The sequence below is a fragment of the Burkholderia sp. BCC0419 genome (assembly GCF_902830285.1).
GTDB lineage: Bacteria > Pseudomonadota > Gammaproteobacteria > Burkholderiales > Burkholderiaceae > Burkholderia.
The window spans coordinates 230,314-339,841 of record NZ_CADESR010000006.1; the positions used below are offsets into that span (position 1 = coordinate 230,314).

Below are 109,528 nucleotides of genomic sequence, written 5' to 3' on the forward strand. Positions count from 1 at the left end.
GGAGCGCGTGCATCGTGAAGGCGGCCGGATCGTTTGGAACGCATTTCCGGTGATGGGCGCGCTGTTCGCGCGCAGCCTCGCGCGCCACGTCGACGTGTTCGACACCGGCACGCGGATCGACGATCTGCCCGCGTTCGATTTCGAACTGCCGCTGATGAGCATTCCGGGCATGCTCGGCCTCGACGGCGACACGATCGCGACGACGGTACCTTACCTCCACGCCGACCCGGCAGCCACCGACGCGTGGCGCACGGCGCTCGCCGGCGAAAAGCGGCTGAAGGTCGGGCTTGCGTGGACCGGCAGCCTCTCGCATCAACGCAACCGCTTTCGCCGCGTCGGCCTCGAACGGTTCGCGGAAGCGTTCGGCAGCTTGCAGCAGCACGTCGCGTTCTACTCGCTGCAGCCCGGTGCGCAACACGACATCGAAGCCGCCCGTTCGAACGGGTTCGTCGTGAACGACACCACACGCGAATGGAAAACGCTCGACGACACCGCCGCTTTCATCGGCGCGCTCGATCTCGTGATCACGGTCTGCACGTCGGCCGCCCACCTGAGCGGTGCGCTAGGGCAGTTCACGTGGGTGCTGCTCGATGCGAACCCGCACTGGGTCTGGCAGAACGATCGCCGCGACAGTCCGTTCTATCCGAGCGCGTCGCTGTATCGGCAGAAGACGTTCGCCGACTGGCAGCCCGTCCTCGACGAAGCCGCCGCCGATCTGCGCGATCTCGTCGGCTGACCGCACGGAGGCGCGCGTCATGGACTACAACCTCTGCATCGTCCGCCCGTCCGGCTATGCGCATTCGGGCACATTCACCGAACTCGCCGAAGTGATCGCGTACGGGCTCGAAGATCTCGGCCACGCGGTTCACTTCAACGAGAACACCATGATGTCCGACGCACGGAACATCCTGATCGGCTGCCATCTCGCCGATCCACGCGAGACCGAGCACGTGCCGGACGACACGATCGTCGTCAACACCGAGCAGCTTCACGTCGACGAACAGCCGTGGAATGCGAACATCTATCACTGGGCGTCGCGATACGAAACCTGGGATTACAGCGCGCGCAACCTGGCGAAGCTCCACAGCCTCGGCATCGGGCACGCGCGCTACCTGAAGCTCGGCTTCCATCCGAAGCTGCGCCGCATTCCGGACGACGTCGAGCAGGATATCGACGTGCTGTTCTACGGCACGATCGGCCCGCGCCGCGCGGCGGTTCTGGAGGCATTGCAGGCGCGTGGGCTGACAGTCGGGATCGTCAGCGGCGGCATCTACGGCGCCGAGCGCGATGCCTGCATCGCGCGGGCGAAAGTCGTGCTGAACCTGCATCACTACGCGTCGCATATTTTCGAAGTGGTGCGCGCGTTCTATCTGATGACGAACGGCAAGGCGATCGTCGGCGAGGTGTCGCCGACGACATCGGTCGATCCGGATTATGTGACCGGGTTCCGCGCGGCGCCGTATGACGCGCTGGTCGACACCTGCGTCGAGCTGGTGCGCGATACAGCGCAGCGCCGCCGGCTCGAAGCGGCCGCGCTGGACACGATCGGACGGATGCCGCAGGCGAAGTCGCTCGCGCCGCTGCTGTCGTGGGAGCCGGTGGCGGCATGACGGCGCCGCGGCGGGGCGCCTCCCGCCGTCACGCCTTCTTCTTCGCCCTCAACACGAACGCCGCCGCCGTACAGCCGATCATCGCGATGCCCGCGATCAGGAACGTATCGCTGTACGCCATCAGCAGCGCCTCGCGCATCACGCGCTGGTTCACGAGTCCGAGCGCCAGCTCGTGCACGCCGGAAATCGACCCGCCGGGCAACACGTCCACACGCGGCGCATGCACACGCGCGAGCAGCCGCGCGAGCATCGCCATGCGTTCCTGGAACGCTTCGGAGAACGGCGTGACCGCCTCGCCGATGCGCATCGCGTGCAGCTTCTGCCGCTCGACGACGATCTGGCTCATCACCGCGATGCCGATCGCGCCGCCGACGTTGCGGACCATGTTGAACACGCCCGACGCGGACCCGAGCTGCGCCTTCTCGATCCCGTCGACGGCCATCACGGCCAGCGCGATCACGACGAACGACTGCCCGATCCCGCGCACGATCAGCGACGGGACGATCACGTTCGACGCCGCATCGGCGTCGAGGTGAATGTTCATCAGGCAGCCGGCCGCGACCAGCACGAAGCCGAGCACGATCGTCGTGCGCGGGCTCGTGCGGCGCATCAGCGGCGGCGTCAGGAACGACATCACGAACTGCACGAGCCCGTACGGAATCATCGCGAGACCGATGTCGCGCGCGCTGTAGCCGTGCAGTTCGGCAAAGTAGTTCGGCACGAGGAACACCACGCCGAACACCACCGCACCGAACAGGAACTGCATCAGGCTCGCGATCCCGAAGTTGTACTGGCCGAGCAGGCGCAGGTTGATGAACGGCTCCTTGCGCCGCAGCTCGATCGCGACGAACGCCGCCAGCCCGGCCGCCGCGACGAGCGACAGCTCGACGATCAGGTCCGACGCGAACCAGTCCTTGCGCCCGCCCTCCTCCAGCACGATCTGCAGCGCGCTCAAGCCGACCGCCATCGTCGCGATGCCGAACCAGTCGGCCCGCCTGAGCATCCCGAGCTGCACCGGCACGGGCCGGATCGCCCAGCCGATCGCCGCGACCAGCGCGATCGCCGGCGGAATCTGCAGATAGAAGATCCACCGCCACGAATACATGTCGGTCAGCCAGCCGCCGACCGATGGCCCCGCCGCCTGCGCGACGTTGTTCGCGATCGCGAACAGCGCCATCCCGAGCGGATGTTTCGACGGCGGCAATTCGGTGACGATCAGCTGGAACGACAGCGGAATCAGCACGCCGCCGAACGCGCCCTGCAGCGCCCGCGCGACGATCATCGTCGAGATGCTCGGCGCGACCGAGCACGCCATCGAGAACGCAAGAAAACCGGTCGCGCCGACCAGCAGCACGCGTCGCGCGGAAAACACCTGCACGAGCCAGCCGGTGAGCGGAATCACGACGATCTCGGCGACCAGGTACGCGGTGGTGATCCACGAGCCTTCCTCGAAGCTCGCGCCGAGCGAGCCGCGGATGTCGGGCAGCGACGCGTTGGTCACGTGCACGTTCATGCCGGCCATGAAGCAGCCGAACACGCCACCGAGCACCGCGACCCACGCGCGCAGCGAAACGGTGTCTTCGTGCGCAGCCTGTGCGGTCGTCGCGGTCACGAGCCGGCCCCCTGCGTGCCGCGCGTGTCGACGCGCGCGATCACCGACATGCCGGGCCGCAGCACGACGCCGGCCGGCGGCGCATCGACGCGGATCTTCACCGGGATGCGCTGCACGATCTTCGTGAAGTTGCCGGTCGCGTTGTCGGGCGGCAGCAGCGCGAACTGCGCACCGGAGCCCGGCGCGAGGCCGATCACGCGGCCGTGCAGCGTGTGGCCCGAATAGGTGTCGACGTCGAGCTCGACGGGCTGGCCGTCGTGCATCGCGCCGAGCTGCGTTTCCTTGAAGTTCGCGACGACGTACACGTCGCTCAGCGGCACCACCGCGAGCAGCGGCATCCCGACTTCGACGTACTGGCCCGCACGCACCGCGCGCTGGCCGACGCTGCCGTCGCGCGTCGCGCGGATCACCGTGTGGTCGAGATCGAGCTGCGCGAGCGCAAGCTTCGCCTGGGCGGCCGCGAGCCGCGCACGCGCCTGCGCGATCGCCGCGGTGCTCTGTTCGCGGCGGCGCTGCAGCACGGTCTGCTGGTCGGTCTGCACACGCACGGCCGCGCCGGCGCGGGCCAGCTCGGCGCGCGCCTTCAGCGCGTCCGCGTGGGCCTGCTCCCAGCGCTGTCCGCTCGCGGCGGATTCGGCCAGCAGTTGCTTGTAGCGCGTCGCATCGGCGTCGCGCCGCGCGGCTTCGGCGCGCGCGGCGGCCGCGTCGGCGTCGGCCTGCGCGATCTGGCTGCGCTGCTGGCCGACCTGCGCGTCGAGCGTCGCGGCCGCTGCCTGCTCGGCTTGCAGCGTCGCGTCGGCCGCCGCGACGGCGGCCTGCGCATCGTCGACCTTCGCGCGATAGTCGCGATCGTCGAGCCGCACGAGCACGTCGCCGCGCTTGACCCGCTGGTTGTCGTCGACGGCGACCTGCGTGACGTAACCCGACACGCGCGAGCTGACGGTCACGACGTCGGCGCGGACGTACGCGTCGTCGGTGCCTTCGATGAAGCGGCCGACGGTCCACCAGTGCCAGCCGAACACGGCGAGTGCGATGACGGCGAGCACGACGCCCGCGGCGATCAGTTGGCGCCGGGAGAACCGGGCGGATTTGGCTTTTTCGGGTACGGCAGTCGTGCTCATGATCGGAATGATGAGTAGGCGTGCAAGAGAACGGACAGGGACGCTGCGAACGCGGCCGGCTACGGTTGCCAGCCGCCTCCGAGCGCCTTGAACACGGCGACCTGGTCGAGCGAGACCTGCTGCGTCGACTCGGCCAGCGCCGAATCGACCGCAACGAGGCTGCGCTGCGCGTCGAGCACGCCGAGGAAATCGAGTGCGCCGGCTTCGTAGTTCAGCTCGGCGAGGCGATACGCGCGCGCATGCTCGGCACGCGCGGTTTCGAGCGCGGCGCGGCGGCGCCATGCGGCGCCGTACCGGGCCAGCGCCTGCTCGGTTTCCTTCAGCGCGCGCAGCACCTGCGCATCGAATTGCGCGCGGGCGAGCGTGTCGTCGGCGCGGGCCTGCGCGAGTCGCGCGCGGCTCGCCGCCATGTTCGGAAAGCGCCACGTGATCAGCGGGCCGACGCCCCATGCGATCGCGTACTTGTCGCCGAGCGTCGACGGATCGCCGCCGGTCGACAGCCAGTTCACCGAGCCGCCGAGCGAAATCGACGGATACAGCTCGGCCGTCGCCACGCCGATCCGCGCATTCGCGGCGGCCAGCTGGCGCTCGCTCTCGCGCAGGTCGGGGCGGCGGCGCAGCAGCGACGCGCCGTCGCCGACCGGGAACGGCCGCGCGAGCACCGGCGCGGTGCGGCAATGCGCGGCGGCGTCGGGCAGCGCGCCGGGCGCCCGCCCGGTCAGCACCGCGAGTTCGTACAGCGCCGCGCGACGCGAGCCGACGAGTGCCGGCAGATCGGCGCGCGTGTCGTCGGCGAATGCGCGCGAACGCGCCACTTCGAGGTCGGACACCAGCCCGTGCGCGCGCTGTTTCGCCGTCAGCGCGGCCAGCCGGTCCGCGATCCCGACCGACTGCTCGGCCACGTCGATCCGCTCGCCGTACGCGCACACCTGCGCATACGCGGCCGTCGTCTCGGCGGCCACCACGACGCGCATCGCATCGGACGCGGCCTGCACCGCATCCGCATCCGCCCGCGCGGCGTCGACCAGATGGCGCACGCGGCCCCACAGATCGACTTCCCACGACAGCGAGAACGACGGCGCGAAACCCCAGCGCGTCCGCGCATCGGTGTCCTTGGCCGCCGCGACGATCTGGTCGGGCGCGTGCTTGCCGTAGTCGACGCCGAACCCGGCCGTCGTGTCGGGCAGCCGCGCGGCGCCGGCCTCGTCGAACACGGCACGCGCGCGCTCGACCCGCGCCACGGCCGCCGCGAGATCGCGGTTCTGCTCAAGCGCATCGCGCACGAGGCCGTCGAGCACGGGATCGTCGTAGAGCCGCCACCAGCGTTGCGGCGGTTCGCCGGCCGCCGCGGCCGGCACGTCGGCCACCGCGTCGAACGGGCCGGTGCGCGCCGCATCGGATACAGGCGGCCGGTACGGTTCGCCGACCGAACACGCGGCCAGCGCGGTCGATGCCAGCAGCACGGCCGCACAGGTGGCGCGCCGTACGCGCGGCAAGCGTGCCTCGACGGCGGGAGAAGCGGGCGGAGCGGACGGAATGGACGGAACGCGCATCGGGTGGCAAGAAGGTCGAACAAACGATGGGCTTATGGTAATTTCGACCTATGCGGTCGATCTCGCGCGTAAAGCGCATTCGTCGTCGAGAAAAGGACATTCGGATCAATTGGAAAATTTCTTCGTCGCACTCGAGCGCCAGGCGCGCGACAAGCAGATCGCCGTCGTCGCGTCCGACTCGCCGGCGGGCATGGCGTACCCGCCGCATTCGCACCGCCAGGGCCAGCTGATCCACGCGATTTCCGGCGTGATGATCGTGCACGCGGACGCGGGCAGCTGGGTCGTGCCGACGGGCCGCGCGGTGTGGGTGCCGGGCGGCACGCAGCACGAGATCCGCTCGGCCGGCGACGTGCAGATGCGCACCGTGTTCGTCGGCCCCGAAGTGCGGCCGAGCCTGCCGGCCGAATGCCGGGTGATCGAAGTCGGCACGCTGCTGCGCGAACTGATCGTGACGGCCTGCGACCTGCCCGCCGACTACGACCTGTCGCACCGTGCGGGCCGCGTGCTCGCGCTGATCCTCGACGAGATCGAGATCGCGCCGTCGCTGTCGCTGCACGTGCCGATGCCGCGCCATCCCGCGCTCGTCGCGCTGTGCACGCGGCTCATCAACGACCCGTCGTCGGTCGTCACGCTGCAGGCGTGGGCGCGCGACGCGCACATGAACGAGCGCACGCTCGCCCGCGCATTCAAGCGCGAGACGGGCATGACGCACGGCGCGTGGTGCCGCCACGCGCGGCTGCTGCTGAGCCTGCCGCGCCTCGCCGCCGGCACCCCGATCCTCGAACTCGCGCTCGAACATGGCTACGACAGCCCCAGCGCGTTCGCGGCGATGTTCCGCAAGGCGCTCGGCGTCGCGCCGAGCGAATACTTCCGGCGGCGTTAGGGCCTGTCGATTGTCCGTTTTGCGACGATCGATCGCTGATGCGCGCGCGCGGCGTGCCGCGGCCGTCGCTACAGTAGCGGCATCGCCACATGGCCGGCCGGAGGTTTCGTTATCCCGATGGATCTGATTCAAAGCATGCAGGCGTTCGTCACGCTCGCCGACGCGGGCACCTTCACCGAGACCGGCAAACGGCTCGGCATCACGACCGCGCACGTCAGCCGGCTCGTCGCGTCGCTCGAGCATCGTCTCGGCATCCGCTTGCTGAACCGCACGACGCGTTCGATGTGCCTGACCGAAGCGGGCGAGCGCTATCTCGCGCGCGCCCGCGACATCACGCTCGCCGTCGATGCGAGCGAGCGCGAGGCGCGCGACGCGCGCGTGCATCCGCACGGCCGGCTGCGCGCGCATTGCAGCGCCAGCATCGCGAACCATTTCGTGATTCCGCTGATCGGGCAATTCCAGGCGCGCTACCCGGACGTCAGCGTCGACCTGACGCTCGCGCCGCACCTGCCGAAACTGGTGCGCGACAGCTACGACGTCGCGGTGATCGCGATGCCGAGCCTGCCGAGTTCCGAACAGGTCGCGATCGACGTCGGCCGGATCCGCAGCGTACTGTGCGCGTCGCCCGCGTATCTCGATGCGCACGGCACGCCCGATTCGCCGGGCGCGCTCGTTCACCATCGCTGCGTGCAACTGGTCGCGCCCGCGTATCACGAGCGCATCTGGACGCTGTGGCACGGCGCGGAAGCGCAAACGGTGGACGTCGATCCGTCGATGACGGCCGACGTCGCCGCGTCGCTCGCGATCGCGGTGCGCGAAGGCGCGGGAATCGGCTTGCTGCCGGACTTCGTCGCCGCGGCCGACCTGCGCTCGGGCGCGCTGGTGCGCGTGCTGCCCGACTACCAGGCGGAGGAAATCGGCGTGTTCCTGGTGTACGCGTCGCGCCAGCATCTCGATGCAAAGACGCGCGCATGGGTCGACTTCATGAAGGCCGCGCTGCGCGACGCATTCGCACAGGCGCACGACGACGCATGCGCGCCACCGCCGGGGAAAAAAGACCACGCGCCGGGCAAGGCCGGCACGTGGGCCGGCGCCGCCGCGTAGCGGCACCGCGCCGGCGGGCGATGCACGGTTACTGCGGCTTGAACAGCGCACGCAGGTTCGTCATCGCCATGTCGAGGAAGCCGGTGACGAACGCGTCGAATTCCGGCTGGCGCGCGGCGCCGCCGTGCGACGGTTCGCCGGCGATGTCCCACGTCACCGTGCAGGCCTGCTCGCCGCGCGGCTCGACGCGCATCAGCGCCCACAGATTGCCGATGTCGAACGACGTATGGATCAGGCTCCACGTCATCACCATCGCTTCGTCGTCGTGGCTGTTGAGCTGTTCGACGACGACGTTGCCGTCCGCGAAATGCTTGATGCGCAGCGAGCGCACGCCTTCGCCGATCATGTCGGTATGGTCGAGCCCCGTGATGAAGCGCGAGAAGCCGGCGAAATCGCCGACCACGCGCCACGCGTCGCGGGCCGGCACGTCGAGATCGGCCGAGCCGGACAGGATCGGCGTTTGCGGCGCGTAGACGAGCGTGGACGGACGGGGTTGCGTTGCAGTACGTTGCAGCATGATGCCTCCTTGATGAATGATGCGATGACAGCGATTGATCAAACGGGGTACGTCTTCACCACGCGGGTTCGGGCTCGGCGTCGCGGCGGGCGTCGTTCGCGCGCGGCGCGGGCTCGGCCGGCGCCGGCATGAATCCGCATTCGGCGAGATAACCGAAATGCGCATCGAGCAGCGCGTCGTCCTTGTCCGGATACGCGACGCCGAGCCGGCGCAGCGTCGCCTCGGTGCGCGCGTGGTCGATCACGGCCATGTCGCCGATATCGTCCTGCCGGTCGTCGAGATAGAACGCGACGACGTCGAACAGCGCATTCGATTCGTCGATCGACAACAGCCGCTCGCGCCATACCTCGGGCGCCTCGAAACGCAGCGGATAGCCGCGCCGCGCGAGTGCGCGCAGGTAGCCGGCCCAGTCGAGCGGGCGCGGGTTGTGCAGATGGAACACGCGCTCGGTGCGCGCACCGTCGAGCGTGCATGCGACGATCGCGCGCGCCAGGTAGTCGACCGGACTCAGGTCGAACAGCCCGCCCTCGCTCGCGAGCGGTGCGCAGCCGAGCTGCACCGCGCCCTTGAGCAGCAGCAGGATCCGGTTGCGTCCCGGCTGGCACAGCCCGGTGCGCGAGTGGCCCGTGATGTTGCCGGGCCGCAGGATCGTCGTGTCGATTCCGCGCGCCGCCGCTTCGGCAACGAGATGCTCGGACACCCACTTCGTCAGGTTGTAGCCGTTGTTGACGAAGGCAGGGCCGGCCTCCGACGGGGCCGCCTCGATCAGGCGGCCCGTCGGGCCCGTCGCGCTCGCCGCGGATAGCGTCGATACGAAATGCAGCGCCTTGCGGCGGCCGCTGCAGCACAGGCGGAGCAGTTCGAGCGTCGAGCCGACGTTCTCCGCGTGCAGGTATGGGTAGTCGTACACGTGGTTCACGTGTGCGCCGTTGTGATGAATCGCGCCGACCTCGGCCGCGAGCGTCTGCCACTGCGCGTCCGACAGCCCGAGGCGCGGCGCGCCGAGATCGCCGCGCAGCACCCGCACGCGCGGATGCCCGCACAGATGGCCGAGCCCGTTGACGAACGCCGCTTCGTCGAGCCGCCGGCGCGCGCTCGCATCGTCGTCGCCGCGCACGACGCAGTAGACGATCTGGTTCGTGCGGCTGATCAGCTCGCTGAGGATGAAGCTGCCCAGGAAGCCGTTCGCGCCGGTCAGCAGCACCGCGCCGGGGCCGTCGCCCGCCGGCTGGCCGGCCGGCAGTCGCACGTCGTCGGGCAAACGGCGATCGTCGTGCACGCGCGGCGGCACGTTCGCGCCGCGCTCGACCGACTCGTCGGTCAGCAGCGCCGCGAGCGCGGCGACCGTCGGCCGTTCCATGAAACGCGCGAGCGCCGCATTGCCGCCCAGCTCGCGCTTCACCGCCAGCATCAGCCGCGACACCAGCAGCGAATGGCCGCCCAGTTCGAAGAACGACGCGTCGCGGCCGATCTCGTCCGGCGCGAGTTCGAGCAGCGTCGCCCACAGCGCGGCGAGACGAATCTCGAGTGCGCCGCGCGGCGCGTCGCGCGTGTCGCTCCCCGCACGCGACACCGGCAGGCGCGCCAGCGCGGCGCGATCGATCTTGCCGTTCGGCGTCGCGGGCAGCACGTCGAGCGCCGTGATGTCGTACGGCACCATGTAGTCGGGCAGCGTGGCGGCCAGCACGGCGCGCAGCGCGTCGGGCGTCGCCGCCGCGTCGACCGGCTTCGCGGCGAACAGCCGGATGCGCTTGCGCTCGTCGGGCACCACCGCGCACTGGCGGTACAGCCCTGCCGCCAGCGCGGCCGTCTCGATCTCGCCCGGCTCGACGCGAAAACCGCGAATCTTCAGTTGCGTGTCGCGGCGGCCGACGTAGCGCAGCGTACCGTCCGGCTCCCAGCTGGCGATGTCGCCCGTCCGGTACATCGTCGCGCCCGGCGGGCCGTACGGATCGGCGACGAAACGCTCGGCGCTCAGGTCGGGGCGGCCGAGATAGCCGAGCCCGACGCCCGCGCCGGCGATGCACAGCTCGCCTTCCTCGCCGGTAAGCGCCGGACGGCCGTCGGCCGCGAGCACATGGCAGCGCGCGTTCGCGATCGGCCGGCCGATGCGCCGGTTGCTGTCGCCGGCGCGCAGTTCGCCCGTCGTCGCGAGCACCGTGCATTCGGTCGGCCCGTAGATGTTGTGCAGCCGCCGGTTCGCGCTCCAGCGCGCGATCGTGTCGGGGTCGCACACGTCGCCGCCCGTGACGAGATGTGCGAGCGCGGGCCAGTCGCAATCCGGCAGCGCCGCGAGCAGCGCGGGCGGCAGGAACGCGTGCGTGATGCGCGCATCGGCGACGAGCGCCGCGAGCGCGTCGAGTTCGCGGCGCTGCGCTTCGCTCGGCGCGACCAGCGTCGCACCGGCGAGCCAGGTCGGAAACATGTCGAGCAGCGATGCATCGAATGCGACCGTCGAGAACTGCAGCACGCGCGACGACGCATCGAGCGACACGTGCGCGCGATACCAGTGGCAGAACTGCACGATGTTCCGGTGCGACAGCATCACGCCCTTCGGCACGCCAGTCGAACCCGATGTGTAGATCGCGACCGCGCAGCGCGCGTCGCGGTCAGCATCGCGTTCGAGCGGCCACGCGCCGGCCGGCGCATCGGGCGCAGCGTCCGTTTCCCCATGGGTGCCGCAGTCGATCACGTCGAGGTCGAGCCCGTCGAGCAGCGCCAGCTCGACCGCACCGCCCACGACGAGCGCCTGCGCACCCGATTCGCGCAGGATCGTACGGGCGCGCTCGGGCGGAAACGCCGGATCGAGCGGCACGCAGGTCGCACCGGCGCCCAGCACGCCGACGATCGCCGGATACAGCGCGACGCCCTTGTCGAGCCGCACGGCGACCACGCGCGGCGCGGCAAGCCGCGCGGCGATGCGCGCGGCGACCTGGCGGGCGCGCGTGACCAGCTCGCGATAGGTCAACTGGCCATCGGCCGCGACGAGCGCGCAGGCGTCGGGCGCAGCGGCCGCCGCACGCGACACGAGTTCCGGCAACGACGGCTCGCACGGCCACGCAACGGCCGTGTCGTTCGACGCGTGCCAGCCGGCCAGCCGCTCGAGATCGAGCACGATCTCGGCCGGCCCGGGCGGCGTGGCGCGCGGCGCATCGCGCGGATCGCTCAGCTCGCGGGCGATTGCGCTCGCGACTTCGTGCATCAGATCGACCGCGCACGCGGCAATCTCGTCCGCGAGATCGGCGCCGTTGAGCGCCGCGCCGAACGCGAGCGTCGCGTCGGCCAGCACGCGCGTGTCGCCCGGCGCCGCGTCCGCGAGCCACGCGACGCGTACCTCGCGCGGCGGAAACGCATCGGCGACGATCTCGCAATGCAGCGGCCGTGCGTGCGCGCAGTGCACGGCGGGGTCCGGCGCGCCGCAGACGATCGACCACTCGGCCGCGTGGCGCAACGTGTCGGGCGCCGGCGCCGGCAACAGCAGCGCATCGGCCGCGTCGTGCAACGGGCCGTCGCGTCCGTCGGCGATACAGACGGTATGGCCGGTCGCCTCGAGTTCAGCTGCCAGCCGTGCAGCGAGACGGGTCTGGCCGCCGATCGCAATGATGATCGCTTTCATCGACGTGACTCACAGGTAGTCGGACAGGGCCGCGCGGGTCGGCGCGTGATCGAGCAGGCCGCTCATCCGGAAGAACTGCCGGATGTTGACGATCATCGGATGCTGGCTCGTGATCGGATATGCGCCGACCATGTCGTCCGCGATCCGCGCGCGCTCGGCGGCCGGCAGGTCGAGTGCGTCGATCAGGCGGCGATCGAACTGCAGTTGCAGATCGGCGCTCAGGTACTCGCGCAGGAAGCACGGCAGCCCTTCGCCGAGCGCGAGCCGCGCGGGCTCGTCGATCTCCGACCAGTACAGCTTCACGAGATTGATCCAGAACGCCGAGTGACGGCCTTCGTCCGCGAGGTGATCGGCCATCACGCCCTTCACCGAGCGCTTCAGCGTCGCGTCGCGCGAGAACGCCGCGACTTCCGCCGTGACCGTGTTCTCCGAGATCGCGACGCACAGCAGCTCCATGCCGTCGCGGTACTGCGCACCGACCCGCTCGACCGCGCGCGGAATCGCACGCGACAGCTCGATCTCGCTGTTCGGCGGCAGCGGCGCGATGCCGGTGGCCTCCTCGACCTGCCGCAGGTAGTCCATTGCGACGTACGCGTGATAATCCTCGTCGATCACTACGGTCATCGCATCCTGCCGGCACGCGAACGGAAACGGGTGCGCGAACCGGCCGCGCGCGATCCGCAACGCGGTGGCATTGACGATCTCCGTCTCGAAGATGATCACGTCCTGGATGTACTTGTAGAAGCTCTGCAGCAGGACGAAATCGCGCACCGCGTCGCCCGCATCGACGATCGCCGGGTGCGCGCACAGCGGCTGGCGTTCGAGCGGGTAGTAGCGCAGTTCGTCGTCCTCGACGATCCGCCGCGGGCGCGATCGCACGGTCGCGCGCGCCTCCCAGCGATCGACGTGACTCACGTAGGTGACGGCGGTCGTCATCGCGTGTCCTCCGGGGAACCGTAGTAATGGATTTCAAGCAGCAGGCAGCCCGCGTCGCTGCGGAACGGGCCATGCGGCGTGCCGGCCGGACGCACGAAGTAGCTGCCTTCCCGATACGTCGCGCGATACTCGCGCGTCGCGATGTCGACCAGGCTCTGGTCGCCGTCGATCAGGTGCACTTCCTCGTGGTAGTCGTGCAGGAACGGCACACTCGTGCCCGCGCCGGGATCGAACCGCACGATCCGGGTCCGGATGCCGCGCTTCGCGTGCTCGTCCAGCGTATCGACGAGCACGACCTGGTCGATGCCGTCGTCGAACGCCGCCGGGTGCTCCCAGTCGAGCGCCGCGAAATCGACGATGCGCTCCGACAGCCCGCGCGCGTTCATGCCGGCACCACGTTGCGGGTCTGGCCGAGATGCGCGAGCAGCCCGTCCCACAGACGCATCCGCTCGTCGATCGCATCGAGCCCGGCCTGCAGCGCTTCCTCGAGCTTCGCCGCGTCGCCGTCGGCCGCCTCGCGGATCATCGCGCGCGCCGCCGGCCCGTGTTCGCCCGAATCCACTTCGATATGGCGGTCGAGGTAATACACGAGCAGCGGGATCGACGCGCGCTCGATCTTCCATTCGTCGAGCAGCGTGCGGAACATGTCGGGAATCACGTTCTCGCGGCCATAGAAGAAATTGCCGAGCACCTGGTGCGTCGCACCCGACGTGCACGCGGCCATCGTCGCCTCGACGAAGCGGATCACCGGCTCCGGCGCATCGACGGCCTTCAGCGCGGCCGATACCGAGAAGCCCGAGCGCACCAGCGACACCATTTCCTCGATGCGCGACGTCGACGCGCCGACATCGCGCATCGCGTGCAGGTACAGGTCGTAGTGGCTCATGTGGCCGTTCGGCGTTTCGTCCGATTCTTCGCCGAGCACGATCTCGTTGATGAGGCGCGACGCGTTCGCATTGCGCGGCGCGACCCATGGCACCGCGACGGTCGTCAGGTCCTGCTGCAGCCGCTTCACGAGCGACATGAAATCCCATACGGCGAACACGTGCCATTCCATGAACACGCGCAGCTCGTCGATGGTACGGATCGATCCGAACACCGGATGATGCGCGAGCCGCTCGTGCTGCTCGCCGATTTTTCGCTCCAGCCCTTCCAGTTGATTCACGGGACTCTCCTAGTAATGTCCGCTCGCGCCAGCCCACCGCGCCGGCTTCCGGCGCCGGAAACCGTTTCCGGCGAATTGCCTGCATGCCGTTTTCGGCTTGTGCAGCAATTTCAGGCGTCGATGCTAAATAAGCTGACAATTTGCCGCCTATTCAAAACGGACATTCTCATATTCTTTCCGGACCAGACTATCCAATCACCCTTCAATGCCTTTACTGGCAAGGCTTTTCCGAATTACCAACGAAACCGCGCGGAATTGACAGCCGCAAATCGGGCTGTCTAGGATAGGAATTGCAATTCATCAAGAAATGAAATTCACGATGCGAATGTGCATTTTTTATTAAACAAATACGCGCATTTAATTCATCCACCGGAATATGCTTTCCAGGAGAAACGACGTGACCGATTCGACGCTTCAATTGCCGCTGTCCGCGCCGCAGCGCGATTTCTGGGAGGCCGCGCTCGCGTATCCCGTCCCGTCGACGCATATCTACGCGGCCGAGTATTTCGAGATTCGCGGCGCACTCGACACCGATGCATTCGAACGCGCGCTGCGGCAAGTGATTCGCGAGGCGCAGACGCTGCACACGACGCGGATCGTGCTGGATGGGGACACGCCGGTGCGCGTGCTCGACGCCGCGCTCGCCGACGACTGGGCGCTCGAACGCGTCGACCTCGCCGGCACGAAAGACGCGCACGCCATCGCGCTCGCCGGCATGCGCGCGCACTGCACCGGCGCGATCGAGCTGGCGCGCGGGCCGTTCTTCCGCCACACGCTGTACCGCATCGCGCCGGATCACTACTACTGGTATCACGGCTACGCGCACATCCTGGTCGACGGCTATTCGGGCAGCCTGATCGCCACGCGCGCCGCCGAGCTGTACAGCGCATTCGCGGCGGGCGCCAAGGCGCCGCCCGCGCGCTTCGCGTCGCTCGCCGAGCTGCAACTCGATGAAGACGCGTACCGCGCGTCCGAACAGTTCGCGCACGACCGCCGCTACTGGCTCGAACGCTTCGCGGACCAGCCGCGCACGGTCACGCTCGCCGGCCCGGCACGCTTTCCCGAGCGCGACGACGGGCCCGACCTGCGCGAGACGCGCGTCGCGAGCGCGACCGAGAGCGCGCGCATCGAGGCGGTCGCCAAGGGGCTGTTCACGTCGACGGTGCCGCGGCTCGTCACCGCACTGACCGCCGCGTACCTGTACCTGAACACCGGCGCGCACGACATCGTGCTGTCGGTCGCCGCGATGGCGCGCACGTCGGCGCGCGAGCGCCGCACGCCGGCGCAATGCGCGAACATGCTGCCGCTGCGCCTGCACGTCGAGCCGGGCCACACGCTCGACGATCTGTGCCGCCAGGCGAACCGCGAGATGACCGCGCTGCGCCAGCACCAGCGCTACCGGATGGGCGACCTGCACCGCGAGCTGACGTCGCTCGACAACGGCCAGGGCGTGTTCGGCCCCGAGATCAACATCATGGCGTTCGACTACGACCTGCGGTTCGGCGACTGCGTGACGACGTCGCACAACCTGTCCGTCGGCACCACCGACGACCTGATGGTGAACCTGACCGACCGCCGCAACGGCGAGCCGCTGCGCTTCGACTTCGACGCGAGTCCGCAGTACTACAGCCGCGACGCGCTGAACGCCCACGTCGGACAGTTCCTGACTTTCATGCGCGTCGCGCTCGACGACCCGTTCGCGACGCTCGGCGCGCTCGAAAGCCGGCTCGACTTTCAACCGGCGGTGCTCGCCGGCTGAGCGTCATCCGCATCACCGTGTTGCCCTATCCAACCGAATCACTACGGAGTCCTGTCATGTCCTATTCGGAATCGCGCTTCTGGCATCCCCGGCAACATCCGCTCGCCGCGTCGCGCCCGCCGATCCGCATCACGCGCGGCGAAGGCTGCTACCTGTACGACGACACCGGCAGGCCGTATCTCGACGCGGTCGCGTCGCTATTCAACGTGTACGTCGGTCACGGCCGGCGGGAGATCAAGGAAGCGATCATCCGACAGCTCGACGAGCTCGAATATCACCCGGTGTTCGCCGGGTTCAGCCATCCGCGCGCGGAAGAGCTGTCGGCGCGGCTGGTCGGCATGCTCCAGCCGGAAGACATGAGCCGCGTGATCTTCGGCTCCGGCGGCTCGGACGCCGTCGAGGCCGCGCTGATGATCGCGCGGCAATACTGGAAGGTGTCCGGGCAGCCCGAGCGCACCAAGTTCATCGCGCTGCGCCAGGCCTATCACGGCTCGCACTTCGGCGGCAGCTCCGTCACCGGCAACACCGTCTACCGGCGCAACTACGAGCCGACGCTCGCCGGCTGCTTCCACGTCGAGACGCCGTGGATCTATCGCAACCCGTTCACGCATGACCCCGAGGAACTCGGCCGGCTGTGCGCGTCGCTCGTCGAGCGCGAGATCCTGTTCCAGGGGCCCGATACCGTGGCCGCCTTCATCGCCGAACCGGTGCAGGCGACCGGCGGCATCATCGTGCCGCCCGCGAACTACTGGCCGCTGGTGCGCGAAGTGTGCGACCGCCACGGCGTGCTGCTGATCGCCGACGAAGTCGTGACGGGCTTCGGCCGGACCGGCGCGGCGTTCGGCAGCCGCGGCTGGGGCGTCGCGCCGGACATCATGTGCCTGGCGAAGGGCGTGTCGTCGGGGTATCTGCCGCTCGGCGCGACCGTCGTCAACCGCCGCATCGAGGACGCGTTCGCGTCCAACCCGGGCGGCATCGGCACGCTGATGCACGGCTACACCTACTCGGGCCACCCGATCGTCTGCGCGGCCGCGCTCGCGAACCTGCAGATCATCGTCGACGAGGATCTCGCCGGCAACGCGGCGCGCGAAGGCGCGTACCTGCTCGAGCGGCTGCAGCCGCTCGTCGACCGCTATCCGGTCGTCGGCGACGTGCGCGGCAAGGGGCTGCTGGTCGGCATCGACCTCGTGAAGGACAAGGCGACGCGCGAATCGATCGATCCGTCGGACGGCTATGCGGCCGCGCTCGCCGACGCCGCGCGCGATGCGGGCGTGCTGATCCGCTCGCTCGGCAACCGGCTCGCGATCGCGCCGCCGCTCGTGATCGGCCGCGAGGACGTCGACCGGATCGTGCACGCGGTCGAGCATGCGTTCGAAGTAGTGCCGCGCTGGACCGCACGCTGAACGCGGCAGCGGGGCGGCGGCGGTCAGCGCGCCGCCGCTTCCGCCGCCGCGAGGTACTGGCTCGGCGTGACGCCGAACGCGCGCTTGAAGGTGGCCGCATAGGTGGTCGGGCTGCGATAGCCGACCTGATGCGCGGCCTGCGTGACGGGCATGCCGCTCGCGAGCAGCGCGAGCGACATCGACAGCCGCAGTTGCTGGCGCCACGCAGCCACGCTCATGCCGGTCTCACTGCGAAACAGGCGCGCCAGGTGGCGCGCACTCAGCGCGGCGTCGCGCGCGAGCGTGTCGAGCGGCAACTCGCAGTGCGGCTCGCGCTGCAGCCGCTCGCACAGCTTCAGCAGGCGCCGGTCGCGCGGCAGCGGCAGCGTGAGCGGCGTCTGCGCGAGTTCGCTCAGTTCGTCGGCGAACAGGCGCGCGAGCGGGTCGTGGTCGATGCTGCAATCGAACGGATGCGAAACACGCGTGGCGAGTGCGCGCAGCAGCGGCGATACCGTCATCGCGCACAACGTGGCCGGTAGCCGCGCGCTGAGCGCGTCGCCGAGATAGAGCGAGTAGAGCTGCACGTCGTCGGCCACGCGCATCGCATGGACGGTGCGCGCCGGAATCCAGATCGCGCGCAGCGGCGGGGTGATCCAGCGCTGGCCTTCGACGTCGAGTACTAATACGCCGCGCGTCGTAAACAATAGTTGCCCGGCCTGATGGGCGTGCGGTGCATACTCGTGAGCAAGCGCGCGGGCAGGGGCCGACGCGCAGGGAGGCTCGATCGCGCGGATCCCGCCGAAGGCGAACGCGCGCGCACCGGCGCGCGCGAGGAGAGGCACGTCTTGAACGCTGGTCATGGTCGATCGTCCTGATACGAAACCGGAGGGGTACCGCAACACGTGAAACGACGGGGGGACAGGTGCCCGCACAAACGGGCCCGTCGTGCGAACAGCCGCCATTAAACCGGCGTCGGCTTCGTCTCAAAACTGTCCTTTTGAACAGGATACGCGCGGGCCGCAATGTACGGCCCGCCCACACCAACGAGGAACACCGATGGACCTGACAATACTGCACGACTGTTTCGACGCACTACAGCGCGCACCCACCGCGGAAGCCGCGTTCCCGCCGATTGCCGCCGCCGCCGCCGCGCTCGGGTTCCGGTATTGCGTGTATGGCTTGCGCCGCACGCTGCCGCTCGCCCGGCCCGACATGCAGATCGTCGGCAATCATCCGCGCGAGTGGGAACACCGTTACGTGAAATTCGGCTACGTCGCGATCGATCCGATCATCAAGCGGGTCGCGAGCCAGCCGCGGCCGGTCGTCTGGAACGCGTTCGACGAACCGGGCGACACCGCGTTCTGGCACGACGCGGCATGCTTCGGGATGCGTTACGGCTGGTCGCATGGCGGCTACGACCGGGCCGGCAACCTCGGCGTGCTGACGCTCGTGCGCGACACGACGCCGCTCGACGCAGATGAAATCTCGCGGCTGCGCGCCCCCTGCGCGAGCCTCGCGCATGCGGCGCACGCGTACCTGATGCCGCGCCTCGCCGATCCGATCGCGCCGGTCGGCAGCGGGCTGACGCTGCGCGAGCGCGAGGTGCTGGCGTGGACGGCCGACGGCAAGACGGCCTACGAGATCGGGATGATCTTCGGAATCGCGGAGCGGACGGTGAAGTTCCACCTGCAGAACGCCGTCGTGAAGCTCGACGCGATGAACAAGACGCATGCGGCCACCAAGGCCGCGATGCTCGGGCTGCTGCCCTGACGGCGCGCATGCGCACGCCGTGACCTGAAAAAAGAAACCCGGGCCGGCCCTGCCGCCCGGGTTTCGAGCCGCTTACGCGACGGCCTGCACCGCCGGCTGCCCGGCAAAGAAGGTTGCCTGCACAACTTCATCCGCGCGGGCATACGCGCGGTTCACGCCGCTGATCACCGCACGAATCGACGCGGTCGTCAGGTTCGCATCGACACCGACACCGAACGCACTGCCGCGCACGCCCGTGCCGGCCAGCTCGGCGATCGCGATCGCCTTCGCATCGGCCCCCTGCGACAGCGCGCGTTCCTCGTAATGCTGGATCCGCAGCGGCGTGTGCAGCGCATGCATCAGCGCGTCGAGCGGACCGTTGCCTTCGCCTCGCAGCACACGGCGCTCGCCGTGCACGTCGGCGGTCAGCACGATCGTCTCGCGGCCGCCGCGTTCAGTCAGCTCGTGGCTGACATAGCGCAGTGGCGTGTCGCTTTCGACGTACTCCTGCTGGAACAGCGCCCAGATCTGCGCGCTCGTCACCTCGTGCCCGCTCTCGTCGGTCAGGCGCTGCACGGCCGCGCTGAAATCGACCTGCATGCGGCGCGGCAGCGCAACGCCGTAGCCCTGTTCGAGCAGGTACGCGATACCGCCCTTGCCCGACTGGCTGTTCACGCGAATGATCGAATCGTACGTGCGGCCGAGATCGTTCGGATCGATCGGCAGGTACGGGACTTCCCACATGGCGTCGGCGCGCTGCACTGCCAAGCCCTTCTTGATCGCGTCCTGGTGCGAGCCGGAGAACGCGGTGAACACGAGGTCGCCGACATACGGATGGCGCGGGTGGACCGGCAACTGCGTGCATTCCTCGGACGTGCGCGCGACTTCGTTGATCTGCGAGAAATCGAGGCCCGGATCGACGCCCTGCGTGTACAGGTTCAGCGCGAGCGTCACGAGATCGACGTTACCCGTGCGTTCGCCGTTGCCGAACAGGCAGCCCTCGATCCGGTCGGCGCCGGCCATCACCGCGAGCTCGGCCGCCGCGACCGCGGTGCCGCGGTCGTTGTGCGGGTGTACGGACAGGATCAGCGAATCGCGGCGCGCGAGGTTCCGGTGCATCCATTCGATCTGGTCCGCATAGTAATTCGGCGTGCCGATTTCCACCGTGGCCGGCAGGTTCACGATCGACTTGCGCTCCGGCGTTGGCTGCCACACGTCGAACACCGCGTCGCAGACTTCCTTCGCGAAATCGAGTTCGGTCGCCGTAAACGTCTCCGGGCTGTACTGCAGCGTGAATTGCGTGTCGGTCGCCGCATCGGCGCACCGCTTGATCGTGCGCGCCGCGTTCACCGCGAGCTGCTTCACGCCGTCGCGATCGAGGCCGAACACGATCTTGCGGAATTCCGGCGCGGTCGCGTTGTACAGGTGCACGATCGCGCGCTTCGCGCCGCGCAGCGACGCGAAGGTGCGCTCGATCAGGTCGTCGCGCGCCTGCGTCAGCACTTCGATCGTCACGTCGTCGGGAATGTGGCCGCCTTCGATCAGTTCGCGGACGAAGTTGAAATCGGTTTCGGACGCGGACGGGAACGCGACCTCGATCTCCTTGAAGCCGATCGCGACCAGCGTCTTGAACATCCGCATCTTGCGCGCGGCGTCCATCGGTTCGAACAGCGCCTGGTTGCCGTCGCGCAGGTCGGTGCTCATCCAGATCGGCGCCTGCGTGATCGTGCGCGACGGCCACGTACGGTCGGGCAGGTTGACGGGCGTGAACGGTCGGTATTTCGTCGCGGGGTTCTTCAGCATCATGATGTCGGTCCTCGGTCTGTTTGTCGGTGAAGCGCGGCGCGGCGGCCATCGGCGGTAGAGGCCGGCAGCACGCGCAGCGGTGAAAACGGCAAGAAAGCGGCACAACGGCAAAGCGGTACGGCAAACGACGGCCTTGGCGGTTGAGCGACCGGGACGGAGCGGAGTGGTGACGAAAGAAAGACGAACTCAGGCGCCGGTCGACAACCGGGGCCAGGTCGGTGATGCGGGGAAAATCTGGCGCTTCAGGAACGAAGCAGATGGAAAGCGCGCAGCCGCAGACCCAGCCCGGAGAAGCGGGCTAGTAGTCGTAGCGAGAAGAGGAACTGGGCGGCGTGCATGACTGGCATCAAATCACAGGGTGGCCACGGCTGTCAACCGGGGCGCTTCCGTCCCGCTTCATTCCCCGACGCACGCGTTGGCGCAGAATCAGCCCTGTCCGATAGGCGACGGCTGTCCCCGTCGATATGCTTCACGGGTGCGGCGCCGGTGAGGCCCTATTCATGTTCGGAGTGAGTCGGTCCATCCTCTTCGCCGGTCGCCGCACACCCCCCTCCCTTGCAATCGGGCTTCGGTGTGGGCGTTCGACGGTGGCCGGTGGGCGCGGCCACGACAGAGATGTCGATGTTGAAACGAAACGCTGCCATATGCGAACGCCGAGCGTCTGCTCCGAAGCCCGATTGCGCCCCCGCCTCGCTCGCCCCGCTTGCGCGCTCACGCATCGTTCAGGAAACCGATACGCGCATCGATATAATTTCCCGAATATATCGAAATCCACTTCATTAAACACATTTCATTAAATCGATTAGCGCTGCTTTTCGATTTGCTGAACAATAACCATTCCCATCTGAATATTTTTTTATTTATTTTTCGTCATGCTTGGTACGTCGCGTTTCAAACAGCAAACGTTTGCGTGACAAGGCCCGCGGCCTTACCCAATAATCCATAGGAGATAAGCATGGCCGATTCTCAAACGTCATCCAACCGCGCCGGCGAGTTTTCGATTCCGCCGAATACCGATTTCCGTGCGATTTTCTTCGCGAATGCAGCCCAGCAACAGCACATCAAGCTGTTTATCGGCGACAGCCAGGAACCCGCCGCGTATCACAAGCTGACGACGCGCGACGGCCCGCGCGAAGCCACGCTGAATTCCGGCAACGGCAAGATCCGTTTCGAAGTGTCGGTGAACGGCAAGCCGTCGCCGACCGACGCGCGCCTCGCGCCGATCAACGGCAAGAAGTCGGACGGCTCGCCGTTCACGGTCAACTTCGGGATCGTCGTGTCGGAAGACGGCCACGACAGCGACTACAACGACGGGATCGTCGTGCTCCAGTGGCCGATCGGCTGACCTGACGCGCGATCGACGCCCGCCCCGCGACGCCTCTGCGCCGGCCGGCGCTTTGCGCCCGGTACAGCGGCGTCTACATCGACGACGACCCGAAACCACCGCGACGTTCAAGGGCGCCGGCGTCCAGGACCAGAACCTCGGCACGAAGGTGCTCGATTCCGGCAACGGGCACGTGATCGTGACGGCGAACGGCAGGCCGTCGCGGCTCGGCTCGCGACAGGTCGACATTTTCAAGAAGTCGTACTTCGGGATCGTCGGGTCGGAAGACGGCGCCGACGACGATTACAACGACGGCATCGTGTTCCTGAACTGGCCGCTCGGCTGAGCGGCGGCCGTCACGACACATCGCAATGGCGACGGGGCCAACCCTACCTTGCGAATCGTTCGAGCAGTCATTTGCAGTTCCATGCTTTGCTCCGCGCGCGGCCCGGCGACATCCGTTCACCGGCCGCGCGACGCGAGACCTTCCATCGAGACGAGGACGACATGTCACAACCCTTTACCCACGACGACCTGTACGCGCTGCTGCAACTCGCGGGCAACGACGCCACTGCCGTGCAGGCCAACGGCGATCAGGCCGTGCTCGACCGGATGCGTCAGTTCATGACCGCGCAGCTCGTCGAGAAACTGCCGCAGTACGACGTATTCGTCGATATCGCGACGATCCCGTACAGCTTCGACGTCGGCAGCTGGCAGAACAAGGTGAAAGCCGATGCGGCGGGTGAGGTCGTTGCCTGCACGGTGACGTGGGCCGGCGCGCCGGGCGTGCTGCCCGGCGCCGCGGCGAAGTTCGGCGTCGGCGCGGTGGTCAATTACTTCTCGAAAGCGACGCCGCAACCCGTGCAGCCGGCGCCCGTGCCGACCGGCGGCGGCGAACGCGACGGCATCTTCAACCTGCCGCCGAACATCGCATTCGGCGTGACCGCGCTGGTCAATTCGTCCGCGCAGCAGACGATCGAGGTCTTCGTCGACGACAACCCGAAACCGGCCGCGACGTTCCAGGGCGCCGGCACGCAGGACGCGAACCTGAACACGCAGATCGTGAACTCGGGCAAGGGCAAGGTGCGTGTGGTCGTGACGGCGAACGGCAAGCCGTCGAAGATCGGCTCGCGCCAGGTCGACATCTTCAAGAAGACCTACTTCGGGCTGGTCGGGTCGGAAGATGGCGGCGACGGCGACTACAACGACGGCATCGCGATCCTGAACTGGCCGCTGGGTTGAGTCGCGGCCGCCTGACGACCGTGTCGCCACGCCGCCCGGCGTGGCGACGGGCCCGCGCACCTCAGCCATCCGCCATCCGCGATCCCGGGCCCTTGCCGCAAGAACGATCAAATGCCCCGTCCGCCGATACCATATAGTCCGCCCGACACCCTCATTGGCACGCTATGGACCCGGTTGGACAAGCACTCTGGTTTATCGAAACCGAACTGGATAGGGAACTGACGCTCGACAGGATTTCCGCCGATTGCGACATGACACGCTTCGGCTTCTCGCGGCTGTTCTCGATGAATACCGGCTGGCCGGTGATGCGCTATGTCCGGTCGCGCCGGCTGACGCGGGCGGCGCATGCGTTGGCGCAAGGTGCGCCGGACATCCTGCACGTGGCGCTCGATGCCGGCTATGGCTCCCATGAGGCGTTCACGCGCGCGTTCCGCGACCGCTTCGGCATGACGCCCGAAGACGTGCGGGCACGGCGCACTCTCGACGGGTTGTCTCTTGTGGAGCCGCTACGCATGAAAGCGCTGAAAATCATCGACGTTACGCCCACCCGCTTCGAAGCCGCCGGCAAGCGGCTGATCGCGGGCATGAGCGATCGCTACACCTTTGAAGCCAACGAAGGGATTCCGGCGCTGTGGCAAGCGTTCATCCCGTACCTCGGCACCTTCCCCGGGCAGGTCGGCGACGTGACCTACGGCGTCTGCTGCAACCCCGACGCTGACGGCAGCTTCGAATACATCGCGGGCGTGGAGGTCACGAGTTGCGATCGGCTGCCCGCGCCGTTTCGCTGCGTCGAACTGGAACCGCAGCGGTATGCGATCTTCGAGCACGTCGGACACATCTCCACGCTGCACCAGACGTTCTACAGCATCTGGAACGGGTGGCTGCCAACGTCGGGATTCAAGGCAGTGGATGCACCCGAGTTCGAGCGCTACAGCGGCGACTACGATCCGGTGACAGGTACCGGCGTGCTTGAAATCTGGCTGCCGGTCGAACCCTCCGCCTGAGCAACCGGAACCGGTCGGCCGCGACGAGACACCGCCTCGGTCGATCGACCCCAGTGTCGTCTCCGTCAAATCACCACGCTCACCGCACACCCGCATTGCCGGTAATCGTGCGCGGGTGCTCGCCGCCGAGGTTCGTCAGGTAGCTGACCGAACCTCACATCGCTCATGCATCGATCAGGATCGATGTTTACGTCGATATATTCGCATTCTTCTTTTCCGATCATCCGCGTACAACTACGTCCTGCGGCGACGCGGCTCATCGCGGCTGACGCTGACCATACGTTCTTGCCGACAGCACGAAAGGAGACAACAAAATTGAGACAGCTAACGTCGTGACCCTTCCCGGTACCGTTCGCCCCGACATGCCGACGCCTGCGGCGTCGTCGACACCGAGCTGTCGGCGCATCCTGCCCGGCTGACACGCCGATCCCCGCGTACGGCCTTCGCCCCACGCAGTCCCCGATCATACGAACATTCATCAAGCGCCGCGCTCGTCGGCGCGCACACACGCCGCCCATCGCGGCATGCTCACGGAGACATCGTCGTCATGCATCGCCCCGAGACCCTCGACCTCGCTCGCGCCGAACCGACCGGCCTCCAGATCGAGCATCATTCGATCGACTACATTCCGGAGAGCGAGCGCCATGCGAAGCTCGCCAGCCAGGGACCATTCTGGTTTCTCGGCAATTTTCACTTTTTCACGATCTCGATCGGCTTTGTCGGGCCCGGCATGGGCCTGTCGGCGGGCTGGACGACGCTTGCCGGCGCACTCGGCATCATGTTCGGCACGCTCTTCATGGCGTTCCACGGCTCGCAGGGGCCCGAAATGGGCTTGCCGCAAATGATCCAGTCGCGCGCGCAGTTCGGCTATCGCGGCGTCATCGTCGCGCTGCTCGCCACGTTGTTCGTGTTCGTCGGCTTCAATGTCGTCAACGTGTCGCTGATGGTCGACGGCGTGCACAACGTCTTCGGCATCGACGGCGGTTTCGTCGCCGTCGCGGCGGTCGCAATCGGCGCATTGCTCGCGATCTACGGGCATGACCTGATGCATCGCACCTTCACGTGGGCGCTGTTCGCCACGCTGCCGCTCTATGCGCTCGTCACGCTCACGCTCGTGTTTGGTCATGCTGCGCCGTCGAGTGCTCCCGTGTCGGCGACGCCGTCCGGCTTCAACTGGGTCGGCTTCGCGACCCAGTTTGCGATTGCCGCGAGCTACAACATCTCGTATGCGCCGTATGTATCCGACTATTCGCGCTATCTGCCGAAACGGACGAGCCGCGCAAAGCTGATCGCGGTGATCTTCGCCGGCGCATCGCTGTCGGGCACCTGGATGATCGGACTGGGGGCATGGCTCGCCCAGAAGTTGCACGCGGCCGATGCGCTGGTCGCGATGAACGACGTCGGCGCCTCGCTCGTCCCCGGTCTCGGCAAGCTGATCGCGTTCGTATCGCTCGTCGGTTTCCTCCCGATCATTGCGCTCAACGCATACAGCGCGATGCTGACGGTACTGACCGGCATCGACTCGATCGTGCCGATCAAACCGACACGCCGCGCGCGGGTCGCGTCGATTCTCGCGATCAGCACGTTCGTGCTCGCCTGCGTGTTCGCGATCCGCGGCAACGGCATCGCGCTGCTTCAGACATTCCTCACGCTGATGCTCTACTTCCTCGTGCCGTGGACCGCCGTCAACCTCGTCGACTACTTCTTCGTGCGTCGCGGCCATTACGCGATCGCGCATTTCTTCACGCCGCGCGGCTTGTACGGGGCGTGGCAATTGCGCGGAATCCTGTCGTACATGATCGGATTCGCGTCGATGGTGCCGTTCTTCTATGTGTTCGACGCGGAGGTGAACCGGGAGGTATTCGTCGGGCCGTTTGCGCGGATGCTCGGGGGCGTCGACATCGCCTGGCTCGTTGGCTTGATCGTCTCCGGAGGCGTCTACTGGTTGCTGTCGCGCTCGCTCGACCTCGATCACGAACGCAGCGTCATCGCTGAAACGCCCGCTATCGATGCGTGAACGGACTGAGTGAGTCTATGCGTCGGCGCATCCCGGCTCTCTCGCCGGAACGGCTTCCGTCACCCTTGCCATCCACTGTCATGGAGTACCGACAATGAGTATCTTGCGATTGCGCCTGATCCAGTCCATCCTGAAGGACGGCGCGTGTGCATCGAACCTTGCTCAGGCCCTTGCGCACATCGCGGCGGCGCGAGACAACGCCGATCTGGTCGTCTTCTCCGAGACGTATGTTCCGGGGTTCCCGACACCCGACAACATCGCGCAACTGGCAGAGCCGCTCGACGGGCCGTCCGTATCGGCCATTCGCGCCGCCGCGCGTGACGCGCAGGTCGCCGTTGTCATCGGGTTCGCCGAACAGGACGACGGGCGCTACTTCAATACGGCGATTCTGGTCGATGAATTCGGCGAGCTCCGGCTGCGCTATCGCAAGTCCCACCTGTACGAATCGGATGTGGGCGTCTTCGAAGCGGGCGGCACGTTCGACGTATGCGAATGGCGCGGCATCAAGGTCGGCATGCTGATCTGCTTCGATCTGGAATTCCCGGAAACTGCGCGGGCGCTCGCGCGGGCCGGCGCGGAACTGATCGTCATCCCTGACGGCATGATGCAACCTCATGGCCACGTCCATCGGAAAATGATTCCCGTACGCGCGCTTGAGAATCAGGTCTTCGTCGCGATGGCCAATCGGGTCGGCCCGGGCGATCGCTATACGTTCAGCGGAGAGAGCGTTGTCGCATCGCCCGACGGCGATGTCGTTGCCGCGGCACCGTCAGACCGGGACGCGGTGCTCGACGTCGGTATCGATCCGGATGCAGTTTCGCGAAACCGTGCCGCCTTCCGCTATCTCGATCTGGTGCACCCGGGTCTGTGGCGTGCATCATGCCGGGACACCACGACCGACGCACGCCCGCATTCCGGGTGATCGTGCGCTGGTGCTCGCCGCCGAGATTCGTCAGGCAGCTGACCGTCGCATACACGCTGCCGCGCTTCGTCAGTTGCGCGACGAGCCCCGCGCCGATCAGCCCGCCTGCGGCGCGACTGCCTTCGACATCGCCACCGGCTGCACGAACGTGGCCGACGCCAGTTGCGTGCGCGCGTCGCGGGCCACGCGGTTGAACGCCACGCGCTGCGCGCCCTTCAGTTTCGCCGCTTTGGCGGCGTGCACGAGTTCGATCGGATCGACGAGGCGGGCATGCCGGCGCACCTCGAAGTGCAGATGCGGGCCGGTCGCCGTGCCCGTGCTGCCGACCGCGCCGACGCGTTGACCGCGCATGACGCGCGCGCCGGTTCGCAGCGTCGGCTCGAACGCCGACAGGTGCGCGTAGTACGACGCGTAGCCGCCGTCATGCCGAATCACCACGTACTTGCCGTAACCGCTCGGCTCTGTGCCGATGAACGTCACGACGCCGCGCTCCGACGCATGAACGGCGCGGCCTGCCGGCGCCGCGAGATCGACGCCCGAATGCACGTGACGCGCACCGCTCACCGGATGCACGCGCGTGCCGAACTGCGAACTGACGCGCGTCGCGGCGACCGGCATCGCGAAGCGCGCGCCGGCGAGCGGCATGCCGTCGAGTTCGTAATAGGCGCCCGGCGAGCCGGCCTGCGCGGCGAACCACACGGCCGCGACGCGCTGCCCGCGAAAGCGGATGTCGAGCGCCGTCACGCGTACGCGGCCCGGCCGCGTTGCGTCGTGGTCAGGCTCGAATGCCACGCGGAACGTGTCGCCATGCGCGCCGCGCTGCTTCGGATCGACGTGCCCGGCCAGCATGCGGACGATCTGCGCGGCGATGCCGGCCGGCAGGTCGGCGCGCGCCAATGACGCGCGCAGGCTGCCGACGATCGCGCCGGCGCGCGTACCGCGATCCGGCTGCGCGAGCGTGAACGGCTCGGCGGATGCCAGATCGACCGAACCGTGCACGAACGCCGACTGCGCGCCCGTCGCGGGCAACGCCGACGCCAGCCCGTAATCGAACCGCGACGCATAGCCGCGCTCGACCGCACCGCGCGCGGTATCGCACAGCACGCGATACGCGACGCAGGCGCCGAAGCGCGCCACCGGATCGTCGCGCCCGGGGCCGGCCGACACGTTCAACGCATGCGATGCGTAGGCGACGTCGAGCGGCGCGGCGGCCGATACATGCAGGCCGCCCCACGTCGTGCGCGCGGAATTGAAGAAAGGCACGTCGCCAAGGTCGGTGGTTTCCGCCGTCGCGGGCGCGACCGGCGCGGCGTCGTGAAACGCCTGCGCTGCCGCGCCCTGTGCGCCGGCCACGCAGGCCGCCGCGACGATGCCGCGCAGTAACGCGCGGCCAATCGGGAAACGGTGAACGCCGCGGGGTGCGGGTTGACCTTGCTCGCGTGCGACACGGAAACGCAGGTCTGACCGCATGACGTCGTCACTCGCTATTCAATGAAAAATCGGGAAAGAATCGGCATCGCGGAGGAACGATCGTCGCGATCCGGCTACTCGAAAGCGAGTGTATCGGCGTGGCCGAAACGGCTAAATAGGACTCGTCCTATTTGATATAAAACACCGCCTTTACTCGTACTAAACCAACACAACCGGAACGCCACGCATTCGCGCGAACCCCGCCGGGCCGTGTACAGTCGAGGGCTGCCGGCGCGCGACACGCGCCGCGCACTGTGTCTTCAAAACCGGAATCCCGTCATGTTTCTCGATCATCTTCATCCGGAACGCTGGACGTTCCTGTGGAACGCGTTGTCCACGCTCTCCGTCAAGCTGTCCGCCGGCCTGGCGCTGCTCGTCGCCGGCTGGTGGCTGTCGAAACGCATCGGCAACTGGCTGAACCGGCTGCTCTCCAACAAGGAGCGCGTCGACGACACGCTGCGGCCGATCCTCTGCGACGTCGCGGTGTGGGGCATCCGCATCGTCGCGATCGTCGGCGCGCTGTCGCAGCTCGGCATCGAAACCGCGAGCATCGTCGCGGTGCTCGGCGCGGCCGGCCTGGCCATCGGGCTCGCGCTGCAGGGCACGATGCAGAACATCGCGGCCGGCATCATGCTTCTGCTGCTGCGGCCGTTCAAGGTCGGCGACTACATCGACGGCGGCACGGGCGTCGCGGGCACCGTCGACGAGGTCGGGCTCTTCATGACGCGCCTCACGAAGCCGGACGGCATCTGCGAGTACGTGCCGAACAGCGCGCTGTGGGGCAGCTCGATCCGCAACTACACGCGCAACCCGACGCGCCGCCTCGATCTCGAAGTGGAAGTGTCCGTGCATGACGATATCGATCGCGCGCTCGACGCGCTGCGTGCGCTGGCCGAAGCCGATCCCGACGTGCTGCAGGACCCCGCGCCGGACGTAATGGTGATGCGCTTCGACGACAGTACGGCCGTCGCGAACATGCGCGTATGGACGCATACCGACAAGTTCTGGGCGATGCGCTGGCGCCTCGCGCGCCAGGTCCGCAAGACACTCGCCGACGCGGATTGCGCGCTGCCGATCCGCACGCGGGAATTGCACATCGTGCACGATGCGGAGCGCCGCGCGGACGGGGCGCGCGTGCGGGTTTCATAAGGCAGCGCGGCGCGCCCGGCGCTGCGCGAGTGAAGTTCTCGTCGCGCGTGCCGGTGCCGGACGCGTGACCGTTCATGCTTTTCAAACGCCCGTACACGGGCATCCGCTGTCGATCGTCATCCCATGGAGCGCTACCCGATGAAACGTCACTCTCCTGCCGCATTGTTTGCCGCCGCGATTGCCTGCGTGTTCGCATTGAGCGCCTGTGCGGCGCAATCGTCTGCGCCGGCCAATACGTCAGCGCCGGCCGACGCTGCCGCGCAAGCGGCCCCGCCGGTGGTCGGCGGCGATCGCGATGCGCACGGCTGCATCGGCTCGGCCGGCTACGCATGGTGCGAGCGGACGCAGCAGTGCGAGCGTCCGTGGGAACTCGCGAAGGCGCAGGGTTTCGCGAATTCGGCGCAGGCTTATGAGCAGTTCTGCCGGAACGGCGGAACGAAGTGAAGTGATGTAACCGTGAACGAGTCGCGGTGCAACGCCGCGACTCGATGATGTTCCGCTCTGCTGCACGGCATACGCGACCGCCCATTCCGCGCCGCCGATCCCCCGTCGATTTTCCCGCATCGCGCACCGTCATTCTGGAAACCCGGACGCACAAAAAACCCCACGAAAACAGGGATATTCGTCGGCTGCGACACATTGTCCGAGTTCGGTTATATTACGCGCCCCTTGCCACCCCGCCCCCGCACAACGCGTCGCGCGCGGCCTCTTTCAACGCAGCCTGAAGCGCCGTCCGCTCAGGCTTGCCGCCAGGGCCCCGGCGCGTGGCGCACCGTCGCGACGCAGGCACTTGCCTGCTCGCGGGAAGCCGATCCGAAGGTGTCCTTCCGAATGGCTTCGCGTGCGCAAATGCAACGGCGCGCAGCGCCGATCCGGAATTCCGGATTCGCGGTCCGGATCTCCGGATCCGCATTCCGGCGCCACGGAACCGCGCGCCGGGCGGCATGGCAAACCGATGCATCCAAGTTGAAAAAGGGATCTGCTGTGATCAAAACGTTACGGGTAATACTGTCGGCGCTCGCGCTGTGCGTCGCGACATCGTCCGCGCACGCCGCCGACACGAAGAAGGTCGACGTCCTGCTGGTGGGCGGCGGCATCATGAGCTCGACGCTCGGCGTCTGGCTGCACGAACTCCAGCCCGACTGGTCGATGACGATGGTCGAGCGCCTCGACGGCGTCGCGCTGGAAAGCTCGAACGGCTGGAACAACGCCGGCACCGGCCACTCGGCGCTCGCCGAGCTGAACTACACGCCGGAGAAGGCGGACGGCAAGATCGACATCTCGAAGGCGATCGAGATCAACGAGTCGTTCCAGATCTCGCGCCAGTTCTGGGCCTGGCAGGTGAAGCAAGGCGTGCTGAAGAACCCGCACGCGTTCATCAACTCGACGCCGCACATGAGCTTCGTCTGGGGCGACGACAACGTCCGCTTCCTGAAGAAGCGCTACGACGCGCTGCAGGCGAGCCCGCTGTTCCGCGGGATGCAGTATTCGGAAGACTACGACCAGATCAAGCAGTGGGTGCCGCTGATGATGGAAGGCCGCGACCGCAACCAGAAGGTGGCCGCGACGTGGACGCCGATCGGCACCGACGTGAACTTCGGCGAGATCACGCGCCAGTTCGTCGGCTACCTGAAGACGCAGCCGAACTTCACGCTGTCGCTGTCGAGCGAAGTGCGCGAGATCTCGCGCAACGCCGACGGCACGTGGCACGTGTCGTGGGTCAAGCTGCACTCGGATGAACCGCCGCAGGCCGTCGACGCGAAGTTCGTGTTCATCGGCGCGGGCGGCGGTGCGCTGCACCTGCTGCAGGCGTCGGGCATCCCCGAGGCGAAGGACTACGGCGCATTCCCGGTCGGCGGCTCGTTCCTCGTGACCGACAACCCCGAGGTCGTAAAGCAGCACCTCGCGAAGGCGTACGGCAAGGCGTCGGTCGGCTCGCCGCCGATGTCGGTGCCGCACCTCGACACGCGGATCATCGACGGCAAGAAGATCATCCTGTTCGGGCCGTTCGCGACGTTCTCGACCAAGTTCCTGAAGAACGGCTCGTACTTCGACCTCGCGAAGAGCACCAACCTGCACAACGTCGCGCCGATGATGCGCGTGGGCGTCGACGAATTCCCGCTGGTGCAGTACCTCGCCGGCCAGCTGATGCTGTCCGACGACGACCGCTTCAACGCGCTGAAGGAATATTTCCCGAACGCGAAGAAGGAAGACTGGCGCCTGTGGCAGGCCGGCCAGCGCGTGCAGATCATCAAGCGCGACCCGAAGAAGGGCGGCGTGCTGAAGCTCGGCACCGAGATCGTCGCGTCGCAGGACGGCAGCATCGCGGGCCTGCTCGGCGCGTCGCCGGGCGCATCGACCGCCGCGCCGATCATGCTGAACCTGATGCAGAAGGTGTTCAAGGACAAGGTCGCGACGCCCGCGTGGCAGCAGAAGATCCGCCAGATCGTGCCGAGCTACGGCACCAAGCTGAACGACAGCCCGGCGAAGGTCGTCGAGGAATGGACCTACACGAGCGACGTGCTGCAACTGTCGCCGCCGCCGAAGATCGACGTCAACGTGCCGTCGCAGGCAACGGGAACGACTCCGGCACATCCTGCAAAGGCGTCGGCCGACATGGCGCTGTAACGCGCGCGGCGCCGCGCGGCACTGTTTCGCCGGACGATACGGCCGCCCTCGGGTGAACTGCCCCCCCCAAAGCTGGACGTGATCCAGCCTTTGGGGCCAGTTCACCGGGGCGGCCGTTTCTCATGGGGGCCTCGGGCGATGCCCCGTCAGCCGGCCGGCGCCGCCCGCCACGGTCGCCCGCATCCGCTAGAATGCGGGCACGCGCGACCTCGTCGCCGCCCGATCCACCCCCCGCATCGACGCAACCCAAACGGCCGCCGGTGCGGCCCGCGCCCGAACCGCGCGAGCGCCGCACGCCGTTGCCGCGCCCGCCCGGGCGCGCCATCAACCGAATTCAGCTGGAGAATGACCGTGTTTACTTGCCGAAACCAGAGCTGCGGCACGCAGTGGGAAACGTCCGACGTCGTCATCAAGGACGAAGGCCAGGGGCTGCTGTTCCGCTGCCCGCTGTGCGGCGCCCGCAACTATCTCGAACGCTTCGAGGATGACGAAGGCAACGTCGTCTACGAGCAGATGGAAGGCCGCCCCTACCTCGGAGACCTGTCTTGACCCAACCGACCGCCACGCCGTTCAGCGCGCTGCCGCTAACGCCCGCCATGCTCGCGAACCTCGCGCAGCTCGGCTATGTCGACATGACGCCGATCCAGGCCGCCAGCCTGCCGATCGCGCTGGCCGGCCAGGACCTGATCGCGCAGGCGAAGACGGGCAGCGGCAAGACCGCCGCGTTCTCGCTGGCGCTGCTCGCGCGCCTCGACGTGCGCAGTTTCGACGTACAGGCGATGATCCTCTGCCCGACGCGCGAACTCGCCGACCAGGTCGCGCAGGAAGTGCGCCGCCTCGCACGCGCCGAGGAGAACGTGAAGGTGCTGACGCTGTGCGGCGGCACGCCGATGCGTCCGCAGGCGCAGAGCCTCGAGCACGGCGCGCACATCGTCGTCGGCACGCCGGGCCGCATCATGGATCACCTCGATCGCGGCAACCTGAAGCTCGACGCGCTGAATACGCTGGTGCTCGACGAAGCCGACCGGATGCTCGACATGGGCTTCTTCGACGACATCGCGAAGGTCGCGCGGATGTGCCCGACGACGCGCCAGACGCTGCTGTTCTCCGCGACCTATCCGGACGGCATCGCGAAGCTGAGCCAGCAGTTCCTGCGCAATCCGAAGGAAATCAAGCTCGCGGAACGCCACGACGACAGCAAGATCCGCCAGCGCTTCTATGAAGTGACCGAGGACGAGCGGCTGCACGCGGTCGGCCAGTTGCTGAACCACTACCGGCCGGTGAGCACGATCGCGTTCTGCAACACCAAGCAGCAGTGCCGCGACCTGCTCGACGTGCTGCACGCGCAGGGCTTCCACGCGCTCGCGCTGCACGGCGAGCTCGACCAGCGCGAGCGCGACCAGGTGCTGATCCAGTTCGCGAACCGCAGCTGCTCGGTGCTGGTGGCGACCGACGTCGCCGCGCGCGGGCTCGACATCGCGCAGCTCGAGGCGGTGATCAACGTCGACGTGACGCCCGACCCCGAAGTGCACGTGCACCGCATCGGCCGCACGGGCCGCGCGGATCAGGACGGCTGGGCACTGAGCCTCGCGAGCATGGACGAGATGGGCCGCGTCGGCGCGATCGAACAGGCGCAGAAGCGCGAGGTCGAATGGCATCCGCTCGCCGAGCTGACGCCGGCCGGCAACGACACGCTGCTGCCGCCGATGGAAACGCTGCAGATCCTCGGCGGGCGCAAGGACAAGATCCGTCCGGGCGACGTGCTCGGCGCGCTGACCGGCGACGCCGGGTTCGACGGCAAGCAGATCGGCAAGATCAACGTGACCGAGTTCTCGACCTATGTCGCGATCGAGCGCGGCGTCGCGCGCGACGCGCTGCGCAAGCTCAATGCGGGAAAGATCAAGGGCAAGCGGGTCAAGGTCCGGTTGATGGACGAGGAGGAGTAAGCGGGCCACGGCGCGGGCGGTCGCAGCACCGCCGTGCGCCGCCCCGTGCGTCACCTCAGTTCGGGATAGCCGTGCGCGGCGGCCCCCTGCGCGAACCGCGCAATCGTGTCGTAGTCGGCCGGCGACAGCCGTTCGAACCCCTTCAGCCTCAGCACGCGCGCCCGCTCCACATCGGCGGCAGCCGCGTGATCGAGCGCATCCTGCAACGCGACGACCTGCATATCCGCCAGCGCCCGCGATGCGACGAACGGCAAGCCCGGCGCGGAGGCCGTCGCGCCGATGATCCGGATGTCCTCCAGCAGACCGGGCAGCGCGTCACGTACATACGCGAACGTCACGCAGTCGATCGCCGCGCAATCGGCTTCTCCCGAGGCCAGCGCACGCAGCACGTTCAGGTGCGAACCGAACGGCGTGGCCGAGCCGAAGAACCGCCCGTCGTGCGCATGCGGCGCGACCGCGTGCCGGAATGCGTTCATCCCGCTGTGTGAATCCTCGCCGTTGAAGGCGGCCCGCAACCCGCGGCAGGCGGCGAGCGTCGTCGCCCCGCCCGCATGCACGCGCGCCGACACGACCAGCACGCTGCTGTAGCGTGCGCCGTCGCAGCCGTCCGCATCGAAAATCGGGGTCGCAATCAATCGCACGACGTCTCGCAAGCCGAGCATCCGGTACGGGTAGCCGCAGGTCTGCGACAGCAGCAGATCGTCGCGCCGCCACAGTGCCTGCAGGTCGTCGAACGGTGCGTCGGGCAGCACGACGTCGGCCGGCCCGCCCGCGTTCGCGAACGCATCGAGTGCGTCACGCAGCAGCGCGCGCCACAGGGCGGCGTGGCGCGGCGTCACGTTGTACATCGGCAGCACTGCGATCCAGGGGCTCATGCGGGCATTCTACGCATCGGCGGCGGCCCGGATGCTTATCGGCCGCAACACGATAAGCAAATGCGAATCGATTGGTTGGCGTGGCCGCCCCGCGCCGGTACCGTTCGAATGCCTGCCGGCGCCGCCACCGTGCGCGATGCCGGGCAGGCCGACCGTGATCCGCGAGACACCAGCGCACCCGGGCCGAGCGCCCCGGTTCCACCGCTCGTTCCCCGCACTGCCCGATCCATCCGCCTCAACGCCATGGCCGAATACTTCGACGTCGACCACGCGCGCGCGATCGCCGCGCTCGACGCCCGCTTCACCGCCCGCACCGAGTGGCCGACCTGGCTGCTGGTCGTCGTCATCTACGGCGGCTGGCTCGCCGTGCTGCTGCTCGTGCGCGAAGGGCGCCTGTCGCTCGCCGCCGCGACGCCGCCGCTGATCCTGCTCGGCGCGTGGCACCTGTCGCTGCAGCACGAGCTGCTGCACGGCCATCCGACGCGTTCCGCCTTCGTGAACAAGCTGCTCGGCTATCCGCCGCTGACGGTCTGGTATCCGTACACGCTGTATCGCGACACGCATCTCGACCATCACCGCGACGAAGACCTGACCGTGCCGGGCGTCGATCCCGAAACCAACTACGTGACGCGCGAACGCTGGGCCCGGCTGCCGCGCTGGCGCCGGGCGCTGACAGTCGCGCGCAAGACTTTCCTCGGACGCATCGTCGTCGGGCCGCCGCTCGCCATCGCCGCGACGTTCCGCGATGCGTTCGCCGCGTTCCGGCGCGGCGACTTCCGCTATCTGCCGATGTGGGCGACGCATGCCGCGTGCGTGGCCGCGCTGCTCGCGTGGCTGCAATGGGCAATCGGCGTGCCGTGGTGGTACTACCTGCTGGCCGTCACGTGGCCCGCGCTGGCGCTCGCAATGATCCGCTCGCTGTACGAGCATCGCGCCGCGCCGCATCCGAAGGCGCGCATCACGATCAACGAAGCCGGCTTCGCGATGCGGCTGCTGTACCTGAACAACAACTATCACCTCGTCCACCACGACCTGCCGAAGCTACCGTGGTACGACCTGCCGCGTGCGTACCGGATGCGGCGTGACGCGTATGCGCAGAAATGCGGCGGCTTCGTGATCCGCGGCGGGTATCGCGCGCTGCTCGCGCGCCATGCGTGGACGCCGACCGATCCGCCCGTGCATCCGTTCGACGAGGGCACGGCATCGCTGTCGACGGGCAGCGGCGTGAAAGTGGCGGTGGTCGACACGGTGTTGCAGATCAGCACCTGACGTCGCGCTCCGCGTTTCGGCACCCATCCTTACGAAAAGCCGACAACACCGATCGTCGCCGGCGAATTGCCAATCGCGCCGGCCATGCCCAGAATGGCGGCTCATCCGGGGCTCCGAACAATCATTCGCCCCGGCTCCGCCGCACGGCCGCGCGCCGCATTCCCCGACGACGATGCAATCGAACACCCCGCCCGGCGCGATCCGCACGATCGGCAACGACTGGTCCGTTTCCGCGATCACCGCAGGTTTTCTCGCGGTCCTGATTTCCTACGCGGGCCCGCTCGCGATCTTCTTCCAGGCGGCGCAGGCCGCGCATGCGTCCAATGAAATGGTGTCGTCGTGGGTCTGGGCGATCTCGATCGGCGCGGGCATGTCGGGCCTGTTCGCCAGTTGGAAGCTGAAGGTGCCCGTCGTCACCGCGTGGTCGGCGCCCGGCACCGCGCTGCTCGTCGGCCTGTTCCCGCAACTGACGCTCAACCAGGCCGTCGGCGCGTACATCACGGCCGCGCTGATCATCCTGGCGATCGGCGTCTCCGGCTATTTCGACCGGCTCGTGCGCCACATTCCGCGCGGCATCGCCTGTGGAATGATGGCCGGCATCCTGCTGCCGTTCGGCATGCATGCGTTCTCCGCCGCGACCGCGCAGCCGGTGCTCGGTTTCGGGATGATCGCGGCGTACGTGATCTTCAAGCGCCTGCTGCCGCGCTACAGCATCGTGCTCGTGCTGCTGACGGGCGCCGCGCTCGCGACGCTGCTCGGGATGACGCATCTCGGCAACGTGTCGCCGAGCCTCGCACGGCCGATCTTCATCGCCCCCGAATGGACGCTCGGCACGACGCTCAGCCTCGCGCTGCCGCTCGTCGTCGTCAGCCTCACCGGGCAGTTCCTGCCGGGGATGACGATCCTGCGCGTGTCCGGCTATCACACGCCGGCGCGCCCGATCATCACCGCGACCAGTGTGATGTCGCTGGTCGTCGCGTGCTTCGGCGGGATCACGATCGTCGTCGCGGCGATCACCGCGGCGCTGTGCACCGGCAAGGACGCGCATGAGGATCCGGACCGGCGGTATGTCGCGGGCATCGCGAACGGCGTGATCTATCTGACCGGCGGGCTCTTCGCGGGCACGATCGTCACGGTGTTCTTCGCGCTGCCGAAGGCGTTCGTCGCGATTCTCGCGGGGCTCGCACTGATCGGCGCGATCAGCGCGAACGTGCACGGCATCTTCGAGGACGAGGATCATCGCGAGGCGTCGGTGATCACGTTCCTCGCGACCGCGTCGGGGATGACGTGGCTCGGGCTCGGGTCGGCGTTCTGGGGGATCGTGATCGGGTCGGTGGCGTATGCGGTGTTCAATCTCCGGTCAGATGCGCATTATGCGCACGCACAGAAGCGCCAAGAGCCAATGGGCGGCGACCACGCCAACGAGATATCCGGCAATGACGAATGGCGGCCGGCGTCGCGCAAACAGGTAGAAACCCAGTACCGCAAAGAGAATCATCGGGCCGAAGACGTATGAGAACAGTTTGATTGTGCTCTGCATGGTTATGGCGCAAGCATCCACGCCGCCGCCACACTCGCCCACGCGCGGGATGCAGAGGCGCAAAAAGACCGAGCACAAATAGCTGTCAATCAACGTCCATATGACAACACTAGCGACGCCAGCAAGCCCGAATCCTACGGTCCCAAAGAAACGGCGCATTACTTGATTTCCCAAAAGAGTATCTGCTTGGAGTTGCGAAGGTCTGACCAACCGAAATCCGTGTCGGGGAGAAGTTCGTGCACACCGAAAACTCTGCCGAACGTTGATATCACACCAGGCACACTGCTGACCGTCATTCGCGAGGTGTTGAGCCAGGTGCGGCGTCGCCCGGGCGCTTGAGCAGGCCCACAATGCTTGCTGCAACAGATACGTCGGTTGCATCGGCGAATCGTGGGGCGTCCCGACCCGCCGCTCACTTCGTCACGGTCACTTCGACGCGGCGATTCCGTAACCTGCCCGCTACCGTGCCGTTGTCGGCGAGCGGATCGGCATCGCCCTGCCCGGTTACCGAGATGTTCTGCATCGGCACCCCCGCGGCCGCGAAAATCTGCGCGACCTGTCGAGCGCGAGCTTCGGACAGCGCCTGATTATTGCCCCGGGATATCCCTCCAGCCGGTATGTTGTCGGTGTAACCAACGACCTGCACGTGCGCAGCGGGTACCGATGCGGCAATGGTCCGCCCAACCGTAGCCATCATGGAAGCCCACCACGGCGCGACCGTCACGTCACCCGATGCGTACATGCCGTTGAACCGGAGTATCAGTGCGTTCGTCGCGACATCCTGATGCAACTCGACGTTACCGGCAGCCACCTCATTACGCAGGCTCGAGCCGAGCCGTTCCGACAAGGCGTCAAGCGAGGACGTCGTCGTAGCCGGCATGCCATGCATCCAACGATCCACCGCCGCATAACCCGCTGCTCCCAGCAACAACGCAACGGCAAGGCCCGCACCCATCCACCACCGGGTTCGACGCACCGGTACGGGACGCACCCATGGATCGACAATCGAATGCCGCGACGGCCGGATCGGCTCACTGTCGGGTATGTTGCCGAATCCGCCGGCCGCGACAACCTGGTGCACGACTTCGCGAATGCTCTGAAGCTGGGCCGAGCCATCGCTTGCAAAGCGATATCGCCCCTTGAAACCCAGACCGAGGATGTTCTGATACAGCTCGAGCAGATCGAGATGTTCTCGAGGACGACCCAGCGCTTCATCGATCAGTCGAAACACGCGATCACTTCCCTGCCGGTCGTGCCCCAGCGCCACGGCCAGGCTGTTCGACTGCCAGTCGACTCCCGTCGCCCCGCCGTTACCCCAACGCGTCTGCATTGCCGCTTCGTCGAGCGCGGCGCACAGGCAATAGCTCGCGCGAACCACGTGATCGGAGCGCAACTTCAACTCGTTGCAGACACGCGCGAACATCCTGAGCTCCTGTTCCAGCCACCAGCGTCGGTGCGCGACGGCATTGGGTTCCAGTCCAGCGGGCGTATCCGCCAGCGCTCGCAGCAAGATGCGCGCAGATTCAAACAGCGGATTGACCGCTTGCTCCGCGCCCCTGAGACGCGTAGCGAGCGGCGGGGATGCCGGCTCCCGGGCTGGACTTCTGGGATCGACCGTCGAAATCGTCACCGTGCACGCTCCTCGCAGTTCATTGGGCCGTGTTGATCGGGCTTGCCGGCATCATGCCGCGTGGCAATCCGGGCGGCGGGCCGCTATCCGACAGATTGAACACCGGCATCGAGCTCGGGCAGCGGAACGTTCTCAGCACATCGCTCGTCAACGGATTCGCCACACTCCCGGCACTCGCGATGTCGAGCGCCGCCTTGCGACCGTCGAAGTCGAATGCGACACGGGTGCGGCCGGGCGTCGCCGTTTCGACGATCCGTCCCCGCTGGAGCAGCCGCATCAGCGCCCAGGGACCGTCGGCAGCGATCGTCGACGTCTCGGGGCGAATGCGCGGGTTCGCGGTGATCTCTGCGTGAACACCGCCGCGCGGCCCCGGCCACGACACCGTGAACGGCGCCACCGGCCCGTGCTGATAGAGCGATGTCTGGCCGTCGACATCGAGCGCGAGGCCCATGATCGAGGGATCCAGTTCGGGAATGCGGATATCGGCCTTCCATGTGAGCTGTTTGTGACCGGGATCGTTGAAGAAGACGTCGCGAATCGCCTTCGCATGCTCGAACGGTTCGAGATCCGGCCCCTGCACGGGCTCCGTCGCACCGGGCAGCGTGCGGTACCGCCATGGCTTCGCGGACGTGTCGACGTAGGGCGCCAGCGTCTTCGCGAAGAAATCGTCGATCACGCCGCCTTGCGCGAACACACGCGTGAAATCGTCGATGCCGACATCGCGCTTGCTGTCGGGCGAGAACGGGTAGTTGCCCTCGATGGTCAGCCTGCACGTGTCACCGACGGCCGCCTGCATCTGGCGCGACAACAGCTGTCCTATACCCTGATTGACTTCCCGCGAGCCATCCGCGGCCAGCTGCAGCAGCACGGCTCGGAAAGGTGCGGGCATCGTGTTGGCCGCCATCTTCAGCTTCGCCGCCGCGTCGCTGGCCGGCGGCATGCTGTTGTTCGACAACGCGTTATCGGAGACCGTGAGCGCCGTGTAGTAGTCGTTCAACAGGTTGGTCACACCGTCGAGACCCGTCGCGCCGGCCTGGGCTGCGGCCTGGGAAGCGCCCTCCGAATCGGCGTTGCCTGTCACGACTTCGCGCAGCGCGGCGAAACGGGTGTCGACGAGGTCGCGCTCGACGCGTTCCGACGCACGAATGCCGAGCGCCTTGTCGGCCTTCTGGTTGATCTGGTCGGCAGCTTTCTGGAGAAACGAGCCGCCCGATCCGCTCACCGGCGCCGTGAGCGTCGTTTCATGCACCGCCGCACGGGCCAGCCGCACGAGTGGCGAGTCGGGAGCCGCGAAGCGGCGCAGCACCTGAAGATTGAACGCGAGGCTCGTGCCGCTCACCGTCCGGATGTCGTTGAGAAACGCGTCCCATTGCTGCGCGTACTCCGTCAGATATTCGCGACGGACCGCATCCGTCAGCGCGTCGTCCATCCCCGTCGCATTGCTCACGATGTCAGCCGTTTTTTTTTGAGCCGAGTCCGATGCCCCCGCCAGGTACGAGCGCCCCATCACCCACGCATCGTCGTCACGCGCAATCTGCACGAATTCAGGCAGCCGCTTGTCGAACAGATTCCGGTAACCGTCGAACGTGAAGAGTCCCGACACGCCACGCGACAACGGCGCGTCGCTCGCCCGCGTGAATACCGTGCCGGCCTGCGGACCCACCGCGCGCAACAGCGTGAACTCGTCCGGCGCCTCCTTCTGCATCGCCGCCTTGGCGCGCTCGTACAAGCGCCCCGTCGCGTTGCTGCCATCGAGAAACGCCCGGGCTCGCTGGATCAGCGCGTCATTGCGAATGAGCAGAGACTTCACCACGCGATCGCCCGAAAAAAGCTGCTGGACATGGTCGATCATCGATGCCCGGCCACCGAAGCTCGCTGCACTGTCATTTTTCGCCCAATCGTCGAGCACCCACGTCTTGACGTCACCGGCATTGAACTTCGCGGCGTCGTAGAGCATCAGGTAGACACGCAGCGCGTCGTAAGCGGCCTTCGAATCCTTGCCGGCAATCGCGCCGGACATCACCTCCTCCATCCGGCGCACGATTTGCGGCAACAACAGATTGCCCTCGAGCGCATCGTACGTGCGACCGCTCTCCGTCACAATATTCGGCGGCACATACAGCCCGTAGCGCCACTCGCTGCCGGGATCGGACACATCCAGATTCGGAAAGGTCGGCAGATAGCGCGCTTCGGTCAGCGTGTCCGGCACGGCCTCCGGTTTCGGCGTCTTGTAGAGTTGCGTCACGCGAACTGTCAATGCCTGCACCTTGCGACCCATCGCGTCGAGATAGCCGCTGTTGTGGCCGAAGCTCACGCGCAAGCCGATCGCCAGCCACACGAACAACAGCAGGGTCAAGCTGTGGCCGATCAGGCGCAACAGCCGGTAGCGGAATTCCCAGCGCAGGTTGGGGCTGACGAGGTGCGCCTCCGGGAACACGACACGTGTCAGGAAATCATGCAGAAAGAAGCTCTGGTTGCCTTCGGCGCGCTGCGGTGAAACGGCGGCGTGATCCTGAGCCGACAGCAGGCGTTGAACGAGCGTATGGCGCTCCGCCACGACCTCGCCGCCCAGTTGCCGCGCGCTTGTGAAATACACGCCGCGAAACGTTGCATGGAGTTGCGTGTCGTCGTAGCGCGAATCGAGAAAGATGCTGTCGATCAGGTCCGTCAACGGGCCGAGCAGTGCAGAAAATTCCTCCGAGAGCGCGGCAAGCTTTCGCCGCTTCGGCAAATCGTACTCATCCTGCAGATGTGTATCGATCGAGTCGCTCAAACGGTCGGAGAGTTGCCTGAGCTCGTGGTGGCAACGCGCACGCAATCCCTCCTTCGCAACCGTTTCCTTGCCGTACGGAAGCGTGAAGCCCCATGTCTGTGCCCGTCCTTCCGATGTGAGCGTGCCGAAATACTCCGGGAAGCCCGTCAGGCCGTCCATCTTCGTCACCATCACGTAGACGGGGAAGCGAATGCCCAGCTCCTGCCTCAGTTCGGCCAGCCGCGCGCGCAATGCAGCAGCCTCGGCGATGCGTGCCTGTTCATCGGAGCTAGCCAGCGTCGCAAGATCGATCGTCAGCAACGCGCCGTTGATCGGCGCGCGCGGCCGGTTCCGGCGCAGCATGCCGAGAAATCCGAGCCATTCCGCGCGATCGATCTCCTGATGACTATTGCCCTGGCCGGAACGACTCGAAGCGGAATCGACATTCGATTTCGATGACGCGGCCGCCTTTGATTGCGTCGACGTATCCTGTTTCGGATCGTCTTCGGCGCGTCTCTCGTCCGCCTTTGAGTCGCTCGCATCCGCGCCGGCGGTATCGGCAGCCGGTTTCGGTTCATCGATTTCCGCGGCCGACGAGGTGCCATGACGCGTGTAGTGGCCCGTCGTGTCGATGAGTACCGCATCATTGGTCAACCACCAGTCCACCGAGGCGGCGTCGGCCGCAGATTTCCCCGCCGCACGCTGCATCTGCTCGGCAACGGGAAACGCCAGTCCGCCGTTCAGCAGCACGCTGGTCTTGCCCGACCCTCGCGAGCCGAGCGTGATGTACCAGGGCAATTCGTACAAATAGCGCTTGCCCTGGAACAGCCGACCAAGACCGCGCGCACCGGTGCGCATCGATTTGAGGCGGGCGAGCGCGCTGGTCACGATCGGTTCGACTTTCCGTAGACGCGATGCGGCGGGCGACTCGTCCTTCTTGTCGCCCATGCGCAGCATCTTCTTCAGGAACGCATCGTCGGCGCGCATCTTCTGCCAGATGCGATACATCCCGAAGATCACGAGAACGCCCACTACCACCGCGATTGCGGTGAGTCGGGTCGACGCCGGCTCGAGCGGAGCCATATGACCAAACGAAAGCAGCGGGCCCGCGTCCCAGATCAACAAGCAAAGCAGGGCGACGAACACGATGCCCGTCGATTGGCCCACGAGCCAGAGCAGCACACCGGCGAGCAGCAATGCGATCAACAGCACGCGCATGCCGTCCCCGGCGAGCGGCTTCAGTCCGCCGAACGCGAAAAACGGCCCCACGAACCAGATCACTAGTGCGACGACAATCAGCGCGAGGAACGCGAGGAACTGGCGCGAGGCCAGAAACGACAGGAACTGGAACTTCTTCATGTGTTATTCCGGAAACGGATCTGGCTTATCGCGCGACGACGATCTCGACACGCCGGTTCTGCGCGCGCCCCTGCATGGTGCGGTTGTCGCCGACAGGATCGGCATCGCCCTTGCCGGCGGCTTCGAGACGATTGGCAGGCACGCCCGCGGCTTGCAGCATCTGCATGACCTGAATGGCCCGCTCTTCCGACAGCACCTGATTCGACGCGAAATGACGGCTGCGAATCGGCACGCTGTCCGTGTAACCAAGAACGGCTACCTTGCCGGGCACCTTGGAGATTTCGGCGGCGATCTTTGAAATTAGCGGGTTCATCGATGGCTGGACTGACGCCCCGCCGGGCTTGAACATCGCGTCGCCACGGAACGTCACGGCGCTTCGGCGAGCGTCTTCGTCGACGCTGACCGTGCCGGCGGCGATTTCATCCTTGAGCAACTGCTTGAGATGCAATTGCGGAGGCGCTGGAGGCGGTGTCATCGCACCGATCGCGGCAATCTGCTTCTGGACTTCGGCGGCACGGGTCATCAGTTCGTATTTGAACCAGCCGAACAGACCGAGAAGGATCACGGACAGGACGACCACGGTGATCCACACCGGGAAATCGTAGAACGACAGGCGCTTGCCTCTTGCAGTCGATTGCCAGTTGGGTGACAAGGCCATCGGCACGGGCTCGCGTTGCGATGTGATGACGTTGTAGATCCGCTGGCGGATCGCGTCGTGCTTGCGCTTGCCATCGGTTACGCCTCGGTAGCGGCCTTCGAAACCGAGACTGAGAATTCGGTAGATCACCTGGAGCAGATCACGATGCTCATGAGGATCCTCAAGCAGACGGGCGATCAGTAGATATACCTTGTCACCGCCGTCACGATCTCCATGGAAGGTGATTGCAAGACCATCTTTGATCCACTTGATCCCCGACAAGTCTTTCTTGCCCCATTCCGTCTGCGTTACCGCTTCGTCTAATGCGGTGCACAGGCAATATCGGGCGCCGATCATGTGATCGCGCCGAATGCTGGTTTGTTCGCAAAGCTTCTCGAATACCCTCACCTCCTGAACGAGAAGCGTGCGCAACGAATCAATCGCATTCTTCGACGCAAACTTGTCCGGCATATCGGCCTGCGCACGGAGTAGCACTCGGGATGCCTCGAGCAATGGGTTGCGCGCCGCCTTGACCTTGGCCAAACGCTGCTCGAAAACCTCTGGAGGCGCAAAATCCTGGCTGGCTGACGAATCGTCCCCGCGGTTCAGCGCATCCGCCAACGCCTCGTGATCTTCCGCGGACGTGCGCACGGCACCGATCGGCACGCTGGATTTTCTTGGCGTCGACATGGTTAGCGTCCCACCTTTGCCGTCGACGTCGCGATCAGCCGGCAACCGCACTCCGTACGGTGGCCGTGCAGCGCCACGTGGCGCCCGCCGACGCTGAGCGTCGGATGCGATTCGATGATCTTGTTGACGCCGTGCGGACGCCCGTCCGGATAGGTTTCCGGGCAATCGACCAGATCGTGCAGGCGGGCAATTTTCTTGCCGCCGATCTTGTGTGTATCCGAACCGGTGATGATCCGGCCGCCATGGTCGGTTTCATCTCCGACAACTGCGATGCTGATTGACATGGTGATATTCGTAGGCTGGTGCGCTCACTAGCGCGGAAAAGTGCTGAAGTCGACTTTCACCGGAGGCGGTAACGTCCTGGACCGCTCGACGAGATAGTTGCCGAGATCCGCCATCGCTACCCTTTCACGTTCGACGGCAACGTGCGCGGCATTGTCTTTCAGGCCGAGCGACCGAATGCGCCTGTCGTCGCCGACGAAGAACGTCCGCGCCCACCCGTAACCGCCGGGCGCGTATTCGTGGAAATAGGGCACGCGGAACCATGCGCGGCTATCGTGAACGTAGTCGTCAAGCAAGCGGATCGCGGCGCGAGGCAGCTTTCGCACTCCCTCGTCAGAGGTGTGCTCGAGCAGGAACGGCAGCATCTCCTGCCTCGGCGTGAGAACAAAATCCAGTGTCGGCTGATACCCAGCGACGCCCCCCAATAGCATCATCACCCGGTCACGTTCCCCCATCCAGGCAGCCGTCGACCCTTGCCTACGGTGCGAAACGACGTCCTTTCGGTCGACCGTCAGGTAATAGGCATTGACGTTCTGCTCCAAGGGAATCGCCTTCCCTATCGGTCCCATTTTCACCTTCACCGTATCTGCCGGCGGACGCGCCCAGTACACTTGCCAGCGCCAGCGCTGATCGGGATACAGGTACGCAAGCAAAAGCCGGAACTCTTCCGCGGCTTCCAGAAGGTCGGTCTTGTCGTTGGTCATCACGTCCGTTGTACCCTCGCCAGGGCGCGGAGGTTTCCCCGCCGCGGCCGCCAGAATGTCGGCGTCCTTTTTCTTGATTTGCTCGGCAAGTTCGGCCGCTTTCTTCCTGAACGGATTCGCAAGCGCCGGAATCGCAGGCATGCTGAGTGCTGCCGCGTCAAGGCCAGCCTTCTGCTTCTCGAGCTGCTGCTTCTCCCGCTTCAAGTCGTCGAGCCGAGAAGCAGATGTGGCCTTGCTCCCGATTCGCGTTTCCAGCCCGTACGGCGTGACGTCGTTTTCTGGCGCACGACGGAAGAATTCCTGCGACGTGATGTAGGCCAGCGGATTTCCATAATCCGCGCGCAAGGTACGCCACGCGAGCGACTGCCCCATGCCTATGCGAAGTGCCGTTTCGACGCTGTCGAGGGGCTTTTGATTGACGGTCGAGAGCCAGTCGTTGAAGGCCCGGGCAACGCTCGGAGATATTCTGAAATCGTGTTCTACAATTTTCGGAAGCGAGGTTTTGCCAGTCTTTACCGATAGCGGCACCCCGGCCTTTAGTGCCTCGATATACATGTTGTGCAAGGCGAGCTGACTGAGCTTGCTGTCATCGCCGTCCCGCGACTTGCCTTCTTCGTTGAGCGCATAACCGCCCCCCACGTCAGAATGCACTCCTGGGTAGGCGACCTCAATCCTGCGTGGCGCGCCGACTGGATAGGCTTGCTTTTCTCGAATGGAATCGAGCGGAAAGCTCATCCGCTGCTCGTGGATCGAGAAGAAATGCACACACTTCTTGACCGACGCAGGGATGTTGAGGGCACCTTCCGCCGTCCATGCCCAGTGCCCGTCAAGGTCTGGCAAATTGACCGCTGCGGTGGCCGTATCCGGCAGGCCAACCGATGCGACCGTATCAAAAATCCCCAGAAAGTTAACCTCGTACGGAATCGCGCCAGCGATCATTCCGTTTGGTGCCCAAGTGTTAACAAGACGATTGACAAATACGCGCGCGCCAGCGGCACCGCGAGAAAATCCGAAAACATTGATCCATACCTTCTTAATCGATCGGTTCAGTTGCCCCCCCGAACTGCTGTGTTTCTTTTGAAGCGCCGACAGCTCTCCATGGAAACGCTCTAGCATCTCTCGAGACTTGTATCCGTAGTACGCCCGTCGAGCATTTGTGATAGCCCCTGCTGCAGGAATCACCTTAGACATTCTTCCAACGATCCGAGTCATCGTGCCATTCGCGGCGATAACGTCATCGTCGATCGACGAACAAAAAGCACGAGCCTCGGGATCGGCCAGCATGCGATTACCCGTAATTGCAATATGCAACGCGTTCAGTAAGCGAGTGTACCCCCACGCCACGCGCATGCCGAAGCCAAGAGCAAATGCCTTTCCTGCCGACGAGAATGCCTTTTCGCCAATCTCGGGAAATGGAGTTCCAACACCCGGAACGTACTCTGAAAAAATTCCTATTGAATTGTTTCGAAGGCATGCACGAAACAATCTGGCAACGTTGCTATGCGTAGGTCTTTCCACGCTCTTAGTATCCCATTCAATATTGTTATTCGTGCCGTCGAAGAACAAATTGACATGCAGCGTCTGTGCGCACCCTGGCGCCTCCTGCGCTAGGGCACTTTTCCCCATCAGTTTGGCAGCGTCCGCTTCGGACAACCGCCCCTGCTCGTTGAATGGTTCGGGCCATCGAATTACGCTCATCCCCCTCTCCTCACTTTTTGTTCAATTCTTTATCCAGCATGCCCTGCACGATGTACGGATCAGTATCGGCGGGTTTCTCTGGCATTTGCGGCTTGTCCTGTATCTCCGCACGGATTCGGTCACCGGACAGAAAATGAATCACGAAGCCATAGGTCCGCGGCCCATACGGCGGCACGTCGGTAATCGCAGTAAGCCACTGATCACCGCTGCGATCTTCGTCGTATGGTTTCGTGTCTCGTCGCCACCTGACCACGAGCTTCATGCCGGGTCGCCATTTGGAAGGGATACCGATACAGCACATACCTCCACTCTCTGAGCGCTCCTGCCCTGCGTCCTTCGGAAGCATGTTCGCGCCACCCGCCGAAAGCTGTTGGCCCTCGTTTGTGATATTGAATTGATCAATGTAATAATCGGTATAGTTATAGCCGCTGACGCTCGACGGATTACTCTCTTTTTCGTCCGAGCAACCTATGAACAGCAACAGCAAACCGACCAACAAAAAACGACAACGCTTCAGAGCAGCGAGATTCATCTCGAGAGATCCTTTGTTTGTGCAGTCGGAACAGCGATAAGGTGCAACGACGGCAAGTAATCGGAGGTTTCGCTTGATGAATTCCTCTCCATCACTCGAGTGGCTTCACCTTCTGCCAGATGCCGTTGTTCGTTGAACTGTTCGGGCCGCCAGATCGCGCTCACCTCAACCCTCACCTTGTTTCTTGTTCAATTCTGGGTCCAGCACACCATGTACGATGTAGGGATCCTGATCATCGATTTTTGGCAGTACTCCTTTCTCATCTCTGATCTGGATGCGAATCCGGTCACCAGGCAGGAAATGCACAACAAATCCTGCGGTACGTGGTCCATATGGCGGCACGTCGGTAGTCGCAGTAAGCCACCGATCACCGCTGCGATCTTCGTCGTAGGGTTTCGTGTCTCGTCGCCACTTGACCGCGAGCTTCATCCCGGGCCGCCATTTCGAAGGAATACCGATGCAACAAATGTATTTCCCTCCACCCGAACGTTTCGCGCCTGGCTCTTTCGGGAAAATGTTCGGCCCGCCCGCCGAGAGCTCCTGGCCTTCATTCCCGACACGAAATCCAGCAATGTAGTAATCGGTATAGTTATAGCCACTCACGTCCGCCGGGTTACTCTCGTTTTCATCCGAGCAACCTGCGATCGTCATCAACAGGGAGCCGACAAAAAAAAGACCGGAAAATCGCTTAAAGACAAAGATATTCATTGTCCCGTGTCCTATTCGTCCATCAACCCAGCATACTTCTCGAAAGAACGCTTCAAATCCCGCCAGACATACGCTGGGACCAACTCGAACTCTTGTATCAATGGCATCTTGCCGGCGACAGTCGACCGAATGGCCGATCGAACGTCATCCTGTCGATCGAATTTTTCGCCATACTGATACGAGGCCACACAGAATGCGTGGATATCTGCGCGGAGATCCAGCCCCCATTGATTCGCACGATCATATCGTTGGCAGAAATCCCGATACCGAATTGCATATGGTTGATTCGCGTCGATCAGACCGAGGTCGCTCAACTCGCTCATGACCGCGTGCGGCTCGTCATGCCTTTCCAACCTGTCGAGCTGCTGCTGACTGAGTGACAACGAAAATTCCTCCGCATCCTCGGCGTGCGAACGCTCGTCAATCGCGACGTACTGCCACTCCGAGTTTCCTCCGCGGTACATCCATGTCGTTATCGGCCGCATGAGCTCAACTCTCGCCGCGTCGCCCGAGACTTCGAGAATCGACGGAAGCGCGCGCGGATCAAACCAACGGAGCAGAACCTGAATGCCCTCGCCGATATCGGCAAAGAGAAACTGCTGCAGATGCAGCTTGAGTTCATCGATATTCAAGACGCTGCGCAGAACCGAGAAACATGGTCGATACCGATCCATCTGATCGATCTGCCGAACCCAGTCGCTATTCACATCGTCTATCTCAAAGAGAATCGGAGCAGCGTTGCCTGCCTCCTCCTCTGGCAACCCTTCGAATACCGATCGCACCTCCGGCGAAAATTCGAGCACCCATACAGCAAGAGCGTCCGGGTACTGCGCGCCATCGACCAGACCGTAGAGTTTTCCGTTGTCGTCTACCGTTTTCATGAAGCAAACCTCAGAGCCGCGGAACCACGGATGCGCCGCTCTTCGCGGCTTTCATCAGACACTCGATACACACCTTGGGAACGTGAAGCTCGACGGGCACTTCGTCAGGTTGCGGAAAGTAATGGGTAGCGGCATGCGCCAGCCAAACACCGCTGGTTCCGCTTTTTATGCTGCCCTGCTCAAGCTCGATGTAGCTGCCACCGCCGTTCAGAACCAGCTTCTTTTTCGCCTTGATATGGATCGCGTCGCTAGTAACGTTGACCTCGAGGAGGGCCAGCAGATTGATCGCCTTCTGCAGTGCCTGAATATCGATGTCCCCATCGGCCGCGACGGATTTCATACCTCCGCGCGCTGCAAACTGACGCACCGTATCCTGAGCGCTGACGAGAACACTCCCGTTCGCCGACGCCGCGATGTGCTCCCCGCTCGTCAGCGCGACGTGCTGACCGCTTGCGATATGCGTTGTCGCGGGGGTCGTGGTCTGGATGCCCGCGGCGCCGGCTACGACGACGTGCGGCGCACCGAGTTCAGGAAAGCCATCGTCGGAGGGGTCGTGCGGCCCCCGTATAGCGGCGTTCTGCTTGGCCAGCGTCGCTGCGACTTCTTCCTGATGGGTGTTTGCGTCCTGAGCGGTTGCCTGTTGGGCAAGTTGAGCGATCGTCGACTGCCAACGCTCGGCTTCTTCGAGTCGAGCGGTCGTCTCACCCATGTCGGTCAAATGGGCTCGCGCATTTTGCCGAGCTTCCGTCGTCAGGAGCATGCCCTGAGCCGCTCGAAACACGCCATGGCCATCCGTCCGCAACTCCGCTCCGCGGCCACGCTCATCCTGCCGACCAGCGTTACCCGCGATACGCGTGATGTAACCCAGATTCAACTGCGAACAGCCTTCGTCACTCGACAGATGAGCCTGAATTTTTCCGTGCGTGTCATCGAACGCAAGCGTGTTCGCTCGCCGAGCGCCAACTTCCTTGCTGCGATAACCGGCGAGTGTGTGGTTCGCCGGTAAGTCGAACGGCGGCATATTGAACGCATTGGTCGCACTGCCGACGATGATCGGCAAATCCGGATCGCCATTCGCGAATGCAACTTCAACCTCATGGCCCCGGCGCGGCAGAAATATCCCGCCGAACTGATCGCCATGCCACGCACCGGCAACGCGCACCCAGCAACTCGAACGTTCGTCGTTGTCGCCGAGCCGATCCCACAGAAACTGCAACTTCACCCGACCGTACGCGTCCGTCCAGATTTCCTGATTCTCCGGACACGTCACGACGGCATATTCAACGCCGGTAATACGCGGTTTATCGATCGTGCGCAGCAGCCGGAACGGCTCATGGGTCGGCTGCAACACAAAGTCCGCTTCGCAGTGGTATCGCTGACCGGAACCCGATGCCTCGCCGACCTCTTCGATCGTCAGCCTCGCGGCGATAACCGCGTACTCGCAGTTCGCGGCGTTCTGCGGATAGTGCGAAAGCACAAAGGTCCGACCAGTGACCAGCCCGCGCAGGTTGCCCTGCCCGGAAGCCCTGAGCCCCTGACAACGCCAAGCTTCCATCTGCACGAGCGTCAGGTATTCGGCCTCGGTCCGCGGTTCGTTTCGCGCGCCTGACAAGCCGCCCGCACCGGCCTGCGGCTGAGCATAATCGCCCCACGTGTAATGCTCCTGATTGGCGAGCCCCGTATTGCGCGGGTCTTCTCGCGCAACCGTCAGGTCTGCGCGCGGCCGGGTGTAGTCGTAGTCAACACTGGTCACCGCACCGGTCGTCAACGCGTTCGAGACCGACAGCGCGTGAATATGCTCCTCGTCAATACGCCGGCTATTCGGAGTCTCGTAGCGGATCGTCGAATAGGCATCGTCGTGCGGCTTGAGCGCGGTTATCGCATCGCACAGCACGAGACGGTGCTTCCTCTCTTCATGCTCGAAGAAGTAGAAGATGCCCCACTCTTCCCACAAGCGCTGCAGGAACGTCCAGTCGCTTTCGTGGTGCTGGCGCTGGATGTCCCGCTTGGGCCAGGTCTTGTTCGGACGCGGCGGCGTCAGTCGTTTGTCGACAGGGAACAGGTAGGCCGAGAGCACCGCATCCGTGATCTCGATCACGGACATATCCTGGAAGATGCGGCACTCGCAGTTCTTCGTCGCCAGCCAGAGCCACGGTCGAATCGTGACCGCGTATACGATCGAACGGCCATCTTCTCGCAGGATGGATGCGTGGCTGATGATGCCGGTGATCTCGCGCGTGCCTGCGCCGATATTCGCCATTCCGGTGTTGCCGGCAAGACCACGAATGAAATGCCCAACGCCTTCGATCTGAATCGAGACGGTCAGCTCGGTGCCGATCAGCTTGTCGAGATCGATATTCGCGGCAATGCTCTGCGAGAACCCGAGTTCGTCCGGGGTTTTCAGCTCGAGCGTGTACTCGAACAACTCGCCGAGCGTTTCGCCGCCCGTAAGCTTCACCGGCGTGAGGATCGGACGATCACCGTACATCGGCAGGGCTCCGCCGGAAATCGACAGCGTCCGTGGTGCGTCAAACAAAGCCATTCCGACATCTCCTTGAATCGATCGAACCATCGACTGCCGATAGCCACCCCATCGCTTCGAACACGTCACGCTTACGCGCGCACGCCCCAAAGCTCAAGTTTGAGCGACGGGAACTCCCCCGCCACGTGCAACGCGATACCACCATGCCGCACGACTTCCTCCCAAAGCGGTCCACCCTGCGTCAACTCGTAATAGATGTATCCCGCATTGAACGGAATCTGCCGCGGCGGCACCGGCAGTGCCTGCAAACCAACGCCCGGCAAGTGACTACGCACAAGGCTCGGCAATTTCTCCGACGGCCCCACCTTCGCCTGCGCCAGAAACTGCTGCTTCAGCACGTCCGGCGGCATCGCCGCATGAACGGCCAGCACCAGTGCGGTAAAGCCTTGCATATCGACCGGATCGACCACCGCATTGCGCATCCCGTGTCCGCGGTCCTCGAATGCGATGCTCTGCGCACTCCGCACCAACACGGCGTTGAGCAACCGATGCGTATCGTCGACAACCGGCTTCAAACACAAATGCGGCGTCGTGTGCTGATAAGGCGGATGTGTGTCGAGCGGCCGACGCGTGTCCGTTCGCAGATGCGTCGACAGTTCGCCCGCCATGCTGATCAGCAACGCATAGACATCGGCGGGCGACACGGCCGGCACACGCAGCATGTGCTGCAACAGCGGCTCGTAGCGGTTCAAAATCTGCAACAGCAGATAGTCCGTAACCGTCGCCGCGCTCGCCGTCGTCTCGTCGGTGCCGGCGAGCCGTGCGGCGAGCGCATTCGCACGCAGGTGCGCGAGATCGTGGATTTTCGTCACCCAGCTTGCGAGCAGGTTGCTCGCACCGTAACCCGACACCGGCGGCACCAGCGTGTCGTCGAGTTCGATGCTGCCGTCCGCACGGATCGTCTTGACGCGCGTGAGTGCGAGGCCGATCCACGCATCGCCCAACTCCTTTTCCGGCATCAGTCGCAAGCGCAGATTCGACAATTGCACGGACTCCGGTGCGAGACCGATCGAATTCGTATCGCGCAGTTCCGTATCGAACACCAGGTAGCGCGCCAGGGAATCCGCGCTGTTCTCGAACGTCGTTTCTTCACAGTTCGGCAGCCGGACCGGCACTGCGAGATAGATCACCTGATCGAGGTGCTCGGGCCGGATAGTCAGCGGCGGCGGCAGAGGCGTATTGCCCGGCGCATCGAACGGCGTGCCGTCGGCGAACACGCCGGCGGCCGATTTGACGATCACCTTCCCGAGCGCCAGCGACTCCAGATCGAGCGCATAGCTCGCGAAGCCGAAAAAGAACGGCGACAGCGGAGCCGCACGCATATGAGCGTACTTCTCGAAGTAGCGATCCTGCTGCTGGAACAGTTGTGGCCGAAAAAACAGCCCTTCCTGCCAGGCGACCTTTGCATACCAGCTCATACATACCGTCCGGTTTGTTGCGCGACGTGTTTCATTTCTTCGCTTCCTCGACCTTGACGGCCTTCGCCTCGAGATCGACAGTCAGTTTCAGCTTCGGCGTGAACAGGCGGTACCACGCCTTGTCGGGTGCGGTCGGCATCGTATAAACGGTGCGCCATACCGCATTCGGCAAATCGCGATAAGCCGCAATCACGCCGATGGCGGCCGTCGCTGGGTCCGGTCGCCGAACGAGGGTCTTGCGATCGCCGGGACGCAACTGCAGTTCGTCACGCTTCACGACGTCATCGCCCAATACCGTCTTTTCCTGGGTCTGCAGCGTGAAAAAGTCCGCCGTGCTGAAGGCGTTGTCGTTCTTCAGCTCATAGATGCGAACGACGATCGGCGCGGGCCGCCCGCGGTCGTCCGGGTTGACGTCCGGTCGCGCATTGACCGTCAAGTCAAGACGAACCGGCTCCTTGGGTTTCGGTTCGCCGCTCGCACAGGCCGTGAGAATCACGACACTGGCAAGCGTGGTGGCAATCAGGATCGAACGCATGCAGATCTCGTCTTGGAATGCAGCAAAAGGACATTGCGCATGCGCGGAAACACCCTTGCGCACGCGCAACGCCTTGCCGGCTTATGCTTCCTTGTTGCCCTTGATGTCGAAGCTGGCGGTCACCGCACCGCCGCTGCCGCCTTGCGCGTTCTGCACGACGTACTCCTGCTTCACCTTCGCGAACGACAACGCCACCGTCTCGCGGCTCTTCTCGGCGTCGCTCTTGCTGCCGGACGGCTTCACGCGCGTGACGATCACGTCGCTCATCGTGACCTTCAGGTATTCGAGCGGATTGCCGCCGGCCTTGCGCATCACGAGCGTCGCCTGATCGATATGCTTGCCGGTCAGCGCGTACTTCATCAGGTTCGGGCTGGCGCGATCGATGTTGTGTTCGAACGTCAGGTCCTTGACCGTCGCCTTACCCGCGCCGCCACCGCTGCCGGCATGCATCGACGATTCCTGGGTGATTTCCCAATCCCAGTTCAGGACTTCGATCTCGTCCTTGTGCTTGTCATCGAGCGATTCGCCGTTGATACCGTCGATCTTCAGAAAAATGTCCTGTGCCATGCGTAGTACTCCTTGACTTACGTGAGTAGAAACGGGCCGTTCATCGCAAGATGAAGCGCTTGAATGCCCGGCCCGATGGGGTCGATTACCTTCCGGTTACGCCGCTTCCTTGATCGACGGAAGCTTCGTCACGAGCCGCAGCGAAACCGTCAGCCCTTCGAGCTGGAAGTGCGGGCGCAGGAAGAATTTCGCCTGGTAATAGCCGGGGTTGCCCTCGACGTCTTCGACGAGAACTTCGGCGGCGGCAAGCGGCCGACGCGCCTTGGTGTCCTGCGATGAGTTGGCAGGATCCGCGTCGACGTAGTGCATGACCCATTCGTTCAGCCAGCGCTGCATGTCCTCGCGCTCCTTGAACGCGCCGATCTTGTCGCGCACGATGCACTTCAGGTAGTGCGCGAAGCGCGAGCAGGCGAACAGATACGGCAGGCGCGCCGACAGGTTCGCGTTTGCGGTCGCGTCCGGGTCGTGGTACTCGGCCGGCTTCTGCAACGACTGCGCGCCGATGAAGGTCGCGTGATCCGTGTTCTTGCGATGCACGAGCGGAATGAAACCGTTCTTCGACAGTTCGGCCTCGCGGCGATCTGAGATCGCGATCTCGGTCGGGCACTTCATGTCGACGCCGCCGTCGTCGGTCGGGAAGGTATGGCACGGCAGGCTCTCGACCGTGCCGCCCGATTCGACGCCGCGGATCAGCGAGCACCAGCCATACTGCTTGAACGAGCGGTTGATGTTGACGCCCATCGCGTACGCCGCGTTCGCCCAGCCGTAGCGGCTGTGGTCCGAGCCGTTGGTGTCTTCTTCGAAATCGAATTCGTCGACCGGATTGGTCTTGGCGCCATACGGCAGCCGTGCGAGGAAGCGCGGCATCGTCAGGCCGACATAACGGGCATCTTCGGTATTGCGCAGCGAATTCCACGCCGCATACTCGAGGTTCTGCGTGAAAATCTTCGTCAGATCGCGCGGGTTCGCAAGCTCCTGCCACGACTCCATCTGGAGCACCGACGGACCGGCCCCGGTGATGAACGGCGTGTGGGATGCCGCGGCGACCTTCGCAATCGAACCGAGCAGATCGACGTCAGGCGGCGTATGGTCGAAATAGTAGTCGGCCACCATGCAGCCGTACGGCTCGCCGCCGAGCTGGCCGTACTCCTGCTCATAGATCTGCTTGAAGAGCGGGCTTTGATCCCATGCCAGCCCCTTGTAACGGCGCATCGTGCGGTGCAGCTCGGTCTTCGAAACGTCCAGGACACGGATCTTGAGATGCTCGTCGGTTTCCGTATTCGACACGAGATGGTTCAAGCCGCGCCATGCCGATTCCAGCGCCTGGTAATCGTCGTGGTGCAGGATCAGGTTGATCTGCTCGGAAAGCTTGTGGTCGATCTGCGCAATGATCGCCGCGATGCTCTTGTACGCGTCGTCGCTGATGGTCGCGGTCTGGGCAAGCGCCTGTTCGGCGAGCGTCTGGACCGCGAATTCGACGGCCTCGCGCGCCTGGTCGGTCTTCGGACGGAATTCCTTTTCCAGCAGTTGCGTGAAGTCGGATTGAGTGGCCGTCTGTACTTGCTCGGCCTGTGCGTGTTGTTTTGCCATGGTGGTCATCCTCGATCGATTCGTCGGTCAGTCGGCTTCGTTCTGGTCGAGGGCACCGGCTTCGTGATGCTCGGGTTTCGGCGCAGCGGCCAGCGATTTCAAGAGCGCGGGATCCTGCAGCAGCTGCGTCACGAGCGCTTCGGCGCCCGACTTGCCGTCCATGTAGGTTTGCAGGTTCGCCAGCTGGGTACGGGCCTCCAGCAACTGGCGGAGCGGTTCGACCTTGCGCGCGATGGCAGCGGGGGAAAAGTCCTCCATGCTCTCGAAGGTCATGTCGACCATCATCTGGCCGTCACCGGTCAGCGTGTTCGGCACCGCAAACGCGACGCGCGGCCGAATCGCCTTCATCCGCTCGTCGAAATTGTCGATATCGATTTCGAGGAATCGCCGGTCGGACACTGCCGGAAGCGGCTCGACCGGATGCTTGCCCGACAAGTCGGCCAGCACGCCCATGACGAAAGGCAGCTCGACTTTCTTCTCCGAGCCGTAAACCTCGACGTCGTACTCGATCTGCACGCGCGGCGCACGATTGCGCGCAATGAATTTCTGCGAACTGCTGGAAGCGGACATGGACAGGTTCTCCTGAACAGTGGGAAGTGGACGGCGCTTAGCCAAGCGATTCGTCCAGGCGAGAAGACATTGCATCGAAGGTCAGCGCCCGCACGGGGTCGGCGGCCGGGTCGGCAACACCGATCGCGATGCGCGCGAGCGCGCCTTTCGACGCGAAGGTATCGAGCCAGAGCGCCGACAGGCGCGGCAGGATGTGTTGTTCGATGAAACCGATCAGGACGCGCGCGCCGGTTTCCTGAACGAGACAGCGACCGACGATGTAGCCAACCACCGCATCGTCGAACGTGAGCGCGATATCGTGCGTATCGGCCATGCGTTTCACGACGCGTCCGAGGTGCAAGCGAACGATGCGTGCGAGCGAGTCGTCCGCCAGCGGCCGGTACGGCACCACCGTCACACGGCCGACGAAGGCCGCCGGGAAAGTTTTCAGCAGCTCAGGAGCGAGCGCCTCCCGCAAGCCGTCGAGGTCCGGTGCGAGCGCGGGGTCGGCACACAGGCTTGCGCTCAGGTCCGCGCCGACATTGCTCGTCAGCAGGATCGTCGTGTTGCGGAAATCGATATGGCGGCCGTCGCCGTCTTCCATGTAGCCCTTGTCGAACACCTGGAAGAACATTTCGTGCACGTCGCCGTGGGCCTTTTCGACCTCGTCGAGCAGGACGACCGAATACGGGCGGCGGCGCACCGCTTCGGTCAACACGCCACCTTCGCCATATCCGACGTAGCCGGGCGGCGCCCCTTTCAGCCCCGAGACGGTGTGCGCTTCCTGATACTCGCTCATGTTGATCGTGATCAGGTTCTGCTCGCCACCGTACAGCGCCTCGGTCAGCGCCAACGCGGTTTCGGTCTTGCCGACACCCGACGGGCCCGCGAGCAGGAACACGCCAAGCGGCTTTTTCGGATCGGTCAGGCCGGCCCGTGCGGTCTGCACGCGTTCGCCGATCAAGCGCAGCGCGTCTGTCTGGCCGATCACGCGTGCCTCCAGCGTTTCCGACAAGCGACGCACCGCCTCGACCTCGTCCGTGACCATGCGACCGGCGGGGATACCCGTCCAGTCGGATACGATTTCCGCGACGATCGCCGCATCGACCTCCGGAAACACGAGCGGCGCGTCGCCTTGCAGCGCCAGCAACGCCTGTTCGAGCTCGCGAAGCCGATCGACCGACACCGGCGCCTGCGCGATGTCACCGCTCATCGTTTCACGTGCGGCAAGCAATGCCTGCGCGGCCGCAGCCTGTTCACGCCAGCGCACCTCGACCGCTGCTTCGTCCGCTGCAAGCGCGGCGATGCGTTCGTGCGCACTGACCAGTGCCTTGTCCACGCCCAGTCCGATACGGGTCTCCTGCGCAAGTAGCGCCTCTTCCGTTCGGGCGGCCGCAAGCCGTTGACGCACGTCGTCGAGTTCTCGCGGCGTAGCATGCTGAGACAGCGCCACCCGTGCACAGGCAGTGTCCAGCAAGCTGATCGCCTTGTCCGGCAACTGGCGCGACGGGATGTATCGGTGCGACAACGTCACTGCACTGCGAATCGCCTCGTCGCGCACCACGACACCGTGATGCGCGGAGAACGTTTGCACGAGCCCCCGCACCATATCGACGGCAGCAGCCTCGGACGGCTCCGCGACTTGAAGCACCTGAAAGCGTCGCGTCAATGCAGGGTCTTTCTCGATATGCCGTTTGTACTCGGCCCAGGTCGTCGCACCAATGGTGCGGAGCGTGCCACGCGCGAGCGCCGGCTTCAGGAGGTTGGCAGCGTCGCCGGTGCCGGCCTGGCCGCCCGCGCCGATCAGCGTGTGGATTTCGTCGATGAACAGGATGACCGGCACTGGCGATTTCGCGGCCGCTTCGAGTAACGCCTTCAGGCGCGCTTCGAATTCCCCCTTCATGCTGGCACCCGCCAGCAATGCTCCGACATCGAGGCTCAGCAGACGCACATCTGCAAGCTTCGGCGGCACGTTGCCCGATGCGATCGCACGAGCGAGCCCCTCGACCACGGCCGTCTTGCCGACCCCGGCTTCACCGGTCACCAGCGGATTGTTTTGTCTGCGGCGCAGCAGCACATCGATCATCGTGCGAATCTCGAGTTCGCGACCGATGACCGGGTCGATCTCACCGGCACGAGCACGTGCCGTCAGATCCGCGCAGTATTGGTCGAGTGTCCCGCCCTTCGGCCCGCCCGGCGTCGCGCCGGATGTGTCACCCGGCGTGGCGGGCAGATATTCGCTATGGTCATAAGGGCCGTCGTCCGCTTCCGGCGAACCGGCTATCCAGGCTGGCAGCACGTCGTCGAAATCATCGACCGGGATTTTGCCGAACGCCGGGGAGATCGCGAGCATGACGCGCCGCAGTTCGGGAACGGACACGAGTGCCGCGATCAGCCACGCGCCGCGCACGCGTCGGTCGCCGTATTCGAGCGTCGCGAGCACCCAGGCCCGCTCGATCGCCGATTCGATATGCCACGAAAAATCGTTGATCGAACTTGCGCCGGCCGGCAAGGCGGCCAGCGCCCGCGCGAAATCACGTTCGAGCCCATCGCGATCGATCGCGGCGTGACGCACGATCCGCTGAAGATCGCCGTCCGGCTGCTGCAGCAACTGGTGCAGCCAGTGGACGAGCTCGACGAACGGATTCCCGCGCAGCTTGCAGAAATTCGTCGCCGACTCGATACCCCGGTAAAGCTGGACCCCGAGCTTACCGAATAGCGCTTGGCGAGAAATGGTCATGTTGATCTTTGTCGTTGGACGCGATGGTTCCACGCACCATGCAGGATCTGTCAGGACTGCTATACAGACTGCCTTCCGGACGCCCTTCCGGAAGCACTGGTACATCATCCTCTCTTCAATTCGACTCGATTGGCCAATCAAATCGAAGCCGCATTATCAGCATGAGTTATAACTTCCGTCAATGCGACCGATCAGAAATATTTCCCGAAAATCCCCTGATCACCGCCAACAAATTACCGCCCACAACATACGCAACATCAGATCAATTCTCGATTAGAGGCTCAACCGACCTACCCTTGACTCATTCACACAAGCCTTTGTTATTTTGAGATAAATTCACTTTCCGCAACGACTCAAGCTCGTCAACGAATCGATATTTTTAATCTCAAAATCATTAGACCCATGTTGTGACTTTATTTTACATTTCATATCTCATCTCAAAAACATTCCATCCAACTTCATCCGACCGATTATTTTCATCTCAATAAACAATCGACCGAAACTCATGGTTAAAATGCGGGCTTCTCATCGCTGGATAGCCGGATGCGTTCCCTTCGCCTGCCGTGGTGTCACCAATCGGACGTATCGCACGCGAGGCTCGCGCGTGGTAAAGATCATGCACGGCCCAGCCACACTGCTGCTGCCCACCCGGCCGTTCCAGCAGGCGAATCATCCGCGTCGTCCAGTGCCGACGACCTGCTCGGTCAGCTCGGCATCGGCGGCATGGAGCGCGTCGCGCGACATTCGGATTCTTCGTCTCACGCTTCCATTGACACGCCCGACAGCACCGACGTGCTGATCGATACATTGCACGCCCAGTATTGGCGGGCGTTGGCTGATCCCCACGCATCCACTACCGCTGAGTGGGCATCAATCGCAGCGGCGACGGAGCCGGCAACGCGCACGACCGCGCTCGATTCGCCGGACTGTCCAGACGCGGGTCGCGATCACGATTCAATCGAAACGCTGCTGTTTGGCGACCGTACGCTCGAGGACGTATTCGAGCGACTGGATGAGCACACTGGCCCCCTGCCAGACGATGACCCCGTTCCCGAGATCCTGCATCTGTTTGCGCCTCCCGATTTTCGAGCGACGGCCGCGCAACATCCCCCCGCGCTAACACGGCGCGAACACCACGCGTTGACTATCGACAGCCCGCTGTCCGCGCCCTTGCGCAAGGATGAAGATTGACCCGGCTCACCGCTTCCAACCCGGCCCCTCTCGTTCGTCCGGATGATGCCTCCCTCAGCGAACAGATCGAACGAATCTCCGCACGCGTGCGCGCGCAGCCGGCCATCGCGTCCCATCGGTGGGCGCTGTTCCAGCTGTTGTGCGTCATGGGCGAATGGGCGCGGGCAATCCAGCAGTTGCAGACATGGGCCGTGCTCGAACCGGAGCACACGGCAACCGCGCAGGTCTATCGGGACCTGATCCGCGCCGAATGCCGGCGCAAGCAGGTGGTCGAGGGGCACGAACGTCCGGGCTTCGTATTCGAGCAACCAGCGTGGATCGACGGATTGCTGAATGCATTGCACCTCGCCTCGGCGGGACGGATCGACGCAGCCGACGACGCGCGCGAAGCGGCCTTCGATGCCGCTCCCACCATCGCAGTGCACATCCCTCATGGCTCGGTAGCCTGGATCGTAGACAGCGACTCCCGTTTCGGCCCCGTCTGCGAAATCATCGTGGCCGGACACTATCGCTGGATTCCGTTCGTCGATCTGGCGTCATGGCGCGTGTCGCCTCCGACGAAGGTCATCGACCTGATTTGGGCGCCGTGCACGTTCACGCTTGGCGATGGCGCCATCATTCACGGTTTCATGCCGGCGCGATATCCGGGTTCGGAGGCCGGCAGCGATGCCATCCGTATCGGACGCGAAACGTTCTGGCGGGAGCACGGCCGAACCGGCGTCACGGCGCTCGGCCAAAAGACCTGGTCAACGGATCAGGGCGACTTCGGACTGTTCGAACTGGCGACCGCGGCGTTCGGCGCAGGTATCGGAAGCGGCGCTACGAGCGGAGCGCCGATCGATGAGTGAGCGCAGGAAAGTGGCGCGGGCCGCGGACTCGCTTGCCGTCCGGACACCACGGCGCGCCAATACGCACCTGATGCCGACCTTGCTGGACCGGCTGCGTGACGATGCACCGCACCGAAGCATGGAAGCGCCGGAGGAATACACGGTCACCCGCAAACAGATGCGCGACATCGTGCAGCGCGATCTCGCTTACCTGCTCAATACAACCAGCATCGAGGATCAGATCGATCGTTCCCGCCACCCGCAAGTCGCTGCGTCGACCGTGAACTTCGGCGTGCCGCGTCTCGCGGGCACCTTTATCGCATCACGTCACTGGAACGACGTCGAGCAGACGATCCGGCGGGCCATTACCGATTTCGAACCACGGCTGATTCCGGATTCCCTGGTGGTGTCCCCCCGCCCCGGCAGCGGCGATGCCGGCGAGCATCACAACGTCCTCGCGTTCGAAGTCCGTGGCCTGATTCACATGGATCCGTACCCGCTCGAATTCATGGTGCAGAGTTCGCTGGATCTCGAAACCAGCGAGATTCGCATCACCGGCATGCGCACGAGTTAAGCACGGCACGGTGCGCCACAACGATAACGAGACCATTCCGATGGACCCGCGACTGCTCGACTACTACAATCAGGAACTCATCTACATGCGCGAGCTCGCGGCCGAATTCGCGCATGCACACCCGAAGATCGCCCGCCGACTCGGCATGCAGGCGGGCGAAGTGGCGGATCCCTACGTCGAGCGCCTGATCGAATCGTTCAGCTTCATGGCGGCCCGCATGCAGCTCAAGCTCGATGCGGAATTCCCGCGCTTTACCGAACGGTTGCTCGAAGTCGTTTACCCGAACTACGTCGCGCCCACGCCATCGATTGCCGTCGCCCGCCTGCATCCCGGGCGGACGGAGGGCAGCCTCGTCAACGGATACCGAATTACGCGCGGCACCGCGTTTACTGCCCGCATTCCCGATGGCGAAAGAACGGCGTGCCGATTCACGAGCGGCCAGGACGTGACGCTGTGGCCGCTGACGATCACCGAGGCCCGCTTGACGGGCGTTCCACCGGACATCGCCGGCCTCGAGCGCTACGTGCCGCCCGATACGCAGGTGCGCGGCGCATTGCGGCTACGCCTGGCGACGACCGGCAATGTCCGGATTTCCGACCTGAAGGGGCTCGATCGACTTCCCGTTTATCTTACCGGTGACGAGCAGGTTGCATCGCACCTGTTCGAGCTGCTGCATGCCGGTGCCGTCGCGTCCGTGATCGGCGCGCCCGGCGAGTTCGGCAACCCAGGGCGCCCGCTCGCGGCCGTGACCAGTAATGCAGTGGAGCATGAAGGGCTACGCACCAACCAAAACCTGCTCCCGCTCACATGGACGAAATTTCACGGGCATAACCTGCTGCACGAGTATTTCGCGTGCCCGGCCCGATTCTGGTTCTTTGCGCTGAACGGGCTCGCCGAAGGTTTTTCGACTGTGCACGGCCGCGAAGTCGAGGTCGTCGTGCTGCTCGACCGCTCGCCGACCCAACTGGCGAACCTTGTCGACGCGTCACGCTTCGCGCTGTTCTGCACCCCCGTCATCAACCTCTTCAGCAAGCATACGGACCGGATCGAAATCACGCCGCGAGAAACCGAGTTTCATCTGGTACCGACGCGGCTCGCGCCGCTCGACTACGAGGTGTTTTCGGTCGAGGCCGTGTACGGCCGCGTGGCCGCAACCTCTGCCGAACTCACGTTCCGCCCGCTCTACCAAACGCTGAACAACGACGAAGGCAATCACGGCCGCTACTTTTCGGCGAGACGCGAGCGGCGTCTCGTATCCGATTCCGCTCGTCGTTACGGTACGCGCACGCCCTACGTCGGCACGGAAGTGTTTCTCTCTCTCGTCGACCAGAACGAAGCGCCTTATCACGAAAGCATCCGCTACCTATCGGTTGACGCGCTGCTGACAAACCGCGATCTCGCTACGCTCGTGCCGCGCAACGGTATCGACGACCTCGACACGGCCGAATCCGCACCGGTCGAGAGCATCGGCCTCATCCGCCCGCCCAGCCCTCCGCTGCCACCCTATGCCGAACGTGAAATGGCATGGCGCCTGATTCGCCAACTCAATTTCAACTATCTGCCGCTCGATGATTTCGAACACCGTGAAGGTGGGCAAGGGCTGCGCGATCTGCTCCGCCTGTATGTCGCGGACGGCGATTCCGGACAAGGGCGGCAAGTCGAAAGCCTCGTCGGCGTGAAGACGCGCCCGGTGACACGCAAGCTGCCAGGGAGCGGTCCGATGACTTTCGGCCGCGGCATCGAGTGCACACTGACCGTCGACGAGACGGATTTCTCGGGCGTCAGCCCCTATCTATTCGGCGTGATCCTCGAACATTGGCTTGCGCGGCACGTGTCGCTCAACAGCTTTACGCAAACCGAACTGCATTCGATGCAGCGAGGCCGCATCGCACGCTGGCCGGTGCGCACCGGCACACGCGGAGTGCTGTGATGAAGCGCGCCACGCTGCCCGCACTGCTGCGCGACAGCACGCTGTCGCCCGGGCAGCTCGAACGCTTGCAGGCCGAGCCATGGCAGTTCGGGTTTCTGTCGCTATTGCGCCGCATCGGCGCGAACCCCGCGATCGATCCGATCGGCACGGCACGCCGGCCAGGCTCGGAGCCGTTCCGGCTTGGCCAGCAGCCGAGCCTCGCCTTTGCCCCGCGGGAAGTCGCCAGCGTGGAACAAACCGCGGGACGGTTGAAGGTGCGGCTTTTCAGTCTCGGGATGCTCGGTCCCAATGGTCCGCTACCGATCCACTTCACCGAGATCGCGAAGGATCGCGAAGACAGCCGGCGGGACACGACGACCGTCGATTTTTTCGACATCTTCCATCATCGCTATTTCACGCTGTTCTATCGCGCATGGGCATCGGCTCAATCAGCCGCAGGACTCGACCGAACTCACGACGAACGATTTTCGTTCTACATCGCGAGCCTCGCCGGGCTGGACACCGGAGAAATTGCGCGGCGCCCGGTGCCCTCGCACGCGCGCCTCGCCGCCGCGGCACATCTCGTACGCGAATCGCGCAATCCGGACGGCCTGCGCGCGACGCTCGAACGCTACTTCGGCGTGCCGGTCGCGCTCGAGGAAAACGTGTTTCACTGGATCGAAATCGATCCGGCCGATTGCGGCCGCATGGGCCGTCCCGGCGCCGCCGCGACGATGGGGCAAGGCGCAATGCTTGGACGCGTCGCGCCGGACCGTCAGCACCGCTTTCGAATCGTCATCGGCCCGCTCGATCTCGACGCCTATCTGCGCTTCACGCCTCAGGGCGAGGATCTGCCACAGCTCGTCGAATGGGTGCGGACGTTCGTCGGCTACGAGCTGGAATGGGAACTCGAATTGCGTATCAAGCCCGAGAGTGCGCCGCCGGCGGTGATGGGCGGACAACAACGCATGGGCTGGTCCGGGTGGCTCGGCCGCCCGGACCAGCGCAAACCCATTACCGGCATGCGGTTCGAACCAGAACGTTACGCGCGTCATTTCGATCGCCGCCCGACAAGCCCCGGAACTGACTGACCATGAGCAAGAAGCAATCGGCCACACACGCGAAGCCCAGTCGAGCCGCCGCGATCGATACCACGCACGTCGACTGGCTGGCGCCGGTGAGCGAGGACGCGCCGTGCGGCCCGGATCTCGAGTATGACCACGATTTCGTGGTGCTTTTCGCTGACGCTGCGTCCCGGCCGGACGTGCAGTACGGCGCGTTTGTCGGATCGCCCGATCCGCTCAACTGGAGCGAACTCGAGCGCAACTGCCGACGGCTGATGCTGCGTACGAAGGATATGCGTGTCGCGGTGCTCTATGCCCGTTGCCGCACGCGGCTGGGCGGCTCGTCCGGATTGGCGGAAGGAACGCGGTTGCTCGCGGCGTGGTTGCAGGCATTTCCCGACAGCATTCACCCGCAGGCAGGCACGGATGACGATCGCGCCGCCGCGTTGGAAATGCGAATGAATGCCCTGCAGGCGCTGGCGGATCCCGACGGGTTGCTGGCCGACGTCCGGGAGATCGTGCTGACGAAGTCGACCGCCACACGCCTGCAAATGCGGGATATCGAACGTGCTTTTGCCCATCCGCGCTCAGCGGATGCGCTCGCACCCGATTCGGTCATCCAGCAGTTGCAGGATCTGCGAACCCAACAGCCTGAAATGATGAGTGCGTTCGACGAGACGATCTCGAATCTTGCCGCGATCAACATGTGGGGAGGCACGCATCTCGACACGTATCTGCCCGACCTTTCGCCATTGATTCGATTGCTGCAACCGTTGAATGACACAGGTACGCGCGCCGAAGCAGCGTCAACCGCAGTACACGTTTTCGTTGATGACGTTGACGACCAGGATGCATGCGATGTGCGGCCTGGTGGAGAATTCCCGCCAATTCCTCCACATGACGACTTTATCTCGGACGCAAACGCGCGCACCGTCGTCTCGTGTATCGAAGCTGTGCCAATGAACCGCCACGCAGCGCTGACGCTGATCAATGCAGCACGCCAGTGGTTCGAAACGAACGAACCAAGCAGCCCGATCCCGGTATTACTGAAGCGGGCCGAGCAGTGCGTTGGCAAACGCTACGTCGAGGTTGTCAACGCGATTCCGGCCGAGCTTCTTGCGCAATGGGATCAGGCGGATAGCCTGGAATAGATTCAGAAATCGACGCGCACGACTATCGGGCAGCGTCTCGCCGGCGAACCGCGTATTCAACTGACAGTCGGCGGTTGCGAGCGAAGACTCCAGCCACACGAGGGCCAACCGATTGACGAAAGCCATTCCGCAGAAGGCATTAAGCGTTACTCGAACTCGATCCGTCTGGAAAATACGCAGCGCGCGTCCGTATCTCCCGATACCGAGCGGGACGTCGCCGATTCGACCTGTCAGCACACAGCGCGCATCGTGCCGGGCGTGTTCCGCGCAGATCATCGACTACCTGTGTCACGCCCGCCTTGCATGCGCGCGCACCAGCACAGCAAGCGCCTCCTCCAGCGTCGTCGTCCCGTACACCCGCTCCGACACATCGGCCTCCACATCGATCCGCCCCGCGTTGTGCACGTCGTACAGATCGACGATCAGCTGCGCATGGCGTTCGCCGAGCCCAGCGCGCAGCAGCGTCGCGTTCCACGTATCGCGCGGCAACTCGTGCGCAACGATCGCGCGGCCCGCCGCCGTGCCCAACGTATCCGCGATCGCCGTCACGCTTACCCGCCGCGGCCCTTCGACACTGACGACGCGCGGCCCGCTGCCGCCTTCCGGCGCATCGAGCAGCAGCCGCGCCGCGACGACGCCCACATCGGGCGCCCAGACCGTCGGAAACACCTTGCCGACCGGATGGTGGAAGCTCGGCAGCACGCCGGTGCCGAGCGCGACCGGCAGCACGCGCGCCCAGTTCTGCAGATGCTCGGCCGAGCGCAGCAGCGTCAGCTGCGTCGGGATCGTCTTCAGCCGCTCCTCGAAGTCATGGAACAGACGCGTGATACCCGTATTGCCTTCAAGCTCCGCGCCGTAGTCCGACAACGCGAGCAGCGCCGGCGGCGGGTTCGCGGCGAGCGCGGCGGTCGCCACGTCGATCGTCCGTGTCATCGTCGCGGCCGGATCGGGGTCGGCGGTCGGAACCGGACACAGCATCTGCACGGCCTGCGCGCCGTCGATCGCCGCGGCGATCGCGTTCGCGTCCGTCAGGTCCGCAATCGCGACATCGCAGCCAAGCTGCGCGAAACGTTCACGATGGCGTGCGTCGCGCAGCACCGCGCGCACGGAATGGCCTGCGTTGCGCAAGGTCGTCACGGTCGACAGGCCCACGTTGCCGGATGCCCCGAAGATCACGAACACGATTCGCTCCTGATGGATGAAAGTGTTGTGATTGTCGGCATGCGCGGCCGCGAAGGCGCGCACGGAGGGATGAATCGAGCAGGAAAGGATGACGGGATACGAGCGTCGGCACGGCCCGCGCATCCGTCGACAGGCTAGCGACGCGGAGGCTTCGCGCCATCCTCGCCGTCATAAGCCAGCCGCAACCCGCCCCGCGCGCCCGACCGCGCGATCTCCGTCGGCGTCGCGCCGAGCACGCGATTCATCCAGTTCGCCATGTGGCTCTGGTGCGCAAATCCGGCTTCCAGCGCGATCTGGCTGATGCTGAGCCGGCCTTCGAGCAGCAGCGCCTTCGCGCGCTCCACCCGGCGCCGCACGACGTACTGGTGCACGGGCATCCCGAGCGTTTCGCGGAACAGCACCTTGAAATGCGGCACGCTGATCGACACGAGCGCCGCGAGCTCGGCCAGCGTCATCCGCCGGTCGAGATTCGCCTCGACATAATCGATCACGCGCGCCGCGGCCTTCGGCGCCAGCGTGCGCCGGCGTTCGCGAAACGCCGGCTGGCCGTCGACCAGCCGCGCGACGAGCGCCGTGCACAGGCTTTCCGCGTAAAGCGGATCCGACGCGTCCTCCGCTTCGAGTTCGGCGGCCATCGCCCACGCGATGTGCTGCAGCCGCGGGTCGCGCACCTGCAGCCGCCGGCGGATCTGCGCATGCGACGGCTTCAGTTCGAGTTGCTCGACGGTGCGCCGCACGAAGGTGTCGCTGAGCGCGATGTGCAGGATCCGGCAGTCGGCGCTGTCGGTCCACTGGCCGGGCAGGCCGGCCGGAATCACGTCGACGTCGCCGTGCGCCTGGATGCGCGACACACGCTCGCCGTCGCACACGCAATCCGCGCGCACCGGCGCGCCGATATGCACGCCGATCCGGTGATGCTCGGCCGCCGGAATCCGGTACGTGCCCGCGCGGATCTCCAGCAGCGACGCGCCGAAGCCGTGCCAGCCGAGCCCGCGGCTGGAGCGCAGGCTGACCGGGACGCCGTTGTCCGTCGGCGCGGCAAGAATCGGATCGCTCATTGAGGGTCTCCACCAGATCAGGGGCCGAACGCGCATTGTGACGCGTTTCGGGCCGGCGTGCCGGCCCTGCGCGGCCGCCGCCGAATCAAGCAGAAAAGATCATCCGTTTCTGCTCGGGACGATCCTTGCGTGCGCGCCTAAAGACGCCGCGCCGCTTACGATCGACTCATCCGACACCTACGGAGCCCGTCATGCCCCATTACTGCCCGCAACGCGCGGCGTTCATCGCGCGCTCGCCGTCCGCCGCCCGCCCTTCATCCGGCCCCGACGCCCGCAACGGTCGCACCACCATCGCCGCGTGGTGCCTGCGCATCGTCGGCTGGTACCGGCTCGAACGGCTGCTCGCGTCGATTCCCGACAGCAACGACGACTTCGGGCTCGTCTGACCGGCCGGCCGACACCCCGCCTACTTGCGCCGCCGCTCGTGCGGCGCCACCGTCGCCCCGTCGATCACCGGCGCGCCCTGCTTGATCAGGAAGTCGCGGAACAGCCCCGTCACCTGCGAGATCCGCCGGTCGGCGAGCGTCACCACATACCATTCGCGCTCGATCGGGTTGCCTGGGAACGGCAGTTGCCCGAGCAGCCCCGCGCGCAGTTCCAGTGCACACGCGTGCAGCGACAGGAACGCGATGCCGAGCCCCGCTTCGGCCATCTGCTTGATCGCCTCGTTGCTCGACAGTTCGGAGCCCACATGAAAGCGGTAGCCCGCGTTCTTGAACAGGCTTTCGACGGTCGAGCGCGTGCCCGCGCCGCGTTCTCGCACGAGCAGGTGCGCGGATTCGAGATCCTTCAGCGCGACGCGCTTGCGCTGCATCAGCGGATGGCCGGGCGCTGCGACGAACACCATCGGATGCTTCGCGAACTCGACCGCGTGCGTACGCAGTTCCTTCGGCGCGCTGCCCATCACCGCGAGATCGATTTCATGCGTCGCGAGCATGCGGATGATGTCGTCGCGGTTGCCGACCTTGAAATACGTCTTCACGTGCGGGCGCGTCGCGGTGAATTTGACGAGCAGCGGCGGGATCAGGTATTCGGCCGTCGTGATCGCGCCGATCCGCAGCGTGCCGCCGAGATCGCCCGTCAGCGCGGCCACTTCGTCGCCGGCCTCGCTCCACAGATGCAGGATCTCGCGCGCGTAGCGCGCCACGATCTCGCCGGCCGCGGTCAACTGCACGCCACGCCCCACCCGCTGCAACAACGCGGCGCCCACGGCCTCCTCGAGCAGCCGGACCTGCAGCGACACGGCCGGCTGCGTCAGGTTCAGCTCCTCGGCCGCGCGCGACACGCTGCCGAGCCGCGCAATCATGTCCAGCGCCTTCAACTGCCGGAACGTCGCGGTCTTTCCTATAAGTGAATACATATGAGTCGCTTATAAACATTAAATTGTTCGAGTGGGTTCCAAACTATATCGTCGGTTCTTGAGCAATGTCATCCGAATCGTCATTCAGCGGGAGCCCCAACATGGACAACATCACGCCTACCCTTGCAACGGATCGCGCACCGCGCGTGCCGCGCATCGTGATCGTCGGCGGCGGCGCCGGCGGCCTGCAGCTCGCGACGCGTCTCGGCGATACGGTCGGACGCCACGGGCAGGCCGAAGTCGTGCTGGTCGATCGCTATCCGACGCACTTCTGGAAGCCGCTGCTGCACGAAGCCGCATCGGGCCATCGCGATCCGGCTTCCCACACGATCGAATACGCGGCGCAGGCGAAGCGCCACGGCTTCCGCTTCGTGCAGGGCGCGCTGCAGCGGGTCGACCGCGCGGCACGCACGGCGACGATCGCGGCCGTGCAGGATGCGGACGGCACGGAAATCCTGCCGCAGCGGGAACTCGACTATGACGATCTCGTGCTGGCGGTCGGCAGCGTGACGAACTTCTTCAACGTGCCGGGCGCCGAGCGTCATGCGCTGCCGCTCGAAAACCTCGACCAGGCCGAGGATTTCCGCCGCAAGTTTCTTGCTGCCTGCACGAAGGCGAATCACGTTGCCGAGCAGCAGCCCGCGCGGCGCGCGGCGCCGATCTGCATCAACGTGATCGGTGCGGGCGCGACGGGCGTCGAGCTGGCCGCCGCGCTGCGGCACGCGATCCAGCAACTGACGACGTACCGCTTCAAGGCGCTGGTGTCCGCGCGCGACGTGCACATCCGGCTGATCGAAGGCGGCCCGCGCATCCTGCCGGCGCTCGACGAACGGCTGTCCGGCAAGATGCATGCGCAGCTTCGCGCGCTGAACGTCGACGTGCTGACCGATACGCGCGTGGCGGAAGTCGGTGCGGACGCCGTGACGACCGCGACCGGCGAACGCCTCGCGAGCGACATCACGATCTGGGCGGCCGGCGTCGCGGGCCCCGCGATGCTGCGGGACATCGGCGACATCGCGCTCAACCGCTCGAACCAGGTGATCGTGACCGACACGCTGCAGACGCCCGACGATCCGCACGTGTATGCGTTCGGCGACTGCGCCGCGTGCCCGTCCGCCGGTGCAAGCGGGTTCCTGCCGCCGCGCGCGCAGGTCGCGCACCAGCAGGCCGTGTATCTGGTCAACGCGTTCACGCGCCGCGTCGCCGGCAAGCCGGTGGCCGGCTTCACGTTCCGCGATGCCGGCACCGTCGTGTCGCTCGGGCATGCGGGCGCCGTGTATCAGGCGGATATCGGCATGCGCTCACGCTCGCTGATCGTCGACGGGCTGGCGGCGATCGGGCTGTACAAGTTCCTGTATCGCAAGCACCTGTTCAGCGTGGTCGGCATGAAGCGCGCGCTGTTCCAGTCGCTGAGCCACTGGCTGCAAAGCCGAAACCAGCCGTCCATCAAGCTGCATTGATCGCACCTGTTCGCACGCAGCATCGCAACGCGGCATATCGGGCGGGCATCGCCCGATATGCCGTTTTTTTATATGCATAGGCGTGATGCCGCCGGAATGCGCGCCACGCTGGTGCATCGCATTGAAGGCCGTCGATACGATGCAATTCATGCGGGAAATGTCGTGCGACACGCATCCCGCGCCCGCTCTGGCTGGCCGCCCCATTCATTAGTCGAATCGTATGAGTCGGCTATAAATATTAATTGGTCGCATTTTCCGGATCGACGCTAAGGTGTGTGGCATTCCCGTCGGCGAACGGATCATCACGTTTCTGAAAAGGAATCACCGTGGTCATCGAAGCCATCGTCACCCGTCTCGACGCAGCATTCGCGCAAATCGAAGCCACACCGGATTCGCGCGAATCGCGCCATCAGCGCGACGCGATCATCCAGTGGCTGGACCGGGCATCGGAAGAAGGCTATCGGCTCGGTCTCGTCACGACGCTGCCGGCCGCGCGGCTCAGCGACATGTTCGAAGGCCAGTTCGGCCGCGCGAACCTCGACCGCTTCTCGGTCGTCGTCACGGGCGCCGATCAACAGGACTCCCGATCGAATCAGCATCCGTTCGATGTCGCGCTGCAAGCGCTCGGCGTGCCGCGGGAGCGCGCGGTCGGGATCGCGAGCAGCGAACCGGAACGCCGCGAAGCCGAGCATTTCGGGCTGTCGCGCTGTGTGAACATCACCGATACGGTACGCTCGATCGCATCGGCCGGGCTGCACTGAACGCCCGCACATGGGCCGGCCGCAGCCGGCCATCATCGTCGATCCGGCGGCAATCCGACGATTGCCCGACCGAATCCTGACATTCTGCTGTCAAAGTCGCTTGCAACACTTCGGGGCTCGACCACCTTCCCCGGAGACGGGACGACGCACATCCGCATCGCCCCGTCCGTTGCCCGCCACGATGACACGCCCGACCCGCACCGCCGCCGCCCTCACGATTGCCTGCCTGTTGCTCGCCGCTTGCGGCGGGGATGACTCGACGCCGCCCGCCACGTCGGCCGACAACAACGGCACGGCGCCCGCACCGCAGCCGCAACCTCAGCCCACGCCGACCCCGGCACCCGCGACCTACTACCAGACGAAGACGCCGTACCGCCCGCAGCAGGACGCCGCGACGTACGAAGCGCCGCCGGCCGGTTACGCGCCGGTCTATACCGAACTCGTCGCACGTCACGGCTCGCGCGGGCTGTCCGGCTTCAAGTACGACGGTGCGATCTACGCGATGCTGGTCAAGGCCGAGGCCGACGGCGCGCTGACCGCGCTCGGCGCGCAGCTCAAGGCCGACACGTACGCGATGATGAAGGCCAATGCACTGCTCGGCTATGGCGTGCAGGGCATCTCGACACCCGGCTACGGCAACCTCACGCAAACCGGCATCCGCGAACATCAGCAACTCGCCGCGCGTCTCGCGCAGCGGCTGCCCGCGCTGTTCGCCGCGAGCAACCGGCAGGTGGTCGTCGTCAACTCGGGCCAGGACCGCGCGGTCGACAGTTCGACGTATTTCTCGGCGGCGCTCGTTGCCGCGCAGCCGGCACTGGCGCCGGCCATCACGCTGCCGGCCGCGCCGTCCGGCTATCCGGCGAGCGCACCGGTCGCGCAGCCGGCCGGCACCAATCGTTTCCTGCTGTATTTCCACTCGCTGAAGCCGGCCACCGATCTCGTGACCGACACGAGCGATCCGTACTACGCGGCCTATCAGGCGAGCCAAGCCTACCAGACCTATGCAAACGACGCGACGGTGGCCGCGAAGCTGAAGGCGATCAAGGCCGCGCCGCAGGCGGCCGACGTCGCGCAAACGGTGCTGTCCGCGCTCGTGTCGCCGGCCTTCATCGCGAAGCTCGGCTCCGACGGCTACGCGTTCGCGAACACCGGCACCTATGCGTTCACGTCGACGGACGGCAAGTTCACCAACACGCTGAAGGGCGACGGTAAAACGAAGATCGCGACCGCCGTCGATGCGGTGAACGTGCTGTACAACCTGCTGCAGGTTGCGCCCGCAATGACCGCGGAAACCGGCGGCGTCACGATGGAGAAATACATCGGTGCGGAGCAGGCACAGTATCTCGCGTACCTGCAGGATGCCGAGGACTACTACCAGAAGGGGCCCGGCATCCAGGAAGCGAACCCGGTGACGTACCGGATGGCGAAGGTGCTGCAGGACGATTTCTTCGGCGAAGTCGACGCGATCGCGCGCGGCGACCTGACGCACGCCGCGAAGCTACGCTTCACGCATGCGGAGATCGTGATTCCGTTCGCGTCGATCATGAACCTGAAGAACGTGTTCGTGCCGACGCCGCAGGCGCAGACGTACACGTATGCGAACAACCCGTGGCGCGGCGAGCAGGTATCGCCGATGGCCGCGAACATGCAGTGGGATGTCTATCGCAACGGGTCGCGGCTCATCGTGAAGATGCTGTACAACGAGCGCGAGACGGATTTCCAGGCCGCGTGCGACGGCGCGAAGATTGCGCCGGCCAGCCACTTCTACGACTACGCGGGGCTGAAGCAGTGTTACGGGTATCAGTGATGTGATGCGGCGACGCCTTCAGGCCGGAAGCGCGCTTCGAAGCCAGGACGACGCAAGCCGTCCGGACTGCTTCGTGCGCCCCGCGGCCCGCTAGACTTTGAGCACGCCGTTCTGAAGCAGCAGTCGATGCAGGCATGCCGCTTGTCCGTCGTCCAGCACGCACTTCGGTACCACCCGGAACATCGCCAATGACTGATACAGCAGGATCATTTGACGATCCTCGCTCCAGTGGATGAGATCCGCGTAGTGAATTTCGTCGCGCGAAGTCGGCGTTTCGACCACGAAGCGATCGTCGTAAAAAATGACCGTGTGAAACTGATGAAGCGTCCTTTGCTGGTCGTAAATCTTGCGGCCTACGCGTGGCAATACCAGATGATTCAGGAGCGGCACGCCGATAGAAACGACAGCCGCGATTCCCGCGGCCATCCAGACATAGCGCCATTCCGGAAAATGTCCGCTTGCTACCCGGACGCCGCCGACCAGCAGGACGACGTACACGATCCCGACGATCGCAAATGACTTGAGCAGGTATTTTCCGTTGTACTTGCGCCAAAGATGCAGGCGGTATGCGTGGACGAGATCATCCGCGGTGATTTGAAAAACAACTTTGGTATCGCTCATAGGCGGGCTCGGAATGTTTGCTGGTTCTTGTACTTGCTCTGGACGCTTCACTGCGGGCACCGCGCGCCGGACGGCCGGCAGTACGCGCGCACGGTGACGTGCAAACGAGGCCGCGCGATATCGCCGGCCGGTCGATGCACGGCGACAATATACATGCGGGGAACGACACCTGTGCGGGGAATCGCCGCACCAGTGGCGCAGGCGGCAGCCCGGCGGGCGGCCAGCGTCGCACGCGGCTGAGCGGTCTGTTCGGGCAGGCGACACGCATCTCGCGCCGACGAACTCGCGGCGGCTCGCCCGGTCGAACGAGCATCGCCGGAGAATCCTCATGAAACGCGTCGCTCTTGCCGCCGTCCTGACCCTGTTTGCCGCCATCAGCGTGCCCGCGCCGGCAATCGCCGGTGCACCCTCCGGCGCCGTCGCGCCGGCTCCGACTCAGGCATACGCAAAGAATTGCGTGCCGTCGCGGGATGCCGCGCAAGGCGCCCGTTCACCCTCCAGCGCGCCGCCGATCCGCGTATGCGTCGGCGATTCCGACACGCAACTGAACCTGCCATGGTTCCTGACCGATGTCCTCACCGCCGTGGACACACACCAGTCGCCCAGCGGCCTGCTCCACAAGATGCGCAACGATTTCTGAAGCGCCGCCGGCACCGCATCGTTCATCACGCGTCGGGGCGCTTCAGCACCTGGATGAACGTGCCGACGATGCCGGCCCACATCGCCGGGTCGGCAATGCGCTCCAGCAGCACCCGCAACTCCCGTCGATCTCCATCCGACAGCACGCCGTGCGCGCCACGGATGCTGTCGTACCGCGGCGTCCCGCGCGACGCGAGCGCGCGATCGAGCGAATAGTCGCGGGCCTCTCCGTCCACCGAAATCCGGATCCACAGCGAACCGCCGTCCGCCACGGCGGCGCCATCGGTCACGACGACCGTGGGTGCGGCATTGTCTTCCATCGCAACGCTCCGGTTTGACGCCCGGGCAACAGACTGCCGACAACGGCGCCGCATGAAAATGTTTCTTTTTGAGACACAATCACGAAACCTCATCAATATTTAAACAACAATATTTCGCAATCGCGTGCCGCATCTTATACTTGCCGCGCACCATCCTCGTGCCAAGAGACGGTGTCTTTTGTCCCGGCTGCACACACTGTGCGGCCGGGGCTTTTTTCGGTACGCTGCGTCGATATACATGCTTGATGCCCGCATGTTATTGAGGAATGCTGCCAGATGATGGCCGATCGCGCCAGGCTGAGCCAACGCCGTCGCGACGGTCGACTCGATCGGCGTCCCGAAACCGGCGCGCGAGCCGCATGGCCCGAATCAGGCATGCGGCATGCGCGCCGTTGGCGCATCGACCGGTTCGACTTGCCACGCCATGCGTACAACACCAAAGGCAATCGCGGGACTATGGGCGCTCACGCCCGGCTCGAAGCCCCTTTTCCACCGCAGCGGCGCGTGGCCGCGCGTCGTCTTTTTCGCCGCCGTGATCATTTGCGTGCTCGTGCCCGCGTTCGCGATCATGCTGGCCGACCGCTACGCGCGCGATGCCGTCACCGCGCATGAACGCGTCGTGGCAAACGACATCGTGACCTCCGTGGACCGCATCCTGGACGGCGTTCGCCTCCGGCACGCGGACGAGCTGACCGCGCTCGTCGGGCGGCCCTGCGCGACGGTCTTCCGGACGCTGGCCGAAGTGGGCACTCGCCTGCGCTATCTGCGTGCGGTCGGGCTGGTGAACGACGGCCGCCTCATGTGCTCGTCGGCGCTCGGTTCGATCGACCTGCCGCTCGCCGCGTATGCGCGCGAGCCCGAACCGGGCTCGATGACCGTCACGCTGCTGCGCCAGACGCCGTTCCAGCGTGGCATTCCGGTGCTGTCCGTATTCCGCGCCACCGCGCGCGGCGCGGGCGTCCTGTATGTGATCGAAGGCGACTACGTGGCCGACGCGCTCGCCCACGGCACCGGCAACGGAGCGGAAACGGCCACGCTGTCGATCGCGGGTTCGGGCCGTCTCGACCAGCACGGGAAGTTCGCGCCGGAAACGGACGCAGGCCCCGCGGGCGGCAGCACGATTGCTTCGCAGCGCTGGCCGTTCACGGTGTCGGTCATCGCATCGGCGGGCTACGCGTCACAGGTCCAGCGCCACTACCGGCTGATCTGCGTGACGATCGTGCTGCTGGCCGATAGCCTCGTGATGGCCGCCTACCTGCTCGCGATGGCGCCGCGGCGGCTGTTGCTGAAGGCCGTGCGCCACGCGCTCAGGCGCAACGAGTTCCATGTCGTGTACCAGCCGATCGTCGACGTGCAGACGCGCAGGACGGTTGGCGTCGAAGCGCTGCTGCGCTGGCACCATCCGAAGTGGGGGGCCATCAGCCCGGCCGTGTTCATCCCGGAGGTGGAATCGAGCACGGTGCTGCCGAAGGTCACCGAATTCGTGCTGCGCACGGCGGTGTCCGAACTGACCGCGCTGACGCCGTCCTCGCCGCTGCGCATCGCCGTGAACATTGCGCCGCAGGACCTCGAGCGTGCGCGGTTCGTGGCCGTCGTCGAGGAAGCGATCCGCGCGCTGCCGCCCGGCTTCACGCTGGTGCTCGAAGTCACCGAGCGCATCCTGCTCGAGAAGAATGCGCGAACCACCGAGATCTTCCAGACGCTGCGATCGAAAGGCGCGAAGTTCGCGATCGACGATTTCGGCACGCATCACAGCAATCTCGACATGCTGTCGCGCTTTCCGTTCGACTACGTGAAGATCGATCGACAGTTCGTTTCACAACTGGACAGCGGCAGCGCGAGGCTGATCGAGGGGATCGCGGCCGTCGCGCATCACTACGGCCTGAAGATCATCGCGGAAGGCGTGGAGACCGAGGCGCAGCATCGTGCGCTGCATACGGTCGGGATCCAGTACGCGCAGGGCTACCTGTACCAGCGGCCGCTGCGCGCGGAGAACCTGCAGCACGATTTCGCATCGGCGACGGTGTAGCAGCGCCGCCGACGGCGACTACTGCGCGCCGTATTGACCGCCGAGGTGCACGCGGCCCTGCTCGATCCATCCTTCGAAGTCGTCGCCGGTCTTGCCGTTCACGTACATGATGTCGTACCAGCGCCCGTACGACTTGTAGACGGTCACCGAATCGCCGGGAACGATGAAGGTCCGCTTCGTCATGCACTGCGCGTCGGGCGCCGAGTAGAAATACGCGCGCCCCGTGCCGATGATCGTGCCGGACGCCGGCGGCCGGAAGTTGTCGTCCGGGCCGCTCATGGCCGCGTCGAGCTTTCCGCAATCAACCGCGCTTTTTGCGTTCGCGCCGTGCGCGCCCAGGCTTGCGCCGAGCACCAGCATCGCGATGCCCATGCGCATCGTCATTTTGATCTGCATCATTCGTTCTTTACGCCGTATCGTTTTTTCGGTTTGCCGGTTCTCGGCCGGCACACGCTCAATCCTGCGCGACCGTCGTCGCTTCGACTCGTCGCTTCGACTCGTCGCTTCGACTCGTCGCTTCGGCTCGTCGCTACGACGCCGGCTGCTTCCGGATGATACGACTACCGTCGAAACTCACAAAAACGGGACCGCCGTTCCGAATCGTGTCCTATAGTCAGTCAGCAGACATCATTCGACAACGGGACGCATCGACGTCCACGGAGGAGACGTGAAGCTGAAACAGGCCATCGACCGCATTCCGGGCGGGCTCATGCTGGTCCCGATGCTGCTGGGTGCATGCGTGCATACGTTCGCCCCGAACGCCGGGAAGTACTTCGGCTCGTTCACCAACGGCCTGATCGCCGGCACGGTGCCGATCCTCGCCGTCTGGTTCTTCTGCATGGGTGCGACGATCGACCTGCGCGCGACAGGCGTCGTGCTGCGCAAATCGGGCACGCTGCTCGCGACGAAGATCGTGGTCGCGTGGCTCGCGACGGTGATCGCCGCGCAGTTCATCCCCGACGACGGCATCCGCACGGGCCTGTTCGCGGGCCTGTCGCTGCTCGCGATCACGACGTCGATGGACATGACCAACGGCGGCCTCTACGCGGCCGTGATGCAGCAATACGGCAGCAAGGAAGAGGCCGGCGCGTTCGTGCTGATGTCGATCGAATCGGGGCCGCTCGTCAGCATGCTGATTCTCGGCGCGGCCGGCGTCGCGGTGTTCGAGACGCGGCTCTTCGTCGGCGCGGTGCTGCCGTTCCTGATCGGCTTCACGCTCGGCAACCTCGATGCGGAGCTGCGCGAATTGTTCGGGCGCTGCGTGCATCCGCTGATTCCGTTCTTCGGATTCGCGCTCGGCAACGGCATCGATCTCAACGTGATCGCGACGAGCGGGCTGCCGGGCATCGCGCTCGGACTCGCGGTGATCGTCGTGACGGGCGTGCCGTTGATTCTGGCCGACAAGTTTCTGGGCGGCGGCAACGGGACGGCCGGGCTTGCCGCGTCGTCGACGGCCGGCGCCGCGGTCGCGAACCCGGCGATCATCGGCGAGATGATTCCGAAGTTCAAACCGTTGGTGCCGGCGGCGACGGCGATCGTCGCGACCGCATGCCTCGCGACGGCGATTCTCGTGCCGATTTTGACGGCGATGTGGGCAAAGCGGGCAGCCAGGGCGTCAGGGGTGCCGGTGAGGGTCGCGGCGCGAGCGGCGCATGGTGGGGCGATCGAGCATGAGGGGCATGTTTGAGGGGGCTGGACCAGCGTTCGTCCAGTGATTCGCCGCCGTGCCGCGCGCCGGCGAATCGCCCTCTCCGCCTTCGGGTTCTACGACGACGGCATTCCCTGAGACGTTTCCACCGTGTCGCGGTTCACGGGAGCGTAGAACACGCGGAACCACACCCGGTAAGCCACAAAGGCGCCGCCGAGAACCACGATCGCCATCGTGACGGACAACACACTGACCCCAAGAATGCTATCAAGCAAGCGCAACGTCAGATAGAACAGCACCGAGAGGGACGCCATCGCCGCAAGCGACGCGCCCAGCCAACGCCAGCCGTGCAGTCGAACGAGATCACGAGGCAGGCCGAGTCTCGCTCCCGCAAAGACCAATGCCGCGGGAACGGCGACCGCACCAACGTAGCTGACCATCACGCGCGCGAGGCTATCGTCGAAGTTGTCGAACAATATCGGCACTGTCCACGTCATCAAGAGCATCCATACGCTGGCGAACAGCCATGCCGCGAGGCCCGCAATGTACCGCGTTGCGTGACGACGAGGCACGCCGGGTAACGCATCGTTGCGAAACATCCGGGTAACGAACCACCACGCAAGCCAGGCCACGAACGCATAAAGGGTGGCACTCGCCGGCACGATGAGCTTCGCGATAGCCATCAGATGAGTGCCACTGCCGGACAGGCCGAGCAACACCGCCTGGATGAGGAAAATCTGCGCGATCTGCCAGGCCAGCAGGCATAGCGCATAGCTCGTGAGCAGCCGCGCAGGACGCCGGAACGCAAGCTGACCGCGACGCTCCCCGTGCCATCGAACAATCAGATAAACCAGGCCGGTTCGAAACACCAGGTTCTCGATGAAACTGGCCAGTTGAATAGCGAGCATCTGCGAGGTTAGCGAGAACCTCGTCAACTGCACGTAGACGCCCGCTAGAAACAGCACCGTGATGATGATCGCCGCGATCAGCGCAGCGATAGCGGGTAACGAGGGGGGCCGGGTTTGTGAACTCATGTGGACTCCGGAATCAATAAGTTGTCAGTTGCGCGATGCCGGACTTGCCGGGCTGTTGGTCGACGGACGGCAATTCGTCATCCTTGTGAAACTGGCGCTGCGTATCGTCAATCTGGTTGGCTCCGGGTGCCCGTGCAATTACGTCGATTGCGGGCAGGATTGGCGGGTGCGCCCGAGCGTATCCAACGTCAAGCAGGATGCAATGTTTTTTAGGTCGGCCGGTCTATGACGTCTTGTCCACCGATCCCGGAAGCGGCAGCCCCGTCGCGGGATCGAGATGCTTGGCCTTCGCCATCTCGTTGATGAGTTCGTTCGAGGGCTTCGGGGGTGGTGTGGCTGCGTCTTGTTCCTTTTGCCACTGGAATGTCCCATCCCATGCCGGGAGCTTCGCTGGAGGCAACGGAACAATCTTGTCGAGGTCGGGAACCCTGGGATTCCTAGTTTCGTTGTCGGTCAGAAATTTCCAGATCACTTCGTAGCGCTTGGATCGCTCGGGATCGTTCTCGAGTCCGAGATAATTTAGGCGATCGGATCGCGGCGGACCTTTAAAACCGTCACTCAAAATTGAGGTGGACATAGCGTCCCCTGCTCGAGTGCCAGATTGAAATGTCTTGACAGCTTCTTTCTGATTTTCATTGTTTTTCTGATCTATTCCTAACGTTCCCGCAGCCTTCCCGTACCCTTGTTCCGTCGCACATTTCAGCATCTGCCGAGCGATATCGGGAGCCCGATCATGTGGCGCAAGCTGCTCAGCGACGTACGTTTGGGCCTCGGGATTCCCCAAGTCAGCAGCCTTCCTAAAATACCGCAAGGCCATCTCGGCATCCTGCTTCAAACCATAGCCGACTTCGAGATAGTGCCCGATGTCGTAATACCCACCTGGCACCCCTTCATCAATCAGCTTGGTTGCGAACGCAATCGTCTCCTTTGCCGCATCAGGCGAACTGGCCAATCCTTGCGATACGAGCTTCTGTGCATTCGTATTGGCTTTGAAGTGACCGTATGCTGAAGCGATACGATAATAGCGCGCGATATCGTTGAAATTCTTCTCCCCCTGCTGCTTCTGAAGGTATCGACCATACTGAAACAGCTTGTCGGCTTCCGGATCGAGAGACGGCAAATAATCGACTTCGTGCACGCAAGTGAAGGCCAGGTTCAGACGTACCGCACTCACATCTGGCAACGGGTTCACAGCATTCTCGCTCTTCGAGCAAGCTATCAGCAGGCACGAAACGAGTAGGACGACAGGCGTTCTACGCACGATTGATCGTGCCTGCTTCCCGCGGTCGGAACCGAGCGCGCGATTGGCCACACAGCCTTGCCGCATGAGTCGATCAAGCCTGATCAAGGTATGCAACGAGTTCCCATGCAACCTGTTCGACGTGTTGACGCGTACCCATCATGCTGTCGAGCACCGCCAGCTTTCTCGGTTCGTGCACGACAACGGACGGCAATGCGTCTCCCTTGAGAAATCGGCGTTGCGTATCGCCAACTTGACCCGCGCCGAGTTTCGCGCACCATACGCCGTCTTCCGGACAAGGTTGACCTGTGTGCGCGACCGTACCCAATGGAAGGCGGGATGCGACGTTTTCGGGTTGCTCGGTCTGTGAAGTCTTGTCCGGGGATCCCGCAAGCGGTAGCCCGGTCGCGGGATCGAGATGCTTCGCTTTCGCCATCTCGTTGACGAGTTCGTCCGATGGCTTGTGGGGCGGCGTGGCGGCGTCTTGTTCCTTTTGCCACTGGAATGTGCCGTCCCACGAAGGGAGCTTTGCAGGAGGCAACGGAACGATCTTGTCGAGGTCGGGAACCTTTGGATTGCGGCTCTCGTTACTATCGAGAAATTTGCCAATCAAACGATAACGACGCGAGCGTTCTGGATCGCGCGCAAGCGCAAGGTACGAAAGACGATTTGATGCCTCGGGGCCATTGAATCCGTCTTCGAGTGCTAACGCAGCCTGAGAACTTCCTGCCTTCACACCTTTTTGAAAGGATAAAACGGCATCCGAATATTTGGAGTCGTTTTTTAAATTGATTCCCAAATAATTGGCGGCATCTCCGTAACCTTGATCGGTCGCACACTGCCTCATTTGAAGTGCAATCTCTGGAGCTCGATCATGTGGCGCCAGCTGCTCAGCAACATAAGTTTGTGCCTCAGGACTCCCCATGTCTGCAGCCTTCCTGAAATACCGCAAGGCCATCTCGGTGTCTTGCTTCAAACCGTAGCCAACTTCGAGATAGTGCCCGATATCGTAATAGCCACCAGGAACTCCATCGTCGATTAACCTCTTTGCTAGCGCAACGGTTTCTTTTGCTCCATCAGGAGAGTTGGCCAGCCCTTGAGAAATCAGCTTCTGTGCGTTGGTGTTGGCTTTGTAGTGACCATACGCTGCGGCTATTCGATAGTAGCGCGCAATTTCATTGAATTCCTTTGGGCCATCGATTTTCTGCAAATACCGACCGTACTGAAACAACTGGTCTGCCCGCGGATCCAAAGGCGGAAGGTGCTCACTCTCGTGCACGCAAGTAAATGCGAGATTGGCCCGTACGGCCGACATATCGGGTAGATTCGATTCCACAGAGTCTTCCTTATTGGTGCAGGCGCACATCAGCAACATGACTGCATATATTAAAAGCGAATTTCTCATTTTTCAGTCTTTGTAGGTGCGTTCGTTTGACGTGCGCATGAAACGAACAATCGAAGCGACGGGTGAATGCTTTCCCCCACCCTGCAGGTCAGCGTTATTGTTAAGAATCATTTCCCATTTATTAAACGCTTGCCCAGGATCATCCTGCGCACCCTCACTATTTGTATGCAGACTCCACAATTGCTGCCGTAACCTCTTGGTCACGTCACCATTCTCGTGACAGATATTGAGTTCGCTATCCGCTTCCATGCTACGTGTGTTGATGTTCGCTGAACCCAGTGTCGTAAACACATCGTCGATCGTCATCAATTTTGCATGAACATAGACGGGCACCCAGTTGCCCGGCGGGGAATCCGGGGCCACGAGCGTACAGACATGAACCTTGAGGCCATCGTACTCCTTGTTCAGAACAGGCTGCGGCGCACTCTTCATCTGCGATGCAATCGATTCCCGTCGCTGTTTCAATTGCTCGATCCTCGCCTTCGCATCGGCAACTCGCTTTGCCGAGTCGGGTGAGTCAACAATGCCTTGCACTTCCAACGCCCCAAGCAACGCTTGGTTTGCCTGCGACTGCTGATCCACAACCGCCGCCATCTGATCCTTCAAAGCGGTCTGGCGAGCGTCCTCTTGCTCCAACGTCGCGACACCCGGAATGCTTTGCGCCTTCCCCAACGCGCTCAGCATCCGATAAGTATTGACGGTCCCGGTTCCGACTGCCTCGTCACCTGAATTCGTGATGGCGAACAGATACAGCGGGCCATGCTCGGTGACGTTGCGTCCCCAACTGACGTGCTTGGCAGCGACCGCTTTGATTGCATTCGCAAGCGGTGGCCATCGAAAATACTGATTCTGGATAAAGACGTGTTGCGTTGCGTTGTTCACCGCTTGCAGATAAAGCTTCTCGATGTCGCGTCGTCCCTTCTGGGACTGTGTACGCACGATCTGAGCCATCATCGGCGTATCGCCACCCGGAGCGTATCGAACCTTGAGGCGATCCTTAAGACCGTGTCGTGCCTTGCCAAGGCCTTGGCCGGTGGCGTCATCCCATGCCTGGCAGAAGTTTGCATTCAGATACTGCAATACCGGACCGGTCACATAGCTGGAGATGTCCTGCCACGGACTTGGACCATTACGCCCGGTCGAAGGTGTCTTTGGCTTGTAACTGTGATCATCCGTATCCCAGTACTGATCGAGCATGTTATGTCCCATCACAAAGCCGACGGCATTCTCCGGCGCCTCATAATCGACAAGCACCATCTTTTGGTGGTGTGTCGGAATTCCGGCACCCATGCCAACACTGTTCATCGCTTTGGTTTGGAGGTCACGATTCTTGTCTTTTCCATGCCAGAAAGTACGCCATGCAATCTCCGCCCGATTAGCAGGACTGAAACCCCGAGTGGCGAAGTCGATATTCTTTAGCGCGTGATCCTTGTAGTACTGCGCACGCGCTTTTTCATAGGCCAGTTTCGCTAGAGGCGTCAGCAACGAAGCGCTTGTTACGTTATTCAAGTCAGCGCGCCAATACCATTCCGTGTCGAATTGTCTTTCTTCGTCAGTTTGATAGTCACGGGACAACATCGAGTTCCGACGATAGGTGTCGTCAGATATACGTCGCTTTAACCCGGTTATCATGTCGTAGCCCGGCATGTTGTTCTCACCCAATTCGGTGAGGTACAACGGGTCCCGCCAACACAGCAATCGGACTTTGACGCCTTTCTGCCCCATCTGCTCAAGCAATTCTCCGATCCGAAGTGAGTGACCGTCGCGCTTGAAATACATGGACGGCTGAAACCCCCAGCAAATGATGTCGATGGTGTGCTGGGCTTTCATGAGCACATCGTAGAGCGCCCCAAACGCTTCTTTGCCGTTTACCAAGGGCCTGAATGTCGCCTGCTTCGCGGCGTATTCAGTAAATTGCAGAAACCATGGCAGCGTCGCCGTCGCGTTCGACGTGTGATTCAGCGCCAGCGGCGTAGTGAAGGTATTGTCCGGCGTTGCCATGAGCTATGCGTCCGAAGAAGGATTGAGCAGATCGTTGTACTGTTGTCGGTGGGCAGCCCGATCGGGCGCAACTTCGTCGTCAGGCGCACTCTCGAGGAACTGAAACCCCTGATTCGCAAGTTTCCCATTCTCGGCATCCCGATACTCGCCCGGCACCGGAATCTCGTGCTTGACCCCGTTCGCCATCTCCAGCGTGTACTTCTGCGTGGTGACCTGATGATCGATCGGCAACTGCCCCGTCTTGTCGAACACCCCTTGCTTGACCAGCGCCCCGTCCGCGTAAAGCTTGTACGGCATGCCCACCGGGACGACACTGGTCGCGGACGGCGAGGCCATGGTATTCAGCATCAGCCGCCGCGTCGGCAAATCCTTGAACGCAGGATTGGTCACATCCATTCGCGCAGGACCGCTGAACGCATGCTGCGCACCCTTGATGTCGATCTTTCCCGGCGCATGAATCTCGATGTCACCACCTTTGAGTCGAATGTACGCGCCACCCGACGTCAACAGGATTTCCTGCTGCGCTGATGCCTGGACCTTCTCGGTCACGGAGGCTAGCAACAACGACTTCTGCGCCGTCACTTCGACATTGTCCGCATGAGTCTGAACCTCGATCTTCCCCTTCGCGGCAAACAGCTTCATCCCGGCATTCTGCACGAACAGGCTCAGTTTCTCCGTAATGCTGGCGATGAGCGATTTGCCGGTCGCGACGTGCGTGCTTTGCCCGCTGACGAGATTGACGTGCTGATCCGCAGCAACGTGCGTCGACTTCTGCGTCGACAGGCCGATGCCGGCAGGCGCAGCAATGAGGATCACCGGCTGCTTGAACGCACTGGCGTCGCCTGTCCCTCCGCCGGCTGTCACACCGCCACCGCCCGTTGCACCTGATTCATTGTGCTGCGTCGCATCTGCGAAGGTCTTGAAGGTGTCGTGGCCATCCTTCAAGCTTTCCGCCTTCGACGTTTCGCTTGCCTGCGACAGGCCATCGAGGATATTCGCCGAGCCGTTCAATTGACGCGTCGCCAGGCTGGCATCGAGCGGCTGGCTGGCGACCGGGTGCGTCGTCACGAACAGTCCTCGCCCGGCCCGCAGCGCGCCATAGGCCTCGGAGCTCAGGTCGAAGCCTTTGCCCAGATAACTGCCCCGTGCGTTGTCGTTCTGATCGATCAGGTAGCCCAGGTGCAACGCGGCATTCGTGCTGCTGCTATACAGGTGCACGCGGTTCTGGCCCGTGGAGTCGTCCATGACCATCTGGTTGTAACCGCTCCCCGAGAACTCCTGGGACCGGTAACCCGACAGCAGGGCATTCGAATGCCATCGTGGCTTCGCGGCCCCGTTGTACACGCGGTGCAACGCAATCGGGCGATCGATGTCGTTCCCGATATGGCCGATCAGCAGTTCCTCGCCGGCGCGCGGCATGTGAACGCCGCCGTACCCGTCGCCGGTGTCGGATTGCGCGACACGTACCCAGCACGACGCCCGCTCGTCACCTTCGTTGTGCCGATCCCAGATGAACAGCACCTTGACCCGGTTCAGGTCGTCGGTATACGCCTGCTGCCCTTTGGGGCCGGCCACGATGGCCGATTCCAGCTTCGCTTCCGGTTTCCGGTGTTCGAGGGGGCTGCGATACGGAACGGACGTGCGCTGCGCTTCGATGGCAATTCGATAGAAGCCCGTCGAGCCGTCGCCATGCGATACGGCGAACAGGTTGTCCGGGTCATCCGCATTGGCCTGTTTCACTGCCTGATAGAGGCTATGCGGGTAGTTTGCTTCGTGCCCCGAAAGCGGCACGTTGTTCACGATGATCCACTCGACCTCGATCACCGCAAATTCCCGGTGATCGGCCGCGTCCTGGTCGTGCTCGGGATGTCCCGTCAGCATGAACCGCCGCCCCGCATCGATGCGGCGTACCCCGCCGACACCATCGTAGCGCTTGGCCCGCGACTCCCATTCCTCCATGCGAATCTTGCCGAGATGATCGCCACGCTCCTGCTCGGAGTACGTATAGCCGCCCGTATACTCATACACCTCGGCTTGCGACGGCAGATCGCCCTGATTCGCCATCGTGGGCACCGACGTCGCCTTCGGATTGGCTGGAGTCGACGGATTCTTGTAGTCGAACGTTCGCGTCGACAGCAGGACAGACTGCAGCGTCCGGGTTCCGGCCCACTGCGTAAAGGCGTCCACTTCGCCGTGAACGCCCGCCCGGGAAAAATCGACCGTTGCCGGCGCAAGCGGATCGAGCGTCTGAAGACGATCGGTGATCACCAGCGTGTGCGATTTGCCGTCCTGCGCTTGTTTCCAGACGCCGTACAGACCTTCGGATTCAAGCAGCCGATGCACGAAATTCCAGTCGGTTTCGTCCTGACGGCAGTAGGAACGCGAGGGCAGCGGTTGCGACAGTTCAAAGCGAACCATCCCGCGTGCCTGCGGATGCTCATCGAATACATCGGCAATGATCGCGTCGACGGTTTTGTCTTGCCAGTGGCGCTGATCCCGTCGGAATTTCAGGAAATGCAGCCATGACGAGAAACTGAGCTGATAACACGCGAGCCCGCCATCCACGCCGAGTTTTCTCGCGGTATGAATATAACCGTGGTGAGGAAGATAGGACTTGTCGGTCTGCTGAATCCACAGCGTGACGGGCTGCGAAATCAATGCCTTGAGCTGGACATCGTTCGATGTCGACACGCAGTCGATCATGAACAGGTAATCCCGACCGATGCGAGACTGCCCGAACACACGGTGCGGAATCAGAACGTTACTGCCAAGCGGTGTATCGAGCTTGAGAAGCCGCTCCTGCTGAATCAGCCCTCCCGTGAGTGCCCCGATCATGCTGTGCGCATCCATAGCGCCTCTCTCAGAATTATATTGTTCTCGACCAGTGATTCTACGAATGACAATTCTGTGACGTCAATTGGGTGGAATTCAAATAATTGAAAACTGTAATTATTTATTCATTGGCGCGAATGCATTTCGTAATAATCCAGGATTTTCGGCGCGCGATCGTCGTCCAGCCGCGCGACCGGTTGTCGCCGGCCGACCGGCAGGCGTCCGCGCGCGTCGACACCACCGCGTTCGGCGAAGTCACACAGAAGATCGCGCCGGGCATGCGGGTCCTGATGCGACCGTCGTAATGCGCGGCGTCATGACGCCCGCTTCCTGCCACCTGATGCCATAGAACCGCCACCGGCGCGAACCGCTTCCAGGCGCTAAAATCCGCCGCCTGGGCATCCACGACGAGCAAGCGTTTTGACGGCGTTCGAGCAGGGCTTCATCCTTACCCGCCACTGGCGGGACACCGCATCCGGCATCGAGATCGAGTTCTGGCTGGCAACCGAACACGGTCCGCGCCGCGTGCGGTTGCGCCCGCAGGAAGCCGTCGCCTTCATCCCGGCCGAACAGCAGGCGCTTGCCGAACGCACGCTGGCCGGCGAGCGCGACGCCGAGCTGCGCCCGCTCGCGCTGCGCGACTTCCGGCAGCGCCCCGTCGTCGGCCTCTATTGCAAGCGCTATCGCCATCTGTCCGGTCTCCAGAAGCGGCTCTCCGCCGCCGGCGTCGACGTCTACGAAGCCGACGTGCAGCCGCCCGACCGCTACGCGATGGAGCGCTTCATCACCGCATGCGTCGAGTTTCGCGGCCAGTCCGGCCGCGATGGCACGCTCACCGGCGGCGAGCTGAAGCCCGCGACCGGTTACCGCCCCGCGCTGCGCTGCGTGTCGCTCGACATCGAAACCAGCGTCCACGGCGAGCTGTACTCGATCGCGCTCGAAGGCTGCGGGCAGCGCCAGGTCTACATGCTCGGCCCGCCGAACGGTGACGAAAGCGGCAGCGCAGGCACCCCGGACTTCGACCTCGACTACTGCGACAGCCGGCCCGCGATGCTTGCACGGCTCAACGACTGGTTCGACGAACACGATCCCGACGCGGTGATCGGCTGGAACCTCGTGCAGTTCGACCTGCGCATCCTGCATGCGCACGCGGAGCAATACGGCGTGCCGCTGAAGCTCGGGCGCGGCGGCAGCGTGCTCGACTGGCGCGCGCACGGCCAGCAGCCCGACCACTTCTTCGCGGGCGCGGCCGGCCGGCTGATCCTCGACGGCATCGACATGCTGAAATCCGCGACGTGGACCTTCCCGTCGTTCAGCCTCGAATACGTGTCGCAGTCGCTGCTCGGCGAAGGCAAGTCGATCGACAACCCGTACCAGCGGATGGACGAGATCCAGCGCCGCTTCGATCACGACAAGCCCGCGCTCGCGCGCTACAACCTGAAGGACTGCGAGCTCGTCACGCGCATCTTCGACAAGGCCGACCTGCTGTCCTTCGCGCTGGAACGTGCGAGCGTCACGGGCCTCGCGGCCGATCGCACCGGCGGGTCGGTCGCGGCGTTCACGCACCTGTACCTGCCGCGCATGCACCGGCTCGGCTATGTCGCGCCGAACCTCGGCGACGTGACGGGGCAGAACAGCCCCGGCGGCTTCGTGATGGATTCGCGCCCCGGGCTGTACGACTCGGTGCTCGTGTTCGACTACAAGAGCCTCTATCCGTCGATCATCCGCACGTTCCTGATCGATCCGGTCGGCCTGATCGAGGGGCTCGCGCACCCCGCCGACGATGCATCGGTGCCCGGCTTTCTCGGTGCGCGCTTCTCGCGCACCGCCCACTGCCTGCCCGATATCGTGCGCCGCGTGTGGGAAGGCCGCGACGACGCGAAGCGGCAGCGCAACGCGCCGCTGTCGCAGGCGCTGAAGATCATCATGAATTCGTTCTACGGCGTGCTCGGCTCGACGGGCTGCCGCTTCTTCGACCCGCGCCTCGCGTCGTCGATCACGATGCGCGGCCACGAGATCATGCACCGCACGCGCAAACTGATCGAAGCTCAGGGATACGAAGTGATTTACGGCGATACCGATTCGACGTTCGTGTGGCTCGGCCGAGCGCATGACGACGACGAAGCCGGCGCCAAGGGCCGCGCGCTCGTCGAGCACGTGAATCGCTGGTGGCACGCCCACCTGCGCGAACAGTTCGGGCTCGACAGCGCGCTGGAGCTGCAATACGAGCGGCATTACCGCCGCTTCCTGATGCCGACCGTGCGCGGCGCGGAAGAAGGCAGCAAGAAGCGCTATGCGGGCCTCGCGGCGACGGCCGACGGCGGCGAGGATCTCGTGTTCAAGGGGCTCGAAACGGTACGCACCGACTGGACGCCGCTCGCGCAGCAGTTCCAGCGCGAGTTGTACCGGCGCGTGTTCAGGCGCGAACCGTACCAGGATTTCATTCGCGACTACGTGCGGCGCACGCTGGCCGGTGAATTCGACGAGCAACTCGTCTACCGCAAGCGCGTGCGCCGGCCGCTGCGCGAATACGAGCGCAACGTGCCGCCGCACGTGCGCGCGGCGCGCATCGCCGATGAGTTCAACCACGCGCAGGGCCGGCCGCTGCAGTACCAGCGCGGCGGCTGGATCAGCTACGTGATGACGACGGCCGGCCCCGAGCCGCTCGAGACGATGCGTTCGCCGATCGACTATGCGTTCTACCTGAGCCGCCAGCTTCAGCCTGTCGCCGATGCGATCCTGCCGTTCCTGCGCGACGATTTCGAACGCGTGATCTCCGGGCAGGGGCAGTTGTTCGGCGACTGACGGAAGGGCGCCATCTTTCACTCTCGCTCATTCCGGAACACAGCTCGCCAGGAATCGCCGTTTATCCGGCCGGTCCGGGTTCCTAAACTTGCCTCGTCGGTTCAGCCACGCGAATTCGCGCCGAACCGCAACGAAATCGTCCGAGGAAACCGTGAAATCCGTCGTCACCATCGCCATTGCCGCCGCTACCGCCACCATTCTTCTCGCCGCACCGACCGTGTCCTACGCGCAGTCGTCGCACTCGACGCTCACCCGCGCGCAAGTGCGCCAGGAGCTGCTCGATCTCGAATCGGTCGGCTACAACCCGTCGATCGGCGACGGCGACAACTATCCGGACGACATCGTCGCCGCGCAGGAACGCCTGACCGCGAAGCGCGTCGCCGAACACAGGAACGCCGCAGCGGCCTACGGGTCGAACGGCGCACCGGGCTCGGATTCCGGCGCGCCGGCCGTGCCCGCCGTGAAGCGCTGACGCGCCGCCTGTCGCTGCGGGCGGCGAATGTCCTCCGGGCTCCCCGCGGGACATCCGGCTAAAATACCGGCCTGCCGCGCGTCCCGCCGCGGCCGGAGGACATCCATCATGACCGCACGTCGCGGTGCCGCGGTCGCCATCGCGCCCGGCCACGAGACAGCCAGCCTGTCGAAAGCCCAGCAAACGTTCAATACGCTCGTCAAGCAGATCGAGACGCGGCGCGAGCGGCTCGGCGCGTGGGACGCCGTGATGCCGGCGTTCCAGAAGAAGTTCGTCGACGGGCTGTTGCCGCTCGAACAGGAAGCGACGGCGCTGCGCATCCGGCTGATCCATCTGCTCGACGATGCGTTCCTGCAGAAGGGCCTGAGCAAGGCCGAGCAGCGCACGCTGTCCGAGTTGATCGCCGATATGGCGGGCGATTTGCTGAACGTGAGCGACGACCCGGCGCTGAAGGTTATTTACAACCGGCATGCCGCGTCCCGCGACGGCGGCGTCGCAACGGCTGCTCCTGAACCGACGAAGCCGGAACAGGAACCCGAGCCGGAGCAGCCAGAAAATCTCGACTCTCTGTCGCCCGACGAACTCGCCGCGCGGATGCAGGCCGAACTCGACGCACAGTTCGAGCGCGACATGGCCGCCCACGCGGCCCGCGAGGCGCAGCGCGCGAAGCGCAAGAAAGCACCGAAGCAATCGGCCGCACAGGCCCGGATCGAAGCCGAGCAGGCCGAATCGAGCAAGTCGATCCGCGAGATCTATCGCAAGCTCGCCAGCGCCTTGCATCCCGATCGCGAAACCGATCCGCAGGAGCAGCAACGCAAAACCGTGCTGATGCAGCGGGTCAACCGCGCCTACGAGAAGGGCAACCTGCTGCAGCTGCTGGAACTCCAACTGGAAATCGAACAGATCGACCGGCGTGCGATCGACGGCCTCGGCGAAGCGCGGCTCACGCGCTACAACGGCATCCTGGAGGAACAGCTGCGCGAACTCGATCAGGAGATCGTGCACGTGGAGAACGACTTCAGGCGCACGTACGGCATCGCGTCGTCCACCAAGGTCGCGCCCGATACCGTGCTGCGCATGCTCACGCGCGACATCGCCGGCATGCAGCGCAGCAACCAGGACCTGACCGTCGCGCTGCGCGAGTTCGAGGATCCGGATCAGGTCAGGAGCTGGCTGAAGGACCTGAAGCGGCGGCCGGTGTCGTCACGCTTCGACGACGATTCGTATTGAGCCGGTAAGCACGGGCGAACGCGCGACGCGCACGCTGCCCTTTACCGCACCTCGCCCATCCCGCCCATCAGCGCCATCAACTGCTCGCGCAGCCACTGGCTGCCCTGATCCTGATCGGCGCTGCGATGCCAGTAGCAGAAGTAGTCGAGCCCCGGCATCTCGAACGGCAGTTCGAGGATGCGCGCCGGATAGCGTTGCAGCAGCCGCAGCGGCGCCGTCAGCGCGAGATCGCCGCGCATCGCGATCAGCGGCGCGACCATGTAGTGCTGCACGCGCATCTGGATGTTGCGGCGCAGCCCGAGCCGCGTCAGTTCCGCGTCGACGTGCCCGCTGCCCTTGCGGCGGCTCGATACGTGGATGTGGCCCATCGACAGGTAGTCGTCCATGGTCAGCGTGTCGCCCTTGAACGGGTGATCGTCGCGGATCATGCACGCGTAGCGGTCCTGCACGAGCAGCGCCTGGTGCAGGTGCGGATCGCCGATCAGCGGCGCGTCGATCGCGATGTCGACCGAGCCGTTCGCGAGCGCGGTCGCGACTTCGCGGCGATCCATCGTGTAGCTGCGCACGTGCATGCCGGGCGCATGCGTCTGCAGCAGTTCGCCGAGCGCCGGCAGCAGCAGCGCTTCGGTCAGGTCGCTCATGCTGAGCCGGAATACGCGCGCCGAGGAAGCCGGATCGAACACGTCGCCTTCGTGCGCGCTCGAATCGAGCAGTTGCAGCGCCTCGCGCACACGGCCGACGATGTTCTCGGCCATCGGCGTCGGCATCATCCCGGCCGGCGTACTGACGAACAGCGGATCGTTCAGCGTCTTGCGCAGCCGCGCCAGCGCGTTGCTGACGGCCGGCTGCGTGAGGTTCAGCACCTCGGCCGCGCGCGTCAGGTTGCGCTTGTTGTAGATCGCCTCGAATACGACGAACAGGTTCAGATCAATCTTCGAAAGGCGCATCGCCGGATCTCCTTGCCGGCATCTTAATACGGCGTGCGTCTCTCGTTCGCCCACGTCGCGCTCCCGCGTGGCGCGCCGCTCAGCCGCGCGGCGGCGGCGTCAGGTACGGCGCGGTCGCACCGGGCTCACCGTCCTTGATCTCCATCCGCGCGATCGCCTGCAGGTGCACCTCGTCCGGGCCGTCGGCGAAGCGCAGCGCGCGGCCCCAGGTCCACAGGTCGGCCAGCGGCGTATCGGGGCTCAACCCGGCCGCGCCGAACACCTGCATCGCGCGGTCGCACACGTCCGTATAGACCGTCGGCACGAGCGCCTTGATCATCGAGATTTCCTTGCGCGCGGCCTTCGCGCCGACCTTGTCGATCATCCACGCGGCCTTCAGCACCAGCAGGCGCGCCTGGTCGATCTCGATGCGCGAGCGCGCGATCCATTCGCCGACCGTGCCGTGCCGGTTCAGCGGCTTGCCGAACGCGACGCGCGACTGCGCGCGGTCGACCATCAGCTCCAGCGCCAGCTCGGCCGCGCCGATCGAGCGCATGCAGTGGTGGATGCGACCCGGCCCGAGGCGTGCCTGCGCGAGCGCGAAGCCGCTGCCTTCCTCGCCGAGCAGGTTGCGCGCCGGCACGCGCACGTTGTCGAACGTGATCTCGCAGTGCCCTTCCGGCGCGTAGTGATTGACCACCGTGATGTTGCGCACGATCGTCACGCCCGGCGTGTCGCGCGGCACGAGGATCATGCTCTGCTGCTGGTGCGATTCGGCATCGGGATCGGTCTTGCCCATCACGATGAAGATCTTGCAGTTCGGATGCGCGGCGTTCGTGATGAACCACTTGCGGCCGTTGATCACGTACTCGTCGCCCGCGCGCTCGATACGCGTCGTGATGTTGGTCGCATCCGACGACGCGACGTCGGGCTCCGTCATCGCGAACGCCGAGCGGATCTCGCCGCGCAGCAGCGGCAGCAGCCACTGTTCGCGCTGCTCGGGCGTCGCGAACAGGTGCAGCAGCTCCATGTTGCCGGTGTCCGGCGCGTTGCAGTTGAACACTTCCGACGCCCAGTTCACGCGCCCCATGATCTCGGCGAGCGGCGCGTATTCGAGGTTCGTCAGGCCCGTGCCGGGCTCGTCGTCCTTCAGGTGCGGCAGGAACAGGTTCCACAGTCCTTCCGCTTTCGCGCGCTCCTTCAGTTCCTCCATGAACGACACCGGATACTGGCCCGCGTGCACTTCGTCGTTCCACTGGCGGATGCGCGGCACGATGTGCGCATCCATGAAGGCGCGCACGCGTTCGCGCAATGCTTCCACTTTCGGGGTGTAGCCAAAGTCCATGATCGACTCCTCGAGATTCCGTGTTTCCGTTCGTTCGGTTCAGAAGGCCGAGACGCCGCCGTCGACGGCGACGGCCTGCCCGGTCAGATAAGTGTTGTCCTTCGCGCACAGCATCAGCATCGTCGCGACGATTTCGTCGGGGCGGCCGAGCCGCTTCATCGGCGAGCCCTGCGCCAGGAAATCCTGGCGCTCGCCGATCTCGCTGTCGGTGACCATCGGCGTCGTGCTGTAGAACGGGCACACCGCGTTCACGCGAATGCCGTGGCGCGCGTATTCGAGCGCGGCCGTCTTCGTAAGCCCGACCACCGCATGCTTCGACGCCGCATATGCGGCCAGCTTCGGCGCGCCGCCGAGCCCGGCCATCGACGCGACGTTCAGGATCACGCCTTCGCGCTGCGCGAGCATCTGGCGGATCTGGTGCTTCATCCCGAAGAACACGCCTTTCGCGTTCACCGCGAAGTTCAGGTCGAGATCGGCTTCGTCGGTGTCGATCAGCGCCTTCATCGGCGGGGCGATGCCCGCATTGTTGATGCCGACGTCGAGCCGCCCGAAGCGCGCGACGGCTTCATGCACCAGCGCAGCGACGTCCGTTTCGACGCGCACGTCGCAGCGCTGCGCGATCACGTCGGCGCCGGCCGCGCGCAGCGGCGCGGCCACGCGTTCGAGCGCGTCGCCGTTCAGGTCGCCGAGCGCGAGCCGCGCGCCCATCGCGGCGAGTTCGCTCGCGAGCAGCGCGCCGAAGCCGCTCGCGGCGCCGGTGATCATCACGGCCTGGCCGGCGTAGCTGTCGAGTTTCATCGCGCGCTCAGATCGTCAGGCCGCCGTCGACGACGATGCATTCGCCGTTCGTGTAGCTCGCCGCGTCCGACACGAGATACAGCACGGTGCCGGCCATTTCGCGGGGCTCCGCATGGCGCTGCAGCGGGATCTTCGCCTTCCACGTCTCGTAGATGTCCTTGTCGGCGAACAGCGCGCCCGCGAACTTCGTCTTCGTGAGCCCCGGCAGCAGCGCATTCACGCGGATGCCGAGCGGCCCGCATTCCTTCGCGAACGCCTTCGTCATGTTGACGACAGCCGCCTTCGTGATCGAGTAGATGCCTTGCCGGTCGCCCGGTTGCAGCGCGTTCACCGACGCCGTGTTGACGATCGCGCCGCCGCCGTGCGTCTTCATCAGCTTGCCGGCCTCGACCGACATGAAGAAGTAGCCGCGGATGTTCACGTCGACGGTCTTGTCGTACGCGGCGAGATCGGTATCGAGGATGTGCCCGAAATACGGGTTCGCGGCCGCATTGTTCACGAGGATATCGAGGCGGCCGTGCTTGCCGCGGATGTGCTCGAACGTCGCGGCGATGTCCTCCAGGCGCCCGACGTGGCACGCCAGCGCCTCGGCGCGGCCGCCCGCCGCGACGATCGCGTCGGCCACGGCCTGGCAGTCGTCGAGCTTGCGGCTCGACACGATCACGTGCGCGCCCTGCTCAGCGAGCAGCTTCGCGATTTCCTCGCCGATGCCGCGGCTCGCGCCTGTCACCAGTGCGATCTTGCCCGTCAGGTCGAACAGATTCGTTGCCATGTTGCTGTGCTCCTCCATTGATTGTGTTGTCGTGTCGCCGCGGGGTGGTCGCGGCGATCGTGGCGATGTCAGCGATGCGCGTCGATCACACCGACGGCCAGCTCGGCGAGCCGGCCGGCCATTTCGCCGACGCGCAGCGCCTGCTCGCTCGATGCGTTGCCCTGCAGCGCGCGCGCCTTCACGCCCTGCGCGATCGCCGCGAGCCGGAAGAAACTGAATGCGAGGTAGAAATGCCAGTCGCGGATCGGCTCGATCCCGCGCAGTTCGCAGTAGCGCGCGACGATCGCCGCTTCGTCGGGAATACCGAGTTCGGCACGATCCTGGCCCGCGAGCCCGCGCACCTGCCCGCCGGACGGCAGCCGCAGGCACATGCAGAAATACGCGAGATCGGCGAGCGGGTTGCCGAGCGTCGACAGTTCCCAGTCGAGCACGGCCTGCACGCGAAAACCGTCGCGCGCGAACATCAGGTTGTCGATCCGGAAATCGCCGTGCACCAGCGCCGGCCGGCCCGTGTCCTCGGGGCACGCTTTCGGCAGCCAGTCGATCAGCGTCTCCATCGCATCGAGGCGCCCGGTTTCGGCCGCACGATACTGCTTCGTCCACACGCCGATCTGGCGCTCGAAGTAGTTGCCCGGGCGGCCGTAGTCGGCGAGGCCCACCGCGTCGACATCGACGTCGTGCAGCGCGGCCATCGTCTGCAGCAGCGCGTCGTAGCACGTCGCGCGCTCGGCCTTCGGCAGCTCCGGCAGCGCGGGATCCCAGAAGATCCGGCCATCCTCGAAACTCATCACGTAGAACAGGCTGCCGATCACGTCGCGGTCTTCGCAGAGGTGATACGGATGCGCGACCGGCACCGCGGTGCCCGACAGCGCGCTCAGCACGCGGAATTCGCGGTCGACCGCGTGCGCGGATTTCAGCAGTTCGCCCGGCGGCTGGCGGCGCAGCACGTAGCGGCCGCTCTTCGCATTCAGCAGGAAAGTCGGATTCGACTGGCCGCCGGCAAACTTCTCCATATCGACCGGGCCTTCGAAGCCCGGCACGTGCGTTTCCAGATAGCGCGTGAGGCGGGCTACGTCGAGTGGCTGGGAAGGGTTCGTCATCGTCGCGATCGTTCGTGGGTCAGCCGTAGGTTCGCAGCGCGTGTCGTTCGGGATCCTCCAGATGCGGGATGCCGTTGAACGACGCGAGGTGGAACGCGTCGGCGTTGAAGAAAAACTGCGAAAGACTGCTGTTGCGGATCTGCAGGTTCAGCGCGATCGCGCTCGACGGCGGCGCCGCGAGCACCTGCTGCACGGTGACCGCGATCGGGCCGCCGGAGCTCACCGCCAGCACGCGCTGGCCGCCGCCGTGGCGGATCGCAGCGCGGGCGTCGGCCACGCGCTGCTGGAAATGCGCCCAGGTTTCGGGGGCCGCATCGCCGAGCTTGTCCTCGGTCCACAGCTGCAGCACCTGCCGGAGCGCGCGGAAATGTTCCTTCATCGAGCCGGCCGCGCGCCGCGCGATCTCCGGATAGTCGCTGGCGGCTGCCGCGAACAGCCCATGGAAATCGTATTCGTTCAGGCCCGGATGGCGGTCGACCGCGACGCCTTCGCGCCCCATCCCGCGCAGGATCGCGGCGACCGTCTGCGCATGGCGGTTCATCGTGCCGCAGATCACTCGGTCGAACGTCAGGCCCTGCCGCGCGAAGTATTCGCCGAGCCAGACGCCCTGCTGGTCGCCGGCCGCGGAAAGCCGGTCGTAGTCGTCCGTGCCGAACGACGCCTGCCCGTGCCGTACCAGAAAGAGTTCAGCCATTGCCGCCCACCTGAGGGAAATCGAAGGTCCAGCATAGCGACCGGGCCTGCATTTTTGAAATTTATTTTCTGAATCAGTCAGTATTCATCGCATGAATTACACGAATTCAAACAATGCGCTTTCACCGGCACCCGCGTCGCGGCACGCGAATTGCGTCAGCGCAGACCGTGTCGAATAAATCCAGGAGGGATGCGATGCTCGGTACGATCCTTATCATCGTTCTGATTCTGCTGCTCATCGGGGCATTTCCGGCGTGGCCGCACAGCCGAAGCTGGGGCTACTGGCCATCGGGCTCGGTCGGGCTGATCGTCGTCATTGTCGTGATACTGGTGCTGCTGGGTCGCATTTGAACGTAACGGCACGTGCCCGGTGAAGGGGCACGCGCCGTTCGATCGCGCCGCCGTAGCTTCTTTACAAAAGGAAGCAACGGCGGCTCACCCGGCAACGACGCGCGTCTCGAGTCTCGCGGCGCGGCCGCGTTCGCTTACTCCCGCGTCCACCCATTCCGATAAAGCTCGCCGGCCAGCACGCCGAGGCGCGACGCGAGCACGTAATTCTCGCCGTCCTCGATCAGCGCCGAACGCACGTCGCGGAACAGCTTCTCGATCGGGAATTCGCGCGTGGTGCCGTTGCCGCCGAACAGCTGGAACGCCTCGTGCGTGATCTTCATCGCTTCCTCGGTCACGCTCACCTTCGCCTGCGCGGTCGCATACGGATGGCTCTGCGGCGACATCCGCGAGAACGCGAGGCTGCGGCGTGCGATCGCGCGCGCCATCTCGAGCCGGCGCAGCATTTCGCCGATGCGCAGGTGCGTCATCTGATGATCCATCAGCAGCGCGCCGCCCTGCTTGCGCTCGTGGCAATACGCGAGCGCCAGTTCGAACGCGGCCCGCGCCACGCCGACGAACACCTGGCACATGTGCGTGCCCGCATACGACCACGTCGACGCGAGGTTGCCGAGATAGTCGTCCTTCAGCGCGACCGCGAAGCGCTTCGGCACCTTCACGTTGTCGAAATAGATCTCGCCCTGCGGCAGCGAACGCTGGCCGATCTTGTCGAGCGGCTTGCCGCGCGACACGCCGGGCAGATCGAGCGGCAGGATCATCGCGATGCCGTTCGTGAACGCGCTGCGCTCGCCTTCGCCGTAGAAGCCGTCGCCGTAGTCGGCCGCCATGTACGCGAGCGCGACCTGCGCGACCGAGCCGTTCGAGATCCATGCGGAGCTTTGCCCGTTGATCACGATCTCGTCCGCGCCGACCTTCGCGGTCACGTTGCCGACCGGCTGCTTGCCGTTCGCGGCGAGTTCCGGCCGATACAGGATCGCCGCGTCCGACCCGCGATCGGGCTGCGTGTTCATCCAGCAGCCGACCTTGCCTGCGCACATCTCGACCAGTTCCGGGTTGCCGACCGAATGCGCCATCATCAGCGGCATCGTGGCCGCGCCGATCGACACGGCGAGGCCCGAATCGCCCCAGCCGAGCTCCTCGCCGATCAGCGACTCGATGCGCACGGCCGTGTCCGGCGGAAACTGCGCGATCAGTTGCGGATCGAGCCCGAGCTTCGCGCTCTCGACGATCGCGGCCCAGTACGGCGAGCCGGGGGCGATCACGTCCTCCGGCGTCATCCGGTCGAGCTCGCGGCCGATCGGCCGCAGCACGTCGCGTGCAAAGCGATGAACCGTGTGCTGGATTGCGTTTTCCTCTTCGCTCAGCGGCGTCTCGAAGCCGGTCATGCCGACCACGGGCAGCGCCGCGGACTTGTTCAGACGAATCATCTCCGTTCTCCTCCTGGACTCGAATCATGTCGGCCCGGCAGCGGACGCGCCCGGCCATCCCACATCTAGTAACACATACCAAACATAGGTCATCATGACAAACACAGGGGGCAAAAAAAAGACAGGGTATTCCCCTGTCTCCGTTCGCGTGGCCGCCGCGGCGGATCGCGCCGCTATTTACCCGCGGGCGCCATCAGCGTGCCGTAGGCGATCGCGCGCGACGTCGCGATGAAATACGCGTCGAGCGCCTGCGTCTGCCGCCCGGTGCCGTACTGCATCGCGAGGCCGTCGGCCAGCGCGATCAGCATCGTCGCCGCATGCCGGCTGTCGGCCGCGCTGAACGCCGGATTGACCGCGCGCAGCAGTTGCGCGAGGTCGTGCGTCAGTGCCGTGTACCACTCGTCGTAAAGCTTGAAGCATTCGGAATCGGCGGCCGCGAACGACAGAAAATGCCGGAACAATGCGTTGTACTTGGCATTCTTCGCATCGGAGATCGAGCGCTGCATGATCTCTTCGAACACGTCGCGCGGCGACGCATCGCTGCTGAGCGCGCGCTTCAGGTCATCGAGATAGGTGACGATGACGACGGGCTCGATGACGGCCCGCAACACGGCGATGCGGGTCGGAAAGTAGTACTGCAGATTGCTGACGCTGATCCCCGCGGCGGCGGCGACCGCGCGCTGCGAGAATTCCAGCGGACCGCCGTCGAGCAGCAGCTTGCGTGCGACGCGAATGATCGTGTTGCGCGTGCGCAGGCCCTGCGCCCGCAAACCGTCGGTGTTGCTCGCCGTTGCGGCGGGAGTCGAAGTGCGCCGCTTCCGGCTGCTGCGTTGCTCGTTGGACACTGTCATCGTGTTCGTCGTGAAGATGGCGTTTCGGCTTCGTCGAATGGGCGCTCCGCACCTTACGGAGCGCCAACGACTATACCCGATGCGCGCCTCATTTTCCATCGAGCCGCCCCTTCTGCCGGGCGGTTCGGCCGAATGCACGTTCCCGCGTCGCGACGATCGCCCGCGGCTACATGTGCCGCACCTTGCGGTTCACGCGTTCGTCGAGCAGGTTCGCGACGCCGAGCATCCCGTTGACCGTACACCATCGCAGCGGCTCCGGCGGCACCGACGGCGTCTTGTGCGTCAGCGCGTCGAGCAGCGGCGATCGTCCATCGTGAATCCGCTCGGCCAGCACGCGCCCGATCAGCGATTGCGTGCCGACGCCATGCCCCGAACACCCGGCCGTGTAGAACACGTTGCCGTGCGCACCGGCCGCGCCGACCACCGGCAACGCGTCGCCCGCGAACGAGATGTAGCCGCTCCAGCATGCGCGCACCGGCACGTTGCCGAGTTGCGGAAAGCGCGCGTGCAGCGTCTTCAGGAGCGCACGATACGCATCGTCGTCGGGCACGTTCGGCGTCTGCGAGCCGTATACGTAATGCAGCCGCTTGGTCGTCACCAGCAGCGTGTTGCGCGCGGTCAGGCGATGGCTTTCCATCGTCAGGTGCGATGTCACGATGCCCTCGCGGTTCGGCCAGCCCAGCGCCGCGAGCTGCGCGTCGGACAGCGGCTCGGTTTCGAGGGCCGACACACGCAGCGGCATCACCTTGTCGCCGAGCAGGCCGAGTTGCGGCGTGTACGCATTGGTCGCGAGCACCAGCACCGGCGCGCTCGCGCTGCCGCGTGCGGTGCGCACGCGCACCGTCTCGCCCGCGTCGAAATCGAGCAGCGCGGTGTGCTCGTAAAGTTTCACGCCGGCCGCGAGCGCCGCGCGCCGCAAGCCCGTCACGTACTTGCCCGGATCGAGCGTGCCGCCGCCGGGCACGTACGCGCCGAACAGAAAGGCCGGCGAAATGCCGCGTTCGCGCATCGCCGCGCCATCGAGAAACTGCGCGGGCGAGCCGAGTTCGATGCCGGTAGCCATGCTCTCGCGCAGGCGCTTTTCCTGCGACGGATGCACGCCCGCGCGAATGATGCCCGACGCACGGTAGTCGCAATCGATCGCGTACTCGGCGAGCTTGCGTTCGACGTACGCGACGCCTTCGTCGTAGAAGCCGACGATCCGCTTTGCCTGTTCGTGGCCGACCCGCTTGAGGAACAGCTCGTATTCGAGGCCCTGGCCGCCCGCGAGATAGCCGGCGTTGCGCCCGCTCGCGCCGAAGCCCGCGAAGTCGCGTTCGAGCACGACGACGCTCGCGCCGCGCGCGGCCAGTTCCAGCGCGGTGGACAGGCCGGCGAAGCCCGCGCCGACGACGATCGCGTCCGCCCGCACGTCGCCTTCGAGCTCGGGTTGCGCACACTCGGGCGGCTCGACCCAGCCGCCGACGGGACGATACTTCTGCAGCGCGGCGTCGGCACGGAGTTCCTCGCCCCAGCGCGCGAGCGGCCCGGCCGCTTCGGCGCCCACCGCCTGCATCGACGCCGCCGCGCCGACCCCGCCCGACGCCTGTCGCGTCGTCTGCCCTGCCTGCGCTACTTGCCCGAGCGCCATTGCGCCGTGTGCGTTGCCCATATCGGCCTCCGTCAGTCCCTGCTGAGAATGTGAATCGCCAGCGCAGCCTCTTCGACGCCCTGCAAGCCGCCGCCGTTCTCCTGGATCGCATGACGCGCGCCGTCCACCTGCCGTGCGCCCGCTTCGCCGCGCAACTGCGTGACCAGCTCGTACAACTGCCCGATGCCGGTCGCGCCGAGCGGATGGCCCTTCGATTCGAGGCCGCCCGACGTGTTGATCGGGATGCGCCCGCCGAGCGTGAACTCGCCGCGCTCGGCGGCCGGACCGGCTTCGCCGAGCGGCACGAAGCCCAGGTTCTCGGCCTGGATGATTTCGCCCATCGCCGACGCGTCGTGCACTTCGGCCACGTCCATGTCCTCCGGCCCCACGCCGGCCTGCTCGTACGCCTGCAACGCGGCGAGCCGGCCGATGTGCTTGTGCGGCTCGTCGATGCGCCGCCGCGTGAAGCTGCGGATCACGCTCGCGGCGATCCGGATGCAGCGGCTGCGATCGGCGCCGATGCGCTCCAGCCCTTCCTCCGTGCAGAGGATCGCGGCCGCCGCGCCATCCGACAGCGGCGCGCACATCGGCAGCGTGATCGGGTACGTGATCGGTGCGGCCGCCAGCACCTCGTCGATCGTGAACGGCTGGCGGAACTGCGAATACGGGTTGTGCACCGAATGCCCGTGGTTCTTCGCCGACACGGCGGCGATCTGCCGCTGCGTCGTGCCATACGTGTGCATGTGGTGCCGGCACATCGCCGCGTAGATCTTCATGAAGCGGCTGTATGGGCGCTCGGATTCCGAGCCGGGCGGCGGCTCGATCCCCTCGCCGAGCCGCGCGAGCGTCGCGAAATTCTCGTCGACGCGCGACACGTCCCAGCCCGCCTCGAACAGCGCGAACGATTTCGCCTTGTCCGCAACGTTCATCTTTTCCGCGCCAAGCGCGAGCGCGACGTCGCATGCGCCCGACTGCAACTGCCGCACGGCGAGGTGCACGGCCGTACTGCCGGACGCGCACGCATTCTCGACGTTGAACACCGGAATGCCTTCGAGGCCGATCTTGCTGAACACGACCTGGCCGGGGATCGACAACTGCCCTTGCAACGGGCCGTTGGTGATGCCCGCGTAGAACGCGGCGCGGATCGCATCGGCGTGGCAGCCGGCGTCCCGCAATGCGCGCTGCAGCGCCTCTCTCGCCAGATCGTCGAGGCTGCGGTCGAGATGCCGGCCGAACACGGTCATCGCGATGCCGGCGATGTAGATGTTGCTCATCGTATGGAATCCATATGAAGCAGGTTCAGATCCTGCGTTGCTGGCCTTGCCAGTACTGCTCGCGCAGGTCCTTCTTCAGCACCTTGCCGGCCGTGCTGCGTGGCAGCGCGGCGACGAAGTCCACGCTCTTGGGCGCCTTCACCGAGCCGAGCTTCTCCTTGCACAGCGCGACGAGCTCTTCCGCGCTCACCTGCTGCCCGGCATTCAGCTCGACGACCGCCTTCACGGCCTCGCCCCATTTGTCGTCGGGCACGCCGATCACCGCGCAGTCCTGCACGGCCGGATGCGCCCAGATCACCTGCTCGACTTCGCTCGGATAGACGTTGAAGCCGCCGCTGATGATCATGTCCTTCTTGCGGTCGGTGATGTGCAGATAGCCGTCGCGATCGAGATGGCCGATGTCGCCGGTGTGCAGCCAGCCGTCGACGATCGTCTCGGCCGTCTTGTCCGGCGCGCGGTAGTAGCCCTTCATCACGAGATCGCCACGTACGCAGATCTCGCCGGTCTCGCCCTGCTTCAGCAGCTCGCCGCGCTCGCCGACGATCTCGACGCGCACCAGCGGGTTCGGGCGGCCGACCGACGCGAGCCGCGTGTCGGATGCGACCTTGCCGTCGACGAAATGCTCGGCCGGCGTCAGGTACGAGATCGACGCGGGCGCCTCGGTCTGCCCGTAGCCGCCCGTCATCACCGGGCCGAACACGTCGATCGCGCGCTTGAGCTTCTCGACCGACATCGGCGCGGCGCCGTACAGGAAGTAGCGCAGCGACGAAAAATCGACCTGCTCGATGCCGGGGATGTCGAGCAACCGGTAGATCACGGTCGGCGGCAGGAAGAACTCGGTCACGCGGTGCTTGACGATCGCGCCGAGCAGCAACGCGGGGTCGGGCTTCGGCAGCACGACCACCGTGCCGCCGCGCGCGGTGCACGGCAGCGACAGCATGCCGGCCGTGTGCGTCATCGGCGCAGCAGCCAGATTCACCGGGCGCGCATCGTCGTACGTCATCGCGATCATGAATTGCGCGAAGTACGTCTGCAGCGAACGATGCGTGTTCATCACGCCCTTCGGCGCGCCCGTCGTGCCGCCCGTGGCCGACAGCGCGACGACGTCGTCCATCGCGTAATTGACGACCGGCGGCGTCGCCGGCTGGCGCTCGCTCCATGAAGCCAGCGACGGCGCCCACGGCAGGTCGGCGTCGAGGCACACCCACAGCCGGATCTTCGGCAGGCTTGGCCGCAGCGCGTCGATCGCGGCCGCGAACGCCTGATGGAAAAACAGCACTTCGCAGTCGAACGCATCGAGCACGTACTGGTTCTCGGCCACCGCGTTGCGGCCGTTCACCGGGATGTACGCGAGCCCGGCGCGCCACATGCCGAGCGCGCAGCTCCAGCCGATCACGTCGTTGTCGGCCCACACCGCCGCCTTCGCCTCCTTCGCGAAGCCGGCGGCGAGCAGGCCGTTGGCGATGCGGCACGACAGCTCGCCGATCTCCTGGAACGTGTAGTTGCGATCGTCCTGGATGTAGGCGATGCCGTCGGGATTGAGGCGCCACCCGCGGTCGTAGAAATCGATAATGGCCATGTCACAAGTTCCGTTGGGTCTGGTCCGGTGCGGCGGCGGCCGTCACAGTTGCGTGACCGTGGCGCGCGCGAGCCCGCGCTGTTCGAGGAAGCCGAGCAGGTAGCGATGGCCGAATGCCTTCGAGCCCGACGCGAAGCCCGTGCGCGCGATATCGCCGTCGAGCAGCTTGAGCACGCCGGCCGCGTGAATCGCGCCCGTCGAGATGTACGGCGTGACGCCGTGCACGGTCGCACGCACTGCCGCGAGCTGGCCGCGGCCGATCGCGAAGTCGACGCTGCGCTGGATCGTCGTGCGTTCGCGCGGCGGCATCGTCGGCGTGGTCGATGCGACGACCTGCTTCAGCACTTCATCCTGCTGCTCGCGCGGCAGGTGCTTGTATTCGGCTTCCCACTTCTGCCCGAACTGGTGCACCAGCTTCATCACGTTGTTGTCGTAGAAGCCCACGCACGAGATGCAGCTGCGCACGCGCGAATCGTGCTCGAAATAGACCGGCAGCGACGTGCCGCCCCACGGCAGGCAGAACACCGGCTGCATCAGCTCGGGCGTCGCGACGGTGAACGATGCGTCCGCGGCGTGCGGCACGAGCGCCTTCTCCCACAGGTAGCAGGACTCGTGGCGCGCGCCGTCGAAGATCGTCGCGGTCGAGCCGATGCTCACGCCGGCCGCGCCGCGCGGGCCGCGCGTCAGCGTGGCCGTCTCCAGCGCATCGATGCCCGGCGTTTCGAGCGCGAGCTCGGCGGCGATCTCGGCGAACGTGTACATGTACGCGTTCGACGACGACACCAGCAGGCCGGCCTGGCGGTACTGCTCGCCGAACTGGTCGCGCACCGCGCGGATATACGACTGTTCGCCGGTCGTATCGAGGTGGTGACAGCCGGCCTTCAGCGCGGCCTCGACGCCGACGAGCCCGAAGCTGGAGAACGGCCCGACCGTGTTGCACACCACCTTCGCACCGCTGAATGCCTTCACGAGCGCATCGACGTCGTGCTCCGCCTCGATGATTTCGTATTGCGCCGATTCGAGGCGCACGACGCGCTGCGCCATCATTTCCTTCGCGCGGCCCGCGTTGCGCGCGACCGCCGTGAACGGGATGTTCTGGTCGATCAGCCAGTCCATGATCAACATGCCGGTGTAACCGCTTGCGCCATAAACGACGACGGGGTGCTTAGCCATGGTTGTCTCCTGAAACGTGAATTGTCGAGAACCGGTTCGGTTCACAGTCGGGTACTGCTGCTTCGTATCCGGCGCGTTCTTTTGTAGAACACATTACCAATCTTAGGTCACTATGACAAAGTAAAGGGTAAAGAAAAAGGCAGGGTATTCCCGGGCCTGACGCATTGCGCGCATCATTTCGCCGCGCCGTCCGGCGACAGGCCGGCCAGATAGTGCGCAACGGCGCGCGTGTCGTCGCCCGACAACGTCGCGGCCAACGCGTTCATCGCACCGGTCGGATCGTGCCGCTCGCCCGAGCGGAACGCCGCCAGTTGCGCTTCCAGGTAAAGCTGCCCCTGGCCCGCGAGGCGCGGCGCCGGATCCTTGCCCGTCAGCGCCGCGCCGTGACACGCGCGGCAGCTTCGTGCCTCCACGAGCGCCATTCCCCGCTTGTCGAGCGCCGCGTCGGCCGGTACGGCCTCGTTGCGCGCCGGCGCCTGTCGCGCGAAGTAGGTCGCCAGCGCGTCGATCTTCGCGTCGTCGAGTTCGCGCGAAAGCGGCCCCATGTACGCGTTGCGGCGCTGGTCCGCAGCGAACGCGCGCAGTTGCGCGGCGATATATGGGGCCGGCTGGCCGGACAACGACGGATACCACGCGTTCTGCGACTGCCCGTGCACGCCGTGGCAGAAGAAGCACGTCTCCTGCGGCTGCGGCCACGCGCCGCCGTTGGCCTTGTCGGCTTCGCCGATCGCGGCCATCGCCTTCTGGTAATGCATGCCGTCGACAAGATCCGGCCCGTACGCCACGCCTGCCGCCACCCCGCCCGCCAACACCAGCGCCAGCGCGGCGCCGATCATCCAGGTTCGTTTCACTCAGGCCTCCCTGCCGCGGCCGGCCAGCTTGCCGAGCGCCTGCAACGCCGCGCGGTGCCCGGCGCGCACCGCGCCGTCCATCGCGCCGGCCCACAGGTCGGCCGTCTCGGTGCCCGACCAGATCAGCCGGCCGGCCTCCGGGCGCAGGAACTTGCCCCATTTCGTCCAGAAGCCGGGCGGCAGCGGGTGGATGCACTGCAACGTCCACGGATCGACGCGGCCCCAGTCGTAGTCGTGGAACTGCGTCGGATGCAGCGCCTTGTCGCCGAGCGCGCGCGCGAAGATGGCCGACAGCGTCCGTTCGGCCGCCTTCGGTTCGGCCGGCAGCGCGCCCGGCGCAACGAACGCGGCGAGCACGCCGACCGAGCCGTCCGGCGGCGAGTTGTCGTACGCCATGAACACCGGGCCGCCGACCTCGAAGATCTGTCCGTTGTAGCCGTCGTCGCGCCAGAACGGCCGCTCGTACACGTGCACCGTCTTGCGCATCGGCGCGTTCGCCGGCCAGTTCCGCTGCAACTGCGCACGGCCGTCCGGCAGCGGCGGATCGAACGCGATCTGCTGGCACAGCGCCGGATTGAGCGCGACGATCACGCGCCGCGCGCGCAGCACGCCGCGATCGGTCTGCACGTCGACCACATCGCGATCCCAGCCCGAGATCTTGCGCACCGGGCAGGACAGTTGCACCTTCGACGCGCCGAGTTCGCTCGCCATCCGGATGCTCAGCACCTGCGAGCCGCCGACGAAGCGCGTTTCCTGTGCGCCGCCCTTGGTCGATTCGAGCTTCGCGTAGTCGCAATCGGCGCTGTTGATCATCGACAGGTAGTGCAGCAGCCCGAGCTGCGCCGGTGCGCCGCCGAGCGACAGCTTCGCCGCGAGGCCGAGAAAGTAGCCGTCCTCGTAGGTCACGCCCTGCTTGAGCAGCCAGTCGCCGTAGGTCAGCTTGTCGAGTTCCGCCGCGTGCTGCGCGGTCCACGGCTCGCGCGACGGCACGCCGCGTGCGAGTGCGCCGAGCTTCGCGCCGAGCGCATCGTCGCCGCCCGAGCCGCCGTGGAAATCCTGGGCGACGCGCGCGTCGCCGGCCAGCACGACGGTCTTGCCCGCGTAATACGTCGGGAACGTGTCGACCCCGAGTTCGCGTGCGAGATCGGCAATGGCCGTCTGCCCCGGGCCGATCCACTGGCCGCCGGCTTCGGACACCACGCCGTGGCCGAGGTCGTGGTTGTAGGTCCGCCCGCCGACGCGATCGCGCGCCTCGACCACGACGAACGATTCGCATCCGGCGCGCTTCAGGTCGCGCGCGGCGGTCAGCCCCGCGAGCCCGGCGCCGATGATGACGACATCGAACACGCCGCGATCGGCGGATGCCGGCGCGGCGCCTTCCGCGAACGAGACTTCTCCGGCCGCGAGCGATGCGGCGCCCGCCACCGCGACGCGCAATATCTGACGCCGGGCCGGCATGTCCGGCTTGTGCTTGCGCTTCATTTCAGGTGCTCCATGCTTCCTCGTATTTCTCGATGAATTCAACTCACGGTGCGGCCAGCACACCGTCCTGCGAAAACAGCACCGGCTTGCCGTGCGCGTCGATCAGTGCGGCGGTGAGCGTCGCGCGATCCGCGCGCTGCACGACGTCGAACGGGCCGCCGGCCACGCGCTGCGTGAGCACGAGGCCGTCCAGCCCGACCCCGGTCAGCCCGCCGCCGGTCGCGACGAGATCGGTGATCGAGCTGCGCGTGCCGGTGGGCTGCGCGGTCCACGTCGTGCCGCCGTCGCGGCTCTCGAACAGGCTGCCGAGCAGCCCGCCGACCACGATCCGGCCGTCCGGCATCGCGACGCCCGACCACAACGTGCCTTTGCCGCCGGTCGGCAGATAGGTCCAGTTCGCACCGGCGTCGGCCGACTTGAGCACCATCCCCTGTTCGGACACGACGTAGAGCGCATGGGCGGAGTCGGCAAACACGTGATAGAGATTGCGGTCGGCCTTGCCGCCGCCCGGCGGCTTCGGCAGCGTCGTGCGCGCCCATGTCTTGCCGCCGTCGTGCGTCTGCAGCATCAGCGACCACAGGCCGACGGCAATGCCGTCCCGCGCATTCGTGAACAGCACCGAGAACAGCGGCTGGTCGACCGACGT

General features: G+C 65.1%; 89 protein-coding genes and 2 pseudogenes (1 of these 91 cut by a window edge). 37 read left to right on the forward strand and 54 right to left on the reverse strand.

The window, feature by feature from the left end; genetic code table 11:
- Together HWW87_RS26410 and HWW87_RS26415 are read left to right on the forward strand one after the other, a co-directional pair.
- Positions 1–736, forward strand: partial view of a hypothetical protein gene (locus HWW87_RS26410; protein ID WP_175822852.1) — the end only. Its footprint begins 863 nt before the window's first position; the window shows 736 of its 1,599 coding nt (coding positions 864–1,599); the start codon falls outside the window, past its left edge; its stop codon occupies positions 734–736.
- A gap of 19 nt (positions 737–755) precedes the next feature.
- Positions 756–1,610 carry a hypothetical protein gene (locus tag HWW87_RS26415; RefSeq protein ID WP_175822769.1) on the forward strand — a complete coding sequence of 285 codons (855 nt, stop codon included), beginning with the start codon at positions 756–758 and terminating at the stop codon, positions 1,608–1,610.
- A gap of 28 nt (positions 1,611–1,638) precedes the next feature.
- Here the strand turns inward: HWW87_RS26415 and HWW87_RS26420 are convergent, their stop codons facing one another.
- The 3 genes from HWW87_RS26420 to HWW87_RS26430 are packed head-to-tail and all read right to left on the reverse strand — an operon-like array spanning position 1,639 to position 5,839.
- On the reverse strand, positions 1,639–3,222 hold the full coding sequence (locus tag HWW87_RS26420) for an MDR family MFS transporter (RefSeq protein ID WP_175822770.1): 1,584 nt from the start codon (positions 3,220–3,222) through the stop codon (positions 1,639–1,641).
- Positions 3,219–4,343, reverse strand: a complete 1,125-nt coding sequence (locus HWW87_RS26425) for an HlyD family secretion protein (protein WP_175822771.1) — start codon at positions 4,341–4,343, stop codon at positions 3,219–3,221. Before HWW87_RS26425 ends, HWW87_RS26420 begins: the two co-directional genes overlap by 4 nt.
- A 59-nt stretch (positions 4,344–4,402) precedes the next feature.
- Positions 4,403–5,839, reverse strand: coding sequence for a TolC family protein (locus HWW87_RS26430; protein ID WP_244107343.1), 1,437 nt, complete (start codon positions 5,837–5,839; stop codon positions 4,403–4,405).
- A gap of 166 nt (positions 5,840–6,005) precedes the next feature.
- Here HWW87_RS26430 and HWW87_RS26435 point away from each other — a divergent pair, with 166 nt between their 5' ends.
- Together HWW87_RS26435 and HWW87_RS26440 are read left to right on the forward strand one after the other, a co-directional pair.
- Positions 6,006–6,779, forward strand: coding sequence for a helix-turn-helix transcriptional regulator (locus HWW87_RS26435; protein WP_174385475.1), 774 nt, complete (start codon positions 6,006–6,008; stop codon positions 6,777–6,779).
- A gap of 117 nt (positions 6,780–6,896) precedes the next feature.
- On the forward strand, positions 6,897–7,883 hold the full coding sequence (locus HWW87_RS26440; RefSeq protein WP_175822773.1) for a LysR family transcriptional regulator: 987 nt from the start codon (positions 6,897–6,899) through the stop codon (positions 7,881–7,883).
- A 28-nt stretch (positions 7,884–7,911) separates the two neighbouring features.
- On the opposite strand, the gene HWW87_RS26445 is transcribed toward HWW87_RS26440, so the two are convergent.
- From HWW87_RS26445 to HWW87_RS26465, 5 genes are read right to left on the reverse strand one after another with little or no spacing between them, the layout of a single operon-like run.
- A complete protein-coding gene (locus HWW87_RS26445; protein ID WP_175822774.1) occupies positions 7,912–8,400 on the reverse strand; it encodes an SRPBCC family protein in 489 nt (162 codons plus the stop codon).
- 55 nt (positions 8,401–8,455) lie between these two features.
- Positions 8,456–12,016, reverse strand: a complete 3,561-nt coding sequence (locus tag HWW87_RS26450) for an amino acid adenylation domain-containing protein (RefSeq protein ID WP_175822775.1) — start codon at positions 12,014–12,016, stop codon at positions 8,456–8,458.
- Between the two features lie 9 nt (positions 12,017–12,025).
- Complete coding sequence (locus tag HWW87_RS26455; protein WP_006479989.1) at positions 12,026–12,952, reverse strand: diiron oxygenase; 927 nt, start codon at positions 12,950–12,952, stop codon at positions 12,026–12,028.
- Positions 12,949–13,338, reverse strand: coding sequence for a cupin (locus HWW87_RS26460; protein ID WP_175822776.1), 390 nt, complete (start codon positions 13,336–13,338; stop codon positions 12,949–12,951). The genes HWW87_RS26455 and HWW87_RS26460 overlap by 4 nt, the downstream gene beginning before the upstream one ends.
- Positions 13,335–14,117 (reverse strand): DUF3050 domain-containing protein, encoded by a 783-nt coding sequence (locus HWW87_RS26465; protein WP_174385480.1) that lies wholly within the window; start codon positions 14,115–14,117, stop codon positions 13,335–13,337. Before HWW87_RS26465 ends, HWW87_RS26460 begins: the two co-directional genes overlap by 4 nt.
- Before the next feature lie 397 nt (positions 14,118–14,514).
- Here HWW87_RS26465 and HWW87_RS26470 point away from each other — a divergent pair, with 397 nt between their 5' ends.
- Both HWW87_RS26470 and HWW87_RS26475 read left to right on the forward strand, forming a co-directional pair.
- Complete coding sequence (locus HWW87_RS26470; RefSeq protein ID WP_175822777.1) at positions 14,515–15,876, forward strand: condensation domain-containing protein; 1,362 nt, start codon at positions 14,515–14,517, stop codon at positions 15,874–15,876.
- A gap of 56 nt (positions 15,877–15,932) precedes the next feature.
- A complete protein-coding gene (locus HWW87_RS26475; RefSeq protein WP_175822778.1) occupies positions 15,933–17,279 on the forward strand; it encodes an aspartate aminotransferase family protein in 1,347 nt (448 codons plus the stop codon).
- Between the two features lie 23 nt (positions 17,280–17,302).
- On the opposite strand, the gene HWW87_RS26480 is transcribed toward HWW87_RS26475, so the two are convergent.
- Positions 17,303–18,118, reverse strand: coding sequence for a helix-turn-helix transcriptional regulator (locus HWW87_RS26480; protein WP_175822779.1), 816 nt, complete (start codon positions 18,116–18,118; stop codon positions 17,303–17,305).
- Between the two features lie 196 nt (positions 18,119–18,314).
- Here HWW87_RS26480 and HWW87_RS26485 point away from each other — a divergent pair, with 196 nt between their 5' ends.
- Positions 18,315–19,028, forward strand: coding sequence for an autoinducer binding domain-containing protein (locus HWW87_RS26485; protein ID WP_174385484.1), 714 nt, complete (start codon positions 18,315–18,317; stop codon positions 19,026–19,028).
- A gap of 72 nt (positions 19,029–19,100) precedes the next feature.
- On the opposite strand, the gene leuA is transcribed toward HWW87_RS26485, so the two are convergent.
- Entirely contained in the window at positions 19,101–20,810 is a 1,710-nt protein-coding gene (leuA, locus tag HWW87_RS26490) for a 2-isopropylmalate synthase (RefSeq protein WP_208449966.1), read from the reverse strand.
- A gap of 958 nt (positions 20,811–21,768) precedes the next feature.
- Here leuA and HWW87_RS26495 point away from each other — a divergent pair.
- From HWW87_RS26495 to HWW87_RS26520, 6 genes and pseudogenes are all read left to right on the forward strand, one after another.
- Positions 21,769–22,158, forward strand: a complete 390-nt coding sequence (locus HWW87_RS26495) for a fucose-binding lectin II (RefSeq protein ID WP_174385486.1) — start codon at positions 21,769–21,771, stop codon at positions 22,156–22,158.
- A gap of 71 nt (positions 22,159–22,229) precedes the next feature.
- Positions 22,230–22,483, forward strand: a pseudogene (locus tag HWW87_RS26500) (fucose-binding lectin II); the annotation flags it as partial.
- A gap of 161 nt (positions 22,484–22,644) precedes the next feature.
- Positions 22,645–23,379: a fucose-binding lectin II gene (locus HWW87_RS26505; RefSeq protein WP_175822781.1), complete on the forward strand. Its 735-nt coding sequence runs from the start codon at positions 22,645–22,647 to the stop codon at positions 23,377–23,379.
- 164 nt (positions 23,380–23,543) lie between these two features.
- A complete protein-coding gene (locus HWW87_RS26510) occupies positions 23,544–24,383 on the forward strand; it encodes an AraC family transcriptional regulator (RefSeq protein WP_175822782.1) in 840 nt (279 codons plus the stop codon).
- A 547-nt stretch (positions 24,384–24,930) separates the two neighbouring features.
- On the forward strand, positions 24,931–26,400 hold the full coding sequence (locus HWW87_RS26515; protein WP_175822783.1) for a cytosine permease: 1,470 nt from the start codon (positions 24,931–24,933) through the stop codon (positions 26,398–26,400).
- 94 nt (positions 26,401–26,494) lie between these two features.
- Positions 26,495–27,322 carry a carbon-nitrogen hydrolase family protein gene (locus HWW87_RS26520; RefSeq protein ID WP_175822784.1) on the forward strand — a complete coding sequence of 276 codons (828 nt, stop codon included), beginning with the start codon at positions 26,495–26,497 and terminating at the stop codon, positions 27,320–27,322.
- A 96-nt stretch (positions 27,323–27,418) separates the two neighbouring features.
- Here the strand turns inward: HWW87_RS26520 and HWW87_RS26525 are convergent, their stop codons facing one another.
- Positions 27,419–28,792: a M23 family metallopeptidase gene (locus tag HWW87_RS26525; RefSeq protein WP_175822785.1), complete on the reverse strand. Its 1,374-nt coding sequence runs from the start codon at positions 28,790–28,792 to the stop codon at positions 27,419–27,421.
- 279 nt (positions 28,793–29,071) lie between these two features.
- Between HWW87_RS26525 and HWW87_RS26530 the strand changes: the two genes are divergently transcribed.
- The 5 genes from HWW87_RS26530 (at position 29,072) to dbpA (ending at position 34,515) form a co-directional block, all read left to right on the forward strand.
- Complete coding sequence (locus HWW87_RS26530) at positions 29,072–29,941, forward strand: mechanosensitive ion channel family protein (protein WP_175822786.1); 870 nt, start codon at positions 29,072–29,074, stop codon at positions 29,939–29,941.
- 138 nt (positions 29,942–30,079) lie between these two features.
- Positions 30,080–30,385: a hypothetical protein gene (locus HWW87_RS26535; protein ID WP_175822787.1), complete on the forward strand. Its 306-nt coding sequence runs from the start codon at positions 30,080–30,082 to the stop codon at positions 30,383–30,385.
- 522 nt (positions 30,386–30,907) lie between these two features.
- Positions 30,908–32,569 (forward strand): malate dehydrogenase (quinone), encoded by a 1,662-nt coding sequence (gene mqo / locus HWW87_RS26540; protein WP_175822788.1) that lies wholly within the window; start codon positions 30,908–30,910, stop codon positions 32,567–32,569.
- A gap of 351 nt (positions 32,570–32,920) precedes the next feature.
- Positions 32,921–33,118 carry a hypothetical protein gene (locus tag HWW87_RS26545; protein ID WP_040140903.1) on the forward strand — a complete coding sequence of 66 codons (198 nt, stop codon included), beginning with the start codon at positions 32,921–32,923 and terminating at the stop codon, positions 33,116–33,118.
- Positions 33,115–34,515: an ATP-dependent RNA helicase DbpA gene (dbpA, locus tag HWW87_RS26550; protein WP_175822789.1), complete on the forward strand. Its 1,401-nt coding sequence runs from the start codon at positions 33,115–33,117 to the stop codon at positions 34,513–34,515. Before HWW87_RS26545 ends, dbpA begins: the two co-directional genes overlap by 4 nt.
- A 50-nt stretch (positions 34,516–34,565) precedes the next feature.
- Here the strand turns inward: dbpA and HWW87_RS26555 are convergent, their stop codons facing one another.
- Positions 34,566–35,390, reverse strand: coding sequence for a PhnD/SsuA/transferrin family substrate-binding protein (locus tag HWW87_RS26555; protein ID WP_175822790.1), 825 nt, complete (start codon positions 35,388–35,390; stop codon positions 34,566–34,568).
- A 243-nt stretch (positions 35,391–35,633) separates the two neighbouring features.
- On the opposite strand from HWW87_RS26555, the gene HWW87_RS26560 reads away from it, so the two are divergent.
- Both HWW87_RS26560 and HWW87_RS26565 read left to right on the forward strand, forming a co-directional pair.
- Entirely contained in the window at positions 35,634–36,659 is a 1,026-nt protein-coding gene (locus tag HWW87_RS26560; RefSeq protein WP_175822791.1) for a fatty acid desaturase, read from the forward strand.
- 172 nt (positions 36,660–36,831) lie between these two features.
- A pseudogene (locus HWW87_RS26565) lies at positions 36,832–38,013 on the forward strand (benzoate/H(+) symporter BenE family transporter); the annotation flags it as partial.
- Positions 38,014–38,611: 598 nt separating this feature from the next.
- Here HWW87_RS26565 and icmH read toward each other — a convergent pair.
- From icmH to tssH, 15 genes are all read right to left on the reverse strand, one after another.
- Positions 38,612–39,829, reverse strand: a complete 1,218-nt coding sequence (icmH, locus tag HWW87_RS26570; RefSeq protein WP_175822792.1) for a type IVB secretion system protein IcmH/DotU — start codon at positions 39,827–39,829, stop codon at positions 38,612–38,614.
- A gap of 19 nt (positions 39,830–39,848) precedes the next feature.
- Positions 39,849–43,940 carry a type VI secretion system membrane subunit TssM gene (tssM, locus tag HWW87_RS26575; protein WP_175822793.1) on the reverse strand — a complete coding sequence of 1,364 codons (4,092 nt, stop codon included), beginning with the start codon at positions 43,938–43,940 and terminating at the stop codon, positions 39,849–39,851.
- Positions 43,941–43,965: 25 nt separating this feature from the next.
- Positions 43,966–45,267, reverse strand: coding sequence for a type VI secretion system protein TssL, long form (gene tssL / locus HWW87_RS26580; RefSeq protein WP_175822794.1), 1,302 nt, complete (start codon positions 45,265–45,267; stop codon positions 43,966–43,968).
- Positions 45,268–45,269: 2 nt separating this feature from the next.
- Positions 45,270–45,551 (reverse strand): PAAR domain-containing protein, encoded by a 282-nt coding sequence (locus tag HWW87_RS26585; protein ID WP_175822795.1) that lies wholly within the window; start codon positions 45,549–45,551, stop codon positions 45,270–45,272.
- A 27-nt stretch (positions 45,552–45,578) separates the two neighbouring features.
- Entirely contained in the window at positions 45,579–47,951 is a 2,373-nt protein-coding gene (locus tag HWW87_RS26590) for a DUF2235 domain-containing protein (RefSeq protein WP_175822796.1), read from the reverse strand.
- A gap of 10 nt (positions 47,952–47,961) precedes the next feature.
- Positions 47,962–48,483, reverse strand: a complete 522-nt coding sequence (locus HWW87_RS26595; protein ID WP_175822797.1) for a DUF3304 domain-containing protein — start codon at positions 48,481–48,483, stop codon at positions 47,962–47,964.
- A 165-nt stretch (positions 48,484–48,648) separates the two neighbouring features.
- Positions 48,649–49,191: a DUF3304 domain-containing protein gene (locus tag HWW87_RS26600; RefSeq protein WP_175822798.1), complete on the reverse strand. Its 543-nt coding sequence runs from the start codon at positions 49,189–49,191 to the stop codon at positions 48,649–48,651.
- Positions 49,192–49,202: 11 nt separating this feature from the next.
- Positions 49,203–50,072, reverse strand: a complete 870-nt coding sequence (locus HWW87_RS26605; protein ID WP_175822799.1) for a DUF4123 domain-containing protein — start codon at positions 50,070–50,072, stop codon at positions 49,203–49,205.
- Between the two features lie 10 nt (positions 50,073–50,082).
- Complete coding sequence (gene tssI, locus HWW87_RS26610; protein WP_175822800.1) at positions 50,083–52,614, reverse strand: type VI secretion system Vgr family protein; 2,532 nt, start codon at positions 52,612–52,614, stop codon at positions 50,083–50,085.
- A gap of 71 nt (positions 52,615–52,685) precedes the next feature.
- Positions 52,686–54,032 (reverse strand): type VI secretion system baseplate subunit TssK, encoded by a 1,347-nt coding sequence (tssK, locus tag HWW87_RS26615; protein WP_175822801.1) that lies wholly within the window; start codon positions 54,030–54,032, stop codon positions 52,686–52,688.
- Between the two features lie 31 nt (positions 54,033–54,063).
- Entirely contained in the window at positions 54,064–54,567 is a 504-nt protein-coding gene (gene tssJ, locus HWW87_RS26620; protein WP_175822802.1) for a type VI secretion system lipoprotein TssJ, read from the reverse strand.
- An 81-nt stretch (positions 54,568–54,648) separates the two neighbouring features.
- Complete coding sequence (locus HWW87_RS26625) at positions 54,649–55,134, reverse strand: Hcp family type VI secretion system effector (RefSeq protein ID WP_121862593.1); 486 nt, start codon at positions 55,132–55,134, stop codon at positions 54,649–54,651.
- 96 nt (positions 55,135–55,230) lie between these two features.
- The gene (gene tssC / locus HWW87_RS26630; protein WP_175822803.1) at positions 55,231–56,724 is read right to left on the reverse strand and encodes a type VI secretion system contractile sheath large subunit; all 1,494 of its coding nucleotides are present in this window, start codon (positions 56,722–56,724) and stop codon (positions 55,231–55,233) included.
- Positions 56,725–56,751: 27 nt separating this feature from the next.
- Positions 56,752–57,294 (reverse strand): type VI secretion system contractile sheath small subunit, encoded by a 543-nt coding sequence (tssB, locus tag HWW87_RS26635; RefSeq protein WP_175822804.1) that lies wholly within the window; start codon positions 57,292–57,294, stop codon positions 56,752–56,754.
- Positions 57,295–57,331: 37 nt separating this feature from the next.
- Positions 57,332–60,013: a type VI secretion system ATPase TssH gene (gene tssH, locus HWW87_RS26640; protein WP_175822853.1), complete on the reverse strand. Its 2,682-nt coding sequence runs from the start codon at positions 60,011–60,013 to the stop codon at positions 57,332–57,334.
- Between the two features lie 543 nt (positions 60,014–60,556).
- Between tssH and HWW87_RS26645 the strand changes: the two genes are divergently transcribed.
- From HWW87_RS26645 to HWW87_RS26670, 6 genes are read left to right on the forward strand one after another with little or no spacing between them, the layout of a single operon-like run.
- Positions 60,557–61,204, forward strand: coding sequence for a TagK domain-containing protein (locus tag HWW87_RS26645; protein ID WP_175822805.1), 648 nt, complete (start codon positions 60,557–60,559; stop codon positions 61,202–61,204).
- A complete protein-coding gene (locus HWW87_RS26650) occupies positions 61,201–62,052 on the forward strand; it encodes a type VI secretion system accessory protein TagJ (RefSeq protein WP_175822806.1) in 852 nt (283 codons plus the stop codon). The genes HWW87_RS26645 and HWW87_RS26650 overlap by 4 nt, the downstream gene beginning before the upstream one ends.
- Positions 62,045–62,605 carry a type VI secretion system baseplate subunit TssE gene (gene tssE / locus HWW87_RS26655; protein WP_175822807.1) on the forward strand — a complete coding sequence of 187 codons (561 nt, stop codon included), beginning with the start codon at positions 62,045–62,047 and terminating at the stop codon, positions 62,603–62,605. Before HWW87_RS26650 ends, tssE begins: the two co-directional genes overlap by 8 nt.
- Before the next feature lie 40 nt (positions 62,606–62,645).
- A complete protein-coding gene (gene tssF, locus HWW87_RS26660; protein WP_175822808.1) occupies positions 62,646–64,535 on the forward strand; it encodes a type VI secretion system baseplate subunit TssF in 1,890 nt (629 codons plus the stop codon).
- Complete coding sequence (gene tssG, locus HWW87_RS26665) at positions 64,535–65,605, forward strand: type VI secretion system baseplate subunit TssG (RefSeq protein ID WP_175822854.1); 1,071 nt, start codon at positions 64,535–64,537, stop codon at positions 65,603–65,605. Before tssF ends, tssG begins: the two co-directional genes overlap by 1 nt.
- A 2-nt stretch (positions 65,606–65,607) precedes the next feature.
- Positions 65,608–66,729: a type VI secretion system ImpA family N-terminal domain-containing protein gene (locus HWW87_RS26670; RefSeq protein ID WP_175822809.1), complete on the forward strand. Its 1,122-nt coding sequence runs from the start codon at positions 65,608–65,610 to the stop codon at positions 66,727–66,729.
- A gap of 288 nt (positions 66,730–67,017) precedes the next feature.
- On the opposite strand, the gene HWW87_RS26675 is transcribed toward HWW87_RS26670, so the two are convergent.
- On the reverse strand, positions 67,018–67,911 hold the full coding sequence (locus HWW87_RS26675) for an NAD(P)H-binding protein (protein ID WP_175822810.1): 894 nt from the start codon (positions 67,909–67,911) through the stop codon (positions 67,018–67,020).
- A gap of 134 nt (positions 67,912–68,045) precedes the next feature.
- A complete protein-coding gene (locus tag HWW87_RS26680) occupies positions 68,046–68,969 on the reverse strand; it encodes an AraC family transcriptional regulator (RefSeq protein ID WP_175822811.1) in 924 nt (307 codons plus the stop codon).
- Positions 68,970–69,160: 191 nt separating this feature from the next.
- On the opposite strand from HWW87_RS26680, the gene HWW87_RS26685 reads away from it, so the two are divergent.
- Positions 69,161–69,355, forward strand: coding sequence for a hypothetical protein (locus tag HWW87_RS26685; protein WP_175822812.1), 195 nt, complete (start codon positions 69,161–69,163; stop codon positions 69,353–69,355).
- A gap of 20 nt (positions 69,356–69,375) precedes the next feature.
- Here the strand turns inward: HWW87_RS26685 and HWW87_RS26690 are convergent, their stop codons facing one another.
- The gene (locus HWW87_RS26690; protein WP_175822813.1) at positions 69,376–70,329 is read right to left on the reverse strand and encodes a LysR family transcriptional regulator; all 954 of its coding nucleotides are present in this window, start codon (positions 70,327–70,329) and stop codon (positions 69,376–69,378) included.
- 101 nt (positions 70,330–70,430) lie between these two features.
- Here HWW87_RS26690 and HWW87_RS26695 point away from each other — a divergent pair, with 101 nt between their 5' ends.
- The 3 genes from HWW87_RS26695 (at position 70,431) to HWW87_RS26705 (ending at position 74,357) form a co-directional block, all read left to right on the forward strand.
- A complete protein-coding gene (locus HWW87_RS26695; protein WP_175822814.1) occupies positions 70,431–71,789 on the forward strand; it encodes an NAD(P)/FAD-dependent oxidoreductase in 1,359 nt (452 codons plus the stop codon).
- 326 nt (positions 71,790–72,115) lie between these two features.
- Entirely contained in the window at positions 72,116–72,550 is a 435-nt protein-coding gene (locus HWW87_RS26700; protein ID WP_175822815.1) for a phosphatase, read from the forward strand.
- A 181-nt stretch (positions 72,551–72,731) separates the two neighbouring features.
- The gene (locus tag HWW87_RS26705) at positions 72,732–74,357 is read left to right on the forward strand and encodes a histidine-type phosphatase (protein WP_175822816.1); all 1,626 of its coding nucleotides are present in this window, start codon (positions 72,732–72,734) and stop codon (positions 74,355–74,357) included.
- 90 nt (positions 74,358–74,447) lie between these two features.
- Here HWW87_RS26705 and HWW87_RS26710 read toward each other — a convergent pair whose 3' ends face one another.
- On the reverse strand, positions 74,448–74,978 hold the full coding sequence (locus HWW87_RS26710; protein ID WP_175822817.1) for a YcxB family protein: 531 nt from the start codon (positions 74,976–74,978) through the stop codon (positions 74,448–74,450).
- A 328-nt stretch (positions 74,979–75,306) separates the two neighbouring features.
- On the opposite strand from HWW87_RS26710, the gene HWW87_RS26715 reads away from it, so the two are divergent.
- Positions 75,307–75,618 (forward strand): hypothetical protein, encoded by a 312-nt coding sequence (locus HWW87_RS26715; protein WP_175822818.1) that lies wholly within the window; start codon positions 75,307–75,309, stop codon positions 75,616–75,618.
- Between the two features lie 25 nt (positions 75,619–75,643).
- On the opposite strand, the gene HWW87_RS26720 is transcribed toward HWW87_RS26715, so the two are convergent.
- Positions 75,644–75,937: a hypothetical protein gene (locus tag HWW87_RS26720; protein ID WP_175822819.1), complete on the reverse strand. Its 294-nt coding sequence runs from the start codon at positions 75,935–75,937 to the stop codon at positions 75,644–75,646.
- Between the two features lie 424 nt (positions 75,938–76,361).
- On the opposite strand from HWW87_RS26720, the gene HWW87_RS26725 reads away from it, so the two are divergent.
- Entirely contained in the window at positions 76,362–77,966 is a 1,605-nt protein-coding gene (locus tag HWW87_RS26725) for an EAL domain-containing protein (RefSeq protein ID WP_175822820.1), read from the forward strand.
- 18 nt (positions 77,967–77,984) lie between these two features.
- On the opposite strand, the gene HWW87_RS26730 is transcribed toward HWW87_RS26725, so the two are convergent.
- Entirely contained in the window at positions 77,985–78,362 is a 378-nt protein-coding gene (locus HWW87_RS26730) for an SH3 domain-containing protein (protein WP_175822855.1), read from the reverse strand.
- A 271-nt stretch (positions 78,363–78,633) separates the two neighbouring features.
- Here HWW87_RS26730 and kdgT point away from each other — a divergent pair, with 271 nt between their 5' ends.
- On the forward strand, positions 78,634–79,653 hold the full coding sequence (gene kdgT / locus HWW87_RS26735; protein ID WP_175822821.1) for a 2-keto-3-deoxygluconate transporter: 1,020 nt from the start codon (positions 78,634–78,636) through the stop codon (positions 79,651–79,653).
- Between the two features lie 77 nt (positions 79,654–79,730).
- On the opposite strand, the gene HWW87_RS37265 is transcribed toward kdgT, so the two are convergent.
- The 6 genes from HWW87_RS37265 to HWW87_RS26765 all read right to left on the reverse strand — a co-directional run bounded on the left by HWW87_RS37265 (position 79,731) and on the right by HWW87_RS26765 (position 88,541).
- Positions 79,731–80,648, reverse strand: a complete 918-nt coding sequence (locus HWW87_RS37265; RefSeq protein ID WP_244107344.1) for a hypothetical protein — start codon at positions 80,646–80,648, stop codon at positions 79,731–79,733.
- 223 nt (positions 80,649–80,871) lie between these two features.
- Positions 80,872–81,840, reverse strand: coding sequence for a sel1 repeat family protein (locus HWW87_RS26745; RefSeq protein ID WP_347879301.1), 969 nt, complete (start codon positions 81,838–81,840; stop codon positions 80,872–80,874).
- Positions 81,841–81,982: 142 nt separating this feature from the next.
- Entirely contained in the window at positions 81,983–83,293 is a 1,311-nt protein-coding gene (locus HWW87_RS26750) for a DUF6396 domain-containing protein (protein WP_244107345.1), read from the reverse strand.
- A gap of 3 nt (positions 83,294–83,296) precedes the next feature.
- Positions 83,297–85,294 carry a phosphatidylserine/phosphatidylglycerophosphate/cardiolipin synthase family protein gene (locus tag HWW87_RS26755; protein WP_175822822.1) on the reverse strand — a complete coding sequence of 666 codons (1,998 nt, stop codon included), beginning with the start codon at positions 85,292–85,294 and terminating at the stop codon, positions 83,297–83,299.
- 3 nt (positions 85,295–85,297) lie between these two features.
- Positions 85,298–88,144 carry a type VI secretion system Vgr family protein gene (locus HWW87_RS26760; RefSeq protein ID WP_175822823.1) on the reverse strand — a complete coding sequence of 949 codons (2,847 nt, stop codon included), beginning with the start codon at positions 88,142–88,144 and terminating at the stop codon, positions 85,298–85,300.
- A gap of 103 nt (positions 88,145–88,247) precedes the next feature.
- Positions 88,248–88,541 (reverse strand): hypothetical protein, encoded by a 294-nt coding sequence (locus tag HWW87_RS26765; RefSeq protein ID WP_175822824.1) that lies wholly within the window; start codon positions 88,539–88,541, stop codon positions 88,248–88,250.
- Between the two features lie 5 nt (positions 88,542–88,546).
- Between HWW87_RS26765 and HWW87_RS26770 the strand changes: the two genes are divergently transcribed.
- The 3 genes from HWW87_RS26770 to HWW87_RS26780 all read left to right on the forward strand — a co-directional run bounded on the left by HWW87_RS26770 (position 88,547) and on the right by HWW87_RS26780 (position 92,633).
- Positions 88,547–90,931, forward strand: a complete 2,385-nt coding sequence (locus tag HWW87_RS26770; RefSeq protein WP_175822825.1) for a DNA polymerase II — start codon at positions 88,547–88,549, stop codon at positions 90,929–90,931.
- Positions 90,932–91,082: 151 nt separating this feature from the next.
- Positions 91,083–91,403, forward strand: a complete 321-nt coding sequence (locus HWW87_RS26775; RefSeq protein ID WP_175822826.1) for a DUF4148 domain-containing protein — start codon at positions 91,083–91,085, stop codon at positions 91,401–91,403.
- Between the two features lie 108 nt (positions 91,404–91,511).
- Positions 91,512–92,633, forward strand: coding sequence for a J domain-containing protein (locus HWW87_RS26780; protein ID WP_175822827.1), 1,122 nt, complete (start codon positions 91,512–91,514; stop codon positions 92,631–92,633).
- A 41-nt stretch (positions 92,634–92,674) separates the two neighbouring features.
- Here the strand turns inward: HWW87_RS26780 and HWW87_RS26785 are convergent, their stop codons facing one another.
- From HWW87_RS26785 to HWW87_RS26810, 6 genes are all read right to left on the reverse strand, one after another.
- Complete coding sequence (locus HWW87_RS26785; RefSeq protein WP_175822828.1) at positions 92,675–93,580, reverse strand: LysR family transcriptional regulator; 906 nt, start codon at positions 93,578–93,580, stop codon at positions 92,675–92,677.
- Positions 93,581–93,659: 79 nt separating this feature from the next.
- On the reverse strand, positions 93,660–94,904 hold the full coding sequence (locus tag HWW87_RS26790) for an acyl-CoA dehydrogenase family protein (RefSeq protein WP_175822829.1): 1,245 nt from the start codon (positions 94,902–94,904) through the stop codon (positions 93,660–93,662).
- A gap of 39 nt (positions 94,905–94,943) precedes the next feature.
- Positions 94,944–95,702: a glucose 1-dehydrogenase gene (locus tag HWW87_RS26795; protein WP_175822830.1), complete on the reverse strand. Its 759-nt coding sequence runs from the start codon at positions 95,700–95,702 to the stop codon at positions 94,944–94,946.
- Between the two features lie 7 nt (positions 95,703–95,709).
- Entirely contained in the window at positions 95,710–96,474 is a 765-nt protein-coding gene (locus HWW87_RS26800; protein ID WP_175822831.1) for an SDR family oxidoreductase, read from the reverse strand.
- Positions 96,475–96,542: 68 nt separating this feature from the next.
- On the reverse strand, positions 96,543–97,574 hold the full coding sequence (locus HWW87_RS26805) for a phosphotransferase (protein WP_175822832.1): 1,032 nt from the start codon (positions 97,572–97,574) through the stop codon (positions 96,543–96,545).
- Between the two features lie 19 nt (positions 97,575–97,593).
- Positions 97,594–98,268 (reverse strand): histidine phosphatase family protein, encoded by a 675-nt coding sequence (locus HWW87_RS26810; protein WP_175822833.1) that lies wholly within the window; start codon positions 98,266–98,268, stop codon positions 97,594–97,596.
- A 194-nt stretch (positions 98,269–98,462) separates the two neighbouring features.
- Between HWW87_RS26810 and HWW87_RS26815 the strand changes: the two genes are divergently transcribed.
- Positions 98,463–98,618, forward strand: a complete 156-nt coding sequence (locus HWW87_RS26815; RefSeq protein ID WP_011881216.1) for a DUF3309 family protein — start codon at positions 98,463–98,465, stop codon at positions 98,616–98,618.
- 134 nt (positions 98,619–98,752) lie between these two features.
- On the opposite strand, the gene HWW87_RS26820 is transcribed toward HWW87_RS26815, so the two are convergent.
- The 9 genes from HWW87_RS26820 to HWW87_RS26860 all read right to left on the reverse strand — a co-directional run.
- Positions 98,753–100,042, reverse strand: coding sequence for an acyl-CoA dehydrogenase family protein (locus HWW87_RS26820; protein ID WP_175822834.1), 1,290 nt, complete (start codon positions 100,040–100,042; stop codon positions 98,753–98,755).
- A gap of 173 nt (positions 100,043–100,215) precedes the next feature.
- On the reverse strand, positions 100,216–100,893 hold the full coding sequence (locus HWW87_RS26825) for a TetR/AcrR family transcriptional regulator (protein WP_244107346.1): 678 nt from the start codon (positions 100,891–100,893) through the stop codon (positions 100,216–100,218).
- Between the two features lie 166 nt (positions 100,894–101,059).
- Positions 101,060–102,544 carry an FAD-dependent oxidoreductase gene (locus HWW87_RS26830; RefSeq protein WP_175822835.1) on the reverse strand — a complete coding sequence of 495 codons (1,485 nt, stop codon included), beginning with the start codon at positions 102,542–102,544 and terminating at the stop codon, positions 101,060–101,062.
- Between the two features lie 11 nt (positions 102,545–102,555).
- Positions 102,556–103,797 carry a thiolase family protein gene (locus tag HWW87_RS26835; RefSeq protein ID WP_175822836.1) on the reverse strand — a complete coding sequence of 414 codons (1,242 nt, stop codon included), beginning with the start codon at positions 103,795–103,797 and terminating at the stop codon, positions 102,556–102,558.
- Positions 103,798–103,822: 25 nt separating this feature from the next.
- Positions 103,823–105,376, reverse strand: a complete 1,554-nt coding sequence (locus tag HWW87_RS26840) for an AMP-binding protein (protein ID WP_175822837.1) — start codon at positions 105,374–105,376, stop codon at positions 103,823–103,825.
- Positions 105,377–105,418: 42 nt separating this feature from the next.
- Positions 105,419–106,549 carry a DUF5938 domain-containing protein gene (locus tag HWW87_RS26845; RefSeq protein ID WP_175822838.1) on the reverse strand — a complete coding sequence of 377 codons (1,131 nt, stop codon included), beginning with the start codon at positions 106,547–106,549 and terminating at the stop codon, positions 105,419–105,421.
- Positions 106,550–106,722: 173 nt separating this feature from the next.
- A complete protein-coding gene (locus tag HWW87_RS26850) occupies positions 106,723–107,400 on the reverse strand; it encodes a c-type cytochrome (RefSeq protein WP_175822839.1) in 678 nt (225 codons plus the stop codon).
- Positions 107,401–108,882 (reverse strand): FAD-dependent oxidoreductase, encoded by a 1,482-nt coding sequence (locus HWW87_RS26855; RefSeq protein ID WP_175822840.1) that lies wholly within the window; start codon positions 108,880–108,882, stop codon positions 107,401–107,403.
- Positions 108,883–108,925: 43 nt separating this feature from the next.
- Positions 108,926–109,528 (reverse strand): YCF48-related protein (locus HWW87_RS26860; RefSeq protein ID WP_244107347.1); only part of this gene is annotated, 603 nt, incomplete at its 5' end.

Excerpts from the sequence above, each read along its gene's own strand:
- HWW87_RS26455 (WP_006479989.1), bottom strand. The coding sequence starts at position 12,952 with ATGACGACCGCCGTCACCTACGTGAGTCACGTCGATCGCTGGGAGGCG.
- HWW87_RS26725 (WP_175822820.1), top strand. The coding sequence starts at position 76,362 with ATGCGTACAACACCAAAGGCAATCGCGGGACTATGGGCGCTCACGCCC.
- HWW87_RS26645 (WP_175822805.1), top strand. The coding sequence starts at position 60,557 with ATGCGTTCCCTTCGCCTGCCGTGGTGTCACCAATCGGACGTATCGCAC.
- HWW87_RS26710 (WP_175822817.1), bottom strand. The coding sequence starts at position 74,978 with ATGAGCGATACCAAAGTTGTTTTTCAAATCACCGCGGATGATCTCGTC.
- HWW87_RS26820 (WP_175822834.1), bottom strand. The coding sequence starts at position 100,042 with ATGATTCGTCTGAACAAGTCCGCGGCGCTGCCCGTGGTCGGCATGACC.
- HWW87_RS26690 (WP_175822813.1), bottom strand. The coding sequence starts at position 70,329 with ATGTATTCACTTATAGGAAAGACCGCGACGTTCCGGCAGTTGAAGGCG.
- HWW87_RS26720 (WP_175822819.1), bottom strand. The coding sequence starts at position 75,937 with ATGGAAGACAATGCCGCACCCACGGTCGTCGTGACCGATGGCGCCGCC.
- HWW87_RS26535 (WP_175822787.1), top strand. The coding sequence starts at position 30,080 with ATGAAACGTCACTCTCCTGCCGCATTGTTTGCCGCCGCGATTGCCTGC.
- tssE (WP_175822807.1), top strand. The coding sequence starts at position 62,045 with ATGAGTGAGCGCAGGAAAGTGGCGCGGGCCGCGGACTCGCTTGCCGTC.
- HWW87_RS26515 (WP_175822783.1), top strand. The coding sequence starts at position 24,931 with ATGCATCGCCCCGAGACCCTCGACCTCGCTCGCGCCGAACCGACCGGC.
- HWW87_RS26840 (WP_175822837.1), bottom strand. The coding sequence starts at position 105,376 with ATGGCCATTATCGATTTCTACGACCGCGGGTGGCGCCTCAATCCCGAC.
- HWW87_RS26835 (WP_175822836.1), bottom strand. The coding sequence starts at position 103,797 with ATGAGCAACATCTACATCGCCGGCATCGCGATGACCGTGTTCGGCCGG.
- HWW87_RS26505 (WP_175822781.1), top strand. The coding sequence starts at position 22,645 with ATGTCACAACCCTTTACCCACGACGACCTGTACGCGCTGCTGCAACTC.
- HWW87_RS26670 (WP_175822809.1), top strand. The coding sequence starts at position 65,608 with ATGAGCAAGAAGCAATCGGCCACACACGCGAAGCCCAGTCGAGCCGCC.
- HWW87_RS26695 (WP_175822814.1), top strand. The coding sequence starts at position 70,431 with ATGGACAACATCACGCCTACCCTTGCAACGGATCGCGCACCGCGCGTG.
- HWW87_RS26475 (WP_175822778.1), top strand. The coding sequence starts at position 15,933 with ATGTCCTATTCGGAATCGCGCTTCTGGCATCCCCGGCAACATCCGCTC.
- HWW87_RS26530 (WP_175822786.1), top strand. The coding sequence starts at position 29,072 with ATGTTTCTCGATCATCTTCATCCGGAACGCTGGACGTTCCTGTGGAAC.
- HWW87_RS26445 (WP_175822774.1), bottom strand. The coding sequence starts at position 8,400 with ATGCTGCAACGTACTGCAACGCAACCCCGTCCGTCCACGCTCGTCTAC.
- HWW87_RS26705 (WP_175822816.1), top strand. The coding sequence starts at position 72,732 with ATGACACGCCCGACCCGCACCGCCGCCGCCCTCACGATTGCCTGCCTG.
- HWW87_RS26715 (WP_175822818.1), top strand. The coding sequence starts at position 75,307 with ATGAAACGCGTCGCTCTTGCCGCCGTCCTGACCCTGTTTGCCGCCATC.
- HWW87_RS26585 (WP_175822795.1), bottom strand. The coding sequence starts at position 45,551 with ATGTCAATCAGCATCGCAGTTGTCGGAGATGAAACCGACCATGGCGGC.
- HWW87_RS26795 (WP_175822830.1), bottom strand. The coding sequence starts at position 95,702 with ATGAAACTCGACAGCTACGCCGGCCAGGCCGTGATGATCACCGGCGCC.
- HWW87_RS26685 (WP_175822812.1), top strand. The coding sequence starts at position 69,161 with ATGCCCCATTACTGCCCGCAACGCGCGGCGTTCATCGCGCGCTCGCCG.
- HWW87_RS26450 (WP_175822775.1), bottom strand. The coding sequence starts at position 12,016 with ATGAAAGCGATCATCATTGCGATCGGCGGCCAGACCCGTCTCGCTGCA.
- HWW87_RS26600 (WP_175822798.1), bottom strand. The coding sequence starts at position 49,191 with ATGAATATCTTTGTCTTTAAGCGATTTTCCGGTCTTTTTTTTGTCGGC.
- HWW87_RS26750 (WP_244107345.1), bottom strand. The coding sequence starts at position 83,293 with ATGAGAAATTCGCTTTTAATATATGCAGTCATGTTGCTGATGTGCGCC.
- tssG (WP_175822854.1), top strand. The coding sequence starts at position 64,535 with ATGAAGCGCGCCACGCTGCCCGCACTGCTGCGCGACAGCACGCTGTCG.
- HWW87_RS26480 (WP_175822779.1), bottom strand. The coding sequence starts at position 18,118 with ATGACCAGCGTTCAAGACGTGCCTCTCCTCGCGCGCGCCGGTGCGCGC.
- HWW87_RS26440 (WP_175822773.1), top strand. The coding sequence starts at position 6,897 with ATGGATCTGATTCAAAGCATGCAGGCGTTCGTCACGCTCGCCGACGCG.
- HWW87_RS26780 (WP_175822827.1), top strand. The coding sequence starts at position 91,512 with ATGACCGCACGTCGCGGTGCCGCGGTCGCCATCGCGCCCGGCCACGAG.
- HWW87_RS26525 (WP_175822785.1), bottom strand. The coding sequence starts at position 28,792 with ATGCGGTCAGACCTGCGTTTCCGTGTCGCACGCGAGCAAGGTCAACCC.
- HWW87_RS26815 (WP_011881216.1), top strand. The coding sequence starts at position 98,463 with ATGCTCGGTACGATCCTTATCATCGTTCTGATTCTGCTGCTCATCGGG.
- HWW87_RS26805 (WP_175822832.1), bottom strand. The coding sequence starts at position 97,574 with ATGACGAACCCTTCCCAGCCACTCGACGTAGCCCGCCTCACGCGCTAT.
- tssF (WP_175822808.1), top strand. The coding sequence starts at position 62,646 with ATGGACCCGCGACTGCTCGACTACTACAATCAGGAACTCATCTACATG.
- HWW87_RS26760 (WP_175822823.1), bottom strand. The coding sequence starts at position 88,144 with ATGGATGCGCACAGCATGATCGGGGCACTCACGGGAGGGCTGATTCAG.
- HWW87_RS26485 (WP_174385484.1), top strand. The coding sequence starts at position 18,315 with ATGGACCTGACAATACTGCACGACTGTTTCGACGCACTACAGCGCGCA.
- tssJ (WP_175822802.1), bottom strand. The coding sequence starts at position 54,567 with ATGCGTTCGATCCTGATTGCCACCACGCTTGCCAGTGTCGTGATTCTC.
- HWW87_RS26415 (WP_175822769.1), top strand. The coding sequence starts at position 756 with ATGGACTACAACCTCTGCATCGTCCGCCCGTCCGGCTATGCGCATTCG.
- HWW87_RS26730 (WP_175822855.1), bottom strand. The coding sequence starts at position 78,362 with ATGCAGATCAAAATGACGATGCGCATGGGCATCGCGATGCTGGTGCTC.
- tssL (WP_175822794.1), bottom strand. The coding sequence starts at position 45,267 with ATGTCGACGCCAAGAAAATCCAGCGTGCCGATCGGTGCCGTGCGCACG.
- HWW87_RS26555 (WP_175822790.1), bottom strand. The coding sequence starts at position 35,390 with ATGAGCCCCTGGATCGCAGTGCTGCCGATGTACAACGTGACGCCGCGC.
- HWW87_RS26495 (WP_174385486.1), top strand. The coding sequence starts at position 21,769 with ATGGCCGATTCTCAAACGTCATCCAACCGCGCCGGCGAGTTTTCGATT.
- HWW87_RS26790 (WP_175822829.1), bottom strand. The coding sequence starts at position 94,904 with ATGGACTTTGGCTACACCCCGAAAGTGGAAGCATTGCGCGAACGCGTG.
- HWW87_RS26590 (WP_175822796.1), bottom strand. The coding sequence starts at position 47,951 with ATGAGCGTAATTCGATGGCCCGAACCATTCAACGAGCAGGGGCGGTTG.
- HWW87_RS26510 (WP_175822782.1), top strand. The coding sequence starts at position 23,544 with ATGGACCCGGTTGGACAAGCACTCTGGTTTATCGAAACCGAACTGGAT.
- tssM (WP_175822793.1), bottom strand. The coding sequence starts at position 43,940 with ATGAAGAAGTTCCAGTTCCTGTCGTTTCTGGCCTCGCGCCAGTTCCTC.
- HWW87_RS26800 (WP_175822831.1), bottom strand. The coding sequence starts at position 96,474 with ATGGCAACGAATCTGTTCGACCTGACGGGCAAGATCGCACTGGTGACA.
- tssB (WP_175822804.1), bottom strand. The coding sequence starts at position 57,294 with ATGTCCGCTTCCAGCAGTTCGCAGAAATTCATTGCGCGCAATCGTGCG.
- HWW87_RS37265 (WP_244107344.1), bottom strand. The coding sequence starts at position 80,648 with ATGAGTTCACAAACCCGGCCCCCCTCGTTACCCGCTATCGCTGCGCTG.
- HWW87_RS26605 (WP_175822799.1), bottom strand. The coding sequence starts at position 50,072 with ATGAAAACGGTAGACGACAACGGAAAACTCTACGGTCTGGTCGATGGC.
- HWW87_RS26810 (WP_175822833.1), bottom strand. The coding sequence starts at position 98,268 with ATGGCTGAACTCTTTCTGGTACGGCACGGGCAGGCGTCGTTCGGCACG.
- HWW87_RS26825 (WP_244107346.1), bottom strand. The coding sequence starts at position 100,893 with ATGACAGTGTCCAACGAGCAACGCAGCAGCCGGAAGCGGCGCACTTCG.
- HWW87_RS26425 (WP_175822771.1), bottom strand. The coding sequence starts at position 4,343 with ATGAGCACGACTGCCGTACCCGAAAAAGCCAAATCCGCCCGGTTCTCC.
- tssK (WP_175822801.1), bottom strand. The coding sequence starts at position 54,032 with ATGAGCTGGTATGCAAAGGTCGCCTGGCAGGAAGGGCTGTTTTTTCGG.
- HWW87_RS26595 (WP_175822797.1), bottom strand. The coding sequence starts at position 48,483 with ATGAATCTCGCTGCTCTGAAGCGTTGTCGTTTTTTGTTGGTCGGTTTG.
- HWW87_RS26460 (WP_175822776.1), bottom strand. The coding sequence starts at position 13,338 with ATGAACGCGCGCGGGCTGTCGGAGCGCATCGTCGATTTCGCGGCGCTC.
- tssI (WP_175822800.1), bottom strand. The coding sequence starts at position 52,614 with ATGGCTTTGTTTGACGCACCACGGACGCTGTCGATTTCCGGCGGAGCC.
- HWW87_RS26755 (WP_175822822.1), bottom strand. The coding sequence starts at position 85,294 with ATGGCAACGCCGGACAATACCTTCACTACGCCGCTGGCGCTGAATCAC.
- HWW87_RS26560 (WP_175822791.1), top strand. The coding sequence starts at position 35,634 with ATGGCCGAATACTTCGACGTCGACCACGCGCGCGCGATCGCCGCGCTC.
- HWW87_RS26520 (WP_175822784.1), top strand. The coding sequence starts at position 26,495 with ATGAGTATCTTGCGATTGCGCCTGATCCAGTCCATCCTGAAGGACGGC.
- HWW87_RS26855 (WP_175822840.1), bottom strand. The coding sequence starts at position 108,882 with ATGAAGCGCAAGCACAAGCCGGACATGCCGGCCCGGCGTCAGATATTG.
- leuA (WP_208449966.1), bottom strand. The coding sequence starts at position 20,810 with ATGCTGAAGAACCCCGCGACGAAATACCGACCGTTCACGCCCGTCAAC.
- HWW87_RS26625 (WP_121862593.1), bottom strand. The coding sequence starts at position 55,134 with ATGGCACAGGACATTTTTCTGAAGATCGACGGTATCAACGGCGAATCG.
- HWW87_RS26785 (WP_175822828.1), bottom strand. The coding sequence starts at position 93,580 with ATGCGCCTTTCGAAGATTGATCTGAACCTGTTCGTCGTATTCGAGGCG.
- tssC (WP_175822803.1), bottom strand. The coding sequence starts at position 56,724 with ATGGCAAAACAACACGCACAGGCCGAGCAAGTACAGACGGCCACTCAA.
- HWW87_RS26830 (WP_175822835.1), bottom strand. The coding sequence starts at position 102,544 with ATGGGCAACGCACACGGCGCAATGGCGCTCGGGCAAGTAGCGCAGGCA.
- HWW87_RS26845 (WP_175822838.1), bottom strand. The coding sequence starts at position 106,549 with ATGGCTAAGCACCCCGTCGTCGTTTATGGCGCAAGCGGTTACACCGGC.
- tssH (WP_175822853.1), bottom strand. The coding sequence starts at position 60,013 with ATGACCATTTCTCGCCAAGCGCTATTCGGTAAGCTCGGGGTCCAGCTT.
- HWW87_RS26680 (WP_175822811.1), bottom strand. The coding sequence starts at position 68,969 with ATGAGCGATCCGATTCTTGCCGCGCCGACGGACAACGGCGTCCCGGTC.